The organism is Clostridium sp. DL-VIII (genome assembly GCF_000230835.1).
Lineage (GTDB): Bacteria > Bacillota > Clostridia > Clostridiales > Clostridiaceae > Clostridium.
In genome coordinates this window covers 155,001-260,000 of record NZ_CM001240.1, presented here as the reverse complement: position 1 = coordinate 260,000, position 105,000 = coordinate 155,001, and the positions used below count along the sequence as shown (strand labels likewise).

At 29.7% G+C, this 105,000-nt stretch carries 108 protein-coding genes, 7 tRNA genes and 1 pseudogene (2 of these 116 running past the window's edge); 81 read left to right on the top strand and 35 right to left on the bottom strand.

Features of this window, described 5'->3' with window-relative positions:
• The 7 genes from gyrA to dnaA all read right to left on the bottom strand — a co-directional run.
• On the bottom strand, positions 1–1,854 hold the 5' portion of the coding sequence (gene gyrA, locus CDLVIII_RS01225) for a DNA gyrase subunit A (RefSeq protein WP_009167660.1). Its footprint begins 630 nt before the window's first position; the window shows 1,854 of its 2,484 coding nt (coding positions 1–1,854); its start codon is at positions 1,852–1,854; its stop codon lies off the left edge, out of view.
• 23 nt (positions 1,855–1,877) lie between these two features.
• Positions 1,878–3,785, bottom strand: coding sequence for a DNA topoisomerase (ATP-hydrolyzing) subunit B (gyrB, locus tag CDLVIII_RS01220; RefSeq protein ID WP_009167659.1), 1,908 nt, complete (start codon positions 3,783–3,785; stop codon positions 1,878–1,880).
• A 51-nt stretch (positions 3,786–3,836) separates the two neighbouring features.
• Positions 3,837–4,097, bottom strand: a complete 261-nt coding sequence (locus CDLVIII_RS01215) for an extracellular matrix/biofilm biosynthesis regulator RemA family protein (protein ID WP_009167658.1) — start codon at positions 4,095–4,097, stop codon at positions 3,837–3,839.
• A gap of 14 nt (positions 4,098–4,111) precedes the next feature.
• Entirely contained in the window at positions 4,112–5,194 is a 1,083-nt protein-coding gene (gene recF, locus CDLVIII_RS01210; RefSeq protein ID WP_009167657.1) for a DNA replication/repair protein RecF, read from the bottom strand.
• Between the two features lie 59 nt (positions 5,195–5,253).
• Positions 5,254–5,460, bottom strand: a complete 207-nt coding sequence (locus CDLVIII_RS01205) for an RNA-binding S4 domain-containing protein (RefSeq protein ID WP_009167656.1) — start codon at positions 5,458–5,460, stop codon at positions 5,254–5,256.
• Between the two features lie 40 nt (positions 5,461–5,500).
• The gene (gene dnaN, locus CDLVIII_RS01200) at positions 5,501–6,601 is read right to left on the bottom strand and encodes a DNA polymerase III subunit beta (RefSeq protein ID WP_009167655.1); all 1,101 of its coding nucleotides are present in this window, start codon (positions 6,599–6,601) and stop codon (positions 5,501–5,503) included.
• 261 nt (positions 6,602–6,862) lie between these two features.
• The gene (gene dnaA, locus CDLVIII_RS01195) at positions 6,863–8,212 is read right to left on the bottom strand and encodes a chromosomal replication initiator protein DnaA (RefSeq protein ID WP_009167654.1); all 1,350 of its coding nucleotides are present in this window, start codon (positions 8,210–8,212) and stop codon (positions 6,863–6,865) included.
• A gap of 504 nt (positions 8,213–8,716) precedes the next feature.
• Here dnaA and rpmH point away from each other — a divergent pair.
• The 12 genes from rpmH (at position 8,717) to CDLVIII_RS01135 (ending at position 18,437) form a co-directional block, all read left to right on the top strand.
• Entirely contained in the window at positions 8,717–8,851 is a 135-nt protein-coding gene (gene rpmH, locus CDLVIII_RS01190; protein WP_009167653.1) for a 50S ribosomal protein L34, read from the top strand.
• 61 nt (positions 8,852–8,912) lie between these two features.
• Positions 8,913–9,287, top strand: a complete 375-nt coding sequence (gene rnpA / locus CDLVIII_RS01185) for a ribonuclease P protein component (protein ID WP_009167652.1) — start codon at positions 8,913–8,915, stop codon at positions 9,285–9,287.
• Positions 9,259–9,468, top strand: coding sequence for a membrane protein insertion efficiency factor YidD (yidD, locus tag CDLVIII_RS01180; RefSeq protein WP_009167651.1), 210 nt, complete (start codon positions 9,259–9,261; stop codon positions 9,466–9,468). The genes rnpA and yidD overlap by 29 nt, the downstream gene beginning before the upstream one ends.
• Positions 9,469–9,490: 22 nt before the next feature.
• Positions 9,491–10,258 (top strand): membrane protein insertase YidC, encoded by a 768-nt coding sequence (locus CDLVIII_RS01175; protein WP_009167650.1) that lies wholly within the window; start codon positions 9,491–9,493, stop codon positions 10,256–10,258.
• Between the two features lie 47 nt (positions 10,259–10,305).
• Complete coding sequence (gene jag / locus CDLVIII_RS01170) at positions 10,306–10,935, top strand: RNA-binding cell elongation regulator Jag/EloR (RefSeq protein WP_009167649.1); 630 nt, start codon at positions 10,306–10,308, stop codon at positions 10,933–10,935.
• A gap of 171 nt (positions 10,936–11,106) precedes the next feature.
• On the top strand, positions 11,107–12,489 hold the full coding sequence (gene mnmE, locus CDLVIII_RS01165) for a tRNA uridine-5-carboxymethylaminomethyl(34) synthesis GTPase MnmE (RefSeq protein ID WP_009167648.1): 1,383 nt from the start codon (positions 11,107–11,109) through the stop codon (positions 12,487–12,489).
• 9 nt (positions 12,490–12,498) lie between these two features.
• The gene (gene mnmG, locus CDLVIII_RS01160; RefSeq protein WP_009167647.1) at positions 12,499–14,385 is read left to right on the top strand and encodes a tRNA uridine-5-carboxymethylaminomethyl(34) synthesis enzyme MnmG; all 1,887 of its coding nucleotides are present in this window, start codon (positions 12,499–12,501) and stop codon (positions 14,383–14,385) included.
• A gap of 17 nt (positions 14,386–14,402) precedes the next feature.
• The gene (rsmG, locus tag CDLVIII_RS01155; protein WP_009167646.1) at positions 14,403–15,122 is read left to right on the top strand and encodes a 16S rRNA (guanine(527)-N(7))-methyltransferase RsmG; all 720 of its coding nucleotides are present in this window, start codon (positions 14,403–14,405) and stop codon (positions 15,120–15,122) included.
• A gap of 133 nt (positions 15,123–15,255) precedes the next feature.
• Positions 15,256–16,038 (top strand): nucleoid occlusion protein, encoded by a 783-nt coding sequence (gene noc / locus CDLVIII_RS01150; protein WP_009167645.1) that lies wholly within the window; start codon positions 15,256–15,258, stop codon positions 16,036–16,038.
• Between the two features lie 222 nt (positions 16,039–16,260).
• Positions 16,261–17,022: an AAA family ATPase gene (locus CDLVIII_RS01145; protein WP_035301623.1), complete on the top strand. Its 762-nt coding sequence runs from the start codon at positions 16,261–16,263 to the stop codon at positions 17,020–17,022.
• Positions 17,023–17,030: 8 nt separating this feature from the next.
• Positions 17,031–17,891: a ParB/RepB/Spo0J family partition protein gene (locus CDLVIII_RS01140; protein ID WP_009167643.1), complete on the top strand. Its 861-nt coding sequence runs from the start codon at positions 17,031–17,033 to the stop codon at positions 17,889–17,891.
• A 39-nt stretch (positions 17,892–17,930) separates the two neighbouring features.
• Positions 17,931–18,437, top strand: coding sequence for a DUF4446 family protein (locus tag CDLVIII_RS01135; protein ID WP_009167642.1), 507 nt, complete (start codon positions 17,931–17,933; stop codon positions 18,435–18,437).
• Between the two features lie 176 nt (positions 18,438–18,613).
• Here CDLVIII_RS01135 and yyaC read toward each other — a convergent pair whose 3' ends face one another.
• The 3 genes from yyaC to CDLVIII_RS01120 all read right to left on the bottom strand — a co-directional run bounded on the left by yyaC (position 18,614) and on the right by CDLVIII_RS01120 (position 21,108).
• Complete coding sequence (gene yyaC / locus CDLVIII_RS01130) at positions 18,614–19,180, bottom strand: spore protease YyaC (protein ID WP_009167641.1); 567 nt, start codon at positions 19,178–19,180, stop codon at positions 18,614–18,616.
• A 119-nt stretch (positions 19,181–19,299) separates the two neighbouring features.
• Complete coding sequence (locus tag CDLVIII_RS01125) at positions 19,300–20,451, bottom strand: aminotransferase class V-fold PLP-dependent enzyme (protein WP_009167640.1); 1,152 nt, start codon at positions 20,449–20,451, stop codon at positions 19,300–19,302.
• Positions 20,452–20,460: 9 nt separating this feature from the next.
• On the bottom strand, positions 20,461–21,108 hold the full coding sequence (locus CDLVIII_RS01120; RefSeq protein ID WP_009167639.1) for a LysE family transporter: 648 nt from the start codon (positions 21,106–21,108) through the stop codon (positions 20,461–20,463).
• Positions 21,109–21,272: 164 nt separating this feature from the next.
• On the opposite strand from CDLVIII_RS01120, the gene CDLVIII_RS01115 reads away from it, so the two are divergent.
• The 11 genes from CDLVIII_RS01115 (at position 21,273) to CDLVIII_RS01065 (ending at position 30,057) form a co-directional block, all read left to right on the top strand.
• Positions 21,273–21,515, top strand: coding sequence for a DUF3343 domain-containing protein (locus tag CDLVIII_RS01115; RefSeq protein WP_009167638.1), 243 nt, complete (start codon positions 21,273–21,275; stop codon positions 21,513–21,515).
• A 69-nt stretch (positions 21,516–21,584) separates the two neighbouring features.
• Positions 21,585–22,391 carry a mechanosensitive ion channel domain-containing protein gene (locus CDLVIII_RS01110; protein ID WP_083825404.1) on the top strand — a complete coding sequence of 269 codons (807 nt, stop codon included), beginning with the start codon at positions 21,585–21,587 and terminating at the stop codon, positions 22,389–22,391.
• A 23-nt stretch (positions 22,392–22,414) separates the two neighbouring features.
• Complete coding sequence (locus CDLVIII_RS01105; RefSeq protein ID WP_009167636.1) at positions 22,415–22,609, top strand: DUF951 domain-containing protein; 195 nt, start codon at positions 22,415–22,417, stop codon at positions 22,607–22,609.
• Positions 22,610–22,750: 141 nt separating this feature from the next.
• Positions 22,751–23,038 carry a 30S ribosomal protein S6 gene (rpsF, locus tag CDLVIII_RS01100; protein ID WP_009167635.1) on the top strand — a complete coding sequence of 96 codons (288 nt, stop codon included), beginning with the start codon at positions 22,751–22,753 and terminating at the stop codon, positions 23,036–23,038.
• Between the two features lie 13 nt (positions 23,039–23,051).
• Entirely contained in the window at positions 23,052–23,498 is a 447-nt protein-coding gene (locus CDLVIII_RS01095) for a single-stranded DNA-binding protein (protein ID WP_009167634.1), read from the top strand.
• Between the two features lie 23 nt (positions 23,499–23,521).
• The gene (gene rpsR, locus CDLVIII_RS01090) at positions 23,522–23,782 is read left to right on the top strand and encodes a 30S ribosomal protein S18 (protein ID WP_009167633.1); all 261 of its coding nucleotides are present in this window, start codon (positions 23,522–23,524) and stop codon (positions 23,780–23,782) included.
• A gap of 161 nt (positions 23,783–23,943) precedes the next feature.
• A complete protein-coding gene (locus CDLVIII_RS01085; protein ID WP_035301621.1) occupies positions 23,944–24,264 on the top strand; it encodes a MazG-like family protein in 321 nt (106 codons plus the stop codon).
• A 21-nt stretch (positions 24,265–24,285) separates the two neighbouring features.
• On the top strand, positions 24,286–26,229 hold the full coding sequence (locus CDLVIII_RS01080; protein WP_009167631.1) for a DHH family phosphoesterase: 1,944 nt from the start codon (positions 24,286–24,288) through the stop codon (positions 26,227–26,229).
• A 2-nt stretch (positions 26,230–26,231) separates the two neighbouring features.
• Positions 26,232–26,678: a 50S ribosomal protein L9 gene (gene rplI, locus CDLVIII_RS01075; RefSeq protein ID WP_009167630.1), complete on the top strand. Its 447-nt coding sequence runs from the start codon at positions 26,232–26,234 to the stop codon at positions 26,676–26,678.
• 12 nt (positions 26,679–26,690) lie between these two features.
• Positions 26,691–28,586 (top strand): Lon family ATP-dependent protease, encoded by a 1,896-nt coding sequence (gene lonC / locus CDLVIII_RS01070; protein ID WP_009167629.1) that lies wholly within the window; start codon positions 26,691–26,693, stop codon positions 28,584–28,586.
• A 133-nt stretch (positions 28,587–28,719) separates the two neighbouring features.
• A complete protein-coding gene (locus CDLVIII_RS01065; RefSeq protein WP_009167628.1) occupies positions 28,720–30,057 on the top strand; it encodes a replicative DNA helicase in 1,338 nt (445 codons plus the stop codon).
• Positions 30,058–30,148: 91 nt separating this feature from the next.
• Here CDLVIII_RS01065 and CDLVIII_RS01060 read toward each other — a convergent pair whose 3' ends face one another.
• Entirely contained in the window at positions 30,149–30,490 is a 342-nt protein-coding gene (locus CDLVIII_RS01060) for a hypothetical protein (RefSeq protein ID WP_009167627.1), read from the bottom strand.
• Between the two features lie 143 nt (positions 30,491–30,633).
• Here CDLVIII_RS01060 and proC point away from each other — a divergent pair, with 143 nt between their 5' ends.
• Entirely contained in the window at positions 30,634–31,434 is an 801-nt protein-coding gene (gene proC, locus CDLVIII_RS01055; protein WP_009167626.1) for a pyrroline-5-carboxylate reductase, read from the top strand.
• Between the two features lie 105 nt (positions 31,435–31,539).
• Here proC and CDLVIII_RS01050 read toward each other — a convergent pair whose 3' ends face one another.
• A complete protein-coding gene (locus CDLVIII_RS01050; RefSeq protein WP_009167625.1) occupies positions 31,540–32,052 on the bottom strand; it encodes a hypothetical protein in 513 nt (170 codons plus the stop codon).
• 451 nt (positions 32,053–32,503) lie between these two features.
• Between CDLVIII_RS01050 and CDLVIII_RS01045 the strand changes: the two genes are divergently transcribed.
• The 3 genes from CDLVIII_RS01045 to CDLVIII_RS01035 all read left to right on the top strand — a co-directional run bounded on the left by CDLVIII_RS01045 (position 32,504) and on the right by CDLVIII_RS01035 (position 35,082).
• Entirely contained in the window at positions 32,504–33,790 is a 1,287-nt protein-coding gene (locus CDLVIII_RS01045; RefSeq protein ID WP_009167624.1) for an adenylosuccinate synthase, read from the top strand.
• Positions 33,791–33,889: 99 nt separating this feature from the next.
• Positions 33,890–34,072 carry a DUF1858 domain-containing protein gene (locus CDLVIII_RS01040; RefSeq protein WP_009167623.1) on the top strand — a complete coding sequence of 61 codons (183 nt, stop codon included), beginning with the start codon at positions 33,890–33,892 and terminating at the stop codon, positions 34,070–34,072.
• Between the two features lie 251 nt (positions 34,073–34,323).
• Positions 34,324–35,082 (top strand): acyl-ACP thioesterase domain-containing protein, encoded by a 759-nt coding sequence (locus tag CDLVIII_RS01035; RefSeq protein WP_009167622.1) that lies wholly within the window; start codon positions 34,324–34,326, stop codon positions 35,080–35,082.
• Positions 35,083–35,159: 77 nt separating this feature from the next.
• Here the strand turns inward: CDLVIII_RS01035 and CDLVIII_RS01030 are convergent, their stop codons facing one another.
• Positions 35,160–36,407 carry an NAD(P)/FAD-dependent oxidoreductase gene (locus CDLVIII_RS01030; RefSeq protein ID WP_009167621.1) on the bottom strand — a complete coding sequence of 416 codons (1,248 nt, stop codon included), beginning with the start codon at positions 36,405–36,407 and terminating at the stop codon, positions 35,160–35,162.
• 307 nt (positions 36,408–36,714) lie between these two features.
• Here CDLVIII_RS01030 and CDLVIII_RS01025 point away from each other — a divergent pair.
• The 7 genes from CDLVIII_RS01025 to CDLVIII_RS00995 all read left to right on the top strand — a co-directional run bounded on the left by CDLVIII_RS01025 (position 36,715) and on the right by CDLVIII_RS00995 (position 37,328).
• Positions 36,715–36,789: transfer RNA gene (locus tag CDLVIII_RS01025), tRNA-Glu, on the top strand.
• Between the two features lie 16 nt (positions 36,790–36,805).
• A tRNA-Val gene (locus CDLVIII_RS01020) sits at positions 36,806–36,881 on the top strand.
• 6 nt (positions 36,882–36,887) lie between these two features.
• Positions 36,888–36,964: transfer RNA gene (locus tag CDLVIII_RS01015), tRNA-Asp, on the top strand.
• 10 nt (positions 36,965–36,974) lie between these two features.
• Positions 36,975–37,049 (top strand) — tRNA-Thr (locus CDLVIII_RS01010).
• A gap of 30 nt (positions 37,050–37,079) precedes the next feature.
• Positions 37,080–37,154 (top strand) — tRNA-Glu (locus tag CDLVIII_RS01005).
• Positions 37,155–37,169: 15 nt separating this feature from the next.
• Positions 37,170–37,245, top strand: a tRNA-Val gene (locus CDLVIII_RS01000).
• A gap of 6 nt (positions 37,246–37,251) precedes the next feature.
• Positions 37,252–37,328 (top strand) — tRNA-Asp (locus CDLVIII_RS00995).
• 224 nt (positions 37,329–37,552) lie between these two features.
• Here CDLVIII_RS00995 and CDLVIII_RS00990 read toward each other — a convergent pair.
• The 7 genes from CDLVIII_RS00990 to CDLVIII_RS00960 form a co-directional block, all read right to left on the bottom strand.
• Complete coding sequence (locus CDLVIII_RS00990) at positions 37,553–38,533, bottom strand: ATP-binding protein (protein ID WP_035301619.1); 981 nt, start codon at positions 38,531–38,533, stop codon at positions 37,553–37,555.
• Positions 38,526–39,524, bottom strand: a complete 999-nt coding sequence (locus CDLVIII_RS00985) for a DnaD domain protein (protein WP_035301617.1) — start codon at positions 39,522–39,524, stop codon at positions 38,526–38,528. Before CDLVIII_RS00985 ends, CDLVIII_RS00990 begins: the two co-directional genes overlap by 8 nt.
• A gap of 305 nt (positions 39,525–39,829) precedes the next feature.
• The gene (locus CDLVIII_RS00980; RefSeq protein WP_009167618.1) at positions 39,830–41,029 is read right to left on the bottom strand and encodes a S8 family serine peptidase; all 1,200 of its coding nucleotides are present in this window, start codon (positions 41,027–41,029) and stop codon (positions 39,830–39,832) included.
• 243 nt (positions 41,030–41,272) lie between these two features.
• On the bottom strand, positions 41,273–42,088 hold the full coding sequence (locus CDLVIII_RS00975) for an MBL fold metallo-hydrolase (protein WP_009167617.1): 816 nt from the start codon (positions 42,086–42,088) through the stop codon (positions 41,273–41,275).
• Between the two features lie 17 nt (positions 42,089–42,105).
• A complete protein-coding gene (locus tag CDLVIII_RS00970) occupies positions 42,106–42,537 on the bottom strand; it encodes a DMT family transporter (protein WP_009167616.1) in 432 nt (143 codons plus the stop codon).
• A 99-nt stretch (positions 42,538–42,636) separates the two neighbouring features.
• Positions 42,637–43,113, bottom strand: coding sequence for a dUTP diphosphatase (locus CDLVIII_RS00965; RefSeq protein WP_009167615.1), 477 nt, complete (start codon positions 43,111–43,113; stop codon positions 42,637–42,639).
• 349 nt (positions 43,114–43,462) lie between these two features.
• Positions 43,463–44,002, bottom strand: coding sequence for a hypothetical protein (locus CDLVIII_RS00960; protein WP_009167614.1), 540 nt, complete (start codon positions 44,000–44,002; stop codon positions 43,463–43,465).
• Positions 44,003–44,393: 391 nt separating this feature from the next.
• Between CDLVIII_RS00960 and CDLVIII_RS00955 the strand changes: the two genes are divergently transcribed.
• The 28 genes from CDLVIII_RS00955 to CDLVIII_RS00830 all read left to right on the top strand — a co-directional run bounded on the left by CDLVIII_RS00955 (position 44,394) and on the right by CDLVIII_RS00830 (position 70,426).
• The gene (locus CDLVIII_RS00955) at positions 44,394–45,662 is read left to right on the top strand and encodes a UDP-N-acetylglucosamine 1-carboxyvinyltransferase (RefSeq protein WP_009167613.1); all 1,269 of its coding nucleotides are present in this window, start codon (positions 44,394–44,396) and stop codon (positions 45,660–45,662) included.
• 25 nt (positions 45,663–45,687) lie between these two features.
• Positions 45,688–46,479 (top strand): MBL fold metallo-hydrolase, encoded by a 792-nt coding sequence (locus CDLVIII_RS00950; protein ID WP_009167612.1) that lies wholly within the window; start codon positions 45,688–45,690, stop codon positions 46,477–46,479.
• A 64-nt stretch (positions 46,480–46,543) separates the two neighbouring features.
• Positions 46,544–47,047, top strand: coding sequence for an SEC-C metal-binding domain-containing protein (locus CDLVIII_RS00945; protein WP_009167611.1), 504 nt, complete (start codon positions 46,544–46,546; stop codon positions 47,045–47,047).
• Positions 47,048–47,314: 267 nt separating this feature from the next.
• Positions 47,315–49,489: a methyl-accepting chemotaxis protein gene (locus CDLVIII_RS00940; RefSeq protein WP_009167610.1), complete on the top strand. Its 2,175-nt coding sequence runs from the start codon at positions 47,315–47,317 to the stop codon at positions 49,487–49,489.
• A 358-nt stretch (positions 49,490–49,847) separates the two neighbouring features.
• A complete protein-coding gene (locus tag CDLVIII_RS00935) occupies positions 49,848–51,290 on the top strand; it encodes an MFS transporter (protein ID WP_009167609.1) in 1,443 nt (480 codons plus the stop codon).
• A gap of 159 nt (positions 51,291–51,449) precedes the next feature.
• The gene (locus CDLVIII_RS00930; protein ID WP_009167608.1) at positions 51,450–52,499 is read left to right on the top strand and encodes an ROK family protein; all 1,050 of its coding nucleotides are present in this window, start codon (positions 51,450–51,452) and stop codon (positions 52,497–52,499) included.
• Between the two features lie 24 nt (positions 52,500–52,523).
• A complete protein-coding gene (locus CDLVIII_RS00925) occupies positions 52,524–53,144 on the top strand; it encodes an HAD family hydrolase (RefSeq protein WP_009167607.1) in 621 nt (206 codons plus the stop codon).
• Positions 53,145–53,415: 271 nt separating this feature from the next.
• Entirely contained in the window at positions 53,416–53,895 is a 480-nt protein-coding gene (rlmH, locus tag CDLVIII_RS00920; RefSeq protein ID WP_009167606.1) for a 23S rRNA (pseudouridine(1915)-N(3))-methyltransferase RlmH, read from the top strand.
• 293 nt (positions 53,896–54,188) lie between these two features.
• Entirely contained in the window at positions 54,189–54,866 is a 678-nt protein-coding gene (locus tag CDLVIII_RS00915; RefSeq protein WP_009167605.1) for a hypothetical protein, read from the top strand.
• A 12-nt stretch (positions 54,867–54,878) separates the two neighbouring features.
• Positions 54,879–55,859, top strand: a complete 981-nt coding sequence (locus CDLVIII_RS00910) for a hypothetical protein (RefSeq protein ID WP_009167604.1) — start codon at positions 54,879–54,881, stop codon at positions 55,857–55,859.
• Positions 55,860–55,881: 22 nt separating this feature from the next.
• Positions 55,882–56,976, top strand: a complete 1,095-nt coding sequence (locus tag CDLVIII_RS00905; protein ID WP_009167603.1) for a hypothetical protein — start codon at positions 55,882–55,884, stop codon at positions 56,974–56,976.
• 248 nt (positions 56,977–57,224) lie between these two features.
• Entirely contained in the window at positions 57,225–57,587 is a 363-nt protein-coding gene (locus CDLVIII_RS00900; RefSeq protein ID WP_242835941.1) for a hypothetical protein, read from the top strand.
• Positions 57,571–57,873 (top strand): hypothetical protein, encoded by a 303-nt coding sequence (locus CDLVIII_RS00895; RefSeq protein ID WP_009167601.1) that lies wholly within the window; start codon positions 57,571–57,573, stop codon positions 57,871–57,873. The genes CDLVIII_RS00900 and CDLVIII_RS00895 overlap by 17 nt, the downstream gene beginning before the upstream one ends.
• A 605-nt stretch (positions 57,874–58,478) precedes the next feature.
• Entirely contained in the window at positions 58,479–58,805 is a 327-nt protein-coding gene (locus tag CDLVIII_RS00890) for a Mor transcription activator family protein (protein WP_242835812.1), read from the top strand.
• A 116-nt stretch (positions 58,806–58,921) separates the two neighbouring features.
• Positions 58,922–59,758, top strand: coding sequence for a cell wall-binding repeat-containing protein (locus tag CDLVIII_RS00885; RefSeq protein WP_009167599.1), 837 nt, complete (start codon positions 58,922–58,924; stop codon positions 59,756–59,758).
• A 488-nt stretch (positions 59,759–60,246) separates the two neighbouring features.
• The gene (locus tag CDLVIII_RS31000) at positions 60,247–60,390 is read left to right on the top strand and encodes a hypothetical protein (RefSeq protein ID WP_009167598.1); all 144 of its coding nucleotides are present in this window, start codon (positions 60,247–60,249) and stop codon (positions 60,388–60,390) included.
• A gap of 329 nt (positions 60,391–60,719) precedes the next feature.
• Entirely contained in the window at positions 60,720–61,202 is a 483-nt protein-coding gene (locus CDLVIII_RS00880; RefSeq protein ID WP_009167597.1) for a hypothetical protein, read from the top strand.
• Positions 61,203–61,288: 86 nt separating this feature from the next.
• Positions 61,289–63,001 (top strand): DUF927 domain-containing protein, encoded by a 1,713-nt coding sequence (locus CDLVIII_RS00875; RefSeq protein ID WP_009167596.1) that lies wholly within the window; start codon positions 61,289–61,291, stop codon positions 62,999–63,001.
• 129 nt (positions 63,002–63,130) lie between these two features.
• Positions 63,131–63,688 carry a hypothetical protein gene (locus CDLVIII_RS00870; RefSeq protein ID WP_009167595.1) on the top strand — a complete coding sequence of 186 codons (558 nt, stop codon included), beginning with the start codon at positions 63,131–63,133 and terminating at the stop codon, positions 63,686–63,688.
• A gap of 76 nt (positions 63,689–63,764) precedes the next feature.
• Entirely contained in the window at positions 63,765–64,181 is a 417-nt protein-coding gene (locus tag CDLVIII_RS00865) for a hypothetical protein (protein ID WP_009167594.1), read from the top strand.
• 128 nt (positions 64,182–64,309) lie between these two features.
• Positions 64,310–64,432, top strand: coding sequence for a hypothetical protein (locus CDLVIII_RS32425; protein ID WP_009167593.1), 123 nt, complete (start codon positions 64,310–64,312; stop codon positions 64,430–64,432).
• Positions 64,420–66,090, top strand: coding sequence for a recombinase family protein (locus CDLVIII_RS00860; protein ID WP_009167592.1), 1,671 nt, complete (start codon positions 64,420–64,422; stop codon positions 66,088–66,090). Before CDLVIII_RS32425 ends, CDLVIII_RS00860 begins: the two co-directional genes overlap by 13 nt.
• A gap of 55 nt (positions 66,091–66,145) precedes the next feature.
• On the top strand, positions 66,146–67,489 hold the full coding sequence (locus tag CDLVIII_RS29140) for a TIR domain-containing protein (protein ID WP_009167591.1): 1,344 nt from the start codon (positions 66,146–66,148) through the stop codon (positions 67,487–67,489).
• Between the two features lie 63 nt (positions 67,490–67,552).
• Positions 67,553–67,714, top strand: a complete 162-nt coding sequence (locus CDLVIII_RS30995) for a hypothetical protein (protein ID WP_186005615.1) — start codon at positions 67,553–67,555, stop codon at positions 67,712–67,714.
• 117 nt (positions 67,715–67,831) lie between these two features.
• Positions 67,832–68,323 carry a hypothetical protein gene (locus CDLVIII_RS00850; protein ID WP_035301614.1) on the top strand — a complete coding sequence of 164 codons (492 nt, stop codon included), beginning with the start codon at positions 67,832–67,834 and terminating at the stop codon, positions 68,321–68,323.
• A 161-nt stretch (positions 68,324–68,484) separates the two neighbouring features.
• Complete coding sequence (locus CDLVIII_RS29130) at positions 68,485–69,093, top strand: hypothetical protein (RefSeq protein WP_009167589.1); 609 nt, start codon at positions 68,485–68,487, stop codon at positions 69,091–69,093.
• Positions 69,094–69,789: 696 nt separating this feature from the next.
• Positions 69,790–70,248, top strand: a complete 459-nt coding sequence (locus tag CDLVIII_RS00835) for a hypothetical protein (RefSeq protein WP_009167588.1) — start codon at positions 69,790–69,792, stop codon at positions 70,246–70,248.
• Positions 70,232–70,426, top strand: a complete 195-nt coding sequence (locus CDLVIII_RS00830) for a hypothetical protein (protein WP_144005354.1) — start codon at positions 70,232–70,234, stop codon at positions 70,424–70,426. The genes CDLVIII_RS00835 and CDLVIII_RS00830 overlap by 17 nt, the downstream gene beginning before the upstream one ends.
• On the opposite strand, the gene CDLVIII_RS00825 is transcribed toward CDLVIII_RS00830, so the two are convergent.
• Positions 70,394–71,632, bottom strand: a complete 1,239-nt coding sequence (locus tag CDLVIII_RS00825) for an ISL3 family transposase (protein WP_009167586.1) — start codon at positions 71,630–71,632, stop codon at positions 70,394–70,396. The two genes, CDLVIII_RS00830 and CDLVIII_RS00825, sit on opposite strands and share 33 nt — an antisense overlap.
• 53 nt (positions 71,633–71,685) lie before the next feature.
• On the opposite strand from CDLVIII_RS00825, the gene CDLVIII_RS00820 reads away from it, so the two are divergent.
• From CDLVIII_RS00820 to CDLVIII_RS00810, 3 genes are all read left to right on the top strand, one after another.
• Complete coding sequence (locus CDLVIII_RS00820; protein ID WP_009167585.1) at positions 71,686–72,432, top strand: hypothetical protein; 747 nt, start codon at positions 71,686–71,688, stop codon at positions 72,430–72,432.
• A gap of 60 nt (positions 72,433–72,492) precedes the next feature.
• Positions 72,493–72,981 (top strand): hypothetical protein, encoded by a 489-nt coding sequence (locus tag CDLVIII_RS00815; protein WP_009167584.1) that lies wholly within the window; start codon positions 72,493–72,495, stop codon positions 72,979–72,981.
• A 363-nt stretch (positions 72,982–73,344) separates the two neighbouring features.
• Entirely contained in the window at positions 73,345–74,313 is a 969-nt protein-coding gene (locus tag CDLVIII_RS00810) for an AraC family transcriptional regulator (protein ID WP_242835811.1), read from the top strand.
• Between the two features lie 126 nt (positions 74,314–74,439).
• Here the strand turns inward: CDLVIII_RS00810 and CDLVIII_RS00805 are convergent, their stop codons facing one another.
• Positions 74,440–75,087 carry a flavodoxin family protein gene (locus CDLVIII_RS00805; RefSeq protein WP_009167582.1) on the bottom strand — a complete coding sequence of 216 codons (648 nt, stop codon included), beginning with the start codon at positions 75,085–75,087 and terminating at the stop codon, positions 74,440–74,442.
• A 126-nt stretch (positions 75,088–75,213) separates the two neighbouring features.
• Between CDLVIII_RS00805 and CDLVIII_RS00800 the strand changes: the two genes are divergently transcribed.
• The 3 genes from CDLVIII_RS00800 (at position 75,214) to larA (ending at position 77,926) form a co-directional block, all read left to right on the top strand.
• On the top strand, positions 75,214–75,540 hold the full coding sequence (locus tag CDLVIII_RS00800) for a helix-turn-helix domain-containing protein (protein ID WP_009167581.1): 327 nt from the start codon (positions 75,214–75,216) through the stop codon (positions 75,538–75,540).
• Between the two features lie 293 nt (positions 75,541–75,833).
• Positions 75,834–76,355: a nitroreductase family protein gene (locus CDLVIII_RS00795; RefSeq protein ID WP_009167580.1), complete on the top strand. Its 522-nt coding sequence runs from the start codon at positions 75,834–75,836 to the stop codon at positions 76,353–76,355.
• A gap of 296 nt (positions 76,356–76,651) precedes the next feature.
• Positions 76,652–77,926, top strand: a complete 1,275-nt coding sequence (gene larA / locus CDLVIII_RS00790; protein WP_009167579.1) for a nickel-dependent lactate racemase — start codon at positions 76,652–76,654, stop codon at positions 77,924–77,926.
• A 128-nt stretch (positions 77,927–78,054) separates the two neighbouring features.
• Here the strand turns inward: larA and CDLVIII_RS00785 are convergent, their stop codons facing one another.
• Positions 78,055–79,053 carry a YeiH family protein gene (locus CDLVIII_RS00785; protein WP_009167578.1) on the bottom strand — a complete coding sequence of 333 codons (999 nt, stop codon included), beginning with the start codon at positions 79,051–79,053 and terminating at the stop codon, positions 78,055–78,057.
• Between the two features lie 126 nt (positions 79,054–79,179).
• Between CDLVIII_RS00785 and CDLVIII_RS00780 the strand changes: the two genes are divergently transcribed.
• On the top strand, positions 79,180–80,052 hold the full coding sequence (locus CDLVIII_RS00780) for a LysR family transcriptional regulator (RefSeq protein WP_009167577.1): 873 nt from the start codon (positions 79,180–79,182) through the stop codon (positions 80,050–80,052).
• Between the two features lie 97 nt (positions 80,053–80,149).
• On the opposite strand, the gene CDLVIII_RS00775 is transcribed toward CDLVIII_RS00780, so the two are convergent.
• The gene (locus tag CDLVIII_RS00775; protein ID WP_009167576.1) at positions 80,150–81,370 is read right to left on the bottom strand and encodes an MFS transporter; all 1,221 of its coding nucleotides are present in this window, start codon (positions 81,368–81,370) and stop codon (positions 80,150–80,152) included.
• 125 nt (positions 81,371–81,495) lie between these two features.
• Positions 81,496–82,131 (bottom strand): flavodoxin family protein, encoded by a 636-nt coding sequence (locus CDLVIII_RS00770; RefSeq protein WP_009167575.1) that lies wholly within the window; start codon positions 82,129–82,131, stop codon positions 81,496–81,498.
• 475 nt (positions 82,132–82,606) lie between these two features.
• On the opposite strand from CDLVIII_RS00770, the gene CDLVIII_RS00765 reads away from it, so the two are divergent.
• Entirely contained in the window at positions 82,607–83,179 is a 573-nt protein-coding gene (locus CDLVIII_RS00765; RefSeq protein WP_009167574.1) for a TetR/AcrR family transcriptional regulator, read from the top strand.
• A 104-nt stretch (positions 83,180–83,283) separates the two neighbouring features.
• Here the strand turns inward: CDLVIII_RS00765 and cooS are convergent, their stop codons facing one another.
• Both cooS and CDLVIII_RS00755 read right to left on the bottom strand, forming a co-directional pair.
• Positions 83,284–85,158: an anaerobic carbon-monoxide dehydrogenase catalytic subunit gene (cooS, locus tag CDLVIII_RS00760; protein WP_009167573.1), complete on the bottom strand. Its 1,875-nt coding sequence runs from the start codon at positions 85,156–85,158 to the stop codon at positions 83,284–83,286.
• 123 nt (positions 85,159–85,281) lie between these two features.
• Positions 85,282–85,695, bottom strand: a complete 414-nt coding sequence (locus CDLVIII_RS00755) for an Rrf2 family transcriptional regulator (protein ID WP_009167572.1) — start codon at positions 85,693–85,695, stop codon at positions 85,282–85,284.
• Positions 85,696–85,963: 268 nt separating this feature from the next.
• Between CDLVIII_RS00755 and CDLVIII_RS00750 the strand changes: the two genes are divergently transcribed.
• From CDLVIII_RS00750 to CDLVIII_RS00735, 4 genes are all read left to right on the top strand, one after another.
• Entirely contained in the window at positions 85,964–86,395 is a 432-nt protein-coding gene (locus tag CDLVIII_RS00750; protein ID WP_009167571.1) for a MarR family transcriptional regulator, read from the top strand.
• A 145-nt stretch (positions 86,396–86,540) separates the two neighbouring features.
• Positions 86,541–87,050 carry a nitroreductase family protein gene (locus tag CDLVIII_RS00745; RefSeq protein WP_009167570.1) on the top strand — a complete coding sequence of 170 codons (510 nt, stop codon included), beginning with the start codon at positions 86,541–86,543 and terminating at the stop codon, positions 87,048–87,050.
• Between the two features lie 26 nt (positions 87,051–87,076).
• Positions 87,077–87,364 (top strand): putative quinol monooxygenase, encoded by a 288-nt coding sequence (locus CDLVIII_RS00740; RefSeq protein WP_009167569.1) that lies wholly within the window; start codon positions 87,077–87,079, stop codon positions 87,362–87,364.
• Between the two features lie 331 nt (positions 87,365–87,695).
• Positions 87,696–88,583, top strand: coding sequence for a DUF4474 domain-containing protein (locus tag CDLVIII_RS00735; protein WP_009167568.1), 888 nt, complete (start codon positions 87,696–87,698; stop codon positions 88,581–88,583).
• Between the two features lie 119 nt (positions 88,584–88,702).
• On the opposite strand, the gene CDLVIII_RS00730 is transcribed toward CDLVIII_RS00735, so the two are convergent.
• Positions 88,703–89,116: a CGGC domain-containing protein gene (locus CDLVIII_RS00730; protein ID WP_009167567.1), complete on the bottom strand. Its 414-nt coding sequence runs from the start codon at positions 89,114–89,116 to the stop codon at positions 88,703–88,705.
• A gap of 393 nt (positions 89,117–89,509) precedes the next feature.
• Here CDLVIII_RS00730 and CDLVIII_RS00725 point away from each other — a divergent pair, with 393 nt between their 5' ends.
• From CDLVIII_RS00725 to CDLVIII_RS00720, 3 genes and pseudogenes are all read left to right on the top strand, one after another.
• Positions 89,510–91,489, top strand: a complete 1,980-nt coding sequence (locus CDLVIII_RS00725; protein WP_009167566.1) for a methyl-accepting chemotaxis protein — start codon at positions 89,510–89,512, stop codon at positions 91,487–91,489.
• Positions 91,490–91,731: 242 nt separating this feature from the next.
• Positions 91,732–91,821: pseudogene (locus CDLVIII_RS30385) on the top strand (helix-turn-helix domain-containing protein); the annotation flags it as partial.
• Between the two features lie 82 nt (positions 91,822–91,903).
• Positions 91,904–93,340 carry a DUF4173 domain-containing protein gene (locus tag CDLVIII_RS00720; protein WP_009167565.1) on the top strand — a complete coding sequence of 479 codons (1,437 nt, stop codon included), beginning with the start codon at positions 91,904–91,906 and terminating at the stop codon, positions 93,338–93,340.
• 141 nt (positions 93,341–93,481) lie between these two features.
• On the opposite strand, the gene CDLVIII_RS00715 is transcribed toward CDLVIII_RS00720, so the two are convergent.
• The gene (locus CDLVIII_RS00715; RefSeq protein WP_009167564.1) at positions 93,482–95,617 is read right to left on the bottom strand and encodes a sodium-translocating pyrophosphatase; all 2,136 of its coding nucleotides are present in this window, start codon (positions 95,615–95,617) and stop codon (positions 93,482–93,484) included.
• 242 nt (positions 95,618–95,859) lie between these two features.
• Positions 95,860–96,009, bottom strand: a complete 150-nt coding sequence (locus CDLVIII_RS30990; protein ID WP_009167563.1) for a hypothetical protein — start codon at positions 96,007–96,009, stop codon at positions 95,860–95,862.
• Between the two features lie 208 nt (positions 96,010–96,217).
• Between CDLVIII_RS30990 and CDLVIII_RS00710 the strand changes: the two genes are divergently transcribed.
• Entirely contained in the window at positions 96,218–97,996 is a 1,779-nt protein-coding gene (locus CDLVIII_RS00710; protein ID WP_009167562.1) for a GGDEF domain-containing protein, read from the top strand.
• Between the two features lie 101 nt (positions 97,997–98,097).
• Here the strand turns inward: CDLVIII_RS00710 and CDLVIII_RS00705 are convergent, their stop codons facing one another.
• From CDLVIII_RS00705 to CDLVIII_RS00685, 5 genes are read right to left on the bottom strand one after another with little or no spacing between them, the layout of a single operon-like run.
• Positions 98,098–98,802 (bottom strand): ABC transporter ATP-binding protein, encoded by a 705-nt coding sequence (locus tag CDLVIII_RS00705; RefSeq protein WP_009167561.1) that lies wholly within the window; start codon positions 98,800–98,802, stop codon positions 98,098–98,100.
• A gap of 2 nt (positions 98,803–98,804) precedes the next feature.
• Positions 98,805–99,563, bottom strand: a complete 759-nt coding sequence (locus CDLVIII_RS00700) for an ABC transporter ATP-binding protein (RefSeq protein WP_009167560.1) — start codon at positions 99,561–99,563, stop codon at positions 98,805–98,807.
• Between the two features lie 4 nt (positions 99,564–99,567).
• Entirely contained in the window at positions 99,568–100,533 is a 966-nt protein-coding gene (locus CDLVIII_RS00695; RefSeq protein WP_009167559.1) for a branched-chain amino acid ABC transporter permease, read from the bottom strand.
• Between the two features lie 9 nt (positions 100,534–100,542).
• Positions 100,543–101,418: a branched-chain amino acid ABC transporter permease gene (locus CDLVIII_RS00690; RefSeq protein ID WP_009167558.1), complete on the bottom strand. Its 876-nt coding sequence runs from the start codon at positions 101,416–101,418 to the stop codon at positions 100,543–100,545.
• Positions 101,419–101,441: 23 nt separating this feature from the next.
• A complete protein-coding gene (locus CDLVIII_RS00685; protein ID WP_009167557.1) occupies positions 101,442–102,596 on the bottom strand; it encodes an ABC transporter substrate-binding protein in 1,155 nt (384 codons plus the stop codon).
• 372 nt (positions 102,597–102,968) lie between these two features.
• Between CDLVIII_RS00685 and CDLVIII_RS00680 the strand changes: the two genes are divergently transcribed.
• From CDLVIII_RS00680 to pdxT, 3 genes are all read left to right on the top strand, one after another.
• Positions 102,969–103,934 carry an RsmD family RNA methyltransferase gene (locus CDLVIII_RS00680; RefSeq protein WP_009167556.1) on the top strand — a complete coding sequence of 322 codons (966 nt, stop codon included), beginning with the start codon at positions 102,969–102,971 and terminating at the stop codon, positions 103,932–103,934.
• A gap of 88 nt (positions 103,935–104,022) precedes the next feature.
• Positions 104,023–104,892 carry a pyridoxal 5'-phosphate synthase lyase subunit PdxS gene (gene pdxS / locus CDLVIII_RS00675; RefSeq protein ID WP_009167555.1) on the top strand — a complete coding sequence of 290 codons (870 nt, stop codon included), beginning with the start codon at positions 104,023–104,025 and terminating at the stop codon, positions 104,890–104,892.
• A 1-nt stretch (position 104,893) separates the two neighbouring features.
• Positions 104,894–105,000 carry the 5' end (the start) of a pyridoxal 5'-phosphate synthase glutaminase subunit PdxT gene (gene pdxT / locus CDLVIII_RS00670; protein WP_009167554.1) on the top strand. Its footprint extends 457 nt past the window's final position, so only the first 107 of its 564 coding nucleotides appear in the window; it begins with the start codon at positions 104,894–104,896; its stop codon lies off the right edge, out of view.

Genomic DNA, 105,000 nt, shown 5'->3' with positions numbered 1-105,000 from the left:
TATTCCTTGTTTAGTACCCATAAACAGGAATCCTTCTTTTCTATCATCAGTTACTGTTAATACTGTTTGAATTTTTTCATCAGCTTCTATTGATATAAGATTTATTAGATTTGTACCCTTTGCTTGTCTTCCCGCATCTGGGATTTCATAAGCCCTTAATTTATACACTCTTCCTTTATTTGTAAAGAATAGTATATCTGAATGTGTAGATGTTATCATTAACTGCTCAACAAAATCATCTTCCTTGGTCGACATTGCTTGAATACCCTTTCCGCCTCTTCTCTGTGCCGAATAAGTATCCGCTGAAATTCTCTTTATATATCCTGAATGTGTTAATGTTATAACAACCTCTTCTTCTTGAATTAGGTCTTCTATATCAATTTCATTAACTATCTTTTCAATTTTACTTCTTCTTCCATCTGAATATTTAGCTTTTATTTCTAAAAGCTCATCCTTAATAACACCTAATAGCTTTTCTTCATTAGCTAAAATAGATTGTAAATATTCTATTTGTTTCATTAATTCGTTATATTCTTCCTCAATTTTATCTCTTTCTAAACCAGTTAATCTTCTCAATCTCATTTCCAGTATAGCTTGAGATTGTTTTTCTGAAAGATTAAATTTATCCATTAAAGTATCCTTAGCAATTTCACTAGTCTTAGAATTTCTGATTATACTTATTACTTCATCTATGTTATCTAATGCTATCTTCAAGCCTTCTAATATATGAGCTCTTGCTTCTGCCTTATTTAATTCAAATACAGTTCTTCTTGTTATGACTTCTTTTTGGAAATCTATATAGTTTTCTAGTATTTGTTTTAAATTTAATACTTTAGGCTCGTTATTAACTAACGCTAACATAATAATTCCAAATGTATCTTGAAGTTTTGTATGTTTATATAATAAGTTTAATACTACATTAGGATTAGCATCTCTTTTAAGTTCAATTACAATTCTCATACCTTCTCTATCTGACTCATCTCTTAAATCAGATATTCCAGTAATCTTTTTATCTTTTACTAAATCAGCAATATTTTCGATGAGTTTTGCCTTATTTACTGCATATGGTATTTCAGTAACTATTATGGAATGCCTTCCATTTTCCTCTTCTATTTCAGCATTTGCTCTTACAACAACTTTTCCTTTACCAGTTTCATAAGCTGCTCTGATTCCAGCCTTCCCCATAATAGTAGCACCTGTAGGAAAATCAGGTCCTTGTATTTTACTCATAAGTTCTAAAACAGTGCTTTCAGGATTATCCATAAGCATAACTGTTCCATCTATTATTTCACCTAAGTTATGTGGTGGAATATTAGTTGCCATACCAACTGCAATTCCTGTTGAACCATTTACTAAAAGATTCGGAAATCTAGATGGAAGTACTACTGGTTCTTGCTCTTCACCATCAAAATTTGGCATAAAATCAACTGTATTCTTGTTTATATCTCTTAACATTTCAACAGCTATTTTATTCATTTTTGCTTCTGTATATCTCATAGCAGCTGCACTATCACCATCAACAGATCCAAAATTTCCATGACCATCAACTAACATGTATCTCATAGAAAAATCTTGAGCTAATCTTACTAATGCATCATAAACAGAACTATCACCATGTGGATGATATTTACCTAAAACATCTCCAACTATTCTTGCACATTTTCTATATCCCTTTTCAGGACTTAACCCTAATTCTTGCAAAGAATAAAGTATTCTTCTATGAACAGGCTTTAATCCATCCCTAACATCTGGTAATGCACGACCAACTATAACACTCATTGCATAATCTATATAGCATTTTTTCATTTCATGATTAATATCTACGGGTATAATTTTTCCTTCATTAAAATCCATGTACTTCACCTCATATTTCAGTACTAAATGTCTAAATTAACAACTTTTTTAGCATTTTGTTGTATAAATTCTTTTCTTGGCTCAACTTTTTCACCCATCAAAATTGTGAAAATTTCATCCGCTGCCATAGCATCATCAATATTTACTTTTAATAAAATTCTCTTTTCTGGATCCATTGTTGTATCCCATAACTGATTTGCATTCATTTCTCCTAAACCTTTATACCTTTGAATATCAGTAGAATTATCTTTTCCACCAAAATCCGATAACACACTTTCCAATTCTGCATCACTATATGCATAATGCTCCTTTTTGCCCTTACTAACTTTATAAAGTGGTGGTTGGGCTATATACACATGCCCATCATCTATTAGCTCTCTCATATATCTATAAAAGAATGTTAATAATAATGTTCTAATATGAGCTCCATCAACATCGGCATCTGTCATGATTATAATTCTATTATATCTAATTTTTTCTACAGCAAAATCATTTCCAATACCTGCACCAAATGCAGTAATCATAGATCTAATTGTATCTGCATTTAATATTCTATCTAATCTTTGTTTTTCAACATTTAATATTTTTCCTCTTAAAGGTAGAATTGCTTGAAATCTTCTATTTCTTCCTTGCTTAGCTGATCCACCCGCAGAATCTCCTTCGACAATATAAATTTCACATTCCCTAGGATCTTTCGAAGAACAATCTGCCAATTTCCCAGGCAATGTAGTTCTTTCTAATACTGATTTTCTTGTTAATTCTCTTGCTTTTCTAGCCGCATCTCTAGCTCTTGCCGCCATTAAAGCTTTATCTACTATCATTTTTCCTATGTTAGGATTCTCCTCTAAAAATGTCCCTACATTTTCCCCAACAACAGAATCAACGATTCCTCTAACTTCACTATTTCCTAATTTGGTTTTAGTTTGGCCTTCAAATTGAGGTTCTTCAATCTTAACAGATATAACTGCTGTAAGCCCTTCTCTTATATCATCACCAGTAAAATTCTTATCATTTTCCTTTATATGACCAAATTTCTTTGCATAATCATTAAATACTCTTGTAAGTGCAGTTTTGAAACCAACTAAATGGGTTCCCCCTTCTACTGTATCAATATTATTTGCAAAAGAAAAAATATTTTCAGTATACCCATCATTATATTGAAGCGCTACTTCCACAGCTATATTATCTTTTACTCCTTCGATATATATTGGTTCATCGTGAAGTGGTACTTTGTTTCTATTTAGATAACTAACAAATGACTTGATTCCGCCCTCATAATGAAAAATTTCTTCTTTTTCATCTCTTTTATCTACTAGCTTTATGTATATACCCTTATTTAAGAAAGCTAATTCTCTTAACCTTTGAGATAATACTTCAAAATCAAAAACTATTTCATCAAATATTCCAGCATCAGGTTTAAAATATGTTTCTGTTCCAGTTTCATCGCTGTTTCCTATTTGGGTAACTTCAGTAAGAACTTTGCCTTTACTATATTTTTGTTCCCATATATGCCCATCTCTTTTAACTGTAACAGTACATTCTTCTGACAGTGCATTAACAACAGACGCACCAACTCCATGTAGCCCACCTGAAACCTTATATCCTCCACCGCCAAATTTACCACCAGCATGTAGTATTGTCATTATAACTTCTACAGTAGATTTTCCCATTTTAGGATGAATTCCTACAGGCATACCTCTACCATCATCAGTTACTGTAATTGAATTATCCTCATTGATATACACTTCTATTTTTTTGCAATACCCAGCTAATGCTTCATCGATACTATTATCAACTATTTCATAAACTAAATGATGAAGGCCTCTTGGGCTTGTGCTTCCGATATACATACCTGGTCTTTTTCTTACTGCTTCTAATCCTTCAAGAACTTGTATCTGATTTTCATCATATTCTCTATTATTTTGTTCCAAATCAGACTCCTCCTAAACTTAATAAATATTAAAATTTTTAATTTTATAAAATTACGAACTATACTCAATATCAGTTCTTTTTGTCAATGTTGTTGATGATATTGGTGAAAGATATATCTTACTCTTATTATTAACCTCTGCTATAATGAATGATTTTGGCTTTTCATCTGTAATTCTTTCTACAAATCCATCTTCTTCAGCCAACCTCAAAAACTGTATTGTATCTGAACTGTACATTGTATTTTGTAAATCGAATATTCCAATAATATCCTTAATTGGAACTACAACATTCTCACCTAAATGCAAAAACACTAACCATTCCTCCTCTAATTTAAAATTCGTCCATTTGACACAACAAATCTTTTAGCTTTATCATCTAAATAATCCTTCAAATCATCTATTCCGGTACATGTTATTATTGTTTGTATATCCTGTATCGCACTTAATATATATATTTGTCTATTTATATCAAGCTCTGAGAGAACATCGTCTAGCAATAAAACTGGATACTCTCCTGTAACTTCTTTAATGATTTTTAAAGATGAAAATTTCATAGTTAAAATTGATGTACGCTGTTGTCCTTGAGAGCCAAAAGTCTTAACATCTACATCGTTTATAAAAATATTAAAATCATCCCTATGAGGTCCTATTGATGTTAAACCTTTTTCCCTATCTTTCAATAAATTATCTTTTAATTTCTTTGAATAATTATTTTTAAAGTTATCTAAATTAACAGTACAATTATATATAAAATTAATATTTTCTTTACCAGATGTTATCTCTTTATGTATTTGACTTCCATAAATATTTATCTTTTCTATATATTCTAACCGTTTTGAAATAATATAATCAGCATATTCAATTAATTGTATATCATATACTTCTAAAACATCTTCATTGAATGTTTTGCTTTTTAACAAAATATTCCGTTCATTTAAAATTTTATTATATTGAACTAAGTTAAAGTAATATTTAGAATTTATTTGGGATAATTCCATATCTAATAATCGCCTTCTTAAACTTGGAGCTTCCTTAATGACCTTTAAGTCTTCTGGAGAAAACATTACAACATTGAATGTCCCAAATAACTCTCCAATCTTATTTATTTTAATATTATTTACTTTTATAGCCTTTTTTCCATCTCTTAAGATATTTATATCTATCCTTTTATCAAGCCTATTTTTTCCAATGAGCAAGCTTATATAAGCATTACTCTTATTCCAGCTTATTAGCTCTCTATCCTTTGAAGTTCTATGAGATTTAGCAAAGGCACCATAATAAATTGACTCTAAAATGTTAGTTTTTCCTTGAGCATTATCTCCTATAAACACATTAACATTTTGAGCCAATTCTATGTTTAAACTTGAATAGTTCCTATAATTAACTAAACTTATATTTTTAACATACATAAAAAATACACCTATAAATAATTATATCATAATAATAAAATAACAGTTTATTTATTATTTCATATAATTTCAAAATCTGAATTTTCAAAACTTATAATATCACCTATTTTTAATTTTTTTCCTCGTTGAATGCAAATTTCTTTATTTACCTTAACTAACCCATCTTGTATATAAAGTTTAGCTTCTGCACCTGAACTAACAATTGCAGCCCATTTTAAAAAAGCATCTAACTTTATATATTCAGTATTAATTTTTACTTTATTCATTTAATTTGTTATAAATATTACAAAAATAATATTTGTCCTCCTATCTCATTAATCTTACTGGTAAAACCAGGTATTTAGAATTCTCGTTATCCTTTTCTTCAATTACACACGGACTTATACTCGAAGTCATTTTCATAACAACTTCATCCTCTTCTACATTTTTTAAAACATCTAATAAGTATTTTGAGTTAAATGCAATTTGTACTTCTTCACCTTGCAATTTTATGGATATTTCCTCTCTTACCTTTCCCAATTGAGAATTAGATGTAATTATTAAATTATCTTGTTGTAAATCTAATTTTATTAAATTAGTGTTTCCATCTTTAGCCATTAATGATGCTCTTTCAATAGCATTTTGTAATTTTTGTCTATTAACGCTAACTAATAATTTATGTTCTTGCGGCAATAGTGAATTGTAATTTATAAATTTACCTTCTAATAACCTAGATATTATCTTAGTTCTCTCTAAATTGAATAATATATGATTATTAGTAAATGTTATATCTACAATATCATCCACATCTTCTAATATTTTAGATACCTCATTTAATGTTTTACCTGGTATAACAACTTCTACATCAATATCAGTATCTAAAAATTCACTTCTAATTGCTAATCTATAGCCATCAAGAGCAACTAAATTTAAATTTTTATTTTTTACTTCAAACAATATGCCTTGAAGAATTGGTCGTGTTTCATCTTGAGCAATAGCAAAAGATGTTCCTTTAATCATGTTTTTTAGTATATTTTGATTTACTGATATCTTTAGGTTTTCATTGATCTCAGGTAATTCAGGAAATTCATTTGTATTCATATAAACAACATCAAATATAGATTTTTCACAAGTTATTTTAATTAACTGATTTTCAATAGTCTCTATTTTTATTGTTGAATTTGGTAATTTTCTTATTATTTCTCCAAATATTTTAGCATCTATTACAATGTTACCTTCTTCTATTATTGTAGCATCAACAGACGTTTGAATGCTAACATCCATATCCGAACCTATAAGTGTTAATGTTGATTGTTCAGTTTTTATATATACACCTTCAAGTATAGGTAAAGTTGATTTACCTGTTATAGCTTTTTGAACTATTGATATTCCTTCTAATATTTTTTGTTTTTCACATGTAAAAATCATTTTGAAATCCTCCTTATTTATTAACAGGAAATTAAAGATAAAAAATAGATATAGATAAATATTTTTATAGTAATAATAGTAGTAGGGAGTGTTAATTTGTTGATAACTACCTTAAGCCAAGTAATATCCACAGAATTTCATTCAAAAATGTTGTGGATAATTCGGTAACAAATAAAACCACTTATCCACAACATTAAACTTATTATAACTAAAAAAATATTATCCACAATTTATTATATAGTTGTTATATACAGCTGTGGATTAACCTTGAGTCAATTTTTTAGTGATATCATTAATTGTATTTTGCAACGAATCGTCAGTTTTTAGATTTTCAGATATTTTCTCATAAGCATGAATAACAGTAGTATGATCTCTTCCACCAAACTCTTCCCCAATCTTAGGTAAAGACATATCTGTTAGTTTTCTGCTTAAATACATTGCAATTTGTCTTGGATAAGCAACATTTCTGGTTCTTCTTTGAGATTTTAAATCATCAACACGCAAATTAAAGTAACTAGACACTATATCTTGTATAATATCAATAGTCACATGCTTGCCTTGTTTTTTAGAAATTATATCTTTCAATGCTTCGGAAGCTAGATCCACAGTGACCTCTCTATTAGTTAATGAAGAGTAAGCAATTATTCTTATTAAAGCGCCTTCAAGCTCTCTGATATTTGATTTAATTCTTGTAGCAATATACCCCATGACTTCATTAGCTACATTTAAATTTTCAACATCAGCTTTCTTTTTTAAAATGGCCATCCTAGTTTCGAAATCAGGAACTTGTATGTCTGCAATTAATCCCCATTCAAATCTGGAGCGTAGTCTGTCTTCTAATGTTGGAATTTCCTTTGGCGGCCTATCTGAAGATAATATGATTTGCTTGTTGGCATCATGTAATGCATTAAATGTGTGGAAGAATTCTTCTTGTGTACGTTCTTTTCCGGCTATAAACTGTATATCATCAATAAGTAGAATATCTACATTTCTATATTTATTTCTAAATTCTTCATTTTTATCATCTTTAATTGCATTAATTAATTCATTAGTAAATTTTTCAGAAGAAACATATACTACTTTAGCATTTGGATTGCCATCTAAGATATAGTGACCTATAGCATGCATTAAGTGAGTTTTTCCGAGTCCAACACCTCCATATATAAATAGTGGATTATAGGCTTTGGCAGGTGATTCTGCAACTGCAAGTGATGCAGCGTGAGCAAATCGATTACTATTACCTATTACAAAAGAATTAAATGTATACTTTGGATTTAACGTTGAAGACATTTCATCATTAACAGTAATTGATTTTGATGCTTGTGGAGTGTTACTTTTATTTTCTTCTTTTTCGTAGTTATCAGACATTATAATAAATTCAATTTTATATAGTTTCGAACAAACAGCTTTTATTGAGTTTGCAACTAAATCTTTATAACGCTTATCTAAAATATCTTGAGTAAAGGAATTTGGAACGCTTATCCTTAAAGTATCTGAAGAGATAGATATAGGTTCACAGCTTTTAATCCAAGTATTGAAGCTAACTTCACTAAGCTCACTTTTTATAATAGTTAAGGTTTTATTCCACAAGTTTTTTAGATCGGCATCCATTTTTATTATTCCTCCAGTATTTTATAAAAAAAATTTTATGCGACTTATGTACAATTTATCAACAGATATATCAACAGTATTATATTATCGCCAAGTATGTATATAAATATATCAACATGTTAATAATTATGTTTATATATAAATTGATTAAAAATTTAATAACATGTAACTATAAAAAGTTATAAACATGTACATAATTAAGTGAATATGCAATTTGTAATATGAACAAATAACATAAGATAAACAAGTTATGCACATATTTATCCACACATGTGGATAAGTTCTTAAAATAATAAGTTATTCACAACATAATATTTATGATAACATAAGTAATTGTTGATATTCAAGAAATTATCCACAAAAAAATATATATAAATATATTTATCAACAATTATTACCACCTTGACAGGAAAATAGTATATATATATAATAGATTAAGTAAAATTTAAAATTAGTTAAGTATAGTTTTTACTATAAATAATTTATTTAAGGGGGTGCATGTTAATGTTCATGACTTATCAACCTAAAAAAAGACAAACAAAAAAGGAACATGGTTTTAGAAAGAGAATGAGCACTCAATCAGGAAGAAACATTCTTAAAAGCAGAAGACAAAAAGGAAGAAAAAAATTAACAGCTTAAGGGCCGCTCTAAGTGGCCTTTTTTCTGCAAATGCAGGGAAAAAAGGAGAATATAAATATCTATGATTTATAGATTGAAAAAAAATTTTGAATTTACATTTATATATAGAAGAGGCAAGTCATTTGCAAATGACCTTTTAGTTATGTATATAATAAAGAATAAAAAGAATAAAGATAAATATCATAATTGTTATAATAAATTAGGTGTTTCTGTGAGTAAAAAGGTAGGAAACAGTGTTATTAGGAGTAGATGTAAAAGATTAATAAGCGAAAGTTTTAGATTAAATTATGATTATATGATAAAAGAATATGATTTTATTTTTATAGCAAGAAATCCTATGAAAGACAAGAAATATTTTGAAGTAGAGAAAGCTATGAGAAATTTAATTAAAAAGGCAGGCTTATATAATGAAGAAATTACTAATATGCCTAATTAATTTTTATAGAAAACATATTTCACCTGGGAGACCTTCATGCTGTAGGTTTACGCCAACATGCTCACAATATGCTCTGGATGCTATAAATAAATATGGGGCATTTAAAGGAAGCATAATGGCAATTTACAGAATATTAAGATGTAATCCTTTTGGCAAGGGTGGGTATGATCCAGTAAGATGAAATATAGGAGGGATATTTTTTAATGTTTCAAGCGATAGTTGATTTTATGAAAAGCATATTTGATTCCCTGCATAACTTTATAGTTAGTATAGGAGTATCAGATGTTGGGCTATCTTATGTTTTAGCGATATTTTTATTCACATTAATTATAAGAATTTTAATATTGCCATTTAACATTAAGGCGGCAAGATCTACACGAGGAATGCAAAAACTTCAACCAGAACTTAAAAAGCTTCAAGAAAAATATAAGGATGATAAAGAAAAATTAAGTGTAGAAACTATGAAGCTATATAAGGATAACAATGTTAGTATGGCTGGAGGATGTCTTCCATCATTACTTCCATTACCAATATTAATGGCTCTTTATTGGGTATTCATGGGCATACATGGAATAGAAGGAGCATCATTTTTATGGATTAAAAACTTATTTGCCCCTGATCCATGGCATATATTAGCTATTTTGGCTGCATTATCAACATACTTACCATCATATTTAATGACTAAATCCACTCCATCTCAACCTAATGGAATGAATATGGGAACTATGAATTTAGCTATGGCTGGAATGATGGGATTCATGTCATGGAATTTCAGTGCTATATTAGTTTTATATTGGATAATTGGTAATTTGATTCAAACTATACAAACATATTTCTTAAATTATAGACCTTCAGTAAAAGATATGAATGAAGTTAAAGAGAAAGAAACTAAAGTCGAATCAGAAAAATTTGTTATGGCAGTTGAAGAACCTAAAAATTTGGCTAGTAAAAAAAGAAAAAAAAATAAATAATTAAGTAATTTAAGTTTGCTTGGATATTAGAGGTGGTGAATTAACCGATGAGATCAATAGAAATAGAAGGAAAAACTGTTGAAGAGGCCTTAAATAAAGCTTTAATTGAATTAAATACAGAGAAAAACATGGTTGATGTTGAAATTTTAGAGTATGGTTCAAAAGGTTTATTTAATGTTATAGGAGTTAAGCCAGCTAAAATTAGAGTTACTAGTAAATATGATTATATCAAAGAAGCAAAAGATTTTATAGCTAACATACTTAAATGTATGGAAATTGAAGCTGATATAAATGTGAGAGAAGAAAATGATACTATTGTAATTAATTTATCAGGAGAAAGAATGGGATTGATAATTGGTTATAGAGGAGAAACATTGGACTCTATACAATACCTAGTTTCATTGATAGTTAATAAGGTTCATGAGCTTCCTCATAAAAGGGTCATACTAGATACCGAAAATTATAGAAGCAAAAGAGAAGAAACCCTTAAAGGACTTGCTATTAAAACAGCTAATAAGGTTAAGAAAACAAGAAAATTATTTAAGTTAGAGCCAATGAATCCTTATGAGAGACGAGTTATTCATTCTGCACTTCAGGAAGATGCCTTTATAAATACATATAGTGAAGGTGATGAACCATTTAGAAGAGTAGTTGTTGAATTAAAAAAAGATTTGTAGAAGAAAGCCTGAATGGCTTTCTTTTTAAGTTTATAAGTAAAGTTTTAGAATTTAAGGAGAAAAATTAAATTAATATAACTTTGACTAATTAAGTTTTGTTCTGTAAAATTGATATTAGTTTTGAATAGATATTGATATAAAAGTTCTTCTTTAAATAAAGGAGGAAAATAGATGAAGGAATTTGATACTATTTGTGCAATAGCTACACCTATTGGAGAAGGTGGAGTTGCTATAATTAGAATTTCTGGAGCAAAATCTTTGAGCATTGCAAGTAAAATATTTGTTTCCAAGAATAATTACGATATTGAAAAAATGCAGACATATACTATGAAATATGGCAATGTTGTAGAATTAGAAAATAGAGAAATTATTGATGAAGTTATTTTAAGTTATATGAAAGCGCCTAATAGTTATACTGGAGAAAATGTAGTTGAGATTAATTGCCATGGTGGTATTGTATCAACTAATAGTGTATTAAATGAAATTATAAAGGCTGGTGCGAGAATTGCAGAACCAGGTGAATTCACTAAAAGAGCATTTTTAAATGGAAGAATAGATTTAAGTCAAGCAGAAGCAGTTATGGATATAATAACAGCTAAAACTGAACTATCAATGAAATCAGCACTAATGCAAAGAAATGGAGCACTTTCAAGGGAAATAGGGGAATTAAGGAAATTTCTATTGAATGTTTTAGCTTTGATTGAATACGCAGTTGATTTTACAGAAGATGATGAGGATATTATTGATGATAATTTAATTGATCAAATCAAGAATGGCATTGATAAGGCTAGTGTTAAGATAAGATATTTATTGGCTAATGCGGATGAAGGTAAAATATTGAGAGAAGGCCTTAAAGTAGTCATTGTTGGTAAGCCTAATGTAGGAAAGTCATCATTATTAAATGCATTATTAAGAGAAAAAAGAGCTATAGTAACAGATATTCCTGGCACAACAAGAGATGTTATTGAAGAATATATAAATATTGAAGGAATACCTATTAAAATAACTGATACTGCAGGAATAAGAGATACAGAAGATATAGTTGAAAAAATAGGCGTGGAAAAATCTAAGGAAAAAATTGATGAAGCAGATTTGATAATATTAATGCTTGATGCATCTAGGGATATAAATGAAGAGGACCAAATCATAATTGATAAGATAAAAAGTAAGAAGTATATAGTATTATTAAATAAAGTAGATTTAGATATAAAAATACCTGAAAAAATAATTAGTAGCTTAAGTAATAAAATAAATATATCAGTGAAAACAGGAAGTGGAATTGACAGTTTAAAGAGTGAAATTAAGGATTTATTCTTTAATGGTGAAATAACTTCTGATAGCTTAACAATTTCAAACACAAGACATAAGCAGGCATTATATAGAGCATTAGAAAATTGTGATACAGCTTTAAATAGAATCAATGCCAATGAGTATATTGATTTAATATCCATTTATATAACAGCAGCGATGAAGGCGTTAGGTGAAATAACAGGAGAAGAATTAGAAGAAGATTTATTGAACAAAATCTTTAGTGAATTTTGTGTAGGAAAGTAGGGAACAGTAATGGCAGTAAATTATGATGGCGGACAATTTGATGTAATAGTTGTTGGGGCTGGTCATGCAGGATGTGAAGCTGCATTAGCTTCAGCAAGGTTAGGACTTAATACACTGATATGTACAATAAATTTAGATTCAATAGCACTAATGCCATGTAATCCTAATATAGGTGGTACCGCAAAAGGTCATTTAGTAAGAGAAATTGATGCACTTGGTGGAGAAATGGGTATAAATATTGATAATACATTTATTCAATCAAGAATGCTAAATACTTCAAAAGGACCAGCAGTTCATTCATTAAGAGCACAAGCGGACAAAAAAGATTATCAATTTAGGATGAAAAGAGTTCTAGAAGAACAAGAGAATCTTAAAATAAGGCAGATTGAAGTTACAGAGCTTCAAGTTGAAGATGGAAAAATAAAAGGAGTAGTAACTAAAAATGGTGCAGTTTTTAAATGTAAAGCAGTTGTGCTTGCAACTGGTACATATTTAAAAGGGAAAATTATTATTGGAGAAATATCATATAGTGGAGGGCCTAATGGGTTATTTCCAGCCAATGATTTATCTCAGTCATTATTAGACTTAGGAATTGAATTAAGAAGATTTAAAACAGGAACGCCAGCCAGAATAAATAGAAAATCAGTTGATTTTTCTAAGATGATTGAGCAAAATGGAGATGAGAAGATAGTCCCATTTTCATTTATGAGTGATAATATAAAAAAAGAGCAGATATCATGTTATTTAACGTATACAAATGAAGAAACAAGTAAGATAATCAAAGAAAACATAAATAGATCCCCTATTTATAATGGAAGTATAAAGGGGATTGGGCCTAGATATTGTCCATCTATAGAAGATAAAATAATGAGATTCCCAGATAAGCCTCAACATCAAATATTTATCGAACCAGAGGGTCTAAATACGTTGGAAATGTATGTTGGTGGTTTTTCTTCATCATTACCTGAAGAAATTCAAATTAAGATGCTTAGAACTTTACCTGGACTTGAAAATGTTGAAATGATGAGAACTGCATATGCAATTGAGTATGACTCAATTGATCCTACTCAACTAAAACCAACATTGGAATTTAAGAATATTGAAGGATTGTATGGAGCTGGACAGCTTAATGGAAGTTCAGGATATGAAGAAGCGGGTGCTCAAGGAATAGTTGCAGGAATTAATGCAGCTTTAAAAATTAAAAATGAAGAGCCATTAATTTTAACTCGTTCTGATGCGTATATAGGAGTATTGATAGATGACTTAGTTACTAAAGGGACGAATGAACCGTATAGAATGATGACTTCTAGAGCTGAATATAGGTTATTATTAAGACAAGATAATGCAGATTTCAGATTAACAGAGTTTGGCCATAGAGTTGGATTGGTTACTAAAGAAAGATATGGTAAATTTTTGAAAAGAAAGAAAAACATTGAGGAAGAATTAGATAGGCTAAGGAATTTAAAAGTAACTAATAAAAAAGAAGTAAATGAGTTTCTATTTTCATTAAATTCAGCTGAATTAAGAAAACCTATTAGTTTCTATGAGCTTATGCAAAGACCTGAATTAGATTATTTTGATTTGAAACCATTAGATTCAGAAAGACCTGAATTACCATATGATGTAGGCGAACAAATAAATATACTTACAAAATATGAAGGATATATTCAAAGTCAACTTGAACAAGTTGAACAGTTCAAAAAATTTGAAAAGAAACTGTTACCTAGAGACATTAATTATAGTGATGTAAGAGGATTAAGAACAGAGGCGATACAGAAACTAAATACTATAAAACCAATTAGTATAGGTCAGGCTTCACGAATTTCAGGAGTGTCTCCTGCAGATATTTCAGTGTTGCTTATTTATCTTGAACATCACTATAATAAACAATCTTAATTATTAATGGAGGAATTATGGATTTTTATGATTTAATGGCTAAATCAGCAGAAGAAGTTGGTTTACAATTATCAAAGCAGCAGTATGAGAAATTTATAATTTACATGAAACTTCTTCAAGAGTGGAATGAGAAGATAAATTTAACAGCTATAGTGGATGATGAAGATGTAATTAAAAAGCACTTTATTGATTCTATAAAAGCATTTAAAAGAAATGAATTTAAAACAGCTAATAACTTAATAGATGTTGGAACGGGTGCTGGATTTCCAGGACTCCCGATAGCTATTATGAAAGAGGATATTAAGGTTACATTGCTAGACTCTTTAAATAAGAGAATTAATTTTTTAAATACTGTTATAAGTAAGATTGGTATCTCTAATGTGACGACAATTCATTCAAGAGCAGAAGATGGAGCGAGAAATTTAGAATTGCGCGAAAGATTTGACATAGCGACTTCCAGAGCTGTCGCTAATATGAGTGTATTGTCTGAATTATGCTTGCCATATGTTAAAATTGGAGGGAGTTTTATAGCATTAAAGGGTCCTTCAGTAGATCAAGAGATTCAAGATAGTATGAATGCAATTAAAATTCTTGGGGGAAAATTGGTAGAGGTTTGTGAAGTAAACATTGAGAATACTGAGTTAAAACATAATTTAGTTATTGTTAAAAAGATTAAGGAATGTGCTAAGATATATCCAAGAAAAGCTGGATTGATAACTAAAAATCCACTTAAATAGTTAATGTGATAGGTATTAGCTAACTAATTAAGTAAAATTAGAATAGATACTGAAATTTAAGAGGAAAAACATGGATAATGTAGAATAAATTATAGGTAAGTTAAAATGTTTTAATAAGGGATGGGTTGGGAGCATGAATAATGAAATAGTAAAAATTAATATAGATAAGGTAATTCCAAATATTTATCAACCACGTAAATATTTTAATGAAGAAGCAATTGAAGAATTATCACAATCAATTAAGCAGTATGGAATAATTCAGCCACTTACAGTAAGAAAAAGAGGAGAATTTTTTGAACTGGTAGCAGGCGAGAGGAGACTTAGAGCTGCTAAGAGAGCTAATTTAGAAACAGTTCCATGTAATATTATTGATATAACAGATTCTGAATCAGCTCAAATAGCATTATTGGAGAATTTACAAAGAGAAGATTTAAATTATATAGAGGAAGCAGAAGCATATTATAATTTAATTAATGATCATAATTTTACTCAGGATGAGTTAGCTAAGAGAATGGGTAAAAAGCAATCTACTATTGCAAATAAATTAAGATTATTGAAACTCAGTTTAGAAGTTAGAGAAATATGTTTAAAAAATAAGTTAACGGAAAGGCATGCAAGAGCATTACTTACTGTTCCAGATGAAGAGTTACAATTGAGAATTGTTCAAAAGGTTATAAAAGATGGACTAAATGTAAAGAAAACAGAGGAATTAATAAATAAAGAATTACTTAAGTTAGCAGGTGAAGAATTAAAAAAGAAAAGTAAAAGAAATATAAAAGGATTACTACCTGCGAAATTATATGTAAATACAATTAAGCAAGTTTTAGAAAAATTTGATATTCCGGCCCAATATGCATATAAGGATGAAGATGAATTTATAGAAGTCACTGTAAAAATTCCAAAAGTAAAGAAATAAAATTAAATAGTATTATAAAGATAAAAGTTAAGGGAAATTATTATCACCTTAACTTTTATTATGTTATTAATAATAAAAGTTATCTAGAAATGAAAGATTCAAGCTATTTTTTTTAGATAATTTGGATATTAGCCAGTTTTTTAGTACATAATTCTTTTATTATCTTAAAAAAGTATATATAATATTAATATGGGAAGGGGGGAAGCTCTTTTAGGGCATATTATGAAAAAAATTTGTATTTTTAATCAAAAGGGTGGAGTCGGAAAAACAACTACTAATATAAACTTATGCGCTTATTTAGCTTTAGAAGGTTATAAGGTTTTAACTATAGATATAGATCCACAAGGGAATACGACCAGTGGATTGGGATTAGATAAAAATAACCTAGATCTATCTGTTTATGATGTTTTAATTTCTGATGCAACAATGAAAGAATCCATAGTTAGAAGTGATTTGGTTCAAAATTTATTTATATCACCATCAACAATGGAACTAGCAGGAGCAGAAGTTGAGCTTATAAATAATAGCGATAGAGAAAATATAATAAAGAAGAAGTTAGAAGATATCGAAAGTGAATATGATTATGTGTTTATTGATTGCCCACCATCTTTAGGCGTATTAACAATAAATGCATTAACTTGTGCAGATTCAGTTTTAATTCCAATTCAGTGTGAATTTTATGCACTGGAAGGTGTGAGCCAGTTAATCAATACTATACAATTAGTTAAGAAATCCTTAAATAAGAATTTGGATATTGAGGGTGTTATAATGACTATGTTTGATTATAGGACAAATCTCAGTGCTGAAGTATTAAAAGAAGTTCAAAAGTATTTTAAAGATAAAGTCTATAAAACAACAATTCCAAGGAATGTGAGATTAGCAGAAGCGCCTAGTTTTGGACTACCAATAATGTTATATGATGAAAAGTGTAAGGGTGCAGAAGCCTACGTAAAATTGACAAAAGAATTTTTAAAGAAGCAGTAGGTGATATAATGGCAAAAAAATTTACTCTAGGAAAAGGTTTGAGTGCGCTTATACCCGATGAAGTAGAGGAAACTATAGAGGAAACTAGCAAACTTTTAATTTCAATAAATAAAATAAAAAGTGATGAAGAACAGCCAAGAAAATTATTCGATTCTGAAAAAATAGCTGAATTAGCAGAATCTATAAAAACTCATGGTATAATTCAACCATTAATTTTGAGAAAACATAATGAAGATCAATATGTTATAGTGGCTGGTGAAAGAAGATGGAGAGCGGCTAAAATGGCTGGATTGAAGGAAATACCGGCAATAATAATGGAATTAAGCAGTAGAGATATACTAGAAATTTCATTGATAGAGAATATTCAGCGTCAAGATTTAAATCCAATTGAGGAAGCATTAGCTTATAAAAAGTTGTTAAATGATTTTAAAATAACACAAGAAGAGTTAAGTAAGAGAATTGGAAAGTCAAGGGTAGCAATTGCTAATACAATACGATTAACTAATTTGGATGAAAGAGTTCAACAATACATAGTGGAAAGCATTATAACAGAGGGACATGGAAGAGCACTTCTTGCCATTAGTGATAATGAAAAACAATATGAAATAGCACAAAAAGTAATTGATGAAAAGTTATCAGTTAGAGAACTAGAAAAACTTATAAAAAAGATTAATGACAGTGAAGAAAAAGAAAAAGTTGAGGAACCTTTAGATAGGTTAAACCCTTATTACAAGGATGTGAAAAATCAGCTTCAAAATCATTTTGGAACTAAAGTAAATATATTGAATAAAAAGAATAAAGGAAAAATTGAAATCGAATATTATTCAGAAGAAGATTTACAGAGAATTTTAGATATTATTAATATGTAATGTTTCACGTGAAACAATTATGAAAGGAATGACAGAATTTTGGATACACTAATCAACACAATAAATGGTTTGATGCCTCTTTTGACTCTTGGAATGATAATAATTATTATTTTGTTATTTATAATGGTTATAGTTCTATTTAAAGCTGTAGGTAGAGTAGAAACCAAGTATAGGAAATTAATGAGGGGAACTACGAATAATAGCTTAGAGGAAATGTTATTAGAAAGACTAAAGAATATAGAAGAAGCAAAAGAGGCATCTGAAGAAGCTTTACAAGAGTGTAAAAGATTAGAGATAAAAATGAAAGATTGCATTCAAAAAGTTGCTATAATGAGATATAAAGCTTTTGAAAATGTTGGTAGTGATTTAAGTTTTTCTATAGCTATGTTAGATGATAAAAATGATGGTTTGATACTAACTGGAATATATGGAAGACAAGAGAGCACAACCTATGCAAAGCCAATTGATAAAGGAATATCAAGATATGATCTTTCCGAAGAAGAACTATATGTTTTAAATGAAGCATCTAATAAAGAAACTAAATAGTAAATAATTTTAAGGTGTCGCAACTCTGAGTTGGCACCTTTATTTTTTATCATTTAGTTAATTTAAATCACTTTACATATTATATTAATTGTTTCACGTGAAACAATTAAATAATGATTTGCATAAAAGTCTGATTTCGATATAATTCAAGTAATATTGCAATATTTACCTTATATTTAAACCTCTTTTTTCGCCATATTAGTTTTGTTTAAAATAAAATAACATATTCCTTTAGAGATTGATTCAGCAAGATTCATTACTGTATTTAATCTAGTATTTTGCAACACTAAGAAATCGAAGCCGCTTGATATATTTACAATTCCAGTTATGCTCATTTCCCCAACAGCAGGAAGTTTTTTATTTAATGCTAAACCGGGAATTAGAGGTTTCTTTTGTATAAAAATCTTACCAATGTTATTTAAAGAACCTAAACATGAATCAATTGCTACAATATATGGATTATTATATTTAAGATAAATTTCATTTAGTGTACTCTCTATATTTTTAGCATGAATAGGATTTTCTAAAGAACCATAAATTAATATATTATTTCTTGAAAAATACTTTAGTTTATGCCCCACTAATGGACCAAGAGAATCACCAGTAGATCGATCGCTGCCTATGCAGATAAATATTATAGGTCTATTATCATCTAGTATTGGTTGTAATTGAGTTAATAAGTAATTTTTGATTTTTATACATGCAGTAAGTGAAGATGAATTAATACAAAAACTATCACACATAAAAGAACCTCCTCAATAAATTTATATCCAATAAAAAAGGTTTTATTCATACTTCAAACAATTATTTAATCATGATTTGAAGTATAGAATAAAACCTTAAAATATATTGAACTATATTTTTATAAATTAGATGTAATTTTATTCAAAATAGAAAGAGTATAATCAATATCATCTTTAGTAGTAAAATGACTAATACTTAATCTTACTGTTCCATTAGGATATGTTCCTATAGTTTTATGTGCAAGAGGAGCACAATGCAAGCCAGTTCTGGTTTTAATCCCATTACAGTCAAGCTGATAACCCAATTCAGAAGGATCTAACGAATCAACATTTATTGAAATGCATGTAGTTAACATTTTACCAGATCTATCACCATAAATAGTTAGTCCATTAATATTCAATAAACCAGTAAGTAGATAATTTATTAAATATTGATTGTGATCATGTATACTATTTAGACCTATAGAGTTTATGTATTTAATGCCTTCGGTCAAGCCAATTATTCCTGGAAGATTATGAGTTCCACATTCAAATTTATCAGGCAAAAAATCAGGCTGGTCAAGAGAATATGAAAGACTTCCAGTACCACCTTGAAGAAATGGAGAACAACAATCATTGAATTTTGAATCTACGATAAATCCACCAACTCCTTGAGGACCTAATAAACTTTTGTGACCTGTGAATGCTACTGCATTTGCTTTTATGTTTTTCATGTTAATATCTAATGTACCCGCACCTTGAGATGAATCAACAATAAAGAATATATTATTATCATTACATAATTCACCAATGGCATGTAAGTCCTGAATTGAACCTGTAACATTTGATGCTTGGGTAATTACAACGAGTTTGGTCTTGCTATTAATTTTTTCCTTAATATTATTTATATCTATAAAACCTTGAGAATTCGCATCTACGATATCTAATTCTATATTTAGATTCTCCTTACAAAAGTAAAGCGGTCTAATAACAGAGTTATGCTCCATTGAAGATGTTATTACATGATCACCAGATCTTAATATTCCTTTAATTAATATATTTAAAGACATGGTGACATTACTAGTAAAAATTACATTTCTTGGAGAATCAAAACCAAAGAAATCACAAACAATTTCTCTGGCATTATATAGGTATCGATTGCTTTCAAGTGAATTACTGTAATTTCCACGGCCTGCATTTCCACCTACTGTGAGCATATAATTATACATAGCATCAACAACTTGTCTTGGTTTTGGAAATGTAGTGGATGCGTTATCTAAATATACTTCCATAGTTCACCTCTAAAAAATAAATCTATAAATTCCTCCAATAATAAATAGTATACCCAACGCAAAAAGAAAATAATCTAAAAGCTTTGTTGTATTGTTTACATAATTGGGCTTGAACTTCCTTATTCCTTTACTTACTGAAATATTAAGAAAACAAAACCAAGTTATACTGCCTAGAATCATTGAAGAGATTGAAAGAGTAAAAAATGTACTGCCATGATGTCTCCATATAGTAAATACAGTACCACTTAGTGCAATCCATAATGATGGAGTACTAGGGTTTAGAAATGTTATTAAGAATCCAGTTATGAAGCCATTTGAAGTACGTTTTGAAATTGACTTTTCTAGCTCTACTTCTGATTTTGTGCTTTTAAAAGATATTTTATTTGATAAAACCAAAACAATTCCAGATACTATCCAAAATAAATTGTAAAGCTTAGAGTGATTAGTTAATATTGTGAATAATCCTAGGTTTATAATTATTATATATACTATATCTGCAGATACTGCACCAAGGGAGACTTTAAAACCTTCTTTAAATCCTTTTGATATAGAGCGACTAACTGACTCAAGACCAGAAGGTCCTAATGGAATAGAGGCAACAAAGCCAGTAAAAAAACCAAATGATATAGCTTTTAATATGTTAACAATTGAAAACATTACAATCTCCTTAATAATCACATTTGTATATAATTATAAAGTAAAAAAGTTTTTTTTTCACTAAATTTAAGAAGTTTTTTATTGTAAATTTATTTTTAACTTTATAAAGTAAAAAAAATATTATAATATGAATTATGATATGAATATAAAAAGGTGGTACAAATATGAATTATTATATAGTAGTATTCAAAAATACATATGATGCAATGGCAGCAGAAAAGAAATTAAAGGAATTAAATTTTAATTTTAGAATAATGCCTACACCCACATCAATAACTATGAGCTGTGGAATCTGTGTTAGAATAGATGAAAAAGAAGAAATAGATACGATAATAAAAGATAATATATTGGAATATAAAAATGCATATTTTAGAGGTGAAGAAGGCTATATGCTGGTTGAAAAATAGGAGGGATAATTTTTGAGTGGCAATATAACGGACTTACAAAAGGCCATTGGAGAATATAAAGATCAATTTATGAATTTAATGTGGCTCCCGGCAATAATAGAAATAGTCATTAAAGTTATTTTTGTTATTATTATGGTATACTTTTCAATAAAGATTGGAGAGCACTTAATAAAAAAGTTTGTAGAGCAGCAAGTAAAAAGTAATGCTATGCTTTCTCTAGATACTCAGAGAGCAAAAACACTAGGAGAAGTGTTAAAAAGTGTCCTAAAATATTCAGCATATTTTGTAGGAATAGCAATAATAATACCAATGATATTTAAAGGGGCATCTTTTACATTTGCAAGTATAGGTGGAATAGCAGTTGGTCTTGGAGCACAGAGCTTAATAAAGGACTTGATTAATGGATTTTTTATTTTGTTTGAAAATCAATTTGGAGTTGGAGACCATGTGACCTTAGGCAATTTTAGTGGAATTGTCAAGAGCATTGGAATTAGAAGTACGGTGATTGCAGATTTTAATGGAGATGTTCATTCTATTCCGAATGGTTCTATTATTGGAGTAACTAATCATTCTAGGAATGATATTAAGTTTATAGTTGATGTGAATATTTCATATGAAGAAGATGTAAAAAGAGTGATTGACATTATAAAAAAAACTTGTGATGAATTTCAAGAAGAGAATGCAGAATATATAGACGTTCCATTGGAGGTAATTGGGTTAACAGCATTAGGTTTATCAGGGGTTACTATAAGAGTAACTGGTAAAGCAAAACCACTTATGCAATGGAAAATGGAAAATGAGCTTAGAATGGCTATAAAATTAACATTGGACAAAAATGAAATAAAAACACCAGAGATTTCAAAGACAGTTAATTGAAGATATAGGAGTGATAGTAAGTAATGATAGAAAGTTTCAACCTTGGAGATATAGTAGAAATGAAAAAACAACATCCATGTGGATCAAACCAATTTGAAATAATACGAGTAGGTGCTGATATAAAGATTAAATGCACTGGATGTGGAAGAATTGTAATGATTCCAAGAAGTAAATTTAAGAAGGAAGCAAAGAGAATAGTAATTAGTTCAGAAAATTAGAAATTAATTCAGAAAGTCAGAAAATTAATTCAAAAAGTTAGAAATTTGCTTGAATATTTCTTTAATAAATGATATAATTACAAATTGTAATCCCTGCTATGCAAAGCATAGCCGTTAGTCCAAGGGGAGGAGGTGAAATTAATGAGAAAGTACGAAACTATATTTATATTAAACCCTTCATTCGATGAAGAAACTGTTAAAGCTAACATCGAAAAGTTTAAGGGTGTTATAGAAAATGGTGGAGGAACAGTAGAAAATGTTGATTTCTGGGGTAAGAGAAAGCTTGCTTATGAAATCTCAAAAGTTAGTGAAGGTTATTATACTTTAGTTAACTTTACTGCTAACCCTGAATTACCAAGAGAGTTAGATAGAATATTCAGAATCACTGATGGTGTTATAAGACATATCATTGTTAATGAACAAGTATAAGGTGGTGTTGTAAATGAATAAAGTAGTTCTAATTGGAAGATTAACAAAAGATCCAGAACTAAGATTTACTCCAGGAAGTGGAGCAGCAGTAACAACCTTAACATTAGCAGTTGATAAATATAACACAAAAACTGGTCAGAGAGAAGCTGATTTTGTACCTGTAGTAGTATGGGGCAAACAGGCAGAAAGTACTGCTAATTACATGAGTAAAGGTAGCCAAATGGCTATTAGTGGTAGAATTCAAACCAGAAGTTATGAAGCAAAAGATGGTACTAAAAGATATGTGACAGAAGTGGTTGCTACAGAAGTTCAATTCTTAAGTAAAGGAAATGCTTCGGGAAATGCTGGAACTAATTTCGGTAACAGCAATGAATATTCAATGCCAGTAAATGATGCATTTAGTGGCGGAGGCTTTGAGGAGGATATAACTCCAGTAGATGATGGAGATATGCCTTTCTAAAATTTTAGTAAGGAGGGAATAAGATGAGCAGAGAAGAAGGTAACAATAGTAGAAGACCAGGCGGTAAAATGAGAAGATCTAGAAAAAAAGTTTGTGCTTTTTGTGTAGATAAAGCTGAGTTTATCGACTATAAAGATATAAATAAGCTTAGAAAGTATGTTACAGAAAGAGGAAAGATTCTTCCAAGAAGAATTTCTGGAACTTGTGCTAAGCATCAAAGAGAATTAACAACTTCAATTAAGAGAGCAAGAAATATAGCATTATTACCATTCACAACTGAATAAGGTAATATTACAATCCCCTGAGAAATCAGGGGATTTTTAATATCAAAAAATATAAACAATAAAATGTGGTAAAAAATAGCAAAAAAATCATAAGTCCTTGCAATACTTAAAAAAAAAAATTAAAATAAGAATACAGGGTTTTGAGAGAGGATGATATGGTTATGAGAAAAGATAATTTCAATATAATGACCAATATTAAGATTATAGAGGATTTAAAAGCTCAACTTATTTGTATAATAGGAGAATTCTTTAAGCTTTTAACAAAAGGAAATAATGTGGCACGTGATTCAATTTTAAATTGTATTTCAGGTGCTATAATAATATTGTATATTTTGGGCGAAAAATTAGGATATTCTTTTATAGATATAGATCATGATATAAAATCTAAGTTAGATCTAGGAGTAAGAGCTGAAGATCAAGTTGAAAAAGAGGGAAAAAGCTTAAGCAAATTAAAACATTATATTGGCAACAGAAGAGATTAATTATATCTTAGGAGGCTTTTTATGAATTGGATGATTATGCTTAAACGATTGCTTAAGCCAGGATTATTAGTGATTCTTTTAATAATGCTATTTTTTTATGATTATGCAGGCATAGGTGTAATCATTCTTATAATTTATTTAATAGACAATTATCAGCAATTAAGTTATTATTGGAAAAAAGAAAATGATATGAATGAATTTATAAAAAGCATAAATAAGGGAATTTCAGATAATGCATTAAAATCTGTTTATCCTCTAGTTTTAATAAAGGATGATGGAGAAATACTATGGTGTAATAATTTGTTTAAATCGTTAAAATACAATGAAGAAGATTATTATGAGAAGAATGTTTTAAGCATAACCAGAGGATTAAATTTAGATAATATACTAAAGCATGAAGATAATATACATCAAAGACTTAGCATTAATAATAAATTGTACGATGTGTATGCAAATTTAGTTGAAACAAAAAATAAGAAGTGTTTATATTTATTGTCTTTTAATGATATAACAAAGCTTATAGATTATGAAACAACGCAGGAAAGTATAATGTTAGTTGAGGTAGATAACTTTTCAGAGGTATTAGACAAGACAGATGAAAATAATAGACCTCTTCTAGTAGCTGAAATAGAAAGAACAATTAATGCTTATGCAAATAACTTAAAAGCTATGATAAAAAAATATGATACAAATAAATATGTATTGTCAATTCAAAATAAATATATTGAAGATGAGATAAAGCAAAAGTTTAATATAATAGAAGTAATCTCAAAAATTGATAAAGGTAATTCTATAGAGATTACATTAAGTATAGGTGTAGGAACTGGTGGAATGTCCCCTCTAGAAAATTATAATAATGCCAATATAGCAAAAGAATTAGCATTAGGTAGAGGTGGAGACCAAGTTGCAGTTAAAACCAATGATGATATAAAGTTCTTTGGTGGGAACTCGAAAGAAATAGAAAAAAGAACCAAGGTAAAAGCAAGAGTTATAGCAAGAGCATTAAGTGAATTAATCTATGAGAGTAGTAAGGTATATATTATTGGTCATAAGAATCCGGATATGGATTGTTTTGGATCGGCTGTTGGATTAGCAAGTGTAGTTAAACAATTAGGCAAGAATTGCAATATTTTATTAGATAATGATACTAATGCAATTGATTATTTTTTAAATAAGCTAAATAATGAATCTAAATACGATGATCTACTTATATCAATGGAAGATGCAAAAAATAATTTGGATAGTCAAACATTGGTTATAATTGTAGATGTTCATAATAAGAGTTATATTGCAGACTTAGCATTAGTGGAAAAGGCTCAAAGAAAGGTTATAATAGATCATCATAGAAGAAGTCCAGATATGATAGAGCATGATATATTAAATTATATAGAAGTATATGCATCTTCAACTTCTGAAATGGTTACTGAGATTATTCAGTATATGGTTGATAAACCTAAATTAACAAGAACAGAAGCAGAAGGACTACTTGCAGGAATTTTCATGGATACTAAAGGTTTTTCATTTAAAACTGGAGTTAGAACTTTTGATGCAGCATCATTTTTGAAGTCTTTAGGAGCAGATTCAATTGAGATTAAAAAAATGTTTACTGATGATTTACAAGATTATTTACTTATTGCAGAAACCATAAAATCGGCAGAAGTAAATAATAGTGCAGCTATAGCGGTTGCGCCTAAAAACATAGGGACTGTAATTATTGCAAAATCAGCTGATGAATTATTAAATATATCTGGAATTTCAGTAAGCTTTGTTTTAGGTGAAGTAAATGGAGACATATATATCAGTGGAAGATCTGTAGGAGATATTAATGTTCAGATTGTATTAGAGGCATTAGGCGGCGGAGGACACATGAATATTGCTGGAGCTAAGGTACAAAATAGTACAATTGAAGAGGCAATAGATCAATTAAAAGATGCAATGAAAAAATACTTAAGGATAGGTGAATAGATATGAAGGTTATTTTATTACAAGATGTTAAAAAAATAGGTAAAAAAGGTGATGTTATTGAAGCATCAGATGGATATGCAAGAAACTTTTTATTTCCCAAGAAATTAGCACAAGAAGCAAGCGAAGCTAATATGCATATTTTAAACAATAAGAAAGAAAATGAAAGAAAACAAAAGTTAGCTGAACTTGAAGCAGCACAAAAGTTAGCTGCAGAGTTAAAGGGAAAAGAGATAAAAATAAATGCTAAAACAGGAGAAAATGGAAGATTATTTGGTGCTATTACCAGCAAAGATGTTGCCCAATTAATTAAAGAACAATATAAGATTGAAATTGATAAAAAGAAAATTGTCATGGATACAATAAAATTAGCTGGTGGGTATGAAATAGACGTAAAATTATATCCAGAAGTTAGCACTAAAATGAAGGTGATTATTGTTCCGCAAGAATAAGGAGGATTAATTTTGAATTCATATGATGATGTAAGCTTATTGCAGGATATTATTTCAGGAACTTTGTCGTTAGAGTCACAGATAGAAGCATTATTTTCTATAACCAAAAATGTTCTTGATAAAGGAGCATTTAGAGCTAGAACAGTTAGATTTAAATTAGATAAATATATACAATCAGCAAATCCTTGTGATAAAGTTTTTGCATTAAATACTATATTAGCGGAGGGGAAAGATCTAAAGGCCTCACCTAAGAGAGAAGAGCTACAAGAGGCCATAGAAAGAACCGTAAGATTAATTTCAAATGAATTGGCTAAAAGGTATGTTCAAACTAAGATTGAGTCTCAAGTAGAACAATCTATAATGGAGAAACAAGAAAAGTATATAGATGAAGTTAGACTTTCGGTTATAAATAAACAAAAAGGCGTTGAAAATAAGAAAACACTTAGTAAATTAAATAACTTGGTAGAATTAGATAGTAGAACAACGAGTAAAAATATAATGAGTTTTTTAAGGCCTACGAATTTTTCTGAAGTAGTTGGTCAAGAAAGAGCTGTTAAATCATTAATATCAAAGCTTTCTTCACCATATCCACAACATATAATATTATATGGACCTCCTGGAGTTGGAAAGACTACAGCAGCAAGGTTAGCATTAAATGAGGTTAAAAAGCTTTCATTTACTCCATTTGATGAAAACTCTAAGTTTGTTGAAGTCGATGGAACTACACTTAGATGGGACCCAAGAGAAATAACAAATCCATTATTAGGTTCAGTTCATGATCCTATATATCAAGGTAGTAAGAGAGATTTGGCTGAGGTGGGAATACCAGAACCTAAACCAGGGCTAGTGACTCAAGCACATGGAGGCGTACTGTTTATTGATGAAATAGGAGAACTGGATTCTATGCTTCAAAATAAGCTTTTAAAAGTACTAGAGGATAAACGTGTTGAGTTTTCGTCATCATATTATGATCCAGATGATGAGATGATTCCTAAATACATTAAATATCTTTTTGATAATGGAGCACCAGCAGATTTTGTTTTAATTGGAGCAACAACTAAAAGTCCAAGTGAAATTAATCCGGCTTTAAGATCAAGATGTACAGAGGTATATTTCGAGCCATTAGCTTCATCAGATATTGTACTTATAATAAAAGATGCTGCAGAAAAACTGAACGTAAGATTAGAAGATGGAGTTGCAGAGAAGATTAGTAATTATACATTTGAAGGTAGAAAGGCAGTAAATATACTGACTGATACATATGGGTATGCATTACATCGCAGCAAAGAATTTATAGATAATTTAGAAATAAAGTTATCTGATTTAGATGAAGTAATTTCAATTGGACGATATACTCCAATTGAAAGATTGGCAAACATAGATGCAAAAGAAGTAGGTCATGTTTACGGGTTAGGTGTAAGTGGTTTTTTAGGTTCTACAATAGAAATTGAAGCAGCGGTATTTCCTGCAAAGAAAAAAGGCTCAGGTGTAGTTAGATTTAATGATACAGCAGGAAGTATGGCAAAGGATTCTGTATTCAATGCTGCATCTGTTATTAGAAATATAACAGATAAGGATATTAAAGATTATGATATTCATGTTAATGTTGTTGGAGGGGGAAAAATAGATGGACCTTCAGCCGGAGCAGCGATCACAATTTGTGTAATAAGTTCATTGTTAAATAAACCTATAAGACAAGACATAGCAATTACAGGAGAAATATCCCTTAAGGGCAAGGTTAAACCAGTAGGTGGAATATTTGAAAAGATCTATGGAGCAAGAAGAATGGGAATAAAATTAGTTTTAATCCCAAAAGATAATGAGAAAGAAATTCCTTTAAATACTCAAGATATACAAGTTAACACAATTGAATCAATAGAAGAACTTATGAATATTGTGTTTAACTAATTAAGTAAAAAGTCTCCTTAAAAATTAGGAGACTTCTTTTTATCATTAAGAAATGATAAAATTATAATGGCTACATACAAATGATAAAGTTAATGATAATTGTCAAAAGATAATTAGATAGGAGGAATAAGTCTTGGATGCATCAGTTATGAGGAGTTTGCCTCAAAGTATAGAAGCAGAACAATCGGTTTTAGGATCGATGATCATAGATAAAAGTGCCATTGCTAAAGTATTAGAAAGCCTAGAAGAAGAAGATTTTTATAGAGATGGCCATAAGATAATATATAGATCATTATTAGAAATGTTTAGAAATGATATAGCAATAGACTTATTAACATTGTTGGAATATTTGAAAAGCACTGATACTCTTGAAAGGGCTGGAGGAGTAACATATATAACAGAACTTAGCGCTTCGGTACCAACTACTGCAAATCTAAGTGCTTACATAAAAATTGTTTCGGATAAGTCTACTTTGAGGAGATTAATTAAATCATCAACGACTATAATTGAAGAAAGTTATAACAATCAAAGTAATGTTGAAGATGTTGTAGATAGTGCAGAAAAGAAAATATTTAATATAGCGGAAAAAAGAACGACAAAGGATTTTGAACCGCTAAGTGATGTTTTAGAAAGAGGATTTGCTCAAATAGAGAAACTTTTTAATAATAAAGGTACAATTACTGGTGTTGGATCTGGATTTACTGATTTAGATGCGAAGACTTCTGGTTTTCAAAGTGGAGATATGGTATTAATTGCAGCTAGACCATCAATGGGAAAAACAACATTTGCATTAAATATAGTAGAACATGCCGCACTTAAAGAAAATAAAAGCGTTGTAGTATTTTCTCTGGAAATGTCTAAGGAACAATTAGCATATAAACTGCTTTGCTCAGAAGCTAATGTTGATATGTTAAGGCTTAGAACTGGTACTTTAGAGGATAAAGATTGGGAGAATATTGCAATGGCAGCAGGACCTCTTTCAAAGGCAAAAATCTATATAGATGATACTGCCGGTGTTACTGTTATGGAAATGAGATCAAAATGCAGAAGGCTTAAAATAGAATATGGAATAGACTTAATTGTTATAGACTATTTGCAGCTTATGTCAGGGGGAACTGGTACCGACAATAGGCAACAAGAAGTATCTGAGATATCTAGATCTATTAAGGCATTAGCAAAAGAAATGGAATGCCCGGTCATAGCATTATCACAGCTATCTCGTGCTCCAGAGCAAAGAGCAGATCATAGGCCAATGTTATCTGACTTAAGAGAATCAGGGTCTATAGAGCAGGATGCTGATGTAGTTATGTTCTTATATAGAGATGAATACTATAACAAAGAAACTGAAGATAAGAATATTGGTGAATGCATAATGGCTAAACAAAGAAATGGTCCAGTTGGTACTGTTAAACTTGCTTGGCTTGGACAATACAGTAAATTCGGTAATTTAGATGTAATTCACAGAGAATAAAATAAAAAAAATAAGAAATAATACTAATAAATAAAGATATAAGAAGTTTGATTTCTTATATCTTTGAATGTATTTATGTTAATATAGTATATTAGGATATCTTTGAGATTATTAATTTTATGCTGTCTTTATGATCATGAAGCAATATATTATTTAAATCAATCTTTGATAAATAGAAAATTTTTTGATAAAGAAAATTTTTAGAATCATTATTATTAAGAAATATTTTTAAAATTAAAAAATTATTTTTGTAAGACATTTCTAATACATGCTTATTATCATAAAATGAGTTAATATTAATGTAATAAAATTCCGGGCTTTCTTCAAGCTCACATGTGGGAAGCTGTTCTTTCGGCTCAGGATATAAAATGGCAGTAATAAAATCCTTAGGGCTTAGCAAAGAATTGTTATATATTAAAGAAGTATCTTTCATATATATTCCTCCCTTCGTATTTAATTATAGTTTGCCATTTTTAATACAAGCTATTCTATGATTATAGTGGATTAATATTAATATATTCATATAAAATAATAAAATTTCAAATTTAACTAAAAAATTTTAATGGGGGCTAAAGCATGAGTAAAAAAGTTGGTTTTATAGGTTGTGGAAATATGGGAAGTGCTATGGTAGGTGGATTAATTAAATCAGAATTTTTAGAAGCTGATAATATAATTGTTTCTACAAAGACTGAAGAATCTGCTAAAAAATTAAAGGAGCAATTTGGAATAGCAACGACTTTAGACAGTAAATTAGTTGCAAAAGAAGCTGATGTTATAATTTTGGCTGTTAAGCCTTTTATGTATAAAGATATGATAACTAAAATTAAATCAGAATTAAGTAAAGACAAGTTAATCATAACTATAGCAGCAGGAATCAGTATAAGTAATATGGAGGAATGGGTTGGAGAAAATGCTAAAATAATTAGAACCATGCCCAATACACCAGCTCTCGTAGGACAAGCGATGTCAGCAATATGTCCGAATAAGAACGTAAATGATGAAGATTTAGATTATTGCATTAGAATATTTAAAAGCTTTGGAGAATGTGTTCAGTTAGAGGAAAAGGATTTTCATGGATTTACAGCATTATGTGGATCTTCACCTGCATACGTATTTATGTTTATAGAGGCTATGGCTGATTCAGCAGTAAAATTAGGTATACCTAGAGTTAAGGCTTATAAGATGGCAGCACAAAGTGTGCTAGGAGCCTCTAAGATGGTACTAGAGACAGGAAAGCATCCTGGAGAATTAAAAGATGCCGTTTGTTCACCAGCTGGAACTACAATTGATGCAGTTGTTGAATTAGAAAAGCTTGGATTTAGAAATAGTGTAATACAGGCTATGGATAAATGTGCAGAAAAATCAAAGAACATGTAATTATATATTAAACTTATTTTAATGGATGTATAGAAGATATGGTGCTATACATCCATTTTTATATGGAATTTTATGAAATATTTAATAAGTATAAGTTAATATTTATTAAAAGAAGCCGAGGGATTTACATACCTTTTGGTAAAATTCCAGATCCATATGATTATTAAAGAAACAAGGAAATTTCATATCATAATTTCCCCATATAGTTATAGGTTTATTAAAAAAATAAAAGGTAACAAAAAAAGTTTCTCTTGTATTTAAACGAACTAAAAATGGGATGAGAGATTTATCACGAAGAGCATAAAAAATACCATTATGCTTTATAGTATTTAAGTGAAGCTCTAATATTTCTTTATCTTCCATTGGTATTAATTCAATAAGCCTTTTTTTATCACTTTCTGAAAGTTTGCTTATATAGAAATCAATATAAACTTCAGAATTGTTATTTTCAAAGACTTTTTCAACGAAGCTAATTAATTTGTTTTCACCATCATCTACATCGGAGGCTTCAAGAGTAAAGTTCTGAAATGAATTAAAACCGTCAATTATGTTATTAAATCTTATGTTAATTTTATTTTTAAACTCATCATCACTTATAGGGATTAATAATTTTTTCATTTTACGTTCTCCTAATAAAAACTAATATTAATTTTATAGTAATCAAATCATTTTATATTGTCTATAATTACGCACAATTATAAATTAATAAGTTGTGGAAAAAATGCTAATGAGTAAACCTGTGGATAATTTTCATGGAAAATGAATGTGGATAAAAATAAGTTGTTTTGTGAAAGCTTTAGAGTTTTCAATGAATATTCATTAAAAATATTTATAAACATGTTAATTATAATTAATAATAGTAAAATATGAATAAAAGTATTGTAATATAAGCTAATAATCCGAATTATTTATAAAAAAAGCAAAAAATTATTCGATATATAGTTGACCATAGAAAGCTACTTTGCTACTATTTAAAAGGAGAGATTAAAATATTTAATGAAACTCCAAATTGATATATAGAAATTAAATTTAACAGGCAAACTTTATATAATTAAGGGAGGCAATATAAATGTCAGCATTTATTGTTTTAGGAGCTCAATGGGGAGATGAAGGGAAAGGAAAGATGACAGATTACTTAGCAGAAGAAGCTAATGTAGTTGTTAGATTTCAAGGTGGAAATAATGCTGGTCACACAGTAGTGGTTGGCGACAAAGAATACAAATTGCGCTTAATACCATCTGGGATTTTATATGAAGACAAATTAAACGTTATAGGTAACGGAGTAGTTGTAGATCCAAAGGCTTTATTCGAAGAAATAGATTACTTAGAAGGTATTGGAGTTAAAATTTCACCAGAGAAATTAATAGTAAGTGATAGAGCACAGCTTATAATGCCATATCATAAGGTATTAGATAAGTTAAAAGAAAAAGCTAGAGGAAAAAATGATATAGGTACTACAGGCAGAGGAATTGGACCTTGTTATACAGATAAATTTGAAAGATGTGGAATCAGAGTATGCGATTTAATGCATGAAGATGTTTTTGCAGAAAAATTAAAAGAAAATATTGAAATGAAAAATGCTTATATTACTAAGGTATTAGGTGGAGAAGCATTAAATTTTGATGAAATATTAAATGAATATCTAACTTTAGCTAAGAAATTAAGACCGTTTGTTCAAGATACATCTGTTAAGGTATATGATGCAATTAAAGCAGATAAGACTGTTTTATTTGAAGGTGCCCAAGGAATGTTATTAGATATTGATTATGGTACATATCCATATGTAACATCATCTAATACAACAGCAGGAGGAGTTTCTAGCGGTACAGGTATAGGGCCTAATATGATTACCAATGCAGTTGGTATAACAAAAGCGTATACTACAAGAGTTGGTAAAGGACCATTCCCAACAGAATTGCTTAATGAAACTGGAGATTGGATTAGAGAAAAAGGCCACGAATATGGTGTAAACACAGGAAGATCAAGAAGATGTGGATGGCTAGACTTAGTTATAATTAAAACTGCAGTCAGAGTTAGTGGTTTAACCTCATTAGCTGTTACTAAAATTGATACTTTAGCTGGTTTAGAAAAAATCAAGGTATGTGTTGGATATAAATTTAATAATACAGTTATAGATTACTTCCCGGCAAGCTTAGAAGATTTAGCTGAATGCGAACCAATCTATGAAGAGTTTGATGGTTGGGATGACAGTGTAGCTGATGTTAGAAGTTATGATGAGTTGCCTGAAAATGTTAAGAAGTATTTAGCAAGAATATCAGAATTTACAGGCACTAGAATTTCAATAGTTGGAGTTGGTCCTAAGAGAGATCAAACAATGAGAATAGATAGTTTATAGTCTAGTATTATGCTCGGGTATTGACTTTCAGCTTGGTATAAAATATAATTCTATTGTAAACAATAAATACATAAAGTTATATTTAAAGAGGGTGAAAGTATGATAACTAAGGATATGACAATAGGTGAAGTAGTTAATACTGATGCATCTAAGGCACAAGTATTAATGAGTTTTGGAATGGGATGTGTTGGATGTCCATCTGCTCAAGCTGAAACTTTAGCAGAAGCTGCAGTAGTACATGGATTAAATCTAGATGATTTATTAGAAGCGTTAAATAGATAATAATATTTTGTTTAGTTAAGAGGATTTTCTTTTTGGGAAGTCCTCTTTTTATTTTAGTTTATTGTGTTAATATTAGTATATAATAGAGAATTTTATATATGAGAAATATAACATAATAGTAAAGGGGGAAAGAAATTATTGCAAGCCTGAAAATGATGTTTATCAAGCCAGTATACTGTAACAATTAAGCCTTATATATGTTGGCAAAATATTGAAAATTAATAAATATTTTAAGCGTGCAATAAGCAAGTATGAGTAAAGATTTTACAAAGAAATATGAGATACATTATTATGAAGTAGATGCTAAACTGAAATGTAAGTTATCATCAGTAATTGATTTTATTTGCGATGTAGGAACCCAGCAATCAGAATCTCTTGGCGGTGGAATCGAGTTTTGTGAAAAAAATAATTGCGCTTGGGTATTTTATAAGGACGATATAAAAATGTATAGGTACCCAAATTTTGGTGAAACAATAACTATTAATACTCAGCCAATAGGTTTTAAGAAGTTTTATGGATTAAGAAAATATACTATCGCGGATGAGAAAAACAATATTATTGGAGAGGCATCTGCATTATTTTTTTTAATTGATATTAATAAAAGAAGACCTACACGAATACAAGAAGAACAATATGATATGTACGGAATAGATGGAGATGTAGACTATGATATAAGTATGGATAGAATTGAGAAATTAGATAATGGACAATACACTAAGCAATTTAATATTAGATATAGTGATATTGACTCCAATAATCATGTTAATAATGTTAAGTATGTTGAATGGGCAATTGAAGCTGTTCCACTTGAAATAATTAATAGTTATAGCATAAGAAGAATTAAAATAATATTCGAAAAAGAGACTGTATATGGGGAAAGTATATTGTCATCTGCAACTGTAAAAGAGATTGATAATGACAATCTAAAATCGTATCATACAATAAGAAATTTAGATGGTACTGAAGTTACAGTATTAGAGGCTGAGTGGGAAAAGTTACAGGATAATTAAAATAAAAAAAGTTGTGATAAAACCTAGAATATTAATAGTGTTTTATTACAACTTTTTTTATTATTTATAAGAATTACTTAGAGATTTTGAGACGCTGATTTTCCAGCTAAGTAACCAGAACTCCAAGCCCATTGAAGATTAAATCCGCCACAATCTCCGTGAACATCTAAGATTTCTCCACAGAGGTATAAATTTTTAACTAGTTTAGATTCTAAGGTTAAGTTATTAACTTCGCTTGTATTTATACCACCTGTAGTAACTTGGGCGTTAGAAAAGCCATTTGTGCCAATACAATTGAAGTCCCACTTTTTAAACGTATCAACCAGCCTGTTAATATGCTTCCAGCCGATATTGGAGCAAGGCTCATGAATATCCTTTATTCCGACATCCTTTAAGATTGTAGGAATTAATTTTTTATGTATAACTCCAATTAAAGCTGAGGATATTTCTCTGTAGTCAAAGGTGGAAAAATGTGTAGAAAAGAAATTTTCAACATCTTCTTTGCTTTCATGCGGAAACATATCTACCCTGATTATTACTTTTGAATTTTTAGAAAGTGCTTTAGAAGCATAAGAAGATAATTGTAATATCGGTGGACCAGAAATCCCATAGTCTGTAAATAAGATCTCTCCAATTTCAGTACGAATAATCTGATCATCTATTAATATGGAAGCAGATCCATCGAATTTAATTCCTGATAAAGCTTTTAAATAAGGATAATCTAATTTCAATTGGACAATTCCAGGAAGTGTTTCTGTAATGCTATGTCCTAGCGATTTACCTAATCTATATCCTGAACCATCAGAACCAGTTTTAACAGCAGATTTTCCGCCACAGCTCAAAATAAGCTTATTGCAAGAAAGATTAGTATACTCATCGCTGCTTGTGGTTAAAACAAAGTTCTTCTTCTTACTTACAGAAATTACTTTACAATTTGTGTATAAAGGAATTTGTCTATCATCTAAGGCCATTCTGAGTATATCTATTACAGAAGAAGCTTGAAGAGATTTTGGATACATTTTGCCATTCTCTAGTTCTACCAAGGGCAAACCAAGAGATAAAAATATGCTTTCAGTATCTTTAACAGTAAATTTATTTAAAGCTTCTTGGAAGAAGTCATTATTTTCACTATGAAAACATTTATATGGATACGAAATATTTTTATTTGAAATGTTACATCTTCCATTGCCGGTTACAAGAATTTTCTTTCCGATTCTATCGGTGCCTTCTACAACAGCTACATCTGCGCCAAATTCTTTAGCTATAATTGCAGCCATTAGACCTGATGCACCACCACCAGCAATTATTAAATCGTGATAAATCATTTTTAATCACTCCTTATTTATATAATACATAAATTTTATCACAGTAATAACCGGGTTAAAAGAATTAGTGTGAAAAGTGCATTATTTCGGCAGATTATTAGATTTACCAGCGCTTAAGGGGATAGTTAAAATAGTACTTATGTGTTAAAGATTGGATTGAAAAAATAATTAAATCAGATAAAAATAAAAAAAATGAAAAAATGTGTTGACACGCAATCTAAATTTAGGTATTATAGTCTATGTGGTCAGCAGCTTGAATAACTAAAGGACATTAAGTTTTGACATTCAAGAGTGAAGACAATAGCATGGCTCCTTGGTCAAGCGGTTAAGACACCACCCTTTCACGGTGGTAACAGGGGTTCGATTCCCCTAGGAGTCACCATTTATATCTATCTTATGGGCGCATAGCTCAGCTGGGAGAGCACCTGCCTTACAAGCAGGGGGTCACAGGTTCGAGCCCTGTTGTGCCCACCATAAGATGGCTCAGTAGCTCAGTTGGTTAGAGTGCCGGCCTGTCACGCCGGAGGTCGAGGGTTCGAGCCCCTTCTGAGTCGCCATTTAAAATATGCTGGCATGGCTCAACGGTAGAGCAGCTGACTTGTAATCAGCAGGTTGTAGGTTCGATTCCTATTGCCAGCTCCATTTTAAATAAACATATAAAAAACTTAATATGGCTCCTTGGTCAAGCGGTTAAGACACCACCCTTTCACGGTGGTAACAGGGGTTCGATTCCCCTAGGAGTCACCATTTTATCTATCTTATGGGCGCATAGCTCAGCTGGGAGAGCACCTGCCTTACAAGCAGGGGGTCACAGGTTCGAACCCTGTTGTGCCCACCATAAGATGGCTCAGTAGCTCAGTTGGTTAGAGTGCCGGCCTGTCACGCCGGAGGTCGAGGGTTCGAGCCCCTTCTGAGTCGCCAAGTATAAACAAGCTTTAGTGTAAAATTAAAGCTTGTTTTTTTATTTAATAAAGAAGAAAGTAAATATTTTATTTTTATGAACATTGTAATTTCTATTACACTATGTGACTATTGGAATATAATTAATATAATTTCAAATGTGTAAGTTTACATATAATAATTATAATTAAGTATAAAAATGAAGCTATAGTATATTTATCAATATATACTTATAGCTTCATTTTTTATCTGCTTTTCTGTAAATTCTTTTTAATTCTTATATCTTCTGAATAAAATTTGCAAAGCCTAAACTCACCAATTAATCTAGAGGCAATTCTTTCGCTATATTGCTTTGTTATACCTGGTAGTGTTAAATTGGTTGATATGAGCATTTTCTTTTTAGTAAGAATTCTTTTATTAATTACAGTAAAGAGCTCTGTTACTGAGAATTCATTAAGATATTCAGCACCTAGATCATCAATTATTAGCAAATCACATTCTAAGATTAATGATTCTAAAGAGGAATCGTTATTAAATCTAATGTCTCTCAAATTCTTAATTAATTCATCAGAGGTCTTATATATTACTAAATAACCCATATCTAGCACAGCCTTAGCTATGCAGTAAGATAAGTAAGTTTTTCCGCTGCCAGGATTACCATAAAATAATAGATTTGTTGATGTTTTTGAGAAGTTCGGAAGATAATCTTTTAATATATAGTCCAGATTATTTTCCATGTTTTTTCTTGGAGAAAATTTCTCTTCCCCAAGTTTATGACTTGAAAATAAGTTTAAATCAAAATTATCAAAATTGTTATATGATATTGTGCTCTCTAACTCAGAATTTTTATAATATAATTTAATTAATTTTTGTTTGTAACAGCTACACTTAACATTACCTATAAAGCCTGTATCTTTACACTTATTACAGTGATAATGTAAATTTAAGTATTCAGGATCATATCCTCTTTCAACCAGCATTTCACATTTTTTTATTCTTAGGTCAGTTATACTTTCCTTATAATCGTCTACTGCTTTTTCACCATCAGTAGATTTTAAAATGGAAACTGCCATTTGTAAGGATAGCTTTTGAATTTTATTATCTAATTCAATAATTTCAGGGTATTTTTCGGATATTTCTTCTTTTCTAATTTTTAAAGCTTTAGCTTCATCTTCTCTAAGTTTTTCATATATTTTTAAAATTTCAGTTTGATAGCCTTTAATCATCATTATCCCATCCTAAAAGTTTTTTTTCTAATGAATCATAATCATATTCTCTTGCTTCAAAATTATTGAATTTAAGAGAGGATTTATCATTATTATTAGAGCCGTAATTTTTTGGATATTTAGAGTTTTTAGTATTCTTATTATCTTTAAGGGCTATGTCTTCTAGAGTTCTAATATTGTTTTTATTCCAGTTAGTTAATATACCATCAATATATTTAAAATCTGCTCTATTTAATCTCTCGAAACATACATCACAGGCTTTAAAAACAATTTCATTTGAAAATTTATATATAAGAAGCCATTTTTCTATTAAATCTTGTTGGGGTTTCATTATATCAGTATTATTTATACCAAGATAATTTAATATTTTTCTTATGTTGAGCCACTTATCTTCTGCCTTTTTTATTAAGTTTTGAGCTTGTTCAATGGTTGTTATTTTTTGATCATGCCAAGATAAGGCGACTTTTTCTATATAACGTGAATCGCTTTTTCCTTTTGATATACAGTATTCCATTAAAATTAAAATTAATTCAGAAGAGAAGCCAAATTCTTTTTGCCAATTTAAGTAAGTAGACATTTCATTTGGAGATAATGGTCTAGCTAGAAGCATTTCTATATCTTTTAACATATCCTTAGTATTAGAGCTATCAAGAGCTTCTAACAAATCGACTTGATTATTAGTTTTAACTGTTTCTTCAGCCAGCTCCATGAATTCTACATTAAAGTTTCCCATTTTATCTATTTGAGTAAGTTTTATAACTCCTTGATCGTTCCAATAATTCAGTGCATTCATAATGTCTGATTCCAATAAATTAAGTGAGGAAGCTAGTATTGATGAGCTAACGCCTAACTCGCCAGAAATATTATGCTTTAGCATCAACAAATAAGTTTTTACAAATTCACCTCTAGCTTGTGGCATATATCTTTCTATGAATACATTGCTAACAGGAGTGAAGTTAAGAAAATTATTTTTTAACATAAATGTGCTCATTCTGTTTACTACCTACCTTTCTAAGTATTTTTCCTTTTAAATTGCAAAAAAGCAACAAATTAATGTGTGTAAATAATTATAGCATATTATGAGTATAATGAAGTGAAATATTAATTAACAGTAGTTAAAATAATGATTTTGGCTATTTACATAAATAAAGAGCATGTCATACGTAGAATTTCAATATAAGTACATGCTCTTTGCATTCTAGTAATAATATGTTCTTTATAAATTAGTATTATATGAAATAAATACGTTAGTATTATGCGAAATAAATATATTATTTAATATTTAGACTTAGAAAGTTAATTCATAAGTTTGTTTATATTTACTGAGCCTTCACCCTGAGCAGCATTAGATATATCTTCAATAGGATCGCATGCAACTTTTAGTAAAGCAACCATATCCTTAAAAGTTATAGAAGGATTCTTTTCGCATTGAAGAGCACATAAGCCGCTAATATAAGCTGTGGCAATAGAGGAACCAGTAAAAGTTTTATATGGAACCTCTAACTTGCTTGGGTAGATCTTAACACCATCTTTCTCTGAAATATAGTTGTTATCAGAATTTAAAGAAACTACATTCACACAAGCAGCAGATAAATCAGGTTTTAATAACTTACCATAAGGTCCTGTAGAAGAATAGTTATACGGTTTTATTACAGAAGTAGTTGTGTTTAATCCTCCAACAGTAATGCAGCTTGAAAGTGTTGAAATTCCCATAATTAATGATTTATTATTTAAATTACTTCCACTTGGTACTATTGGAAGTAATCCTTTGGATATGGCATAGTTAAAGATTATATCAAAGCAAGAAATAATAAATGCATTATGTGTTAAAAGTTCAAAAGGTAAGCATAATATTTTTATATTATTGTCCTTGGATATATTAGATAAGCTTTCTATAGAGTATAGTATATCAGAAGCAAATCCTTTTCCAAGCTTATCAAATGCTTTATAGCAAAACAATTTACTCTTGTGGCATATTCCTTTATACATGTTATTTGAAGACAAACCACTGCCACATAAAATTCCAGCAATTGATGTGCCGTGACCATTGTCATCATAAGGATATCGAAAATTATTAATTAAATCTTCAAATAATTCTATTTTACTGCTAGGAGAAACTAAGTCTTGATGAGGAAATATACCACTATCTACTAGACCTATACCAATTCCTGCTCCTGATAAAGTGCTCTTATCAGAAAAATGAACTTTATTAGCAGTAGTAACACTCATGCCACATAAAAATAAGTATTCATCTAAGTAGATTTTTTTGATTTCAGGATATTCTGAAAGTCTATCTATAGCCTTAGAACTAAGTTCAGCACTTATAAGGTTAGCGGCTTCTATAACATGATGTACGGTGCCTTTATGTGAAACTATTTTTTTTGAAATTGAAGACTGAAAGTCTTTATACTGAATAAGTATCCGATAATTTTTGTAGGCATTTTTGGATATATAATACTTCAAATTATCATCTATTTTGTTAGTAAATGAAAACATATAGCTCTCCAAAATATTATTACTTCAATATATTATATGAAAAATAGATATTTTGTTAATATAAATTTAATAAAAATAGAAGTGATAAAAAGGAGAGTTAAAAATAGATGTGGAATCGAATTTACTTTTGGGGTTAAAAAATTTAATATAGCTTTTAAGAAATATGAATCAGAGTAAATTGAATTTATATAAGCTTGTCCTAATATTAACGATATTAAGCTGATATAAATTCAATTTATATGATTAAAAACTATAAGTTTCTCCTATATCTATAATTTTAATAGACTCATCATTTAAGTTTAAAAGTGATGTTCTAGTTTCAGTAAAGTCTTCAAGTGAAATTCTAAAAGTTTTATAATGAATAGGTATCATTATCGGGCAGATCATCATTTTAAACATTTCATAGCTCTGTTCTGGAGTACAATGCATGTACGAAAATCTATCAGGTTTATAACATCCTACAGGCATTAATGCTACATCACAGATAATACCTTTGAAATTATTTGTAAGAGCTGTATCACCTGCAAAAAATACACGCTTATTTTCTCTTTCAATTAAATAAGAAATACTTTCATTATCGTGTCCAAAATAAAAGCGTCTTCCATCATGATTAGCTTCGTAGGCAGTGATTTTTATAAAATCATCTTCATATACATCTCCAGGATGTAATAAAAATACTTTTGTGAAGCCTAATAATTTAGCAAGACGAACATATCCTTTTGGAACAATAATAATTGCATCCTTATTTAATTTTCTAAGTGATGAAAAATTCAAATGATCCATATGTCCATGGGATAACAGTATATAATCAACTCTTAAATTGTTTATGTATGATGGTCTTTTTGCTACTCTTTTAAAATAGCCTAATGAACTGGAAAATACAGGATCGGTTATGATGATTTTGTCAGATATATTAATAACTGTCGTAGCATGACCAAACCAGTTAACCGAGTTTTCTAAAATCTCATCAGATTTTATCTCAGCACTTTTTTTGAAATACTCTTTTATGTTATTTGCTGTTAAATGGAATAAAAAATTAATATTAGAAAAAAGATTCAAGATTTATCCTTCCTTTCTCAGTGATTCCATTTAAATATTACAATACCGGCAATCATAATGGCAATACCTAAAAAATGATTTGGGAGAAATCTAATCTTTTCGCTTCCAAATAGACCAAAAGCATCAATAATTGCTGCAGCAAGTAATTGAGATATTAATATAATACCGATACCTAGAGTAGGCCCCATTGAACTAACACTTTTCATTACAGTAAAAGTTATTACAACACCTAAAACACCGCCTAAAAAATAAAGTTTATTAGCTTCTTTTAAATGAGAGTAACCGCCACTGCCTTGAAAGAAAAAAACTACAAGACTAACAATAAGGGCAATGATTTGAACTAATAATGTAGTCTCCCATACCCCTATTTTTTCACCTAATCTTGTATTAAATACTCCTTGTACGCTCATAGCAATTCCAGAAATTATTGCACATATTATTCCAAACATAATACCACCTCAAAAGTAGTATTCCCTTATCTGTGCTAAATATTATATAAAATAAAAAATGTTATTATGTAAAGACATAATAAATTTAAATATGTCCGATTAAAGAATTACTAAATTATCTAAATCTTTAACAAATTGGCATTGAATTTGAGATTCTGAAAAACCTAATGTTAAACCTAGACTTAACAGGTCTTCAAATAAAGTTAAATAGTGATCCATTGATGGTGAGGCAATTAAATCATTAATATCAATATATAAATTTAAAAATTGATCACTTAAGCAATAATCATTAGGATTCATTGAAACTGCTATCAAATCTGTATACTTGTGATCGATTCCTAGTGTTAAAGCTTGAGAAATACAATTTATATACTTATTGAATATTTCAGTTATATTGACAGGAATAGTATCATTTAATAAATAATTAAAACAATTAGTTTCATTAGCTAAATCACCAATAGCTATTGCGAATTCTAAGTTTTTACGAACTTGTAACTTATGTAGATCTAGCTCTTCATTTATAAGTAAACTATCATTATATTTTTTTTGCATTTTAAATAGTGGCTGAATATTCATGTTCAATCCTCCTACATTTATTGTAATTAATCTTATTTTACAAAATCTTTAAAATAAAAGAAAGTTCGGAAAACGAATACAAAAAAATATTTTTAGAAAATTCATAATTTAAGGAATTATTTTAAAATGCAACTGGGTTTTATTTGAAATTAATCGCAAGTAATAAAAAACTGTCGCAAAAGATAAAAATAATATAATATATTGCTAATATACTAAATATAAAATCAATATATTATATTAAAAAATCATTACACGACAGTTATTTGAAAATTTAAGTATAATATGTATCTATGTAAAAAAATTACTTTAAGTAAGGTAATAAAATATTTACCAAGTAATAAAAATAGTGTTAGAAATCTTTTAAAAGATAAGATTTTAATGGTGTGTTTTTCTTTACAGTAGGTAGCTTCCATATTTCCACACTCTTAATTCTTAGTTTAATAAGGTTATTTGCATCATATATTTCAGGAAAATTTAATTTTACATCTTGTTTTTTATAGTCTTTTGGAACATATCCTAAGTTAGCAAGGGAAATAAAATTATCACCAAAAGATTTTACACTGAATCCATTGATCTCTAAAGTATCAAAAAGATTACGAGAAAGTCTTTTTATGTAACCCTTATCGTCTATTTTTAAGTTTATACTTTTAGTAGGCTCAAATAGGTATACTAAATCACTAGCATCGATTCTAAAACTCTTATAGGGAGAAATGATTTTATCAACAACAGGATATAATTTATCTAAGTTTGGATTTTCTATAGTTGATAATAAAACAAAAGGTGCAGGTGAATTTCTATTTGCCCTAAACTTCTTTGACATGTTTCTTTGTATTGGGGATATTACTTGATAGGTTTCCTCATCAAATAATGCAACTATATAGTACTTCATGATAAACCTCACAATCTCAATTATTGTATTACTAAAAATCTTAATAAATTATAACACAATACGCAAAATAAAAGAATACATAGAGGAATAAATAAAAATTAATAAGAATAATATTCATACTGATAATTACAAGTATTTTAACAAATATTTAAGCAAATTTTATATTATAAAAATTTATAGGTCAATAATTCCAGTTATGTCAATAAAAAATACACGAAAAATTATGATATACTTTTAAAAAAGTAGTGATACACTGAAAAAAGTATTTAAATAAATTTAGTTTATGATATAATGATTAAGTAGATTTTAATTATAAAATAGGTTAATAATGTAAACTATTATATACAAAAATTAGATGATATATATTTTTTAATGGATAGGGTGAATTCCAATGGAAAGATTAGTTATAAACGGCGGAAACTTGCTAAAAGGCAGCGTTGAGATAAACGGAGCTAAAAATGCAGCAGTAGCAATATTACCAGCAGCAATAATGGCAAGTGAAGGAAAATGCATAATTGATAACATACCAGATATAGAAGATGTACATTGCTTAGAAAGAATACTAAAAAGTTTAGGTTGCAATATAGTTAAGATAGATAATAATACTTTAGAGATAGATAGTACTAATGTTAATAATGTTGATGCATGCACAGATGATGCTAGAAGAATGAGAGCTTCATATTATTTTATAGGAGCTTTGCTCTCACGTTTTAAGAAGGCTAAGGTAGTTCTTCCAGGTGGATGTGCGATAGGTGTTAGGCCTATAGATCAACATATAAAAGGTTTTGAAGCTTTAGGTGCAGATGTAAAAATAGAACATGGAGCAGTTAATATTAAAGCTAAGAAATTAGTAGGTGCGAATATATTTTTTGATGTAGTTTCAGTAGGTGCAACTATAAATGTAATGATAGCTGCAACACTTGCAGAAGGAGTTACAGTACTAGAAAATGTAGCAAAAGAACCTCATGTTGTTGATGTAGCAAACTTCTTAAATTCAATGGGCGCAGATATAAAGGGCGCAGGAACAGATGTTATAAGAATTAAAGGCGTTGAGAAATTAAAGGGATGCTCATACAGCGTAATACCAGATCAAATAGAAGCTGGAACCTTTATGATAGCAGCAGTAGCAACACGTGGAGATGTTTATATAAAAAATGTCATTCCAAAGCACTTAGAGTCAATAACAGCTAAGCTTACAGAAATGGGAGCTGTAATTGAAGAAGGTGATGACTGTATTAGAGTCACTGTAAATTCTGAGCTTAAGGGAGTTAACATTAAAACGACTCCATATCCAGGGTTTCCAACTGATATTCAACAACCGATGTCAACACTATTAAGTATAGTACCAGGAAGAAGTTTAATTACTGAATCAATTTGGGAAAACAGACATAAACATATAGATGAATTAAAAAAGATGGGTGCTAATATAAAAGTTGAAGGCAGGGTGGCCATTATAGATGGCTCTCAAAGATTAACTGGAGCGGTAGTAAAAGCAACAGATTTAAGAGCTGGTGCAGCTATGGTTATAGCAGGCTTAGTTGCTGAAGGTATAACTGAAATAACTAGCATAGAACATATTGATAGGGGATATCCTCACATAGAAAATAAATTTAGAGCGTTAGGTGCGGATATTAAAAGAATAGAAGTTGATGAGCAATAAAAGTTCTATAAGGGGAGGATTCTAAATGGTATTTTGTTCTTTATATAGCGGCAGTAGCGGAAATAGTATGTTTGTTGCTTCAAATAAAGCCAAAATACTAATTGATGCAGGACTTCCGGGTAAAAAAATAGATATGGCATTGCAAGAGATTAATGAAGATCCAAGAGAATTAAATGGGATTTTTATAACTCATGAACATAGTGATCATATTAAAGGAATAGGAGTATTATCTAGAAAATATGACATTCCTATATATGCAAATGCAGATACTTGGTCAGCTATGGAAAATTCAATTGGAAAAGTAAAAGAACACAATATAAAAATAATTGACAAAAGATCAGTTACAGAGTTAAATGATATGAGTATTAAAGCATTCAATATCCCACATGATGCAGCGGCACCTATGGGATATACAGTGAGCTGCGGTAATAAGAGCGTAAGTATAGCAACAGATTTTGGGACTTTTACAAGGGAAATTTATGATAATATAAAAGAATCAGAGGTTATACTTCTTGAGAGTAACCATGATGTTAATATGCTTAAGTTTGGACCATATCCATATCAATTAAAAAGAAGAATTCTTAGTGAAATAGGGCATTTGTCCAATGATGATTGTGGAAGTGCTATTGTTGAACTATATAAGTGTTTCACTAATAAAAAGATTATATTGGGACACTTAAGTAATACCAATAATCATCCTGATTTGGCGTATCAAACTGTTTTGAATGTATTAAATCAAAATGGAATTAAGCAGAAGGAAGACATAATATTAACTATGGCAAATAGACACAATCCAAGTAGTTATATAGAAATTTGATTTATTTCAGGTTATAATTTATAAATATTATATATAAAAATGAAGATTTAAGGGAGGACTTAAAATGAGTTTATATACAGATTGGACTGACATGGTTGTTGACTATGTTAAAACTAAAGGAGAAAATGCTTTTTGGGCAGAATATAGTAAATTAGAAAAATCAATATATAAAGATATATTAGCAAGCCATAAGGATGCTAAAAAGACTACTATTAATAAGTTAGCAAGTGAATATGATTCTACAGTAGAATTCGCTATGGGATTCATGGATGGAATAAATGATAGTTTAAAGAGCCAATATGATCTTGAATCTATTGATGCTGATACAGAATTAACATTAGATGTGAACTTAGACAAATTATATTTTAATATGCTAGACGCTAAAGCAGAATATTTATATACATTACCACAATGGGATGGAATATTCTCAGCAGAAAAAAGAAATGAAATACAAAAAGAATATAGAGAATCTAAAATTGTAAGAAACCTAGATAAGGTTGGAAGAAATGATCTATGCCCATGTGGAAGTGGAAAGAAATATAAGAAATGCTGTGGAAAAGAAAAATAGAATTTACTAATCAAAATCAAGTAAATATCTAGTAAGTAAAAAGCCTTATTTTAGATAAGGCTTTTTCTTTTTTTAAAATTTATGAAAAATAACAATTCACAAATAAGAATATAGTGGTATAATTATGCTATAAAATCAAAAATAAGAAAAAGTTGATAATTAATGCTACGGTAGCACAAATATAGATTTCAGAAATCTTTATTTGTGCTTTTCTTTTTATAAGTATTAAGGAATAAGTAAGCAATAATATTTCTGGGGGGATTAGTTATGAATCTAAAACTTAAGTATTTATTAAATAGGGATTTAAAAGAACATTCAGAAAAAGTTTTTGAAGGTATATCAAATGGAAGAAAAAAAGCCTTAGATAATTGGTTTAATGATAAATGGGCACAATTAGAAAATATTAAAAATTCACTTATAGCTTTAGAAGATAATGATGAAATTGTCTATAGTTACTTAGAGGAAACTGTAAAAAAGCATGAAGATTTCTGTGAAATATTTGTCTTAGATGAAAAAGGAATAGTATCAGTTTCTTCTTGCAAAAAGCATATTGGATTAGATATGAGTGATCTACCTAATTTAAAAGCTGGATTAGAAGGCAGGCCACTAATGTATGGTCCATACATAGATAAAAGGACTTTGGACACAGACATAAGCAGCAAGAAGTTTGCTGATGATGTTACATTAATGTTCTCTAGTAAATGCAAAAACCATAATGGTGAAGTCAGAGTATTATGCTGCAGAACATTAAATGATGATATGAGCAATGTAATTCAAGATGAGGATACACACATATACAAAGACTCCGGAGATAATTATCTATTTATGGTTAAGTCAAATAGAGGAATTAAACCAGGAACGGCTATTTCGAGAAGTAGATTTGAAGACAACACTTTTACTTTAGGAGAAAATCTTAAAGAGGGAGTTAAAACTAAAAAGTGGGGAGTAGTTCAAATTAAAGAACATACAGAGTTTGAAATTATGTTTACTGATCCAGCAACTAATGATTTACACCAGGGAGTGGCTAACACCATAAGAAATGGAGAGAATTTAGATTGTTGGCCTGGATATCCTGATTATAGGCATATAATGGTTGGTGGTAAGGGAACATTAATAACACCTCCTAACTGTGATGAAGTTTGGGGGATGATGTGTGAGGGAGATATAGCAGAAATATATAATTTTCAAAGTATTAATCTTAAAATGCCAATGGCAGTGTCAATCATGTCCGCAGTTTTACTAATAATAGATAACATAACAATGAGATTTGCGCCGAGTGCAAGTATAATAACAAATTTAGCAATATGGATTATATTATCTTTATTTACTTTAGTAATTTCTAAAAAGATGATTTCATCACCTTTAAGCAGGACGACAAACATATTGCAGGATATTGCGGAAGGTGAAGGTAACTTAACAAAAAGAGTTCAAAAGATGTCATCAGATGAAATTGGTGAGTTATCAAGATGGTTTAATAAATTTATTAACAATCAAGCTAGTATGCTAGACAGAGTAAAAAAATCAGCCAAAACTACAAAGACTTCTGTAAATACTGTTTCAAGAATAACAGGTGATGTTAAAGAAGGAATGGGAGTGATTGAAAATACGGTTGTGAGTTTACTAGAAAATTCTAAGGAGCATAATACAGTATTTCAAAATACAAAAAATAAATTCTCTGAAATTACAGCATCAATTCAAGAGATGGAGAGTCTTATTTTAGAAGTTTCAGGAATCATTGAAGGAACAAATGAGAATGCATCAACAGCTCAAAATGCATCAAAAGAAGTGTTAAATAACATGCAGGATTTAGAAAGTACAATAGGTAAGGCTGTAGACTCTATTACTACATTACAGGAATATTCAAAGGAGATAAGTGAAGTCATTAGTGTAATAAGTAATATAAGTAAACAAACTCAGCTTTTAGCTTTGAATGCATCAATTGAAGCTGCTAGAGCTGGGGAGAATGGGAAAGGATTTTCAGTAGTTGCAGAGGAAATATCTAAATTAGCACTTGAAACTGAAGATGCGACGAAATCAATAAGCAATGTTATTAAGCAGGTTCAAGAACAAACACAAGCTACTTATAAGTATGCAGGGGATATAAATAATCAAGTAAACACATCAACAGGAAGCGTAAAAAATTCTATGTCATCTTTTGATCAAATAAATAGTGATATAAACATAATTGCTGATGCTATGCAGTCCATTACTCAAATAACTTCAACTCAAAGTCAAAATATTGGAGATGTTATGAGCAGTGTTAGCACTATGGCTGACAAGGTAGAGCAATCTACTGAAAATAGTTCAAATAAGAGTGAAGAATCACTAACAATGGTTAAAAAAATATTATTAGAAATAAGACAATTAAAATATGCAACTGAAGTTTTAGAATATTCATCAGATAATTTAAATGAAATGGTTGGATCATTTAAGTTAAAGTAGAATTGAAAAATGCAGTAAAGATAAATTGTTAAAAGAAAAGATACTCTCTATGCACTAACGATGCATTTGAGAGTATTTTTTATGAGTTTTAGTTTAATATAGAATTATACACAGCTGATATAGATTTTATTCAGAAAATAAGGATAAAATGTGGATAAGTTGAGAATAAAAAGTATATCTGTGGATAATATTTTATTAGTCGACGAATTATTACATTATTTGAGCAAATAATAAAAGTATATTATAATCATATACAGCTGCAATTGTAACTATGTATTTCATTTTGGTTAGTGCAGTCTAAATAAGTTATGTTTCTTATTTATATGAAAAATCTAATTTATACGAAAGGATAAAATATATGGAGAATGTAGATAACAAAATACATGATAAGAGATGGATAATATTATTTACTACTGTGCTTCTGACATTTATGGCTACTCTTGATGGAAGTATAGTAAATGTAGCATTGCCAGTTATGGCAGATAAGCTTTCAGTAAGTATGGCATCAATTCAATGGGTAGTCACCAGCTATTTAATAGTTATTGTAGGAACTATTCTTATATTTGGAAGATTGGCTGATATTAAGGGAAAAACTACAATTTTTAAGTTAGGAATTATAATTTTTACATTTGGATCTTTTTTATGCGGATTTACAGATTCATTAGTAATATTAGTTTTTGCAAGATGCTTACAAGCAATAGGTGCTGCGGGAACTATGTCTACCAGTCAAGGAATAATAACACATGTGTTTCCAAAGAATGAACGAGGTAGAGCCTTAGGGATAAATGGAACCTTTGTTGCGTTAGGAGCTATGGTAGGGCCGCCAATAGGAGGTATAATAGTTTCTGTTTTAAGCTGGCAATATATCTTTTTGATTAATGTACCAATAGGTATTTTATCGTTTATTCTAGCTATTAGGACACATCCTAAAAATAATACTTCAGAATCAAGTGAAAAGCTAGATGTATTAGGAGCTGTTTTATTTGGCTTAACTATGATATTACTATTTGGAGCATTAACTTTAGGAAATGACATTGGGTATGATAATATAGGAATTATAATTTCACTTATAGTTTCAATTGTATTATTTATTATATTTATAAAGGTTGAGCGAAAGGTTCCAGCTCCATTATTAAAGCTAGATATATTTAGCAACTCATTATTTTCACTTAGTATATTCTGTGCATTTATTTCTTTTGTAGCGATAAGTTGTGCAAACATTATATTACCATTCTATTTAGAATACGTGATGAAATTGTCACCTTCAATAACTGGATTTTTAATGATGGTGTCTCCAATAATATTATCAGTTGTATCACCTTTAAGTGGATATATGTCTGATAGGGTGGGTTCAGAAGTTTTAACATTTGTAGGTCTTATAGGAACTAGTTTAGGTTTGTTTTTGATGGGATTCTTGAATGAATACTCTCATATAGGAGAGTTAGTTGTATTTATAGCAATAATGACTATTGGAAATGGAATGTTTCAATCTCCAAATAATTCACTAGTAATGTCTACAGTTGATAAGAAAAACCTAGGAATTGCTGGGGGAGTAAATGCATTGGTAAGAAACCTTGGAATGGTTTTTGGAATATCATTTTCAACTACTCTTTTGTATAATCGAATGAGCAGTAAAATTGGATATCATGTTGCTGGATACATAGAAGGAAGAAATGACGTTTTTGTCTATGGAATGTATTGTGTATATATTGCAGCAGCCGTTATATGTGCAATAGGAGCAATGCTTACAGCATATAGATTATATGGAATTAAGTCTAAAAGAAAAGTTAAAACAGCATAATAGAAAAAGTGTTCATATTGGTTAAGAAAAAAGCTTACCAGTAGGAGCACTTTTTCTATTCATAAAGTAGTTGTTTTTTTCTAGTAGATATACTATACTTATATCAGATACTTTTAAAAGTATCCGTTATAAGTATAAAATTAATTAAAGGTGTTAAATATGAATGATTTATCAGGAAAACCGCAGATTATGAAAAAGGTAAATAATGCATTAATTAAACGTGTATTAAAAGATAAAGGTTCTGCAACTAAGGCAGAAATATCTAACAGCACAGGAATTAGTGCAACTACAGTGAGAACACTTATAGAAGAATTACTAAAAGATAGAGAAATAGTTAGATTAGGTTTTGATAACTCTAGTGGAGGAAGAAGAGCTGAAAGGTATGCGCTTAATTTAAAAGAAAATCTATTGCTATCATTTTATATTGAAGAAGATACGATTCATTATGCCATAGCTAATCCATTAGGAGATATTATTAAAAAAAATGCAGCAAGACTTGAAAGAAAAGAATATAAAAATTCCTTAGATAAATTTATAAATAATGTTACTGAAAGCTATAAGATTGGAGTTATAGGAATAGGAGTACCAGGAGTAGTTGATAAGGGGAATTATTTCTCGGGAAATAAACTTGATAATTGGGAAAAAATTGATATAGGAAACTATATTGAAGAAAAATTTAAAATTCCAGTTATACTTGAGAATGATTTAAATGCTATAGCTCTTGGATTTAGTTTAAATTATATAAATAGAATTAAAACTATAGACATGAGTGGATTGAATCTCATATATGTTCATTTTTCTAAGTTTGGTGTAGGTGCTGGAATAATCGCAAATGGCAACCTTATACGAGGAGAAAATAATTTTGCGGGTGAATTAGGATTTATGCCAATAGGAAAAGAAGGATATTTGTTAAATGTAGTAAACAATGATCTAGAAGATAAAGAATATGCAGATGTGGTTGGAAGAGTTATAGCAATTTTAAATTGCATTATAAATCCAGCATTTATTGTAGTCGGAGGAGATGCTTTAAAAAGAAATCTCATAGATGAAATAAATGAAGCAAGTGAAAATTATGCTGCAAATAATATAATTCCTAAGGTAATAGTATCTGAAGATAGCAGCAAAGATTATTTAGATGGAATGTTGTATTTAACAAGTGAATTTATGAATGCAGGAATAAAGCTTGTTAAAAATGGAACTTCAATATAATATTTATGGCTGAGGAGAAAAAGCATGATTAAGTGGATTGTTTTTGATGTAGATGGAACCTTAATAGAAACAGCTTTGTCAAATATTCTAGGGCTCCAAGAAACTATGATGGATTTGTATGGTCAGAAATATTCGAAAGAAGAACTTAGGAGGTTAATGGGGATACCTGGAGATGAAGCTTTAAGAAAGATTGGAGTAAAGGACGATAAGATTATAAGTACATGGAGACAGTGGAGTGATAATGTAAAGAAATATTCTAATTATAATTATTTCTTTGATGGAATAAAGGAAATGTTATTAGAATTAGAAAAAAATTATTGCCTTGGTATAGTAACATCTAAGACTTATAGTCAATTAAAAGAAGATTTACAAGAGAGTTCTTTATTAGAAAGTTTTAAAGCATTTATATGTAAGGAAGATACGGAAAAACATAAACCAAACCCAGAACCATTAATAAAGTTTATGAATAATAACGGCATTAATAGGGAAGAAATTATATATATAGGAGATGCTTTAGTGGATTATGAAGCAGCGTGTGCGGCAGGAATAAAATTTGCACATTGCAGATATTCAGAGAAAACAGATAACATTAATTGCGAAATCATATTTAGTAAACCAATTGAAATTGTGAAGTATTTTACATAGCAGATTATTATGAGCTTATTAAGGCGTGGTAGTACGACTAGCGTAACTTAAGGCTTTTTAATAATAGGAGTACTATATCATAAACTTTGAATAGTACTCCTTTTATTTTAAGGTATAATATAGGTAAATAATCAAAAAGTAAATTTATACATTATGTAAAGACTTATACATACAGAATTTTGTTTAATTAATATGTTAAATTGAATAGCTATAATGAAATGATATTCTTAGTTTATAAGTTAATGATATGTAAGTAACTAAAGGAGAAAAAATGAATATAACCATTATTACAGTTGGAAAATTGAAAGAGAAATACTTAAAAGAAGCTATAGAAGAGTACTCGAAAAGATTAGGAAGATATTGCAAGTTAGAGATAATAGAATTGGCAGATGAAAAAACACCAGATAATGCTTCAGAAAAAGAAGAAGAGGCAATTAAGGAAAAAGAAGGACAAGGAATTCTTAGTAAGATAAAGGACAACATGTTTGTAATAGCAATGGATTTGAAAGGAAAACAATTAACATCAGAAGAATTCGCAAACTACATAGAAAATCTAGGGGTGATGGGTGATTCAAACATAGCCTTTATAATAGGCGGAAGCCTTGGAATTTCAAAAAGTGTCTTGGCTAGAGCAAATTATAAGTTATGCTTTTCGAAGATGACATTTCCACATCAGCTCTTTAGAGTCATGTTATTAGAACAAATCTATCGAGGGTTTAGAATAATGAAGGGTGAACCATATCATAAATAAATGCGAAACTTACTAAAATTGGATATACAATTAATAGAATTGACTTACCATATTAAAATAAGCATGGTAAGTTTTTCTTGTTATGTATATAATATAGTTGGGTAGTGTAGAAGAATTAAATTTAAGAGCAATAAGCGAGCGTTAATAATATAAAGGGTAAAGACGGATATTAGATGGAATGTATAATATGGTTTGGGAATTAGAATGGATTATTAATAAAACAGACCTATTATGAAATTAAATTAAAGTAATAGATATTATTTTATAAAATTAAGTTATATGGAGGGGTGATTATGGCTACAAATAGTTTGCAATTTTTGAAATTTGAATTAGAAAAAAATATGTCTGTAGAGGAATTAGAAAATAAAATATTGACAGAAAACAGTGAAGATGATGACAAATTTATTATTAACGAAGATTGTAATAATATGTTAGATGGATATTATATTACATATTATAATTCGAAAGATATTTTTTATAATAGCGATACTAATTCATTAGAAACTGTAATAGTAAAAAGAAATTTAATAATTCCATTTTGTATTGACTTAAATAATAAAATACTTGATGTATGGGGAAGCAAAACTAATGCAAATAAATTAGTGGTTAAATTAGGTATATTGTTAAATCACAAAGTTACGATAGATGCTATAATAATTAATCTTGAAAATATAGTAACTAAATTAAAAAACAAGAACGTAAAAATAGGAAACGTAAAAATTGATAATTATCAGATAGAAAAAGGAATTATTGCTAACTGTATTTTTGATTTAAAAAATCATAATAATCAGCTTGAAATAATAAAAAAATATACTAAGAATCTAGTGAAACTTTCTTTGATTTTATCAAATGAGGAAGATGAAGCACTTACTATTATAATTAATAATAATGGAAGTGTAGTAATATATAAAGCAAAAGAAGACATTTCGTTTGAAATATTGGAAGTGATTCGAGATATTTGCGTCAGATAAGGAGGAATAGTAATGGGAGAAGAGGCAAAAAAGATAGGTGATAAATTAGAAGGATTTGGGGAAAAGTTATTTGAACGTTTTGGATGGGGAGAATTAACAAGAGATGAGCAAATAAAGTGTAATAAATCAACTCATAAAAATGAAAATAATGGTAAAAAAGAAACTCATGGTGTGGATATATTTCATAAGTATTATGACCCATATAAAAATCAAAATATAGGGATAATTACTGAATGTAAAAATTATCAATGGCAATCAATAAATCAATCAAGTATTCAGAAATGGTTTAATCAATTATTAGATACTATTGAATGTAGTCAAATTAACGAAAGTATTGGTGAATATACAAATCAATGTGACGGAGTAAATACAGGAATATTATTAATACATACGAATGATGGAAAGTATAATGAAGAAGAATTTAGAAAATATTTAAATCAGTTAAAGTATCCTTCCAAGAAATGTACTACTAATATATTTATAGCAAGTAATAAGGAAATTGAAAAATGGGATTCGATGTTTGAATACATAGAAAAAAAATTTAGCAATGAGAAAGATAAATTTGGATTTTATTATCCTAGTATTTTACAATCAAATCTTGAGAAATTTCCACATATAACATTGACACAATTATATTCAAGTTATATTTTTGCGGATAATGAAACTACTAAAGTATCAACTTCAGATGATGGAGAAACAGTGACAAAGACTATTCATCAAAAAATTATATTTTCATTTGATAAAATAGGTGATAACTCTTTTAAATATCTTCTTAGTATGTTTAGAGAATTACAACTTCAAAGTGCTAATGAATATATTTTTTGTTTTTATCCTGAATCAAAGGAAGATGTAGAGCAGATTAAGGTAAAATTTAAAATGTATGTAGAGACAGAATTTAATAATAATAAATCAGAAAAGTCAAAAGTAAATATGAATAAAGTGAAAATAAATATATTAGACAATAGACGATTAAGTCCAGTAGATACTAAATAAGTACTAAGGAGGATTCTAAATAATGGTTGAGAAATTTACTCAAAATAGTGATGTTAAATTAATTGTTGAAGAAAAACAAATAATGCCTTCACAATTTAAGAGATTTTTGGGGAGAAAGGGTATATTTTCATTAGTGAGAAATGCAGAAGAATTATCAAATCAAATATACCCATTCTTTTTTGGAAGCGACGATATTACTTATATTCAACAGTTAATGCAGACTACTGCTAATTATAAAAAATCTTCAATTATAACGTTAATTCCTAAGAATAAAGAAATTTTATCAGAAAATTTTATTGATTCAATTAATGAAGAAATTCAAAATTATAAAATAAAAAATGAAAAATATAAAGTTGAGAATATTTATAAAGATAATGAAGGAAATCTTCATTTTAAGATGATTTATGCCAAAAAAGTAAAAGGTAATATTGAGCTTATAAAAGATAAAATTAAAGAAGTAGGAGTTAAGATTTCAAAAACAAACGATGATACTAATAAATTGATAATAGATATTAGACAAAATGATACTTCTGATTTAAAAGAATTTGACTTATTTATATCTCAAATAAATATAGCAGAAGATGATTTGAAATTATTTGATATAGAATATATAACATTAGATAAACTTACAAAAGAAAATAAAATCAAATTTTATGATAAAATAATTGCTCATAAGTACAATGGGTGGAAGTTTATAGATGTTAAAAGTGTGAGTGTTTGTAAAGGGGAAGATTTAGAAAAAGAAGAACTAGATAATGACGATGATGAAGAAGATGGAAGCTCAGATGTTATATCAGTTGATGAACTTGCAGGAATAAGAACAGCTGTATTACAAGGAAATAGCATTAGAGATAGTGGAATTGTAAAGAGGTTTGAAAAAGAAAACTTCTATTTTACTTCAATGAGTTTAAAATATCTTATACAATCAACATTAGAAGCTTTTATTATTGATATAAACTTTAAAGGGACTAATAATATAAAAATTGATATTATAAAAACTTATGGTGAAGATGAGAAGGGAAATGAAATATTAGCTATATTGCCATCTCGGCAACAGGAAGAGATTATATTAAAATTTCAAAAAGAAGTATGTAATATTTATGAGAGTCTTCTTTAATTTTGTGCTTACATATGAAGAGGTAATAAGATACACAAAAGAAAGTAGTTGAATGATAAATAATGAGTAGACTTAATACGTTAATTAATGCAGAAATTATTGATACTTAACTATATAGGAGTTTATTGGATTAAATATTAAAGATAAATATATATTATATAAGTGAATAATAAAATCAAAAGGAATACTTAGAGCAATACTTTGGGTATTCCTTTTTCTATTTTGAGGAGGTAATAAAATTGATAAAAGTGTATAAAAAAGAGCAACTAGAGGAAATAAAAGAAAAATACTCAAAGGAAGTACTGAAAGAAGCAGGAGAAATAGTAGGACTTCTAGATGAAAATTATGGAGTTTACAGGGAAATAGACAAAGACCTAGGAGGGTATATCACAATATTGGAATCAAAAGAAGATGTTGCAGAAATAAAAGCTAATAGTATAAAAGGACTACGTTCAGAGTATACAGATATTATAAAGAGTGATGATGGTATTGATTACTATTCATCACTTTTTCTATTATCCGATGATTATTCAATTGTAGTGTTTTCAACTAAGGAGCTTCACGAAATTCTATTAGAAAGGAGTTGTAATTGGAATGGCAAAGCAGACTGAAACTAAAATAATAAAGGAAACGAGCTATTGCAAAATATATAATAAAGTAAGCATAGAAGATGATGAATACAATAGCTGTATTGAGAGAATTTGTGTAAAAAGTAAGAATAGAGAAGAAATAAGATTTGCACTTTATCGAAGCGATGACAGGTATATTCCCCGTAGCCTTGATCTTAGTGAGATACAGCTACTAGAGCTTTTACGACTTGCGATAAAAGAGAAGGTGTTTTCAGATGAATTCATTGATATGTTAAAACAAGAATTGAACAATAACAAAAAATCCTAATTGCTAAATTAATAGTAATTAGGATTTTTCTATGTAGAGTTTATTGATAGGGTAAATTCTACAAAGTTTATTTTACTATAAAACAATATCCAGATGTAATAGAAAGTCCATAATAATAAATAATATTTTGTAAAAGCCCCGGAAGAAAAAAATAACGGGGCGGAATCCCCCGCTTGTAAACCTAATAATATCAACAAATCCCCCGTAAACCCCGAATCCCCGGTAAAAATAATAGTTCCTATAAGGGCTTTTTTGTTTTTGTAAATCTAAAATAAAGAAATAGTAGCATAAAAATCTAGCGGGGAATGTAAAAATGCAACCGGGGAGAATGGGAAACAGCAATAAAATGCAAAATGAGAAGATACGATGGACAAAAAAGAGCTAGCAAAGAGAATCAATATAGAGCATGAGCAGGAAGTTTCTCCGTACAAGGAGTAATACAAGCTACAGCTAAGCCATGTCTCTATTGAGCATGATATAAAAATATATGTAATTGACAGTATAGATTACAGCACAATGATTTTGGCAGAAGAATACTAAGATTTAATGGATAAGTTTGTGTAAAAAATGCAATAAAAATATAGTTTGGAATTTTACAAGGAAGAATGCACATGATTAATCAAAATAGACTCGTTATTATTAGATTAGAAACAGCGAGAGGGGGAATAAAAATAAGAAAACGAGCTATAGACACTAGCGATTTCAATGGAATCTATGAAGAAATGGTTCAGATATTAGGAATTGAAACCGTAAGAAAGATAAACAAGTATTACAAAGGACAACAGATAACTTTCCCTATAAGGCTGTATTCTAGGAAGTATATTTTAAAAAGACTAGAAGAATATGATGGTAGAAATCTAAAAGCACTATCTAGGGAGCTTGGATATTCAGAGAGATGGCTTAGGCACTTGATAAATACTGAATGTAAATAAAAATATCTACAAGGACAGAATATGTCCAAGCTATCAAACTACAATATAATTATCAATTAACTTTCAAAAGAGAAAGTGTTGAAATACAAAAAGATATTATGGAGGGGATAATAGTAATGAAAAAACTAAACTTAAAAAAGATAATAGCAATGGGATTAATAACAACAAGTATTCTAGGAGTAACTTCGATAGGAGCTAGTGCTGTTTACAAACTATCTGAGAATTGGAAACAGGATAGTACAGGGTGGTGGTATACAGAAGGAAATTCCTATGCTACGGGCTGGAGAAAAATAAATAATATTTGGTATTACTTTGATAATACTGGTTACATGAAAACTGGATGGTTACAAGATAGTGGTAAGTGGTATTATCTTGATTCTAATGGAGAAATGGCTACAACAACAACGATAATTGGTGGTGATATGGTTATATTTGGTGGTGATGGTGTTTGGAAGGGGTATGCTAAATCATCATTGACTAATGCACCTGATACTTCTTATACATTTGATATGGCTAAAGATATAGTAAATAAAAACCCTGGTTTTCCTATGGGAGGAAGTCTAGAATATGAAGTGACACAAGGAGGTTATAATGGTCGTCCAAAAGAAGATAAAGTATACACATTTGAAATAGGTGGAAAATACTATTCATATAGAATAGTAGGAGCAATTGATAAACATACTGGAAACTATGTAGGGTCTGCGTATGTATTTGAATCTGGTTTTATATTAGGTGTAAGTGATAATGTATTATTAGGTACTCAAACTAAGTTTGATGAAACAACATTCGATATTAGCAATGTTTTACAAACTACCAATACACAAACAACAGCTACAACTAAAACACAAGAACAACTAGACCAAGAAGAAATGGATAGAATGTCCAATCCAGAATATAGAAAAGGTCATATAGATGAATATAACAGGTTAATGGCTAAATATAATAATAAATAAAAATGTAAATTAGGTTTGGAGAATATATGTAGATAATAAAAGACAAACTATCTTAAACGTATTTATTATACTAGAATAGATTTGCTTTAGTAGGTAATAAATATTTTTTGAAAAATAAAATTTTAGATAACAATTCATTAGTTGGATGGAAAACATAAATACATTAAGAACCCAAATCAGGGGGAAAGGGGGTAAAATGATAGATAGATTAAATTAATACTTATAATAAATAGTATTATAGGTTAAATTACAATATAAATATATATTGATTAAATAATATAAAGATATAAGATTAGGTTGATAATTTCAACTAAAAATCTTATATCTTCATTTTTTATAAGAGAAAAGTATTTTAGATAAGCACATCAAGAATAATAGAAAATGTTAATGTAAAATTAAATATATATTATATAAATAAAAGAACTCTTTAGGATAAATCTTAAAGGGTTCTTTTGCATTAAGAAAATATATCAATAGGAGCTGAAAAGATGAAGAATATAGTTATAATAATACAGATAGCAATTTTAATTTTAGATTTGATTAAAAGCGGACTTTCAGAAAATGAGATTATAGGAACTGTAATGGATATGTTTGAAGGAGTAACAGAGGAGTTTGTAAGAAAATTCCTATAAGATATAAGAAAAGATAGGATTCCTATCTTTTTTTGATTAAAATTTCAAAAATGGAGCATTTTAAAGTAAATGAGAGCTATGGAGGAAAGGTTAATTTGGCTGATGCACCTTTTTTCGATTGGTCAGCAATGGAAAAAAATTATCAAGATTTTTGTGTAAACATTTACTAGAATTTTTAGATTTTAATTATTTGCTGTAACCGCATCTCACGGTGTGTAGAGTAAATTTACAAAGAATGAGTTATATGAGATAAATATATTACCGGTGAACAGTAATGAATAAAAAGTGAAAGACGTCTTTCCTAAATTAATTTTTTAGGAGGTACTAATGTGGTTAAAAAAGTAAATAGAGTAAAAGGACCAACACCAATAATTAGTGAGCAAACAGCTATTGTATTAAAAAAAGTTGTTAGTAATTTAGAAAATGGTGTAGGAAAAGCAAAAATAATAAGTTTTGAAGGTACCACACCAGTAAATACAGCAACAGGTACCATACCGAGAGCAAAAGTGGGTTTTGAAATTTATATGAATAATGGAACATTAAAAACATTATTAAATAATTTTCTATTAATAAATCATCCCAATCAGCAAATTTATAAACTATTTATTACAGCTGTAGGTAGAATTGATAATGTTACTCCAAAAGACGTAATTGGTAAGGAAGTTGGAATTGAAATTAAAAATGTTACAACAGATGCAGGAACATTTTCTAATATCGTAGATATTTTTAGTGTTGATGAATTAGAGGATGGCTGTAATGATACTGTTGAACTTCAAAATGTAGATAATAGCATTGAAGAATATGAGTATTAGAAATATGACTTAGGAAGGTGATATAGCCTTTCTAGGTTATATCACATTCCATATACGAATTTGTAATGTGAGGAGACAAAGGAGATATGGGAGTACTAGTAATAAATTCACAATCGTTAATGAGCGGAAAAGAATACAAATTTGGAAAATTTACTTTAAATGACAACGGATTGTATTGGCCAATGAATGTAGATGGCAAAGTCCAAGATGTAAAAATGTGTGAACCTATTGTCATTGAAAAAACTATTGCAAATATAGATACTAAGGAAGCATATATAAGTCTTCTCTATAAATATCAAGGTACATACAATACTATAAACGTTACTATGGAAATGCTTAGAGCAAATAAGTTACCAGAATTATTGAAATATGGCGTAGACATACCACCAGAAGATGAAAAATTTCTAGGAAGACATTTGCTAAAACAATTGAAGTTAGTTGGGCATGAATACATTTACAACAATGTGGGGTGGCATTTTGATAGTAGCCGAAGCTTAGAATTTAGGCTAAATGAATTAGTTACAAATAATCCTAATATTAAAGCTATTAATAACTTAGATGATCCAACATTCAATTTATCCTGTAGTGGGACTCTTGAAGCATGGACCAATATGTATCACACTGAAATAAAAGGAAATACACCTCTTGAAGCAATGATGTGTATAGGATTCTCAGCTCCGATAGTAGGGTATTTGTATAGTATAAATAAACATACAGATACATTGATATTTCATATAGCAGGAAAAAGCACATCTGGTAAGACAACAGTAAGCAAAGCAGCAGTGTCACCTTTTGGTATTCCAGACACTAAAGATAGAGGATTGTTCAGAACGTGGAATGGGACAAGCAATGCCATAATAAATTCTTTAGGAGGAAATTTTGGAATACCTCTAGTTTTTGATGAATTTTCAATGATAAAGAATATGGATATGTCTGGAGAAATATATACAATAGCTGGCGGAGAAGATAAATATCGTCTTAAAAAAGATATAGTTCAAAGAAAGACAGTTAAATGGGCAACTACAATAATTTCAACAGGTGAGCAATCAATTTTTGAGAGAGCTAACAATAATGGTGGCTTACGAGTTAGAGCTTTTACTTTTGAAGGTGTTGAATGGACTAAATCGGCTAAGAATGCGGAAAACATAAGAGCTGTAATAGGTGAAAATTATGGGTATGCAGGAGTTGAGTTTATCAAATATATCTTCAATCAAGGCTTTAGCATAATAGATGATAAATGGGATTATTGGAAAGCTAAATGTTTAGAAGTAATACCTGATAATCCATTTAAGAATAGAGTTGCAAATAAATTTGCAATCATTATGACTGGTGGAGAAATAGCTAATGAAGCTTTAGGATTGGATATTGACTTAGAAGCAGTATTGAGGTTTCTAGTGAATAATGAAATTGAAAGCATTGAAGATAGGGATATTGGAGAAAAAGCTTTCACAGATGTTATACAACTAATAAATCAAAACGTAAGCAAGTTCAAGATCAAAGATAGTGCTTTTACACCTAGAGATTGTTGGGGCAAGATTGAATCAGAAGTAACCTTCTATAAGGTAGCAGTGATTAAAAATGTAATGGAGAAGCAATTGAGAGAATTAAACTATGAGGATGTTAAAGTCGTTATTAAAGAATGGAAAGAAAAGGGCTATTTGATAACTGAGGTTGGTAAAAATACAAATCGTGTAACTGTAAATTCAAAGAGTAAGCGTGATACAGTATACATCTTAAAGATATCTAGAGAAGAATTAAGAGAATATGTTGTAAATAGTTATCCAAATCCTGTTGGTTAGGGGAAATAGGGGAAGGCGGGGCAACGCTATACAATATAAGGACTAAGCAAAGGGGAATTTGAAAAACAAAAGGGGCATACGGGGAACTTCTAAGAAACTATGAAAGCAAAATCGAAAGGATGAAGTAATATGTCAGTAAAAAGAAGAATACAACCAGAAAATAATATGAATGAGGAAGTGGCAAACATGGAAGAATCAACTGTACAAGCAGAACTAATAGAAACAGAAGGACAAGTTCTAGAAGTAACTACAGCGGAAAATACAGAAGAAATTGCAATAAAAGACGAAACCAATGTAACTGAAATAGTAAGGAATGCAACTCCATGTTCGGCTAAAAATATCATAAGAGCAACTTCTAATAAGGGTGGTTTCTCAGTAATAAAAGCTCAAACAGGCAATAGAGCTACAATTGCAAAACAAGGATATGAGCATCTTGGAAAGTCAAGCACATTACAATTTGCCTTCACTGATACAAGTGTAATAATTGGAGCTAATCTACCTAACAATGAGAATGACTTTAATGTGAAAGATAGCAACGGAAAAGCAATTGTATACTCAACACCTCTGGTAACAGAAATTGCAGAAGCATTTGAGTTAGATTTTTCTAACAGAACATCAATGACTTTTGGTGACATACAATATACTGCTAGCGAAGATTCACCAGTAATAATAGTAAAAATCAAATAATGCCAATAACAAATCTTGGAGGAATAAAACCTCCAAGACGATAAAAATAAACCTAAGTGGTAAGGAGTTTTGTGTAATGTGTAACTTTGGAATAGATGTAAATGATAAATTTGAAGGTGATAACATAAAGTCTAGCATTGAATTTCTACAAGGAAGAGGTAATTCCAATAGTAAAGATGAAGCAATGAACTATGGTCTTAGAATAAAAGTTTCTAAGGAATGTTTGGAAGATACTAAAGCACTAAGATACATTAGCAATTTGATGAAAAATGAGAATGTAGATGTATCTATAAACATAAATGAAAGCTCGGTAGAACTCAAAATAATCTATGAGAATCATGTTCATATAAATACTATATCAGAACTAAGCTCATGTGTTGAAGCTAATATAAATCTAGTAACAAGAGCACTAAATGTATTTGAAATACATGAATATGAGGTAATAAGCCTATTCTACCTTGGAAGTGAACCATTAGAAATAGAATATATGTAATGCAACTAGATGAGTCTTGGAACACAGAAAATTCCAAGACTCCATACTAGACAAATATTCAACAAATGAATCATAAATATTTATCAAATATATATTATAAATTTGGATACTAGAAAGGATGAATAAAGATGGAAAACAAAAGGGAAGAGGCAACTATAAATGAAATAATTGAGGTGATATCTGAAATCATCCTTAAAGCTAGTATCAAGAAATTTGATAGTAAGGATGTGGAGGAAAGATGTCCAAAATAGTAGCACTATATTGTAGAGTTAGTACACCAGAGCAGGCAGAAGAAGGTTACAGTATTGGAGAGCAAAAACGTATTCTCAGTGATGAATGTATTAAGCATGGAGATACCATATATAAGGTGTATGCGGATGAGGGGATAAGCGGAAAGAATATAAAAAATAGACCTGCATTAAAAGAACTATTAAAGGATGCAGAAGAGGGGAAATTTGATAGTGTTCTAGTATGGAAAATGAATCGTATAAGTAGAAGTCTTAAAGATGTATTAAATATTGTAGATTTATTCGAAGAGTGTAATATTACGTTTAAGTCAGCAACAGAGCCATTTGATACCACTACACCATCGGGAAAAATGCAATTTCAGATGATGGCATTAATAGGTGAATTTGAGAGAGGAACAATAGCTCAAAACGTAAAGATGGGAATGATGGCTAGAGCTAGGGAAGGCAGATGGAATGGAGGAATTGTTTTTGGATATGATGTAAAGGAAAGAGAAAATTCAACCAACAAGAAAAGAAGAGATACAGAGCTCATAATCAATGAGAAAGAAGCGGAAGTTGTAAGAATTATTTTTACTATGTATTCACAAGGTAATGGTTATAAGGCTATAACTACCTATATAAATAAGTTTGGGCATACAACTAAAAAGGGCAAACCATTTTCAGTAGGTTCAATAAAAGATATACTAATGAATCCCATATATATAGGAAAGATTAGATATAATGTAAGACCTAATTGGAGTGAAAAGAGAAGAAGAAATAAGAATTCTAATCCATTAATAGTAGATGGAATTCATAAGCCTATAATAGGCCAAGAGCTTTGGGATAAAGTTCAGAAGCAAATAGAAACAAACAAAGGTAAGCCATCTAGAATATATGACGGAGAATTTCCACTAACAGGTATACTAAGGTGTCCAGTATGTGGAGAAGGAATGGTGATTTCTAGAAGTTCTAAAGCAAGAAAAGATGGGACAAGACATAGGATAGAGTACTACTGTTGTGGTGCTTGGAAGAATAAAGGAACTGCGGTCTGCCATAGTAATTCAATCAATGTTGATAAAGCTAATGAGTATGTGTTTGGTAAGCTATCAGAACTACTAAATAATGATAAGTTAATCAAAGATATAGTTGTAAACATAAATTCAACTAGAAAAGCAATGATAGACCCTTCAAAAGACGAACTAGAAAAGATTTTGAAGGAATTGGATAAACTAGAAGCTAAGAAGAAAAAGGTGTTTGAAGCCTATGAAGAGGACATAATAACTAAAAAAGACTTCTCAGATAGAATGTCAGAAATATCATCTAGAGAAGAAATGCTCGAACAGGAGGTAAATAACCTAAAAAGCAACATCCTAGATGATGGGGTACAGGAGGTTTCGTATGAGTTTGTAAGAGAGATACTGTCAAGCGTCAGTAAGATGCTATCAGAGTTGCCATCAAGAGAACAACAAAAGAGACTACTGCACATGCTGATTTCAAGAATAACCATAAACAAGACTAGAGATATAGAATCAATAGAGCTTAATATAAATGATAACTTAATAAGTTACCTAAGTAATGGAGGAGAACCAAATCCAGATGAAACTGGAGGAGGTTCTCCTTCTTATTTTGTTTCCAGAAGAAAGTTAATGATAGATCCTGTGAATATAAAGATTTGTATCTAAACTTAATAATGTAGTCATGATATAATATACTAAAAATGTAAAGAGAGGTTTAGGTATGGAAGAAGATATTATTTTATTTGGAACAATGGATATTAAGAGAGCTGATTGGTCAAAAAATACTGGAACATACTATACTATAACTCATTATTATGAAGATACATATAATGAAATATTTGATAAATGGAAAAAGTTAAATGGAAAGCCTATGTATGGTATAGGTTATTATGTTATAAATTACAAACATCTTGATTTTTATTTTATAAAAATAAAAAGTATAGAGATTATTGGAGAAAAGTTTATAATCGAGTATGATTCTATTTCTAGTTCTAATAAAAGAAGCGAATTATTATATGGATTTGAAAATATAGGAGATAGTAAGATAATTGCTATTTCAACAAAAGAAAAACTTAAGTATTGGTTAAATAAAAATAGAATGTCAATTAATTTAGAAAATTATTTGGGAAATAGTAAATCTATTGTAGATAAGAGTAAAGTATTTACAGTCCATGGACATGATGAATTAGCAGTAGAACAAACGGCTAATATAGGAATATCAAAAAAAACTCTTGTTCATAAGAAAAAAAAACTATTTATAAGTCATAGTTCTAAAAATAGGAATATAACAGATGAATTCGTAGAACTTTTAAAAGCAATGGGTATAACGAATGATGAGATATATTATAGTTCTTATGAAGAAACTGGCGTTGACTTTTTACAAGATTGTTTTCAAAGGATAAATCAAGAATTTAATAATAATGAACTTATGGTTATATTTATGATATCACGAGAATTTTACCAGAGTAAAATATGCCTTGCAGAAACAGGTGCTGCGTGGGTAAGTGTGGCAAATAAGTATATTCCTATTATAATTCCACCATATAGCTATAATAATATAGAGGGTGTAATAAATGCTACTCAAGCTGCAATTGACCTTAATGATAAAAATGTAGGAATTAAATTAGAAACATTGAAAGACCATATTGAGGAGTTTTTAGGTAAAAAAAATAAAGACAATAAGGAAGCTTGGCATAGAAACAAGGAGAAATTCATTGAACTTGTAAAAAATCAAGCTAATGAATTAGATGATATAAAGGGTAAGATATTCGGTATAACCGTAATTAAAAATAAATCTTCTACAAATATAATATTTAAAATTAATTTAATTAATAATAAAAGATACAGAATGAAGATAGAAGAATTCAATATAGAGTTATGTATGAAAGAAGAAAAAAATGAAAAAATTACTATAAAGGAGGGATGGTATGTAGAAGCTTTAGTATTGCAACCTTTAGACGAAATTACAGTATATATACCAACGGATATAGACAGAGAAGTTACAAACGGTATAGTTGATATTAAAAATAGTAAGGTGAAAATAATTGGCTATAAAGAAGATTAGTATTTTAGTTCAGCACATTGATATCAAAGATGTAATTGAATATTAAACAAAATAACATGATTTATGTTAATTTCCACAAAAACTATAACCAAAGCTAGAGAAATTGAACTAATAGAGATTAGTATAAATTATAATTTAATAATGTATCTAAGCAATGGAGGAGAACCAAACCCAGATGGAGGCGGTTCTCTTTCTTATTTTCTTTCTAGAAGAAGGCTGATGTAAATTCTGTTAATATAAAGATTTACGTATGAAAATAAGGATAAATTGTAAAATTATGTTCATAAGTGTGCTATAATTACTATATTAATAAATTATTGTTGAGAGGAATAGGTGCTTTATATGTTGAGTAACAAAGAATTTGATGAAAGACTACAGATTAATAATTTTGAAGAATTAGAAAAAGAATTTCAACAAGCAAAAAATTTCTTTGAAAACTTGAATGATGAAATAAAATGTGATGAGGTGCAATTAAGGTTCCCTGATTTTTACCCGCTTGACCAAGAAATAGTAATAAAATTTCCAACTTATAAAATTAGAATTATCAATAATAAAATGAGTCATAATGACTTACGAGAATTATTAAAAGGAATATATAATTATCAAATTGATGAAGAAACTAATGTTGTTATATTTCCTTCATTAAAACCAGTTCAGTCTACTGCTATTCACTGCTTAGAAACTAATTTAGATTCAAATGCACGTACTGCTGAGGAAATAGTAAAAAGATTAGAGGAACATTGTATACGCGCAGAAAGATGTGTTGACTGTGGATATTACTCCATTCCAATAAAGGTAGATGAAGAGGGATGTATTACAGTTATTAAAAGATAAAGATTATTGAAATTGCTTTGTTAATTACAATTTATCGAATTTATGAAGAAAATTTATAATAAATGAAATGCACAAATCAGAACTTGGAGGACAGATGACTCATTATTTGTGGATTTCAATAAACATGAAATTGTGGTAAAGCTGCATGGGAGGAATTAATCATGAATTTCAAAGATTATGGACGCGAGATAGAGTTAATTGAAAAGCAAAATTATAGTTTTGAGCAAGATTTGTATTCAGTTATTGCTAATGTAATGCGAGAAAGAAAAAGTATTAAAAAACTTTCATTAAGGGATGTTGACAATAAAACAAAAAAAGAGAATATGAAGGTTTTTTATGGTACATGCTCGTTTCCTGATTTTGTGATACTATCTGAGGATTTTGTAGTGAATAAACCATGCAAGGAAAAAGTCTTGGGTGCGATTGAAGTTAAGTATGTTGGCAAAAATTTAAAAAATAAGGAAGATATTATGCAATTGAAAGGTCATCTCTTTTGGTTTGAAAAAGTTCTTTATACTAATGGACTTGTATGGAAGTATTATGAATATTTTCCTAATAGAGAACATCTTGATGAAATTAAACGACTCCGTAACAAGTCATATAATGGTATAGAATATAGTAAAGAAGAACAGAAGTTATTTGATGAATATGACCTAAAGCATCAGTGGAGTATTTCACTTATAAGTGGTAAAGCTGCTGATGGCAAGTATAATTGGAATGGTAGAGAATGGAGAAGATTGCTAAAAAAATTGTCTGGGCTTGTTTGGTAAAAGTCCAAGTTGTAGAGTTGATTAGAAGTGTTATATAATCTAGGGAAGAAATGTTCCAACAGAAAGTAGACAACCTAAAAAATAATATCATATTTGACAGTGTACAAGAGGTTTCATATGAATTTGTAAGAGAATTGTCAAGCTTCGATAAAATGTTGATAGAATTGCCTACAAGGGAACAGCAAAAGAGGCTACTGCATATGCTAGTCTCTAAAATCACTATAAACAAAACTAGAAATATAGAATCAATAGAACTTAACATCAATTACGACTTAATAATGTACTTAAGTAATGGAGGAGGTTCTCCTTCTTATTTTGTTTCAAGAAGAAAGTTGATGATAAATCCTGTGAATATAAAAATTTGCATATAAACTCAACAAGACTATTATGGCATAATTTGGTAACGATATATAATAAAAGGAGAGAGTATTAAGATTACTGACAATAAAGATAAAATATTTATTGGGAAATTATCATTTATAGAGTTAGGTAAAGATGAAGAAGAGGATGATATTATATATCTTTTACTTGATAATAAAAAAGTAATTAACATGGGGATAAGCTATATAAAAGATATAGAAGTATTATAAGAAGAATAATATGACTTAACATAAAAGTATGATAGGCGAAAATATTTTGATTAAAAAAGTCATTATAAATTTATGGTATTTATAGACTGAGATAAGAAGGTGTAATATGAGTGATATACATATGGAAATATCTATTCCAACTGATAATGATGGTTTTGCTTTATTAAAGTGTCCTTTTTGTGGAGAATTTTTCAAGTTAAGACCTAATGAAATGGAAACAGAAGATGTAATTGAAATATGGTGCCCATGTTGTGGGCTAAAAGGTGAAAATTATTTAACAGATGATGTAATTGAACTTGCATTAAAAATGGGAAAAAATGTTGCAATGGATATGATTTTTGATGAATTAAAAAAATGGGAAAGAAATTTTAAAGGAAGCAGTATTTCGTTTAAAGCAGACAAAAAGCCTTCGAGAGAACCGGAAAATCCTATAGTTGCAGGAATTGAGGCATTAGAAGTAGAGAAATATAGATGTTGTAAAAAAGAGGCAAAAATTAAGCCGTTAATTAAAATGTGCGGTAGTTGTTGTCCATATTGTGGGGTGAGATATGATGAATTTAAATAAAAAAGAATTAAAAATAATTAGTTATGACTTTAATTGCATAGCAAATAGATTACTTAGAGTTCCATATGTTGAAGCTAATTCTGTACTTAAAAAGTTCATAGATTATATTGATAAGGGCTCAACATCAAAATATGTTCTTGACAGCTTAAGCTGTCAAGAAATGGTTATTACATTCTAATAAAATTCTTCCTTTGTAGTAGTCTTTATTCCTTGTAAAATAGTGTCTGCGTTGAATTGCTTTAATTTTACCGTTTCTACCTTCAACAGCGGCATTGGTATATCTACAATGATGATAGTTAATTATTTCTTGTCTCCAGTTTTCAAAAGTAACCAAAGCACGTTCTACCTCAGGTATATTTAGTGAATGTCCTTTTTTACACCATTTATCAAATACATTTGTTGCCTGTATAACACTTGAACAACAGTCATACCACTCAATAAGTTCCTCTTTCCACTCATATACTGCTTTTAGGTCAGGTGATAATGACAACAACTGCTGGAGCATCTCAACCTCTTTTGATGTAAGATATTCATTCCGTTTTTCAAGTACTGATTTATTTCTTTTCAATACTGTCCGTGCCGCAGGAGTTAAATCACAACTTATGCGTTTTCTTACGCCTCTAAGAGCTTCCATAGCATAGCTATTAACATGAAACCTATCCGCAATACGTATAGCATCTGGGTATACTTCTTTTGCAAATGTGTGATAATATGGAGCCAAATCCATTACTATAGCAAAAGGTCGGAGCTCAAAAAGTTCTGGATTTACAGTCTTATGACTTCTAAGCTCTTCAAGTTTTCTTCCTGGAATTATTTCAAGTAATGTTCCGTTACGAAGGTCATGAATTCCAGTATTATAACTATGTCCTTTCCTTATAGCAAAATCATCCATTCCAAGTATAAGCTTGTTAGTGTTAGAACTTTCTAATATAACTTTTGCTTGCAATTGTGGAACAACATAGTCAATATAATTTTTATATATTCTTTCAACTGTAGAATATGGTATTTTCAATGTTCTAGCACAGTGAATAACCGTTGCTCCTGGTACTTTAGTTGCAATAAACTCTTGAAATTCATTAGTATAACGACTCTTTCCAGTCAGGAATGAATATTGCCATGAAAAAGAGGCATTACAATCCTTACAGGACATTCTTATTTTAGGAACCTTTAATATTACCTCGTTTTGAAATATAGGAAGATGCCTTACTCTTCTAATTCCAGATGAGCCTCGTCTTATTATTTTAAAACTCTTACAGCACGGACAAGGTTGAGTATATTCTGTAGGTTGGATTTCAATACAAATTCTATCTTCAAAACCATAGATAAAATTGATAACATTTATTCCTTGTAAATTTAATATATTAGTGATATCCTGTAATTGCATTTAAACTCCTTCAATTCTATTGGATTAGTCACTTATAGAATACAGGAATTTGAATGCATTTTTCATTTAATTTTATAATTATTTTATGTCAAGCACAGTTTTTAGTGTTGAGCCTTGATAAGACTCCAATAATATATGAGTATATTAATTCGTGTAATAGAGGTGAGTTTGATATTGAGTCAGAAATTAAAGAAGTATCTAAAGGCTATGGGAGATATATATTTGACCTAGGAGATACTTTTAAAGAAGAAATTTTTACAATATATAATATATTTAAATATATTGTAGACAATAATTTCGATATGTCAGGAATAGCTAGAGCTTATGATACACGTTCAAAAACATTTGATGAGATTATAAAAAGTTTTAATAATAGAGTGTCATTGATTTTCATAAATCATATTGCAGATTATTTGACTAAAATAGGAATAGAAATGGGTTATGATGAGGAGGTAAAATATATGATTACTAATAATGGAGGACAAGTTAATATATCGAGGGATTCATCAACACTTAATGCAACACAAAATATAGGTACAAATTCGGAGGAATTAATTAGTTTAGTGAAGGAAATTAGTAAATTGCTAGATGATAGTAGTATTCCAAATGATGAAAGAGAAATAATTCAAGAAAGTGTAGAAACTATACAAAGTGAATTGCAAAGTAATGAACCTAAAAAAGGGCTTGTTAAGTCTTGTGTAAATGGATTGAAGATGGCAATTACTAATATACCAACAGCAATTGAACTTTGCAATAATGTACAACAATTTATAGATTATGTAACACCTAAAATACAATAGATGTAGTAAAAATTTAATTAGTATAAGTAATATTTTTATTATCGAGATTGGAGGTGTGAAATGGAGACTAATAGAATCAGTTGGTACATAATGATAGTTATTATAGTAGGAGTAACTATATTCCATATATGTGGAACAGTCTATGTATCTTTAGCTAGAAATGACACATTTACGGAAACAAAAGAAATTATACTTAAATATGAAAACTCACAAGAAAAAGAAGCAATTGAGAAAATTAATGAGATAATAAAAAAGCTAAAGGAATACATAAGAACTTCATTAATGGAGTTGGCTTTTGGATTAATAGAATCTATGGTAGTTATTTTCATTAAACCAATATATGAGTTGATAAAGAAACTGGCATATTCTGATAAATCTTTTTCTGAATATTCAAGTAGAATAATATTAATAAGTCAAATTGTAGCAGGGATATTGTTTTTATATGATATTTATATAGCTATTGATGATATTAAAAATTATATGACACTATTAAGCTATGCAAAGGAAATAATACAGACTACAAATTTACTTTTACCTCTAATACCATAATGAGTATTTGTCAGGTAGTAAAACTATTATCACTTACCGCTGATACGGTGAACCATATCATAAGTAAGAATTGAAATTTTACATTTCGTCATTCGAACTTACTCAGCGAACGAATGTGAGTCGAGTTTCCCTTTAGTAATGATAACTTAATAAGTTACCTAAGTAATGGAGGAGAACCAAATCCAGATAGAACTGGATGAGGTTCTCCTTCCTATTTTGTTTCTAGAAGAAAGTTGATAATAAATCCTGTGAATATAAAGATGTGCATATGATATAATAATTTAAATTTATTAGGATAGCAAAAATGGAACAGCAATAAATGAAAAATAGATTTATAGTATAATTACCACGTGGAATTAAGGAGTGAGAGCTTTGAGATATGATGATATCATACTTTTATGTATTCAATATATTGAAGATAATATAAAAGAAGAATTAACAGTAGAATCCATTTCTAAAAAAATGGGATATTCAATATATCATTTTTCAAGGATATTTAGGGAACAAATGGGTGTATCTCTTATGGAGTATGTAAAGGAGAGAAGAATTTTTAGAGCTACAGAAGATATTATGCTAGGTAAAAAAATACTTGATGTAGCTATTGAGTACGGATATCAAACTCATAGTGGATTTACAAAAGCTTTTCGGAAAAAATATGGCTTTTCTCCTGGGTTTATTCATGCTATTTATATTCAAAGATTATTTGAAGGAGGTAATTGTTATATGGATTATGATAAAATTTATGAAAATGCTAATATATTTTTGAAAGGAACTGAGAATTATAAAGAACCAAAGGAATTGTACGGACATTTAATTGAAAGTATTCAAAATAATAAGATATTTGATGATTTTAAAATGTTGGAAAAGGCATATGATTTAGCTTGCTTGGCTCATAAAGGGCAAAAGAGAAAGTCCGGAGAAGATTATGTCACACATCCCATTAACGTTGCTATTATATTAGCAGAAATGGAGGCAGATGAAGAAACAATTATAGCAGGTTTATTACATGATATAATTGAAGAAAAAACTGGAGTAACGTTAAAGGAAGTAGAAGAAAATTTCTCAGTAAAAGTTGCAAAGATAATAAGTGATGTAACTAATTTTAATGAGAAATATTCAAAGATAAAAAATAAAGAAGAGTTTGATGACCATGTCATTATGATAAAATTAGCAGATCGTCTCCATAATATGAGGACAATAGAATTCATGGAATCACAAAGATGGAAAGAAAAAGCAAAAGAAACTATAGAGATATTTTCTCCAATTGCGGCTAAATTTAATAATTCGAAATTAAAAACAGAATTGGATAATTTAGCATTAAAATATGTGTAATATATTGAGAAGAGACAATAGTATATTCCCAATAAGATAAAAAGTCTGAAAACTTATAAAAATTTCTCAGGCTTTTTCTATTCACTCATAATTACATTTAATAAATTTAGGTTCAAACCAACAAAACTATTTCGATTGTTCAACAAATCGTACTCCCATATCAAATGCATTTTGACAGTCTTTTGGGAATTGTTCTTCTCTAACCTTTCTCTTTTTCTTTTCATCAAATAGTGTGGCAACATATTTTGAATAATCATTAAATTGGTATGTGTCATTTACAACTAGGGATTCAAAAGATCCAAAGGTTTTTTCTATATATGCTTGAAGAGATTTTAGATCAGCCTCATAGTCAGCTTTAAATTGCTCATTGGTTACATTCATTGTATAAATGAATCCAGCTGGTATTTTTCTTTGAAAAAGGCTTGCATGATTTTCATCATAGACTAAATATTGAAATACTAGTCTTTCTAAAAAAGATCTCATTGCACTAGTAACCGAATGTAAGTATATTGGAGAGCCTAAAATAATTGCATCAGCACTCGAAACTTTTTCAAGAATAGGTGTTAAATCATCCTTTAAGGCGCATTTTCCATAACTTTTACCATCTTTCAATTTACAAGCAAAACAACTTACACAACCTTTATAATTCTGATCATAAAGGTGAATAAGCTCTGTTTCAGCACCAAATGAAGATGCTCCTTCAAGTGCTTTGGTAAGAAGAGTAGCTGTATTTTTATTTTTTCTTGGACTTCCGTTAATTGCTATTACTTTCATTAACTATTACCTCCATCTACATGCTTAATTGACTTTATGTTATGAATTATATATGATAATAAAAAAATAAGTAAGTATGCACTTATTTGTTATATTCTAACCCAAAGGTAAGTAAAGGAGAGATTTATGAATAGTTTTGAGGATAAGTATGGAACATGTGGAATGCGATATACAATGTCTGTAGTTGAGGGAAAGTGGAAGTGGATTATATTATGGAAAATATATAAAGCTAAGATAATAAGATATAATAAATTGAGGGATAGTTTAGAGCCTATTGCTCATAAGACATTAAGTGCACAACTAAAAGAACTTGAAATCAGTAATTTAATTCATAGAGAACAATATAATGAAGTTCCACCTAGAGTTGAATATTCATTAACTGAAGAGGGAATGACATTAATACCAATTCTTGAACTTATGAGTAAATGGGGCAACGAACATATTAAAAAATAGGATTATTTCGGTTTCATTGTTTTTATGTGGTTTGATGAAGGTTTAGAAGAGGTGATTGAATAAACAATATGACCAGAACTAATAGGTATTTTGTTAAAGTTTTTATGAAATACTTAAAGTGTAACCTATAAATAATAGTAGTAAGAATATGCATTATATATATATTGCAATAATAGAATTACATTTGTAAGGTCTATAGGTTAAGTAAATAACAAGATATAAAATGCATAAAACTAATTGTAAAATTTATATTAAAATTAATTACAAATATATAAAATTAGGAGGAATAATTAATGTTATTTGATAAGTTAAAAACCAGAAGAAGCATTAGAAAATTTGAAAATAAGGAAGTAGAAAAGGAAAAAATAGATATAATTCTTAAAAGCGCTCTACTAGCTCCATCATCCATGTCGAGAAAGCCATTGCAGTTTATTGCTGTCACTGATGCTGAATTGCTTAAAAAACTTTCTTTGTGTAGGGAACCAGGTCCAAGTTATTTAGCATATGCACCTTTGGCAATTATAGTTATAGCTGATAAGGGTGCAAGTGACGTATGGGTTGAAGATGCTTCTATAGCATCAACTTTTATGCAATTGACAGCACATGACTTAGGTTTAGGTTCATGTTGGATACAAGTAAGAAAAAGATTCCGTATAGAACAAGAGTCAGCAGAGGAATATATTAGAAAAGTGATGGAGATACCTGAGCAATATAGTGTTGAATGTATGTTAGCTATTGGCTACCCTGGAGAAGAAAAAAAGCCTTATGAAGAAGATACTTTACTATATGAAAAACTTCATTTTAATAAATTTTAAGTTTAATATCTAAAGATAAAATTAGAAATATAGTCTCCCATTGTAATGTAGCAATATTTTGGTAATTGTGATAATATTATTTTAACAAGGAAAATTGGTCAGACCAAATTGCTTGAGTGTAATAAAAATAACTTTATTCCAAAGTATTGCTACTATATTATAAACTACATGGATTGCAACAGCTAAAAAATATATTTATTAATAAGAATGTAGTATTTTAAATTAATTATGCAATAATTCTTTAAGTGATGGTTATTTTTATAAAGAGGCTAAAGTATTAGAAAAGGGGAGATATTATGGCAACAATAAAAATACCGTATAACAAAAGATTCTTAGAAGCGAATATTCCGGACGATAATCTTGAAGCGGTGCTTGAATCTAAGGCACACAATTATAAATCAGAGCTTACTCAAGAAGAAATTGTTGAAAAAGCATTGGATAATCCTATTGAAAGTAAACGATTAGAGGAATTGGTACAAGGAAAAAAGAACATGGTTATTATAACAAGTGATCATACTAGACCTGTTCCAAGCAAAATAACTTTACCAATACTTCTTAGAAGAATTAGAAGGGTAAATCCGGATATAGACATAAAGATTCTTATTGCTACAGGATTTCATAGACCTACTACCAGAGAAGAAATGATAGATAAGTTTGGAGAAGAAATTGTAAATAATGAACAAGTAATCAATCATTATTCTCAAAGAAAAGAGGATCAAGCTTTTGTGGGAATTCTTCCATCCGGAGGAGAGCTATGGATAAATAAGTTAGCTGCTGATGCAGAACTTTTAATATCTGAAGGTTTTATAGAACCACATTTCTTCGCAGGATTTTCTGGAGGAAGAAAAAGCATTCTTCCTGGAATTGCAAGTGCTGGTACAATAATGTGGAATCATAATTCTGAATTTATAGGAAGTGGCCATGCAAGAACAGGAATATTAGGTAAGAATCCTATACATGAGGATATGATTTTTGCAGCCGAAAAGGCGGGATTAGCATTCATATTAAATGTTGTTATAGATAAAGACAAAAAGATCATACACGCTGTTAGTGGACATAGTAAATTTGCACATGAAGAAGGATGTAAATTTGTTTCAGAACTTTCAAGCATTAATAGCGTTAAAGGAGATATAGTAATCAGTTCTAATGGTGGATATCCTCTTGATCAGAATATTTATCAATCAGTTAAAGGAATGACAGCAGCAGAAGCTTGTTGCAAGGAAGATTCAGTAATAATAATGGTAGCAGCCTGCAATGATGGGCATGGCGGAGAGTCATTTTATAAAAATATGGCAGAGGCTAAAAGTCCAGCGGAAGTACTTAATAAAGTTCTTCAAGTTTCTAAAGATAAAACGAAGCCAGATCAATGGGAATTTCAAATTTTAGCAAGAATATTAAGCAAAAATAAAGTAATCATGGTAACTGATATGTGTGATCCTGAAATAATTAAAAACATGCATATGGAATGTGCACAAACTATTGAAGAAGCCTTAAAGAGAGCATACGAGTTAAAGGGTGAAAATGTAAAGGTTGTAGTCATACCTGATGGGGTTTCTGTAGTAGTAAAATAATTAATTCATATAAATAATAAGTTAATAATTGAGGCGGATCAAACTCAAATGAGGGTGGTTCGCCTTATTATACGCATCTGAAAGTTCTGTTATTTCTTTAATACCTGTATCTAATTTTTGTTCTTATGTTACCAGATATGTAAGATATGTTGTATAAGAAGGCTAACAAATGCAATGCTTATCCAACAACAAAGTCCCATAATAATTGGTTTTCCACCAGTTTTAACAAGTTTGACGATGTGAGTATTTAAGCCGATTGCACCCATAGCCATTGTAATAAAGAACTTACCTGCTTCAGTTAGAGGTTTTGTAATACTTGCATCCATGTTAAATGCTGTGCTTATAATAGCGGCTAATAAGAAGAATAAAATAAACCATGGAAATATCTTTGATAGGCTGAGTGTAGTTGATGAATGCTTTTTAGATCGATATAATGCAAGCCCTAATGTAATTGGAATTATAGCAAGAGTTCGTGTAAGTTTAACAATTGTGGCATAGTTTAGAGCTACATCACTTCCATGAGCACTTGCCCATGTTTGACCAGCAGCAACTACCGAAGAAGTATCATTTATAGCAGTTCCAGCCCACATTCCAAATCCTATGTCATTAAAACCTAATAGGTTACCTAGCATTGGAAATAAGAATGCAGCAATTACATTAAATAAGAAAATAACAGAAATTGATTTTGCAATATCTTCATCATGAGCATCTATAACTGGAGCAGTAGCAGCAACGGCTGAGCCACCACAGATGGAAGATCCTACGCCTACTAATATAGATACATTTGATGGGATTTTCATTAGTTTACTTACTAGATAAGAAACAATTAGTGAGGTTGAAATTGTTGAAACTATAATTAGCAATGATTGACTGCCCACTTTAAATATCTGGAAGAGATTCATTCCGAAGCCAAGCAAAACTATGGCATATTGTAATATTTTTTTTGAGGTAAATTTAATCCCAGCATCAAAAGAGTTGTTACGTGGAAAAAGTGCGATTATTAAACCTAATAAGATACCAAATACTGGGCCACCTATTATTGAGAACTTTTCTCCAAGAAACCAAGCAACGATACCAATTAAAAATGAAAGTAATAAACCTTGATAATTATTTTTTATAAAATTCATAATGATTCCCCTTTTCTTAATTTGTACTTCTAAATAGTATATTAGCAGGGAACAATCATAATTAAAAATTATTTATTTTTATATAATGATAAAAATATGTTATAGTTAATTAAAGAGGTGGTACGTATGTTAGATTTCAGAATAGATACATTTTTAGCTGTATGCAAATACATGAATTTTACTAAGGCAGCAGAAGCATTATGCATTACGCAGCCAGCGGTATCTCAACATATTAAGTATTTAGAAAAGAGCTATGATACAAAGTTTTTTGAATATGAAGGTAAAAAGATAAGCCTTACTAAATCGGGAAAAATATTTTATGAAACTGTAGCTACAATGAAACACGATGAACAATATTTAAAAGAAAAGATTACTCAAGAAAAACTAGGGATAAGAAGTCTTAAATTTGGTGCAACCCTTACAATTGGAGAATTTATATTACCATCAAAACTTAGTGATTATTTAAATAGAAATAATAATATGCGAATGACTATGATTGTAGAGAACACAGAAGAACTTCTTAATAAATTAGAACAGGGTGAAATTGATTTTGCATTAGTAGAAGGATATTTTGTAAAAAATGAATATGATTTTGCTGTATATTCAAGGGAAAAGTATATTTGTGTTGCAGGAAAAGATTATAGATTAAAGAAGCAGCCATGTGTATTGGAGGATTTACTTCAAGAGACCTTGATAATAAGAGAAAAAGGATCAGGTACACGAGATATTTTTGAGAAAAACTTAGAGAAACAAAACCTAACTCTAAATGATTTCAATAAAGTTGTAGAAATAGGAAATATTAATGCAATAAAGCATTTAGTTAAAAATAATAATGGAATTACATCTTTATATGAAGTTGCGGTGAAAGATGAACTTAAGGATGGAACATTAAAGAAAATAGAAGTTGAAGATTTGCAGAAAACTCATGATTTTTATTTCATATGGAGAAAAAATAGTGCTTTTAAAAGTTTATACCAAGAAATAGTTAAAGAATTTTAAAGAATTTAGACTGAAAAATTATTCTGAAGTTTAAAAGACTCATACTATCCAATTTAGTATGAGTCTTTATAGTACTATAAATGTAACACTTCCATTTTTATAATGATTTTTTACCAGTTTTAAAAAGAATTATTGCTATAATTTGAGTTGCCATTCCAAAAACGCAAACCCCATACCATCCGAAATGAGAATAACTGTATGAGCCTAAAAATGAACCAGCTGCTCCTCCAAGAAAAAAGCTGACCATATAAATAGTTGTAAGTCTATTACGTGTTTTCTCATTTAAGGCTTGTACTATTGCTTGATTTGAGACATTACACGATTGTACTCCTAAATCGAGAAAAATAACTCCTAGAATAAGTCCCCATATTTTAAACCCAAATAAGAAGAATAATAAATAGGAAATTATAACTACAATTATACTTATACCTATTGCAAATCTAGGACCTTTCTTATCAGCTAGTTTTCCAACTATTGGAGCTGCAAGAGCACCGCTAATTCCAACTAATCCTAATAGGCCTGCGGCTTCAGCCCCCATATTGTAATGAGAACTTTCAAGTAAAAATATAAGTGAAGTCCAAAAGGCGCTGAAAGCTGAAAACATAAGAGCACCATTTATAGACGTTCTTCTTAAAATAGGTTCTGTTTTTATTAAATATAACATTGATCTTAATAATTCAGTATACTTAAGATCTGAAACAGATTTGCATAAGGGTATTAATTTTCTTAGAATAAGCATAAGAATAAACATCATAATTGCGGCAATAAGATAAACAGATCTCCAACCAAGGTAACTACCTAAAATCCCGCTAATTGTACGAGAAATCAATATTCCAACTAATAAACCGCTCATAATCATTCCAATTATTTGACCTCTTTGTTTGGGATCTGAGAGTTGCGCAGCTAAAGGAATAATAAGTTGAGGAATGATAGAAGTAAAACCAACAGCAAAAGAGGATAAGGCTAATGTAAAAATACTTGAAGAGAAAAACATACTCATAAGTGAGATTATAGAGCATAAAAGCATTATTATAATTAATTTTCGTTTCTCTTTTATATCTCCTAGTGGTAATATAAATATCATTCCAACAGCATAGCCTATTTGTGTGAGCATTGCTGCAAAACCTATACTTAATTGATTAACATTAAAGGTTTTAGCTATATCAGCGAGTAAAGGTTGTATATAATATAAATTTGCTACAGTAGCTCCGCAAGCTATGGACATAATTAAAATGAGCAAACGGCTAAGTGTTGGATTAGCTTCTAAATTACTTGAAGAATTATTATCTTTTATTATTGTATTACTTGCTTGATGCATTTTAAATCACTTCCTTATAAAATAACATTTTTAATTGAATAGGGAAATTAGAATAACAATTCTGTAAAGGTTACTTTATTAAATGTGAGATATTGCTATTCTAATGTATGGATGAAAATAATGATTTAGCGTATAAAATTAGTGAATATCTTTTCTTCTCTCTCTGGCTTCTCTATAATTCCTTGTCCGTTTTCTATGAGCTTAAGAAGCCAAGCCATATTTTTTCCTAATATACTCATTATTTGCATTCCTTCTTCGTCCTGCAATACTTCACCTGGTAATCTTCCATTAATAACATTCCAATAATTTGAAGTAGGGATTAACATTTCTGAGTGGTTAATATAATTATTTAATTGATCAAATGTTGGAATACCACCAGCTCGTCTTACAGCTACTACAGCAACTCCAACTTTAAGTCTTAGCATACTATTATTAGCCTCTGCTACACGAAAAGCTCTATCTAAGAATGATTTCATTGTCCCTGCAATTGCTGAATAGTGTACTGGTGAGCCTAAGATTATTCCATCTGCATCTTTCATCTTTTGAATCCAATCATTAACAGGATCAGTATTAATAGCACATTTCTCATTTTTATTTTTTGTACAATATCCACAAGCAATGCATCCTCTAATAGATTTATTCCCTACATGGATTATTTCTGTTTCGATTCCCTGCTTTTTAAGTTCATCAGTGACTAATTTTATTCCGTGATAAGTATTACCTTCTTTATTTGGGCTTCCATTAAATGCGATAACTTTCATTGATTTTTCCTCCTAATATAAATAAATTTTTAAAATTTGCAGATTTTATTAAATACAAGTACTAAGTATGATTTGCCATAGTTATTATTTCCATCAGATATTTCAATAATTCAAATCTTTCATTATATATGTTGCAATAATAAAATTACATTTAGGATGTCTATCTGCTAAGTAAATATCTAAATGTTAAATGTAGAAAATCAATTGCAATATATATAAAATAAAAATCATATTTAAAAAACTAAACGTATAGTTTATAAATACATACTATACTAAACGTTCAGTTTTGTAAATAGTTTTTATATAAAATTTTTTGCTTAATTTATGATTAGAAATTGAAAAAATTATAATTATCGATAATAAAAATTAAAAATTATTAATCTATGGCTGGAAATTGATAAATGGAATATATATAATATACGTATAGTTTATTAAGTATATTATTATGAATTGATTACAATGGAGGTAATTATACATGGAAAAAAAATTGGGACGTCCACGTAGTGAAAAAACTAAGCAGGCTATTCTTTCTGCTTCATATGACCTATTGCTTGAAGTTGGTTTTGAAGCAGTTACAATTGAAAAGATTGCTGAAAGAGCTGGGGTTAGTAAGGCTACTATTTATAAATGGTGGGCAAATAAAGCGGCTGTTGTTATGGATGCTTTTTTTGATGCTGCAGTTGTGAGGCTTCCAATACCTGATACGGGATCAACTATTAATGACATGATAATTCAAGTGATTAATTTGGCGAAATTTCTAACTAGTCGAGAAGGAAAAGTAATTAATGAGATAATAGCAGAAGGCCAATTTGATCAAAAGCTGGCTGAAACTTATCGCTCAATATACTTTAAACCTCGTAGACTCGATTCGAGATATATCTTAGAACGCGGGATTTTAAGAGGAGAATTAAATAAGGATTTAGATATAGAATTAACTATGGATTTAATTTTTGGAGCATTATTTTATAGATTATTGATTACAGGCGATGAAGTTAATGAAATGTTTATAAAAAATTTAATAAAATATGCGTTTGAAGGCATAAAATAGTAGTTGGAATTAGTCTTGCCTTAATGAAATATTAAAATCATTAAGGTAAATAAAACACCTAAGTAATGCAGAATTTGTGCACTATTTAGGTGTTTTAATATTACTTAGATATTCATCTTAACTCGTCTATCTTCAATAATTTTTTCTAGCTCATCAGCAGCTTTAACTACATCTTCTTCAACTATGAGCTTACCACCTGTTATATTAACTAAATCCTCTTTTAAGACTTTAGTAACAACTTCACTTCCATCAATGAATGGAGAGATTGCAACATGTAATGGTAAACCAAGTGTTAATCCAAAGGATGCGTCAGCTAATGCTTGTTCTTCAAGCCATTGTGGTGCTGATAATACTAATGGAAGCTGAGGTATATCAATATTTAAGGTTTCAGCAAGTTCAGTTGCTACCATTTCTAATCTTCCAATAGCAAGACATGGGCCGAAGTTTAATACTGGCGGAATTCCAAGAGTCTTACATACTTCTTTTAAATTATCTCCAGCAAGTTCAGCTGCACCAGGTGACATAAGACCAACATTTTCAAGGCCTCCTGAAGAGCATCCAGCAGATAAAACTAAGATATCTCTTTTTATTAATTCCTTGGTAAGTTCTACAGTAAACACATCGTGACCTTTGGCTGTTAAATTAGAGCAGCCAACAACACCTGCAATACCCTTAATTTTTCCTTTTACAATTAAATCAATAAGTCCGTTCCAATTTCCGCCTAAGAATTCCTTTAAAGAACCTTCGCTTACACCTGTAACAACATCATCATGACCATGGTCCTTTGGAATATCGATTGTTATAGTTTTTCTTCTATTTTTATAACTTTCTAGCGCTTCAATTATAATTTTTTCACTTATTTCTTCAGCATTACTCATATTAAAGTTTATGTACTCAGCATTCTTCTTTTTAGCAACATCATCTATACAAATAGTTTTTACATTAAACTTTTCAGCCACAGTTTCAAGTCCAGGAATTGTACAGTTAAATTCAGATACGATTAAATCTATAGCACCTGTTGCAAGTACAGCCTCACTTGTATAGTTATTTCCAGCATGTCCTGAGAATACTTCAGTGTAATGTTCCCCTCGTAGCTGCAAATCTTGTCCAACGCAAGTACATCCAACTAATCTAAAGCCTTTTGCTCCTGCAGCTATTGCTTTCTGTTTAATATTTTCATCTATTAATCTCTCTTGAAGATGAGCAATATCAGAATGTTGATGTCCTGTTATCATTATGTTTATGTAATCTTCATCAATTACTCTAAAGCCTACTTTTGCCTGCCTGATTTTTGGAGCACCAAGCATTACATCATTTAAAAGGTTAGTTAGTACTAAACCATATATTCCAGTAGATATTCCAAGATTTAATGCGTTAAATAACATATCTACTGGATCACTATTTAAGTTTGTTGAAGTCTTTACTATAGCATCAAATACTTCTGATTTAGCACCACCAGGTAATATGTTTAATTCTTCCCATTTTTTATATCTTGGAGCATAAGCTAACTTTTTAACTAATTCCATTTTTTCAAATCTAGGCTTATATAAATCATTTAAAACCTCGTTAGCTACTTTAATGGCTTTTGTATTTATGTCTTTTTCAACAATACCAAAGATTTCTGCAAGTTTATCCAAAGTTTCTGGGCTCTTTATCTTAAGATTTCCCTTACCTTCACCAATGTCTTTTAAGTTTCTAGCTGTGTTTTCAACTACATGAAGATAGCAGGCTGAACCAGCAGCAATAGCTCTTAAGAAGTTTCTTGCTACTATGGTATCTGCGTCAGCACCACAAACTCCTCGTGGAGAGCTTGGAGTTATCTTACATGGCCCATTTGAACAAAGTTTACAGCATACTCCTGTTTTTCCAAACTTACATTTAGCTTTTTGTTTTTCAACCCTATTGAAAGAGGTTTCAACTTCTTCTTTTGATGATAAAAATTCGCATAATTTACAATCTGCTGATGTACACATTGACATACTAATCGTCTCCTTTGTATTTAATATTTTGTGGTAAAGTAAAATTAAACTATACTTAAAAGGTATACTTTTGTTCGAATATAAAGGGCTTTCGCCCTTTATATTTTTTTATAAAATTTAAAGTTACCAAGGATCATTTTTTAGACTATCAAAATTAACTTTTTCTAATTCAGTCACAATTGTATTTTGGATACCGCACAAAGACCTATGTATAGAACAATGACCGCCTTTATTAGCGCTACATGTTTCTTTGTCATAAACACATCTTGTTAAAATAATAGGACCTTGTATAGCTTCAACTACATCTTTCAAGGTTATATCCTTTGGGTTTTTTATTATAGCATAGCCGCCATTAACCCCTCTGTATGATTTAACAATTCCAGCTTGAGTCAGCTTTCTAGTTAATTTTAATAAAAATCTAAGAGGAATATTTCCTTTTTCAGATAAAGATTTTGCATCTAATTTATTGTCTACTCCTTCTTTAGATAGCATAAGCACTATCCTAAAGGCATAATCAGATTCTTGATTTATATTCATACATTTTACTCCTTAAAAGTATACCGACTTAGTATATTTTATGATAGTATAATTTTTTATGATTGTCAATAATTTTCATGTAAAGGAATGAAACATAGGGATTTGTTGACATAATTTAATAAGTAATATATAGTTGTATGTACAAACAATAATTCGCTAGATTAGATTTTAATAGACTAAAAAATCATGAATTTTACTTATTTAATGTTATAATACTCATATAAAACATAATATGTATAGAAATTCGATTTGAAAGGAAAATATAATAATGTTAGATATAAATGAATTATTGTGTGATTGCTTATATTTTTCATCTAATAAATTAGCTAGAGTTATAGGGAAAATAGCAGATGAGGAATTTAGAATAACAGGACTTTCACCAGCATATATTTACTTAATTAGTGTTGTTGGCAAAAAAGAAGGAATAACTCAAAAGGAATTAGGAGAAGTTCTCTGCATTGCACCATCAACAATAACTAGATTTATAGATAAGCTCGAAAATAAAGGCCTTTTAAGAAGGCAAAATGAAGGAAAGAAATCTTTTATATATTTAACGGCTAAGGGAAAAGACCTTCAACCAGATATAAATATTGCATGGGGGAATCTTCATTCAAGATATTTAGAAGCTATTGGAGAAGAAGAGTACAAAAAGCTTATTACAGTAATAAATTCAGCATGTGATAAGATGGAGAAAAAATAATCTGTTTTTAAGTTTTAGGTGGTATGAAGATGTTATAGCTATGAGTTTATGAATTAAATTATTAGTAGATCTTCATAAAATCTAAAAATTGAATATAAAATATTAATGTTGTTGTATGTACAACTAAATTAGGGAGGTATTACCAATGGAAACAATTTTTAATAGGAGAAGTATTAGAAAATATAAAGATCAGCCGATTGAAAAGGAAAAAATAGAAAAATTATTAAGAGCTGCTATGCAAGCACCTTCAGCAGCTAATCAACAACCTTGGGAATTCATTGTTGTTGAAAATAAAGATACTTTAAATAAATTGTCAGGGATGAGTCCATATTCGAAAATGGCCGGAAGTGCTCCATTAGCCATAGTTGCCTTAGCTAATAGTGATAATTATAGGGTTCCTTCAGCTTGGCAGCAAGATATGGGGGCTTCCGTAGAAAACTTATTGTTAGAAGCAGCTTATTTGGATCTTGGAGCAGTTTGGCTAGGAGTAGCAACAGCTGAAGAAAATATGAAGTATATAAAGAATCTTTTTAGTTTACCTGAACATATCAAACCGTTTGCTTTAATTATAGTTGGATATCCTGATGGCAGTCAAAGTAATTCGTTTGAGGATAGATTTAATGATAAGAAAGTTCATTATGAAAATTGGAAATAATATAATTAAGTGAAGGATGATCAATTATGATAAAAGTAGTAGCAAAACATTATGTTAAAGAAGATAAAATTCAAAATGTAATTGAATTAGCAAAAGAATTGGCGGCGACAACTGTAAAAGAAGAGGGCTGCATAAAATATGAAATGTATCAAGATGAAAAAGATAAAACCATATTAACTATGATAGAAGAATGGCAAGATAAAAAGGTTTTAGAAAAACATATGTCATCTGAACATTTTCAAAGAATAGTACCGCTAATGAGTGAATTCATGACAAAGTCGGGAGAAATAAATATATATTCCAAAGTGGTATAAAAATAAATGGAGCAATGAAAATAATAATTAGTTTATTGCTTAGATTTTATATACGAGAGTTTTCTTATTATCAATATAATTAAATTGCAAATAATTTTTGAAGGCATTTTATGCAGGAGGAGATTATTTGCAATTTTTTTGTCACAATAATCTTTATTGAGTAATTCCAATATGTTTGAATATAATAGCTTAGAAAAAATAAGTAACGTAAAAAAGTATTACCGCAAGCAAGTTTTTAAAGGCTTAAAGTAAAAAAAATCAGTCTTCTTTTAACATAATACACACAATAAGAATAATATATATCAAAGTAATTTATTTGAGGTGAGTGTTTATGTGTGTAGGCCTGATAGCAATGCTTGCTGGAATTCGAATGATGAAAGATATGAATAATTTTGTACTAGGCATAATATCATCTCCTCATCCGATAGATAAAGGAATAGAGATGGCTGGTTATGAGTATGATGCGGAGCAGGATATATTCGTTTGTAATATGAATCCATGGCAGAGAAATATGGGCTATAGCCGTTTGTATGATGAGGCAATGGCACCATTTGGAATGATTGTAGATTGTGAGCCAATTTATTTTGAATATAATAATAAAATATGGTTAATTGAATTATGGAAAGGCCAATATGATTTAAATACTGGCTGTGAAATTGGAGTATATACAGTAGATAAACCACTTTTAAATATTCCAGAAGTATATAAATATATGTTTTATAATTGTGCAAGCGATGCAGAAAGACTAACAATGTCTTTTACTTTAAAAAAGAATGGTAAAATACTTTTTTCAAGAGATGAAAGACACTGGTGGTTAGCAGGCTTTAAGCTTGGAGAGTATTCAGAACCTTCAGAGTTAACGATGAATGTAAATATTACTTTTAAAAACAGTGTTATGCGTGATGCATTTATATCAGGATTAATAGATGCAGGGTATTCAGAAAGTGAATATGTTATAAATGGAAATACTCTAGGGATAACCTTTGATAAACCTCATACTCCACAGCCAATTACAAGAATAGAAGAAACTGATAAGATTATACAAAAAAAGAATAAAATATTATGTGATAGATATAATGATATTGCTAATGTATATGATAACTTGGCAGATAAGATAAATGGAATTAAAAAGCAGGCACCTGATATTTATGCAGAAATAATAGATAAGGCAACATTAAGAACACATTTTAGGAACATGAAGAATCCAGAACTCACGTAGAGTGATGTTATTTTGGCAGGAGATAAACTCCTGCCTTTAATTTTGTGAAATTCTGCAGCGTTTATATAGCTTGCAGTTTCTCTATAGAGAATTTGATCAGATAAGGATTTATTTTTGATTTAATTGTAAGATATATAAATGCCCTCTGCTCTTTTCTTTTCAGCGTTTTTACTTATATAAGAGCCATCTATAATATTTTTATAACCTTTTTTTGCGATAATAGATTTAATGTAATCAATATGAGGACATCTGTCAGTATGATAATTATCTGTTGTAATGCAGGATGATAAATGTACTGCAACCTCATCCTTTTCTATGTTATTCTTACTTCTTAATTTCTTAGAAAGATGTTCTAATTTTGCAGCAACACTCTTGCCACAGCAGCCACCACAGGTAAAAGATATGTATCTGGTAGAAGCATCATACTTTTTAAAAACATCATCTCTATTATAAAAAGCATTTGTGCAGGCAAAGCCACTGCAACGGTTATGTGTAATGTCACATTGAATAATAACTACATATTTTATATTCATTTATTTCAGCCCCCTTTAAATAATATAATTATACAATACTATTAGGGATTCGAGAAAGTATTAGTTTTATTTGAAAGTGCAAAGAAGGCATAAAATTTTTAGGAAGTGTTAAGCTTTTAACAATGAAATACGATAGTAATAATAATACAAATATTTTCATAAATTTACATTATAATCGTTATATTTTCTATATTCATTTAAAAGATAAGTTAAAATATAAGACACAATAAAATAGAATTAAATAAGCAATAAGAAAATAAACGTGAATCTAGACAAATATTAACAAATGTAAGTAGGTCAAATTATTCAATTGCGTGAATTAGCTTGAATTAACTGTACAGTAAACTTGCTGCACGTAGACTAAAACAAAGTAAAATGCAAAGGAGAAAGATTATGTTTAAAAATCTAAGATTAGGGACAAGAATAATTTCATTACTTGCATCACTGATTATATTATCAGTATTAATAATTGGAGTTGTATCAACCAACTCACAAGTTGCTACAGTTAATGATAATCTTACCTACACCACTAAAGAACTATCAACAAGCCTAAGCCAAAAGGTAGATGCGTTTTTATCTGAACATGTTTCAGTATTAGAGGGATTGGCATGCACAAATGATTTGAGATCATATAACCCAGAAAATCAAAGGGCACTTTTAGAAGAAATTAATAAAAAGTATTCAGATTTTGCACTCGTATATGTAACAGATGCTGCAGGATTACAAGTGGCTAGATCAGATGGAAAAAATCAATTTGATGATATGACAGATCGAGATTATTTTAAAGCTGTAGCTTCTGAGAAAAAGACTATAATTAGTGATATAATAATTTCTAAAACTACAGGAAAGCCGGCAGTGGTTATTGCAGTTCCGATTTTTAATGCTGAGAAGCAATTTGAAGGGATCTTAGGAGCAACCTTAGATTTAAATTCACTAGAAGAGATGAGAAATAAAGTTATTCTTGGAAAAACGGGATATGCATTTATAACAGACACTCAGGGGCAAATTTTAGCTCATCCCGATGGAAAAATGGTTGAAGAAAGAACTAATGTTTCAAATGTGGATATTGTTAAGAAAGCTTTAACAGGAGAATCTGGAGCAGAGGAGTATGAATATCAAGGGGAAAAAGTGTTTGGAAGCTATACAAAGGTGGCAACTACAGGCTGGGCAGTTGTAGTTAGGCAAAGTAGGGATGAAGCCTTTGCATCTATTAATAGTATAAGAATAAAAATGATTATAATTGGGGTGGTTATTTTAGCCATTGTTATTGTGATTGGGGTAATTTTATCTAAAAGTATGATAAAACCTTTATTGATTTTAAAGGAAGCTGCAAAGCAATTAGCTCAAGGTAATTTAGCTTATAACTTTAATGTAAATACTGGTGGAGAAATAGGAGAATTATCAGAATCATTTATAGATATGAGGGAAAGTTTAAAAAATTTAGTTCAGCAAATTTCTGTGGCGGCTGATAATGTAACAACGTCTTCTGAGGAAGTGTTAAATTCAGCTAAACAGGCTGAAATTGTATCCAGCCAAATTGCAGAGGCCACCAGTCAATTAGCTCTAGGAAGTGATGAGCAGGCTAAAAGCGTTGAAAGAACACTTGGATCAATTAACAGTATTGTTGGAGCTATAGAGGAAATTGCAGTTAATAGTAATAATTCACTTGGGTCATCAGTAGAAGCAGAAGAATTGGTTAAAGCTGGTGTAGAGATCGTGAATGCCCAGAATATAAAGATGGAAGAGAGCACTAATGCAGTTAATCAGGTATCTAAAGTTATATTTACTTTAAATGATAGGACTGTGCAAATAGGACAAATTGTGGAGGTAATTGAAGATATAGCAGAACAAACTAATTTATTAGCTTTAAACGCAGCTATTGAGGCAGCAAGAGCAGGGGAGCAGGGAAAAGGCTTTGCAGTTGTTGCGGATGAAGTTAGAAAACTTGCAGAAGAATCTCAAACTTCTATTGGAAAGATTCAAGGAATTATACAGGATATTAAAACTACTACCAGTGTTGCGGTAGATAGTGCAAAAAATGCTACAGATGCAATAAGTGAGCAAAATGAATCAGTAAAAAATACATCTAGAGTTTTTAATGATATCTTAAGTAATGTAAACTTAATTGCAAGAGAAATAGAAGGAATTTCAAATTCTACAGATGGAGTAAAGGGTGCTGGAGAGAATATACAACAGGATATGGAAAGAATTTTAGCTGTATCTGAAGAAACTTCTGCTAGTACAGAGGAAGTAACAGCTTCTACAGAGGAACAGGCAACTTATAGTGAAAATATTTTAAATGAAATTGAAAAGTTGAATGTTATGGCAGATGAGCTAAAGGCATACGTTAAGAAGTTTGTAGTGCATAATTAACAATTTACAGTTTAGGAAGTAAAATATACAGTTTTAAAATATAAATATAATGTTTTTAAAATCCACTTTTAAACATAGAGAATTTGTTTGAAAGTGGATTATTTTAATTGTAGTTAAATAGTGTGAAGTGCACAGCTTTCAATTAACCAAATGCATAGCTTAGCTTTAAAGTATCAATAAACATATATTGTTTTTCGATAAAAAACTATTGAAATACAAGAAATATAATAATATAATAAGGAAAAGCCATAAGATTTTCAACATTGGATGCAATTTGTGAGGAGTTAGAGTGTCAGCCTGGAGATTTGCTTGAAGATGTAAAAGAAAGTTAAATATTAAAATTTAATTTTTGAAAAATTTTTTAGGTAGTTAATAGCAGAAATGCTTAAATGAGGTTAGGAGGGAGAAATTATTATGAAAGAATTAGATCAAAAAGCGCTATTTTGGATAGCTTCTGCAAGTATTTTATTTATGGAACTTTTGATTTTTGGCGGGTGGGGAATAGCTGTGCCTATATCAGTAATTATATATTACGTTTTAATATTATCTCAAAATAAGACAATAAGAATAAAGAGAAATGTATTATTACTTATACCTATAATCATGATATCTCTATGTTTTGTATTTTTTGATAATATGCTTTTAAAATTTTTAAACGTGATATTTTTATATGGATTAATTGTTCTAGATACAAGTGAGCAATTTAAAGTTAATAAATTCGAGTTTCTATCTCTTGAGTGGATTATGCAGGTGGTTCCAATAGGTATAATAAAACCAATAAAAAATATTTTAGCGCCTATTAGACTAATACGAGATGATGGAAAGGATAAATACAGAAAGTTCTTTAATATATTTTGGAAAATCTTAATAGGACTTCTCGTGGGTTTACCAATAGTGTTTATAGCTACTATATTATTAATGCGATCTGATATAGCTTTTAAAAACGTAATAGATTTAATAAATGATAATGTAAGTTTTAATTTTTCCGCTATAATAAAAAGAATAGCTGTATTTACAATTATATATTTCCCTTTATGCGGATATTTTTATGGAGTTAAAAATAAAGAGAAGGAAAATTGTAATGAGGAGAATAAACAGATAAAAATAAAATTTGACTTTACTATAGTTATTACAGCTACAAGTTTCTTATGCACTATTTATGTTATGTATTGTTTAGCAAAATTTACTTATCTTATATCATCCTTTATGGGTATATTACCAGCAGAATATACTTTTTCAGAATATGCAAGACAAGGATTTTTTGAATGTGTTCCGTTAGTAAATATAAATTTATTTTTTATAATAGTATTAGATTTATTTACTAAAGTAAATGATAGTAAGAAGAAAAGAATTATAATTAAAGGATTTATTTATTATTTGATAGCATTTACTTTATTTTTGGTGATTTCAGCGCTTTCTAAAATGCTACTATATATTAATGCTTATGGAATTACGCTCATGCGTGTTTATATTGCCTGGATTTTGATTCTTGGTTTTATAATTCTATTATTAATCGGAATAAAAGAATATAATAACAAGTTCAAGCTTATAAGGAATGTATTTATCGCTTTTACAATTATGTTTTTAGGTTTAAATTACATAAATGTTGATTATAGAATAGCAAAATATGATGCTGATTTGTATATAACAGGAAAAGTGGACACAATAGATGCATTTAAGGAATTGAGCAATTCAGCCCTGGAACCGCTTATGAAGGTATCAAGAACTGGAGATAAAAAGACTACGCTCTTACTAAAAAGATATGAAAATAGATTAAAGGAAAGGGAAAAGTGGCAAGATTGGAATGTTGTAACATATAAGGCAAAAAAGATACTTGAAAATGAAAAATAAACTAAAAATATCCCTGAGGAATATTGCATCAAGTAATTTACAGTCAATAATATCGTTTGCTGAGCAAAAAGCAGTATGATATATTACTGAAGTTTTACTTTTATGGCAATAGCCTTAGGGATATTCTACAAGTAAATGTTTCTAACTAAACAACGCTACAAATACTAATGTTAAAGTACTTACAAGTTTTATAAGAACATGAAGTGATGGCCCAGCAGTGTCTTTAAATGGATCGCCAACGGTATCACCAACAACACTAGCTTTATGTGCTTCGGAATTTTTGCCGCCATGTTCTCCAAGCTCTATAAGTTTTTTAGCATTATCCCAGGCTCCACCGCCGTTATTTAAGAAGAGTGCCATAATGACACCGGCAATGGTTGTTATCATTAAGAAACCGGCTGCAGATTCTTTACCTAAAAGAATTCCAACGATTACAGGAGCACAAACAACTATTATTCCTGGGAGTACCATTTCTTTTAAAGCACCCTTTGTAACAATATCAACACAACGAGCATAATCAGGCTTTGCTGTTCCTTCCATTATGCCTGAAATTTCTTTAAACTGTCTTCTAACCTCAAGTATTACATATTGAGCAGCTCTGCTAACAGCACTTATTGCAGTAGAACTAAATAGGTATACTATCATAGCTCCTATGAAACCACCTATAAATACCTCAGGCTTTCCGATATCAACTGAAAACCAAGAATCTAAAGGTTTACCAAGTATTTTCTTTACTTCATCTAAGTATGCAGAGAATAGTAAGAAGGTTGCTAAAGCAGCTGATCCTACAGCATATCCTTTAGTTAATGCTTTTGTAGTATTTCCACAAGCATCTAATCTATCAGTTATATTCCTGATTTCTTCAGGTGCACCAGACATTTCTGTAATTCCACCAGCATTATCAGTTATTGGACCAAAGGTGTCCATTGCAAGAATATAAGTACAGGTAGAAAGCATTCCCATAGTTGCTATTGCGGTTCCGTATAACCCGGAATTTGCTACATTAGGTAGTGCTAATTCGCTTAACTTATAAGATACATATATGCAGATAGATATAAATATTACAGGTAATGCAGTTGACTCCATACCAACTGACAATCCAGTTATTATGTTAGTTCCTGCTCCTGTTTCAGAAGAATTAGCAATTTCTTTTACAGGCTTATGAGTTATTGAAGTATAATAATCGGTTAGCATTACAAATGCATAACTAAGAACTATACCAGCTACGGCGCATCCATAAAGATAAATGGAATTTACAGTAGTACCTGTTGGAAGTTTGCCTGTTAACATATTATTTACTACAAAAAATAGAAGTACCAAATTTATTATAGAAGTTATAACAAACCCACCCTTTAATGCTTTCATAGGGTCATCAGTATTATTCTTTACCTTAACAGCAAAGATACCAATTATAGAAGCTATAATGCCTAAGGCACGTGCTACTAGAGGAAAGAGTATGCCTTTCCAGCCAAAGATAGGATATAGTGCAACACCAAGAATCATAGCACCAACATTTTCAGCGGCTGTAGATTCAAAAAGGTCAGCACCTCTGCCGGCACAATCACCAACATTATCACCAACAAGATCAGCAATAACTGCAGGATTTCTAGGGTCATCTTCTGGAATACCAGCTTCAACCTTTCCAACAAGGTCAGCGCCAACATCAGCAGCTTTTGTATATATACCACCACCAAGTTGTGCAAAAAGTGCAACGAAAGATGCTCCAAACCCAAATCCAACTAGAAGTGAAGGAGCTTCTTTTATAAGATCATCATTACCAGAAGCACCACCATAAATAAGAAAGAGAGTGGCAACACCTAATAAGGATAATGCGGTAACAGCTAGTCCAGTAACCGCACCACCTTTTAATGCGATTTGAAGAGCATTATTTAGCCCTTTTTTTGCACCAGCAGCAGCTCTTATGTTTGAATTAACAGCCATATACATACCAATATAGCCTGATAGAGCTGAGCAGAATGCCCCAGTTATAAACGCTATACCAGTATGTAAAGATATTGATACAGCAGAGCTAGAGCCCTTTGAGACGTTACCAAAATAATTAGATAAGAGAATTAAAAATAAAACTACAATGGATAAGACAGCGATAGTCTTGTACTGTCTTTTAATGAATGCCATAGCACCTTCTTTGATGTAAGTAGATATTTCTTGCATTTGTTTTGTGCCTTTGTCTTGAGAAAATGTGAACCTGACCAAATAGATAATTGCTATAAGCGCAATTACTATAACGCTATAGATAAGCATGAAATATGGTACCATTTAGAACATCCCCTTTTTTTTATTAAATACAAAATTCTTACCCTTATATTATACAATAAAATATTCAGAATATTACAAATATTTTGTAATTTTACATATTATAGAAAAATAATTTTGTATATAAAAAGTAAGCTGAGAAAATAGGAAGTCTAAAAGCTAGATTAACCTTTTAGATATTTTATATTCTCTCTGCTTATGACAATCATTTATAGATTAACTAATGAAAAGTTATATTTTAAGATTTAGAATTTAGGATTTATTTCATCTCTCTGAATTCTTTTTAAATCTTTTAATCTTAGGTGAGTTTTTTCTCTGATTACATCCCAGTGCTCTCCATCAATTATCATCTTCTTTGCTCTATCATTCAAAGATTTTTTTTCTAATTCACTCATAAATAGTACCTCCTGTTAACACATTTTAGATAGGTTTAGTTTGTCTTAAAATAAATAATATATTCATCTGCACTTTATTTACATTGATTTTACAAAAATAGAATATGAAGTTAACGCAAAAAGGCTATTATAGTAAATAATGGTACATATACAATGTGAAAGTAATACTGAGTGTATATGAAGTAAAAAAGGATGTGTAGTAGAAGAAGTGGAATCTTTAGGTAATAATTCATACACGCAGAACTATGAAGGTCAGAAATTTGAAGAGTTTTATAAAATAATTGAGACCAGAAATGTGAGATCTGTTTTTCAACCAATTGTATCTCTTACTGATTGCACTGTAATCGGGTATGAAGCATTAAGTAGAGGCCCAAGGGATTCTTATATGCAAAATCCAGAAGTTCTTCTAGATATGGCCAAAGAATGTGATAAGATATGGGAGCTTGAAGAATTATTTCGTTCTAAAGCACTAGAGAATATATCGCGTAGCAAATTGAATGCAAAGGTATTTCTAAATATTAATCCAGTTATTATTGATAATTTAAAATTTAAGGATTCATTTACAAAGGAATATCTAAAAAAATATAATTTAGATTGTAGGAATGTAGTATTTGAAATAACAGAACGAGATGCAATTCAAGATTTGAAGAGTTTTATGCAGACTATCGAATACTGGAAAAATCAAAATTACGGAATAGCAATCGATGATGCTGGATCAGGGCATTCAGGCCTTAATAGAATATGTAAAATCAATCCTCATTACATAAAATTAGATATGGAACTCATTAGAGATATAGATAAATTTCCTATACAGCAGGCAATAGTTAAAAGTATGTATGAATTTTCAAGGTTAACAGACTGCAAATTAATTGCAGAAGGAATAGAAACTGAAGATGAACTTAAGGTACTTATAGATATTGGAATTCAATATGGGCAAGGGTATTTTATACAAAAGCCAGAAGAATCTATAAATTCAATTAAATATGAAGTAATTGATACAATAAAGAGGTTAAATATAAAGAAAAATGCACAATATGCCTACAACATAGCTAATGTTTATATTAGCAGTATAGCTAAGAAGAAAGAAGTATTAGATCCTAAGATTTTAGTATGTGATGTAGATTCAAAATTTAAAGAAAATCAGGATCTACTAGGAATTTGTGTGGTAGACAATGGAGAAGTAAAAGGCGTCGTTACGAGAAATTCTTTTTATAGCAAATTGGGCTGGAGATACGGATATAGCATATATTCCTCCAAAGCCATATCAATCATCATGAATACGAATTATCTAAGTGTTGATTATAAGATGCCAATAGATAAGGTGATAAAGCTTGCAATGGCAAGATCTAAGGATACGTTGTATGATCACGTAACAGTAACTAAAAATTCAAAATATTACGGTATTGTTACAATAAAGGATTTAATAGAAAAGACAATTGAGATAGAAGTAGATAATGCAAGACATTCAAATCCATTAACAGGGCTTCCTGGAAATGTAATAATTGAACAGAATATTGAAAAATGTATCTTTTCTAAGGAAGAGTATTGTGTATTATATTTTGATATTGATAATTTTAAACCATATAATGATGTTTATGGCTTTGAGAATGGAGATATGATAATTAAATTTTTAGCTAAGGCTATAACTGATAACATTTCAAAAGACGATTTTATTGGGCATATTGGAGGAGATGATTTTATAGCTATAGTATCTTCATGGAATGCAGAAAAAGTATGTAAAAGAATATTAAAGAATTTTAATGAATTAGCAATAGAATACTATGATAGCAAAGATTTAAAAAATGGATATATAATAGCTCAAAATAGACATGGTATAGAAGAGAAATTTCCATTGGTCTCTGTATCAATAGCAGGCCTCACCAATAAGAAAAGAGAGTTTGCAAGCAGCTATGTTTTGGCTAAGGAGTCAAGTAAGCTGAAGAAGAAATGTAAACAAAATGGAGGAAATTGCTACTTAATAATTTAAGCTTCCTAAATATAATAAGTATATATAAAAAAGTAGAACAATCATCATAAAAGATAGTTCTACTTTTTTGCTTAATTATTTTACTAATATTAAATTCAAAATTATTCTCCAAGATATGCACTTTTAATGCTCTCATCATTAAGAAGTTCTTTAGCATCACCTGTTTTTACTATATTTCCAGTTTCAAGAACATAAGCCCTATGGGCAATAGCAAGTGCCATATTTGCATTTTGCTCAACGAGAAGTATAGTTGTGCCTGCCTTATTGATTTCAACTATTGTATCAAAAATATCTTTAACAACAAGAGGGGCAAGCCCCATTGAAGGTTCATCAAGTATAAGCATTTCAGGCCTGTTCATTAAAGCTCTGCCTATTGCGAGCATTTGCTGTTCACCACCGGAAAGTGTACCAGCCGCTTGTTTTACTCTTTCCTTTAGTCTCGGAAATTTAGAAAATACCATTTCCATATCTTCTTTTATTCCAGCTTTATCTTTTCTTAAATAAGCTCCAAGTTCTAAGTTTTCTAAAACTGATAATTCAGGAAAAACTCTTCTGCCTTCTGGAACGTGAGAAAGACCTAGAGATACTATCTTATTAGCAGGAACCTTATTTAACTCTGAATTTTTAAAAGTAACTGTTCCTGATTTTATTGGTTCAAGTCCTGATATAGCTCTAAGAGTAGATGTTTTACCAGCACCATTAGCTCCAATTAAGGTTACTATTTCACCTTGTTTTACTTCAAGGGAAATATCTTTTAATGCATGAATAACACCATAATATAGATTGATTTTATCTACTTTTAGCATTTTTAAGCCCCCTCTCCAAGATAAGCTTCTATTACCTTAGGGTTGTTTTTAATTTCTTCTGGAGTACCTTCAGCAATTTTTTTTCCGTAATCAAGAACCGCTATTTTATCGCAGATTCCCATAACTAACTTCATATCATGTTCTATTAATAGAATTGATATGTTGAATTTATCCTTAATCCAGTTTATAAGGTCCATAAGCTCTGTTGTTTCTTGAGGATTCATACCAGCAGCAGGTTCGTCTAATAATAGTAAAGATGGTTCAGCTGCAAGAGCCCTGACTATTTCAAGTTTCCTCTGCTCTCCATAAGGAAGATTGCTAGCTAATTCATCCTTCTTTCTATCAAGAGAGAAAACTTTTAATAATTCAATACTTTTATTTATAATTTCTGCTTCTGTTTTTCTAAACTTAGGAGTTCTAAGGATAGAATCAAATAAAGAATAATTTATCCTATAATTAAAACTAACTTTAACATTATCAAGAACAGTAAGGTTAGAAAATAGACGAATGTTTTGAAAGGTTCTGGCTATTTTCTTTTTAGTTATATTATACGGCTTAAGACCTTGAATCTTTTCTCCAAGATAAGCTATAGTACCTTCTGTTGGAGTATAAACGCCAGTTAACATATTAAATACAGTAGTCTTACCAGCACCATTAGGTCCTATGAGCCCAACAATTTCTTTTTCTTCTATTGTAAGATTAAAATCTGAAACTGCCTTTAATCCACCAAAGACAATTGATAAGTTTTGAACGTCTAACATAGAATTAAGCCTCCTCTCTGTCCTTTGATTTTTTACTAGGTATTAATTTGCTAAATATTTTAAGAGAAACCTCTTTATCTCCAAGTAATCCTTCAGGTCTAAAAATCATAAGAAGTATTAATGCTAATGGATATATAACCATTCTAAAATCACCCATGCCTCTTAAAAGCTCTGGTAAGAAAGTTAATGCTATGGCAGAAATTATAGAACCAGATAATGATCCCATACCACCAAATACAACGAAGGTTAAATAATCTATTGATTTATTAAAATCGAAAGAATCAGGTTTTATATAGCCAGCATAGTGAGCGTAAAGTCCACCAGCAAGTCCAGCAAAGAAGGCAGCTATAGCAAATGCTAATATCTTATATTTAAGAGCATTTATTCCCATGGATTCAGCAGCTATTTCATTTTCACGAATAGAAAGCATTGCTCTACCCTGGGAAGAATTAATAATATTTTTTATTATGATAATGCTGACTACCATGAATACAAAAGCAACCGTGAAAGTAGTTTTTACAGGTATTCCTGTAAGTCCACGAGCCCCGCCAACTGGATTAATATTCATAATTATTATTTGTATGATTTGGCAGAAAGCTAAGGTTGTTATTGCAAAATAATCGCCAGTAAGCTTTAGTGTAGGATATCCAATTAGGGCTGCTAACAAGCATGCGATTACTGCACCAATAAGTATTGAAATAACAAATGGCATATGGGCTTTTTGTGTTATCATTGCAGACACATATGCTCCAATTGACATGAAACCTGCATGTCCTAAACATAACTGTCCTGTAAATCCAACAATTAAGTTTAGTGAAACTGCCAATATAACGTTTATTAAAGCAAAAGTAATAATTCCTTTATAATATGAATTAATGACATTTGCACTAATCAAGCCAAATAATACTGCATATGTTATTAAGACTCCAACTATAATACAAATGTTCTTTTTGTTAAATAAATTCTTCATAATTAACACCTACACTTTCACATTGGTCTTCTTACCTAGTAGACCAGAAGGCTTAATTAAAAGTATTATGATTAAAATCGCAAATACAATCGCATCTGAAAAGTTTGTTGATATATACGCTTTTGAGAAGGTTTCAAGAAGTCCAATAGCAATTCCACCAACAAGGGCTCCAGGTATACTTCCAATTCCACCAAGTACTGCGGCAACGAATGCTTTAAGTCCAGGCATAGCTCCCATATAAGGAGTGATACTAGGGTAAGATATTGCAACTAAAACTCCAGCTATACCAGCTAAGGCAGAACCTATAGCAAAGGTAAGGGAAATAGTGTTATTAACGTTTATACCCATAAGAGAAGCGGCTTCCATATCTTGAGAAGATGCTCTCATAGCTTTTCCAACTTTAGTTTTATAAACAATAAATTGAAGTAAAATAACAAGAAAAGCAGAAATTCCAAGCATCAATATTGTTTTTACATCAATTTGAACAGATCCTATATTAATACTCCCAGCATTAATTAAATCAGGAAATGGTTTAGGATTAGATCCAACTAATAATCTCATAGCATTTTGAAGGAATAAAGAAACACCAATTGCTGTAATAAGCAAAGCAATTCTTGGAGAATTTCTAAGTGGCTTGTAAGCAATTTTTTCTATTATTATTCCGGCTAGGGCTGAAACTACCATTGCAACTAATAAAGTTGGAATTAATGGTAATTTTAACGTTGAAGCACAATAGAAGCCTGAAAAGGCTCCTATCATGTAAATTTCACCGTGGGCGAAATTTATTAATTGAATTATTCCATAAACCATTGTATATCCTAATGCTAGGAGGGCATATACACTTCCTAAGGCTAAACCGTTGATTAGTTGTTGTAAAAATTCCATAGTATATTCCTCCTGTTAAAATATTAAGGGTTAACTTTATCAGCTAAAACTTTCTTATCTCCATCAATTTTAATGATAGCTGCACTCTTTATAGCACTTCTGTCACTACCAAATTTGATGTTACCAGTAACACTGTTCATTTCCATTCCAGCTAAAGCATCTTTAATAGCAGCACCATCTGTTTTACCAGCTTTTTCGATTGCTTTAACTAAAATTTTAGAAGTATCATATGAAAGAGCAGCAAAAGCATCTGGTTCTTTGTTATATTCTTTCTTATATGATTCAACAAAGTTCTTTACATTTTCATCTGAATCTCCAGAGTAATAGTGGTTAATGTATAATGCACCATTTACTGCATCTTGACCAATTTTAGTTAATTCTTCTGATTCCCAGCCATCTCCACCAAGGAATTGAGATGTTATTCCCATTTCTCTAGCTTGCTTAGCGATAAGACCAACAACATTGTAGTAATCAGGTAATACTAATACATCTGGATTTAAACTCTTAATTTTAGTTAATTGAGCCTTAAAATCAGTATCCTTATCGTTATAAGTTAGGAATTCACCAACTTGTCCACCATCAGCTTCAAATTTTGATTTAAAGCTGTCAGCTATACCTTTTGAGTAATCTGAACCAGCATTATATAATACAGCAGCTGTCTTCTTAGACAATTTTTCAGTAGCATATTTTGCAAGAACTTCTCCTTGGAAGGAGTCAACAAAACATCCTCTAAACATATATTCTCCACCAACATTTGTTATTGTAGGTTCTGTAGCCGTTGGAGTGATCATTGGAATTTGTTTTGCTGTTGCATTTGGAGCAACTGCAAGTGTTGCACCTGATGTAACAGGTCCTAATATTGCACATACTTTTTCATCATCAACTAATTTATTGAAGGCCTGCATTGATGAGTTTGGATCAGCTTGGTCATCTTCAAAAACAAATTGAACTTTCTTTCCGTTAATTCCACCACCATCATTAACCTCTTTTTCTAACAATTCAGCACCTTCTTTTACTGAAACCCCGTATGTAGATGCTGCACCAGACAATGGCCCGATAGCTCCGATTTTAATAGTATCTCCTGTACTACCACTGCCTGCTGAATTTCCACTACAACCAGCAAGAAGTGTGATAGACATAGCAGCAGCTAGTATTCCTGAAAGTAAATTTTTTTTCATAATTATCCCCTTTCCTTATTACAAACAATAATATCAAAATAACAATATATTAGATCTCATGTTAACAAAGTAATATGTTATTAATATTTTTATTATTGATATAATAACATATTGCTCTAATAACTACAAGAATGATATTTAATATTTTATATAAAAAATAATAAGTATTAAATGAAAACAGTATCATATTTGGGTAAAATAAAGAAAATGATGTTATGTTAAGGAAATTACAAAAGAAAATATGAAAATAGAGTGAAATTTGTGTGGATCATATTATAAATACATGTAGAGAAACATCTATTATGATAATATTGAATTAGAAGTAGAGTCAGCAGATTTAAATTATTTAAAGAATAAGGTGAGGGAAACTAATTGAATGAAGAAATATTAAATTATAAAAATGATAATAAGGCATATAAAAGACATGTTTACTTTATTAAGTATCCAGTATTTGAAGAAGAGTTATGTAAGCTGGAGATGAGGTGCCTTTTTGGCAAAACTCCAAGTGAAAAATATTTATTTTCAGATTCATACATTAATATATCAAGAAGTCCATTCATAAAAGAAATGATTTCAATAATTTATGAAGAAGATTCTTTGGAGCAAATATTAAAAAATATCATAGAGGATAAATTATCTTATGACGATTTTAAGGTTTGTTATGTGAAATTAGAAAATGGGGATGTAGAGTATAAGGAAAGACTTAATAGTCTAAATAAGATAGGATTTGTAATAACGGGTGAGCCAGAGATGCACAATCCTAAGATTATACTTGGAATAACTAAGATATGTGGGAAATGGATATTTGGTAAATATGAAAAAAACGATTATGAATGGCATATCCATGATAAGAAGCCTTATTCATATTCTAATTCATTAGGTTTAAGGGTAGCAAGAGCATTAGTTAATATAGCAGTCCAAAATAACTTAGATTGCAAGTTAATAGATCCATGTTGTGGTGTCGGAACAGTTGTTATTGAGGCTCTTTCAATGGGAATTAATGTAGTGGGATGTGAATTAAATAAAAGTATTGCAGAGAATGCGCAAAGAAATTTAAAATTTTTTGGATATGAAAATGTAGTAACAAATGGAGATATGAACAATATTGAAAAGCAATATGATGTTTCTATAATAGATCTTCCATATGGACTGTTTACGCCAACAACGATAGAAGAACAAACTTCACTTATTAAAAGTGCTAGAAGAATAAGTAAGAAATTAGTTATTGTTACTTTTGAAAATATGGATAAAGAAATTATTGAAGCAGGATTTAATATAGTTGATAGATCGTATGTGTGTAAAGGCAAATTTAAAAGATATATAACTATTTGTGAATAGAGAGTTTTAAAATGTATGGGTACATTTGCATTGTATCCATACATATTTTATTATATGGATAAAATAAAAAAAGGGGGATTTGTATATCATGGAAAGAGAATCAATAAATAAAAATCTTGCTCAAATGTTAAAGGGCGGAGTAATCATGGATGTTACTAATAAAGAAGAAGCAATTATTGCGGAAAAAGCTGGAGCATGTGCAGTAATGGCTCTTGAAAGAGTTCCTTCTGATATAAGAAAAGAAGGTGGAGTAGCTAGAATGTCAGATCCTAAAATGATAAAAGAAATTCAAGAAGCTGTGTCTATCCCAGTTATGGCAAAGGTCAGAATAGGACATTTTGTAGAAGCTCAGATTCTACAAGCATTAAACATTGACTTCATAGATGAAAGTGAAGTGCTTACACCAGCAGATGATAAATATCATATAAATAAAGAAGATTTTAAGGTTCCATTTGTATGTGGCGCAACTAATATCGGTGAAGCTTTAAGGAGGATTGGTGAAGGCGCATCAATGATAAGAACTAAGGGAGAAGCAGGAACAGGCGATGTAGTACAAGCAGTTAAGCATATGAGAACTATGAATGATCAAATAAAGATGATACAAAATGCTTCAAAAGAAGAATTAATGACTATAGCTAAAAACTTTAATGCACCATATGATTTAGTTAGATACGTATTTGAAAATGGTAAATTACCTGTTGTTAACTTTGCAGCAGGGGGAATTGCAACTCCAGCAGACGCAGCTCTTATGATGCAGCTAGGAAGTGAAGGCGTATTTGTAGGATCAGGAATATTTAAATCAGATAATCCAGAAAAAAGAGCAAGGGCAATAGTACTTGCAACTACTTATTATAATGATCCAGAAAAGCTAGCAGAGGTTTCTACTGATTTAGGCGGAGCCATGAGTGGAATTTCAGCAGAAGAAATCCAGACACAATACGCTGAAAGAGGCTGGTAGCATGAAAGTTGGAGTTTTATCCTTACAAGGTGGTGTTATAGAACATCTAAATCAGATAAAGTTATTAGGGCATACTGCTGTCGAAGTGAAAAAAGAAGAAGACTTAGA

What these genes read in the sequence shown, in the direction of transcription:
- CDLVIII_RS00925 (WP_009167607.1), top strand. Translation starts at nt 52,524, where the DNA reads ATGATTAAGTGGATTGTTTTTGATGTAGATGGAACCTTAATAGAAACA.
- CDLVIII_RS01030 (WP_009167621.1), bottom strand. Translation starts at nt 36,407, where the DNA reads ATGATTTATCACGATTTAATAATTGCTGGTGGTGGTGCATCAGGTCTA.
- rpmH (WP_009167653.1), top strand. Translation starts at nt 8,717, where the DNA reads ATGTTCATGACTTATCAACCTAAAAAAAGACAAACAAAAAAGGAACAT.
- CDLVIII_RS00895 (WP_009167601.1), top strand. Translation starts at nt 57,571, where the DNA reads ATGGCAAAGCAGACTGAAACTAAAATAATAAAGGAAACGAGCTATTGC.
- CDLVIII_RS00890 (WP_242835812.1), top strand. Translation starts at nt 58,479, where the DNA reads ATGCACATGATTAATCAAAATAGACTCGTTATTATTAGATTAGAAACA.
- CDLVIII_RS00695 (WP_009167559.1), bottom strand. Translation starts at nt 100,533, where the DNA reads ATGAAGAATTTATTTAACAAAAAGAACATTTGTATTATAGTTGGAGTC.
- CDLVIII_RS01145 (WP_035301623.1), top strand. Translation starts at nt 16,261, where the DNA reads ATGAAAAAAATTTGTATTTTTAATCAAAAGGGTGGAGTCGGAAAAACA.
- CDLVIII_RS00820 (WP_009167585.1), top strand. Translation starts at nt 71,686, where the DNA reads ATGCATTTTTCATTTAATTTTATAATTATTTTATGTCAAGCACAGTTT.
- rlmH (WP_009167606.1), top strand. Translation starts at nt 53,416, where the DNA reads ATGAATATAACCATTATTACAGTTGGAAAATTGAAAGAGAAATACTTA.
- CDLVIII_RS00825 (WP_009167586.1), bottom strand. Translation starts at nt 71,632, where the DNA reads ATGCAATTACAGGATATCACTAATATATTAAATTTACAAGGAATAAAT.
- CDLVIII_RS01035 (WP_009167622.1), top strand. Translation starts at nt 34,324, where the DNA reads ATGAGTAAAGATTTTACAAAGAAATATGAGATACATTATTATGAAGTA.
- CDLVIII_RS30995 (WP_186005615.1), top strand. Translation starts at nt 67,553, where the DNA reads ATGTTAATTTCCACAAAAACTATAACCAAAGCTAGAGAAATTGAACTA.
- CDLVIII_RS01115 (WP_009167638.1), top strand. Translation starts at nt 21,273, where the DNA reads ATGAATTATTATATAGTAGTATTCAAAAATACATATGATGCAATGGCA.
- CDLVIII_RS00860 (WP_009167592.1), top strand. Translation starts at nt 64,420, where the DNA reads ATGTCCAAAATAGTAGCACTATATTGTAGAGTTAGTACACCAGAGCAG.
- CDLVIII_RS00835 (WP_009167588.1), top strand. Translation starts at nt 69,790, where the DNA reads ATGAGTGATATACATATGGAAATATCTATTCCAACTGATAATGATGGT.
- CDLVIII_RS00905 (WP_009167603.1), top strand. Translation starts at nt 55,882, where the DNA reads ATGGTTGAGAAATTTACTCAAAATAGTGATGTTAAATTAATTGTTGAA.
- CDLVIII_RS00865 (WP_009167594.1), top strand. Translation starts at nt 63,765, where the DNA reads ATGTGTAACTTTGGAATAGATGTAAATGATAAATTTGAAGGTGATAAC.
- pdxS (WP_009167555.1), top strand. Translation starts at nt 104,023, where the DNA reads ATGGAAAGAGAATCAATAAATAAAAATCTTGCTCAAATGTTAAAGGGC.
- CDLVIII_RS29130 (WP_009167589.1), top strand. Translation starts at nt 68,485, where the DNA reads ATGAATTTCAAAGATTATGGACGCGAGATAGAGTTAATTGAAAAGCAA.
- CDLVIII_RS00990 (WP_035301619.1), bottom strand. Translation starts at nt 38,533, where the DNA reads ATGATTAAAGGCTATCAAACTGAAATTTTAAAAATATATGAAAAACTT.
- cooS (WP_009167573.1), bottom strand. Translation starts at nt 85,158, where the DNA reads ATGTCAATGTGTACATCAGCAGATTGTAAATTATGCGAATTTTTATCA.
- CDLVIII_RS00805 (WP_009167582.1), bottom strand. Translation starts at nt 75,087, where the DNA reads ATGAAAGTAATAGCAATTAACGGAAGTCCAAGAAAAAATAAAAATACA.
- CDLVIII_RS00795 (WP_009167580.1), top strand. Translation starts at nt 75,834, where the DNA reads ATGTTATTTGATAAGTTAAAAACCAGAAGAAGCATTAGAAAATTTGAA.
- CDLVIII_RS00955 (WP_009167613.1), top strand. Translation starts at nt 44,394, where the DNA reads ATGGAAAGATTAGTTATAAACGGCGGAAACTTGCTAAAAGGCAGCGTT.
- CDLVIII_RS01095 (WP_009167634.1), top strand. Translation starts at nt 23,052, where the DNA reads ATGAATAAAGTAGTTCTAATTGGAAGATTAACAAAAGATCCAGAACTA.
- CDLVIII_RS00715 (WP_009167564.1), bottom strand. Translation starts at nt 95,617, where the DNA reads ATGGTACCATATTTCATGCTTATCTATAGCGTTATAGTAATTGCGCTT.
- CDLVIII_RS01175 (WP_009167650.1), top strand. Translation starts at nt 9,491, where the DNA reads ATGTTTCAAGCGATAGTTGATTTTATGAAAAGCATATTTGATTCCCTG.
- CDLVIII_RS00965 (WP_009167615.1), bottom strand. Translation starts at nt 43,113, where the DNA reads ATGAATATTCAGCCACTATTTAAAATGCAAAAAAAATATAATGATAGT.
- yyaC (WP_009167641.1), bottom strand. Translation starts at nt 19,180, where the DNA reads ATGTGTGATAGTTTTTGTATTAATTCATCTTCACTTACTGCATGTATA.
- CDLVIII_RS00685 (WP_009167557.1), bottom strand. Translation starts at nt 102,596, where the DNA reads ATGAAAAAAAATTTACTTTCAGGAATACTAGCTGCTGCTATGTCTATC.
- CDLVIII_RS00705 (WP_009167561.1), bottom strand. Translation starts at nt 98,802, where the DNA reads ATGCTAAAAGTAGATAAAATCAATCTATATTATGGTGTTATTCATGCA.
- CDLVIII_RS00730 (WP_009167567.1), bottom strand. Translation starts at nt 89,116, where the DNA reads ATGAATATAAAATATGTAGTTATTATTCAATGTGACATTACACATAAC.
- CDLVIII_RS00930 (WP_009167608.1), top strand. Translation starts at nt 51,450, where the DNA reads ATGAATGATTTATCAGGAAAACCGCAGATTATGAAAAAGGTAAATAAT.
- CDLVIII_RS00780 (WP_009167577.1), top strand. Translation starts at nt 79,180, where the DNA reads ATGTTAGATTTCAGAATAGATACATTTTTAGCTGTATGCAAATACATG.
- CDLVIII_RS00725 (WP_009167566.1), top strand. Translation starts at nt 89,510, where the DNA reads ATGTTTAAAAATCTAAGATTAGGGACAAGAATAATTTCATTACTTGCA.
- mnmG (WP_009167647.1), top strand. Translation starts at nt 12,499, where the DNA reads ATGGCAGTAAATTATGATGGCGGACAATTTGATGTAATAGTTGTTGGG.
- CDLVIII_RS00815 (WP_009167584.1), top strand. Translation starts at nt 72,493, where the DNA reads ATGGAGACTAATAGAATCAGTTGGTACATAATGATAGTTATTATAGTA.
- rplI (WP_009167630.1), top strand. Translation starts at nt 26,232, where the DNA reads ATGAAGGTTATTTTATTACAAGATGTTAAAAAAATAGGTAAAAAAGGT.
- dnaN (WP_009167655.1), bottom strand. Translation starts at nt 6,601, where the DNA reads ATGATTTTTACATGTGAAAAACAAAAAATATTAGAAGGAATATCAATA.
- CDLVIII_RS01140 (WP_009167643.1), top strand. Translation starts at nt 17,031, where the DNA reads ATGGCAAAAAAATTTACTCTAGGAAAAGGTTTGAGTGCGCTTATACCC.
- CDLVIII_RS00960 (WP_009167614.1), bottom strand. Translation starts at nt 44,002, where the DNA reads ATGAAGTACTATATAGTTGCATTATTTGATGAGGAAACCTATCAAGTA.
- CDLVIII_RS00745 (WP_009167570.1), top strand. Translation starts at nt 86,541, where the DNA reads ATGGAAACAATTTTTAATAGGAGAAGTATTAGAAAATATAAAGATCAG.
- CDLVIII_RS00870 (WP_009167595.1), top strand. Translation starts at nt 63,131, where the DNA reads ATGTCAGTAAAAAGAAGAATACAACCAGAAAATAATATGAATGAGGAA.
- noc (WP_009167645.1), top strand. Translation starts at nt 15,256, where the DNA reads ATGAATAATGAAATAGTAAAAATTAATATAGATAAGGTAATTCCAAAT.
- dnaA (WP_009167654.1), bottom strand. Translation starts at nt 8,212, where the DNA reads ATGGATGCCGATCTAAAAAACTTGTGGAATAAAACCTTAACTATTATA.
- CDLVIII_RS01045 (WP_009167624.1), top strand. Translation starts at nt 32,504, where the DNA reads ATGTCAGCATTTATTGTTTTAGGAGCTCAATGGGGAGATGAAGGGAAA.
- CDLVIII_RS01060 (WP_009167627.1), bottom strand. Translation starts at nt 30,490, where the DNA reads ATGAAAGATACTTCTTTAATATATAACAATTCTTTGCTAAGCCCTAAG.
- CDLVIII_RS00770 (WP_009167575.1), bottom strand. Translation starts at nt 82,131, where the DNA reads ATGAAAGTTATCGCATTTAATGGAAGCCCAAATAAAGAAGGTAATACT.
- recF (WP_009167657.1), bottom strand. Translation starts at nt 5,194, where the DNA reads ATGTATGTTAAAAATATAAGTTTAGTTAATTATAGGAACTATTCAAGT.
- jag (WP_009167649.1), top strand. Translation starts at nt 10,306, where the DNA reads ATGAGATCAATAGAAATAGAAGGAAAAACTGTTGAAGAGGCCTTAAAT.
- yidD (WP_009167651.1), top strand. Translation starts at nt 9,259, where the DNA reads ATGAAGAAATTACTAATATGCCTAATTAATTTTTATAGAAAACATATT.
- CDLVIII_RS01105 (WP_009167636.1), top strand. Translation starts at nt 22,415, where the DNA reads ATGATAGAAAGTTTCAACCTTGGAGATATAGTAGAAATGAAAAAACAA.
- CDLVIII_RS00985 (WP_035301617.1), bottom strand. Translation starts at nt 39,524, where the DNA reads ATGAGCACATTTATGTTAAAAAATAATTTTCTTAACTTCACTCCTGTT.
- rpsF (WP_009167635.1), top strand. Translation starts at nt 22,751, where the DNA reads ATGAGAAAGTACGAAACTATATTTATATTAAACCCTTCATTCGATGAA.
- CDLVIII_RS00910 (WP_009167604.1), top strand. Translation starts at nt 54,879, where the DNA reads ATGGGAGAAGAGGCAAAAAAGATAGGTGATAAATTAGAAGGATTTGGG.
- CDLVIII_RS00755 (WP_009167572.1), bottom strand. Translation starts at nt 85,695, where the DNA reads ATGAATATAAATCAAGAATCTGATTATGCCTTTAGGATAGTGCTTATG.
- CDLVIII_RS01205 (WP_009167656.1), bottom strand. Translation starts at nt 5,460, where the DNA reads ATGAATAAAGTAAAAATTAATACTGAATATATAAAGTTAGATGCTTTT.
- larA (WP_009167579.1), top strand. Translation starts at nt 76,652, where the DNA reads ATGGCAACAATAAAAATACCGTATAACAAAAGATTCTTAGAAGCGAAT.
- CDLVIII_RS00970 (WP_009167616.1), bottom strand. Translation starts at nt 42,537, where the DNA reads ATGTTTGGAATAATATGTGCAATAATTTCTGGAATTGCTATGAGCGTA.
- CDLVIII_RS29140 (WP_009167591.1), top strand. Translation starts at nt 66,146, where the DNA reads ATGGAAGAAGATATTATTTTATTTGGAACAATGGATATTAAGAGAGCT.
- CDLVIII_RS00720 (WP_009167565.1), top strand. Translation starts at nt 91,904, where the DNA reads ATGAAAGAATTAGATCAAAAAGCGCTATTTTGGATAGCTTCTGCAAGT.
- CDLVIII_RS00785 (WP_009167578.1), bottom strand. Translation starts at nt 79,053, where the DNA reads ATGAATTTTATAAAAAATAATTATCAAGGTTTATTACTTTCATTTTTA.
- CDLVIII_RS00775 (WP_009167576.1), bottom strand. Translation starts at nt 81,370, where the DNA reads ATGCATCAAGCAAGTAATACAATAATAAAAGATAATAATTCTTCAAGT.
- CDLVIII_RS00935 (WP_009167609.1), top strand. Translation starts at nt 49,848, where the DNA reads ATGGAGAATGTAGATAACAAAATACATGATAAGAGATGGATAATATTA.
- CDLVIII_RS00940 (WP_009167610.1), top strand. Translation starts at nt 47,315, where the DNA reads ATGAATCTAAAACTTAAGTATTTATTAAATAGGGATTTAAAAGAACAT.
- rnpA (WP_009167652.1), top strand. Translation starts at nt 8,913, where the DNA reads ATGATTTATAGATTGAAAAAAAATTTTGAATTTACATTTATATATAGA.
- CDLVIII_RS00800 (WP_009167581.1), top strand. Translation starts at nt 75,214, where the DNA reads ATGAATAGTTTTGAGGATAAGTATGGAACATGTGGAATGCGATATACA.
- CDLVIII_RS01120 (WP_009167639.1), bottom strand. Translation starts at nt 21,108, where the DNA reads ATGTTTTCAATTGTTAACATATTAAAAGCTATATCATTTGGTTTTTTT.
- proC (WP_009167626.1), top strand. Translation starts at nt 30,634, where the DNA reads ATGAGTAAAAAAGTTGGTTTTATAGGTTGTGGAAATATGGGAAGTGCT.
- CDLVIII_RS00765 (WP_009167574.1), top strand. Translation starts at nt 82,607, where the DNA reads ATGGAAAAAAAATTGGGACGTCCACGTAGTGAAAAAACTAAGCAGGCT.
- mnmE (WP_009167648.1), top strand. Translation starts at nt 11,107, where the DNA reads ATGAAGGAATTTGATACTATTTGTGCAATAGCTACACCTATTGGAGAA.
- rsmG (WP_009167646.1), top strand. Translation starts at nt 14,403, where the DNA reads ATGGATTTTTATGATTTAATGGCTAAATCAGCAGAAGAAGTTGGTTTA.
- CDLVIII_RS00690 (WP_009167558.1), bottom strand. Translation starts at nt 101,418, where the DNA reads ATGGAATTTTTACAACAACTAATCAACGGTTTAGCCTTAGGAAGTGTA.
- CDLVIII_RS00950 (WP_009167612.1), top strand. Translation starts at nt 45,688, where the DNA reads ATGGTATTTTGTTCTTTATATAGCGGCAGTAGCGGAAATAGTATGTTT.
- CDLVIII_RS01125 (WP_009167640.1), bottom strand. Translation starts at nt 20,451, where the DNA reads ATGGAAGTATATTTAGATAACGCATCCACTACATTTCCAAAACCAAGA.
- CDLVIII_RS01050 (WP_009167625.1), bottom strand. Translation starts at nt 32,052, where the DNA reads ATGAAAAAATTATTAATCCCTATAAGTGATGATGAGTTTAAAAATAAA.
- CDLVIII_RS30990 (WP_009167563.1), bottom strand. Translation starts at nt 96,009, where the DNA reads ATGAGTGAATTAGAAAAAAAATCTTTGAATGATAGAGCAAAGAAGATG.
- CDLVIII_RS00885 (WP_009167599.1), top strand. Translation starts at nt 58,922, where the DNA reads ATGAAAAAACTAAACTTAAAAAAGATAATAGCAATGGGATTAATAACA.
- CDLVIII_RS00980 (WP_009167618.1), bottom strand. Translation starts at nt 41,029, where the DNA reads ATGTTTTCATTTACTAACAAAATAGATGATAATTTGAAGTATTATATA.
- CDLVIII_RS00735 (WP_009167568.1), top strand. Translation starts at nt 87,696, where the DNA reads ATGTGTGTAGGCCTGATAGCAATGCTTGCTGGAATTCGAATGATGAAA.
- CDLVIII_RS00915 (WP_009167605.1), top strand. Translation starts at nt 54,189, where the DNA reads ATGGCTACAAATAGTTTGCAATTTTTGAAATTTGAATTAGAAAAAAAT.
- CDLVIII_RS01080 (WP_009167631.1), top strand. Translation starts at nt 24,286, where the DNA reads ATGAATTGGATGATTATGCTTAAACGATTGCTTAAGCCAGGATTATTA.
- CDLVIII_RS00740 (WP_009167569.1), top strand. Translation starts at nt 87,077, where the DNA reads ATGATAAAAGTAGTAGCAAAACATTATGTTAAAGAAGATAAAATTCAA.
- rpsR (WP_009167633.1), top strand. Translation starts at nt 23,522, where the DNA reads ATGAGCAGAGAAGAAGGTAACAATAGTAGAAGACCAGGCGGTAAAATG.
- CDLVIII_RS00875 (WP_009167596.1), top strand. Translation starts at nt 61,289, where the DNA reads ATGGGAGTACTAGTAATAAATTCACAATCGTTAATGAGCGGAAAAGAA.
- CDLVIII_RS01110 (WP_083825404.1), top strand. Translation starts at nt 21,585, where the DNA reads ATGAATTTAATGTGGCTCCCGGCAATAATAGAAATAGTCATTAAAGTT.
- CDLVIII_RS00945 (WP_009167611.1), top strand. Translation starts at nt 46,544, where the DNA reads ATGAGTTTATATACAGATTGGACTGACATGGTTGTTGACTATGTTAAA.
- CDLVIII_RS00830 (WP_144005354.1), top strand. Translation starts at nt 70,232, where the DNA reads ATGATGAATTTAAATAAAAAAGAATTAAAAATAATTAGTTATGACTTT.
- CDLVIII_RS01040 (WP_009167623.1), top strand. Translation starts at nt 33,890, where the DNA reads ATGATAACTAAGGATATGACAATAGGTGAAGTAGTTAATACTGATGCA.
- CDLVIII_RS31000 (WP_009167598.1), top strand. Translation starts at nt 60,247, where the DNA reads ATGAAGAATATAGTTATAATAATACAGATAGCAATTTTAATTTTAGAT.
- CDLVIII_RS01085 (WP_035301621.1), top strand. Translation starts at nt 23,944, where the DNA reads ATGAGAAAAGATAATTTCAATATAATGACCAATATTAAGATTATAGAG.
- CDLVIII_RS00750 (WP_009167571.1), top strand. Translation starts at nt 85,964, where the DNA reads ATGTTAGATATAAATGAATTATTGTGTGATTGCTTATATTTTTCATCT.
- CDLVIII_RS00700 (WP_009167560.1), bottom strand. Translation starts at nt 99,563, where the DNA reads ATGTTAGACGTTCAAAACTTATCAATTGTCTTTGGTGGATTAAAGGCA.
- CDLVIII_RS32425 (WP_009167593.1), top strand. Translation starts at nt 64,310, where the DNA reads ATGGAAAACAAAAGGGAAGAGGCAACTATAAATGAAATAATTGAGGTG.
- CDLVIII_RS00850 (WP_035301614.1), top strand. Translation starts at nt 67,832, where the DNA reads ATGTTGAGTAACAAAGAATTTGATGAAAGACTACAGATTAATAATTTT.